The organism is Novosphingobium silvae (assembly GCF_009856825.1).
GTDB classification, from domain to species: Bacteria; Pseudomonadota; Alphaproteobacteria; order Sphingomonadales; family Sphingomonadaceae; genus Novosphingobium; species Novosphingobium silvae.
This window is the reverse complement of the sequence record NZ_WVTD01000011.1, coordinates 56,171-159,645: the sequence shown is the minus strand read 5'-3', so window position 1 is coordinate 159,645 and position 103,475 is coordinate 56,171. Positions and strand designations below refer to the sequence as shown.

At 67.0% G+C, this 103,475-nt stretch carries 84 protein-coding genes, 1 tRNA gene and 1 pseudogene (1 of these 86 cut by a window edge); 39 read left to right on the top strand and 47 right to left on the bottom strand.

Annotated elements, in window-relative coordinates; translation table 11 throughout:
- The first annotated feature begins 489 nt into the window (after nt 1-489).
- Nucleotides 490-1,521: an NAD-dependent epimerase/dehydratase family protein gene (locus tag GR702_RS14920; RefSeq protein WP_160986682.1), complete on the top strand. Its 1,032-nt coding sequence runs from the start codon at nt 490-492 to the stop codon at nt 1,519-1,521.
- Between the two features lie 58 nt (nt 1,522-1,579).
- On the opposite strand, the gene GR702_RS14915 is transcribed toward GR702_RS14920, so the two are convergent.
- Nucleotides 1,580-3,097 (bottom strand): M28 family peptidase, encoded by a 1,518-nt coding sequence (locus GR702_RS14915; RefSeq protein ID WP_237449727.1) that lies wholly within the window; start codon nt 3,095-3,097, stop codon nt 1,580-1,582.
- A gap of 295 nt (nt 3,098-3,392) precedes the next feature.
- On the opposite strand from GR702_RS14915, the gene ypfJ reads away from it, so the two are divergent.
- The 11 genes from ypfJ to GR702_RS14860 all read left to right on the top strand — a co-directional run bounded on the left by ypfJ (nt 3,393) and on the right by GR702_RS14860 (nt 19,434).
- Nucleotides 3,393-4,256, top strand: coding sequence for a KPN_02809 family neutral zinc metallopeptidase (ypfJ, locus tag GR702_RS14910; protein ID WP_160986680.1), 864 nt, complete (start codon nt 3,393-3,395; stop codon nt 4,254-4,256).
- 91 nt (nt 4,257-4,347) lie between these two features.
- The gene (locus tag GR702_RS14905; protein WP_160986679.1) at nt 4,348-4,968 is read left to right on the top strand and encodes a hypothetical protein; all 621 of its coding nucleotides are present in this window, start codon (nt 4,348-4,350) and stop codon (nt 4,966-4,968) included.
- A 150-nt stretch (nt 4,969-5,118) separates the two neighbouring features.
- Complete coding sequence (locus GR702_RS14900; protein WP_160986678.1) at nt 5,119-6,360, top strand: putative DNA modification/repair radical SAM protein; 1,242 nt, start codon at nt 5,119-5,121, stop codon at nt 6,358-6,360.
- Complete coding sequence (locus tag GR702_RS14895) at nt 6,357-7,754, top strand: UdgX family uracil-DNA binding protein (protein WP_160986677.1); 1,398 nt, start codon at nt 6,357-6,359, stop codon at nt 7,752-7,754. The genes GR702_RS14900 and GR702_RS14895 overlap by 4 nt, the downstream gene beginning before the upstream one ends.
- A 96-nt stretch (nt 7,755-7,850) precedes the next feature.
- Entirely contained in the window at nt 7,851-8,819 is a 969-nt protein-coding gene (gene ku / locus GR702_RS14890; RefSeq protein ID WP_160986676.1) for a non-homologous end joining protein Ku, read from the top strand.
- Nucleotides 8,820-8,875: 56 nt separating this feature from the next.
- The gene (gene ligD / locus GR702_RS14885) at nt 8,876-11,461 is read left to right on the top strand and encodes a DNA ligase D (protein WP_160986675.1); all 2,586 of its coding nucleotides are present in this window, start codon (nt 8,876-8,878) and stop codon (nt 11,459-11,461) included.
- Nucleotides 11,462-11,572: 111 nt separating this feature from the next.
- Nucleotides 11,573-12,094 (top strand): RNA polymerase sigma factor, encoded by a 522-nt coding sequence (locus tag GR702_RS14880; RefSeq protein WP_160986674.1) that lies wholly within the window; start codon nt 11,573-11,575, stop codon nt 12,092-12,094.
- Nucleotides 12,095-12,154: 60 nt separating this feature from the next.
- On the top strand, nt 12,155-13,135 hold the full coding sequence (locus GR702_RS14875; protein WP_160986673.1) for a FecR family protein: 981 nt from the start codon (nt 12,155-12,157) through the stop codon (nt 13,133-13,135).
- A 3-nt stretch (nt 13,136-13,138) separates the two neighbouring features.
- A complete protein-coding gene (locus GR702_RS14870) occupies nt 13,139-15,571 on the top strand; it encodes a TonB-dependent receptor (RefSeq protein ID WP_160986672.1) in 2,433 nt (810 codons plus the stop codon).
- 110 nt (nt 15,572-15,681) lie between these two features.
- Nucleotides 15,682-18,909 carry an autotransporter outer membrane beta-barrel domain-containing protein gene (locus tag GR702_RS14865; RefSeq protein WP_202408288.1) on the top strand — a complete coding sequence of 1,076 codons (3,228 nt, stop codon included), beginning with the start codon at nt 15,682-15,684 and terminating at the stop codon, nt 18,907-18,909.
- A gap of 6 nt (nt 18,910-18,915) precedes the next feature.
- Nucleotides 18,916-19,434, top strand: a complete 519-nt coding sequence (locus GR702_RS14860) for a DUF6438 domain-containing protein (protein WP_237449726.1) — start codon at nt 18,916-18,918, stop codon at nt 19,432-19,434.
- A gap of 23 nt (nt 19,435-19,457) precedes the next feature.
- Here GR702_RS14860 and GR702_RS14855 read toward each other — a convergent pair whose 3' ends face one another.
- Together GR702_RS14855 and GR702_RS14850 are read right to left on the bottom strand one after the other, a co-directional pair.
- Nucleotides 19,458-19,952, bottom strand: a complete 495-nt coding sequence (locus tag GR702_RS14855; protein WP_337192615.1) for a nuclear transport factor 2 family protein — start codon at nt 19,950-19,952, stop codon at nt 19,458-19,460.
- Nucleotides 19,953-19,991: 39 nt separating this feature from the next.
- Nucleotides 19,992-21,044: an NADP-dependent oxidoreductase gene (locus GR702_RS14850; RefSeq protein ID WP_237449725.1), complete on the bottom strand. Its 1,053-nt coding sequence runs from the start codon at nt 21,042-21,044 to the stop codon at nt 19,992-19,994.
- A gap of 369 nt (nt 21,045-21,413) precedes the next feature.
- On the opposite strand from GR702_RS14850, the gene GR702_RS14845 reads away from it, so the two are divergent.
- Together GR702_RS14845 and GR702_RS14840 are read left to right on the top strand one after the other, a co-directional pair.
- Complete coding sequence (locus GR702_RS14845) at nt 21,414-22,736, top strand: ATP-binding protein (RefSeq protein ID WP_160986670.1); 1,323 nt, start codon at nt 21,414-21,416, stop codon at nt 22,734-22,736.
- A gap of 121 nt (nt 22,737-22,857) precedes the next feature.
- Nucleotides 22,858-23,622: a Cif family virulence factor gene (locus GR702_RS14840; protein ID WP_237449724.1), complete on the top strand. Its 765-nt coding sequence runs from the start codon at nt 22,858-22,860 to the stop codon at nt 23,620-23,622.
- A gap of 12 nt (nt 23,623-23,634) precedes the next feature.
- Here the strand turns inward: GR702_RS14840 and GR702_RS22345 are convergent.
- The 8 genes and pseudogenes from GR702_RS22345 to sdhC form a co-directional block, all read right to left on the bottom strand.
- A pseudogene (locus GR702_RS22345) lies at nt 23,635-24,072 on the bottom strand (inner membrane CreD family protein); the annotation flags it as partial.
- A 12-nt stretch (nt 24,073-24,084) separates the two neighbouring features.
- Nucleotides 24,085-25,092 (bottom strand): inner membrane CreD family protein, encoded by a 1,008-nt coding sequence (locus tag GR702_RS14835; protein ID WP_237449723.1) that lies wholly within the window; start codon nt 25,090-25,092, stop codon nt 24,085-24,087.
- Between the two features lie 128 nt (nt 25,093-25,220).
- Nucleotides 25,221-26,984 (bottom strand): M56 family metallopeptidase, encoded by a 1,764-nt coding sequence (locus tag GR702_RS22575; protein ID WP_160986669.1) that lies wholly within the window; start codon nt 26,982-26,984, stop codon nt 25,221-25,223.
- On the bottom strand, nt 26,981-27,394 hold the full coding sequence (locus GR702_RS14825) for a BlaI/MecI/CopY family transcriptional regulator (RefSeq protein WP_160986668.1): 414 nt from the start codon (nt 27,392-27,394) through the stop codon (nt 26,981-26,983). The genes GR702_RS22575 and GR702_RS14825 overlap by 4 nt, the downstream gene beginning before the upstream one ends.
- A 75-nt stretch (nt 27,395-27,469) precedes the next feature.
- A complete protein-coding gene (locus GR702_RS14820; protein ID WP_160986667.1) occupies nt 27,470-28,060 on the bottom strand; it encodes an HdeD family acid-resistance protein in 591 nt (196 codons plus the stop codon).
- A 174-nt stretch (nt 28,061-28,234) separates the two neighbouring features.
- Nucleotides 28,235-30,043: a succinate dehydrogenase flavoprotein subunit gene (gene sdhA / locus GR702_RS14815; protein WP_160986666.1), complete on the bottom strand. Its 1,809-nt coding sequence runs from the start codon at nt 30,041-30,043 to the stop codon at nt 28,235-28,237.
- Nucleotides 30,043-30,429: a succinate dehydrogenase, hydrophobic membrane anchor protein gene (sdhD, locus tag GR702_RS14810; protein ID WP_160986665.1), complete on the bottom strand. Its 387-nt coding sequence runs from the start codon at nt 30,427-30,429 to the stop codon at nt 30,043-30,045. The genes sdhA and sdhD overlap by 1 nt, the downstream gene beginning before the upstream one ends.
- An 11-nt stretch (nt 30,430-30,440) precedes the next feature.
- Nucleotides 30,441-30,836, bottom strand: a complete 396-nt coding sequence (sdhC, locus tag GR702_RS14805; protein WP_160986664.1) for a succinate dehydrogenase, cytochrome b556 subunit — start codon at nt 30,834-30,836, stop codon at nt 30,441-30,443.
- Nucleotides 30,837-30,984: 148 nt separating this feature from the next.
- On the opposite strand from sdhC, the gene bla reads away from it, so the two are divergent.
- Both bla and GR702_RS14795 read left to right on the top strand, forming a co-directional pair.
- Nucleotides 30,985-31,920: a subclass B3 metallo-beta-lactamase gene (bla, locus tag GR702_RS14800; RefSeq protein WP_160986663.1), complete on the top strand. Its 936-nt coding sequence runs from the start codon at nt 30,985-30,987 to the stop codon at nt 31,918-31,920.
- Nucleotides 31,917-32,819: a 50S ribosomal protein L11 methyltransferase gene (locus GR702_RS14795; protein ID WP_160986662.1), complete on the top strand. Its 903-nt coding sequence runs from the start codon at nt 31,917-31,919 to the stop codon at nt 32,817-32,819. The genes bla and GR702_RS14795 overlap by 4 nt, the downstream gene beginning before the upstream one ends.
- Nucleotides 32,820-32,839: 20 nt before the next feature.
- Here GR702_RS14795 and GR702_RS14790 read toward each other — a convergent pair whose 3' ends face one another.
- The gene (locus tag GR702_RS14790) at nt 32,840-33,121 is read right to left on the bottom strand and encodes a PilZ domain-containing protein (RefSeq protein ID WP_202408286.1); all 282 of its coding nucleotides are present in this window, start codon (nt 33,119-33,121) and stop codon (nt 32,840-32,842) included.
- Nucleotides 33,122-33,345: 224 nt separating this feature from the next.
- On the opposite strand from GR702_RS14790, the gene sciP reads away from it, so the two are divergent.
- Nucleotides 33,346-33,648, top strand: a complete 303-nt coding sequence (gene sciP / locus GR702_RS14785; RefSeq protein WP_160986661.1) for a CtrA inhibitor SciP — start codon at nt 33,346-33,348, stop codon at nt 33,646-33,648.
- A gap of 44 nt (nt 33,649-33,692) precedes the next feature.
- Here sciP and ligA read toward each other — a convergent pair whose 3' ends face one another.
- From ligA to GR702_RS14760, 5 genes are all read right to left on the bottom strand, one after another.
- A complete protein-coding gene (gene ligA / locus GR702_RS14780) occupies nt 33,693-35,843 on the bottom strand; it encodes an NAD-dependent DNA ligase LigA (protein WP_160986660.1) in 2,151 nt (716 codons plus the stop codon).
- 73 nt (nt 35,844-35,916) lie between these two features.
- Nucleotides 35,917-37,581, bottom strand: a complete 1,665-nt coding sequence (recN, locus tag GR702_RS14775; RefSeq protein ID WP_160986659.1) for a DNA repair protein RecN — start codon at nt 37,579-37,581, stop codon at nt 35,917-35,919.
- Nucleotides 37,582-37,656: 75 nt separating this feature from the next.
- Nucleotides 37,657-37,800, bottom strand: a complete 144-nt coding sequence (locus tag GR702_RS14770; RefSeq protein ID WP_160986658.1) for a hypothetical protein — start codon at nt 37,798-37,800, stop codon at nt 37,657-37,659.
- A gap of 221 nt (nt 37,801-38,021) precedes the next feature.
- Nucleotides 38,022-40,484 carry a TonB-dependent receptor gene (locus GR702_RS14765; protein WP_160986657.1) on the bottom strand — a complete coding sequence of 821 codons (2,463 nt, stop codon included), beginning with the start codon at nt 40,482-40,484 and terminating at the stop codon, nt 38,022-38,024.
- 433 nt (nt 40,485-40,917) lie between these two features.
- A complete protein-coding gene (locus GR702_RS14760) occupies nt 40,918-41,715 on the bottom strand; it encodes an outer membrane protein assembly factor BamD (protein ID WP_160986656.1) in 798 nt (265 codons plus the stop codon).
- Between the two features lie 179 nt (nt 41,716-41,894).
- On the opposite strand from GR702_RS14760, the gene GR702_RS14755 reads away from it, so the two are divergent.
- Nucleotides 41,895-43,676 (top strand): cation:proton antiporter domain-containing protein, encoded by a 1,782-nt coding sequence (locus GR702_RS14755; protein ID WP_160986655.1) that lies wholly within the window; start codon nt 41,895-41,897, stop codon nt 43,674-43,676.
- 11 nt (nt 43,677-43,687) lie between these two features.
- On the opposite strand, the gene GR702_RS14750 is transcribed toward GR702_RS14755, so the two are convergent.
- The 6 genes from GR702_RS14750 to smpB all read right to left on the bottom strand — a co-directional run bounded on the left by GR702_RS14750 (nt 43,688) and on the right by smpB (nt 52,172).
- On the bottom strand, nt 43,688-44,170 hold the full coding sequence (locus GR702_RS14750) for a hypothetical protein (protein WP_160986654.1): 483 nt from the start codon (nt 44,168-44,170) through the stop codon (nt 43,688-43,690).
- Nucleotides 44,171-44,172: 2 nt separating this feature from the next.
- Nucleotides 44,173-46,827: an alanine--tRNA ligase gene (alaS, locus tag GR702_RS14745; protein WP_160986653.1), complete on the bottom strand. Its 2,655-nt coding sequence runs from the start codon at nt 46,825-46,827 to the stop codon at nt 44,173-44,175.
- A gap of 639 nt (nt 46,828-47,466) precedes the next feature.
- Nucleotides 47,467-48,540, bottom strand: coding sequence for a recombinase RecA (gene recA / locus GR702_RS14740; RefSeq protein ID WP_160986652.1), 1,074 nt, complete (start codon nt 48,538-48,540; stop codon nt 47,467-47,469).
- A 110-nt stretch (nt 48,541-48,650) separates the two neighbouring features.
- Nucleotides 48,651-51,104 (bottom strand): ATP-binding protein, encoded by a 2,454-nt coding sequence (locus GR702_RS14735; protein ID WP_160986651.1) that lies wholly within the window; start codon nt 51,102-51,104, stop codon nt 48,651-48,653.
- Complete coding sequence (locus GR702_RS14730) at nt 51,101-51,673, bottom strand: DUF2062 domain-containing protein (RefSeq protein ID WP_160986697.1); 573 nt, start codon at nt 51,671-51,673, stop codon at nt 51,101-51,103. Before GR702_RS14730 ends, GR702_RS14735 begins: the two co-directional genes overlap by 4 nt.
- A 16-nt stretch (nt 51,674-51,689) precedes the next feature.
- Nucleotides 51,690-52,172 carry an SsrA-binding protein SmpB gene (gene smpB / locus GR702_RS14725; RefSeq protein WP_160986650.1) on the bottom strand — a complete coding sequence of 161 codons (483 nt, stop codon included), beginning with the start codon at nt 52,170-52,172 and terminating at the stop codon, nt 51,690-51,692.
- Between the two features lie 274 nt (nt 52,173-52,446).
- Here smpB and GR702_RS14720 point away from each other — a divergent pair, with 274 nt between their 5' ends.
- The gene (locus GR702_RS14720) at nt 52,447-54,414 is read left to right on the top strand and encodes a prolyl oligopeptidase family serine peptidase (protein WP_202408285.1); all 1,968 of its coding nucleotides are present in this window, start codon (nt 52,447-52,449) and stop codon (nt 54,412-54,414) included.
- Nucleotides 54,415-54,498: 84 nt separating this feature from the next.
- Here the strand turns inward: GR702_RS14720 and GR702_RS14715 are convergent, their stop codons facing one another.
- On the bottom strand, nt 54,499-55,242 hold the full coding sequence (locus GR702_RS14715) for a hypothetical protein (RefSeq protein ID WP_160986649.1): 744 nt from the start codon (nt 55,240-55,242) through the stop codon (nt 54,499-54,501).
- A 906-nt stretch (nt 55,243-56,148) separates the two neighbouring features.
- Nucleotides 56,149-57,030: a 4-hydroxy-tetrahydrodipicolinate synthase gene (gene dapA, locus GR702_RS14710; RefSeq protein ID WP_160986648.1), complete on the bottom strand. Its 882-nt coding sequence runs from the start codon at nt 57,028-57,030 to the stop codon at nt 56,149-56,151.
- 99 nt (nt 57,031-57,129) lie between these two features.
- Between dapA and GR702_RS14705 the strand changes: the two genes are divergently transcribed.
- Nucleotides 57,130-59,115, top strand: coding sequence for a lytic transglycosylase domain-containing protein (locus GR702_RS14705; protein ID WP_160986647.1), 1,986 nt, complete (start codon nt 57,130-57,132; stop codon nt 59,113-59,115).
- Nucleotides 59,116-59,182: 67 nt separating this feature from the next.
- Here the strand turns inward: GR702_RS14705 and GR702_RS14700 are convergent, their stop codons facing one another.
- Entirely contained in the window at nt 59,183-60,571 is a 1,389-nt protein-coding gene (locus GR702_RS14700; protein WP_160986646.1) for a glycoside hydrolase family 27 protein, read from the bottom strand.
- 127 nt (nt 60,572-60,698) lie between these two features.
- On the opposite strand from GR702_RS14700, the gene greB reads away from it, so the two are divergent.
- The 3 genes from greB (at nt 60,699) to GR702_RS14685 (ending at nt 62,612) form a co-directional block, all read left to right on the top strand.
- On the top strand, nt 60,699-61,184 hold the full coding sequence (gene greB / locus GR702_RS14695; RefSeq protein WP_160986645.1) for a transcription elongation factor GreB: 486 nt from the start codon (nt 60,699-60,701) through the stop codon (nt 61,182-61,184).
- 70 nt (nt 61,185-61,254) lie between these two features.
- Nucleotides 61,255-62,118, top strand: a complete 864-nt coding sequence (locus GR702_RS14690) for a TSUP family transporter (RefSeq protein WP_237449722.1) — start codon at nt 61,255-61,257, stop codon at nt 62,116-62,118.
- On the top strand, nt 62,115-62,612 hold the full coding sequence (locus GR702_RS14685; RefSeq protein ID WP_160986644.1) for a hypothetical protein: 498 nt from the start codon (nt 62,115-62,117) through the stop codon (nt 62,610-62,612). The genes GR702_RS14690 and GR702_RS14685 overlap by 4 nt, the downstream gene beginning before the upstream one ends.
- Before the next feature lie 75 nt (nt 62,613-62,687).
- Here the strand turns inward: GR702_RS14685 and GR702_RS14680 are convergent, their stop codons facing one another.
- Entirely contained in the window at nt 62,688-63,359 is a 672-nt protein-coding gene (locus GR702_RS14680) for an outer membrane protein (RefSeq protein ID WP_160986643.1), read from the bottom strand.
- 317 nt (nt 63,360-63,676) lie between these two features.
- Between GR702_RS14680 and rlmN the strand changes: the two genes are divergently transcribed.
- A complete protein-coding gene (gene rlmN / locus GR702_RS14675) occupies nt 63,677-64,993 on the top strand; it encodes a dual-specificity RNA methyltransferase RlmN (protein WP_160986642.1) in 1,317 nt (438 codons plus the stop codon).
- A gap of 24 nt (nt 64,994-65,017) precedes the next feature.
- Here rlmN and GR702_RS14670 read toward each other — a convergent pair whose 3' ends face one another.
- The 3 genes from GR702_RS14670 to GR702_RS14660 are packed head-to-tail and all read right to left on the bottom strand — an operon-like array spanning nt 65,018 to nt 67,578.
- Entirely contained in the window at nt 65,018-65,866 is an 849-nt protein-coding gene (locus GR702_RS14670; protein ID WP_160986641.1) for a LysR family transcriptional regulator, read from the bottom strand.
- Nucleotides 65,867-65,915: 49 nt separating this feature from the next.
- Nucleotides 65,916-66,314, bottom strand: a complete 399-nt coding sequence (gene apaG, locus GR702_RS14665; protein WP_160986640.1) for a Co2+/Mg2+ efflux protein ApaG — start codon at nt 66,312-66,314, stop codon at nt 65,916-65,918.
- A 55-nt stretch (nt 66,315-66,369) separates the two neighbouring features.
- Complete coding sequence (locus GR702_RS14660) at nt 66,370-67,578, bottom strand: trans-sulfuration enzyme family protein (RefSeq protein ID WP_160986639.1); 1,209 nt, start codon at nt 67,576-67,578, stop codon at nt 66,370-66,372.
- Nucleotides 67,579-67,619: 41 nt separating this feature from the next.
- On the opposite strand from GR702_RS14660, the gene GR702_RS14655 reads away from it, so the two are divergent.
- Nucleotides 67,620-68,999 carry a phospholipid carrier-dependent glycosyltransferase gene (locus GR702_RS14655; RefSeq protein WP_337192614.1) on the top strand — a complete coding sequence of 460 codons (1,380 nt, stop codon included), beginning with the start codon at nt 67,620-67,622 and terminating at the stop codon, nt 68,997-68,999.
- 46 nt (nt 69,000-69,045) lie between these two features.
- On the opposite strand, the gene GR702_RS14650 is transcribed toward GR702_RS14655, so the two are convergent.
- The 7 genes from GR702_RS14650 to GR702_RS14620 all read right to left on the bottom strand — a co-directional run bounded on the left by GR702_RS14650 (nt 69,046) and on the right by GR702_RS14620 (nt 74,407).
- Nucleotides 69,046-69,531 carry a hypothetical protein gene (locus tag GR702_RS14650; RefSeq protein ID WP_160986638.1) on the bottom strand — a complete coding sequence of 162 codons (486 nt, stop codon included), beginning with the start codon at nt 69,529-69,531 and terminating at the stop codon, nt 69,046-69,048.
- Between the two features lie 170 nt (nt 69,532-69,701).
- A complete protein-coding gene (locus GR702_RS14645) occupies nt 69,702-70,910 on the bottom strand; it encodes a glycosyltransferase (protein ID WP_160986637.1) in 1,209 nt (402 codons plus the stop codon).
- Between the two features lie 57 nt (nt 70,911-70,967).
- Nucleotides 70,968-72,026 (bottom strand): 3-isopropylmalate dehydrogenase, encoded by a 1,059-nt coding sequence (leuB, locus tag GR702_RS14640; protein WP_160986636.1) that lies wholly within the window; start codon nt 72,024-72,026, stop codon nt 70,968-70,970.
- A gap of 20 nt (nt 72,027-72,046) precedes the next feature.
- Entirely contained in the window at nt 72,047-72,652 is a 606-nt protein-coding gene (gene recO / locus GR702_RS14635) for a DNA repair protein RecO (protein ID WP_160986635.1), read from the bottom strand.
- Nucleotides 72,653-72,668: 16 nt separating this feature from the next.
- Complete coding sequence (locus GR702_RS14630) at nt 72,669-72,923, bottom strand: accessory factor UbiK family protein (protein ID WP_160986634.1); 255 nt, start codon at nt 72,921-72,923, stop codon at nt 72,669-72,671.
- A 56-nt stretch (nt 72,924-72,979) separates the two neighbouring features.
- A complete protein-coding gene (locus GR702_RS14625) occupies nt 72,980-73,534 on the bottom strand; it encodes a TspO/MBR family protein (protein ID WP_160986633.1) in 555 nt (184 codons plus the stop codon).
- Nucleotides 73,535-73,624: 90 nt separating this feature from the next.
- On the bottom strand, nt 73,625-74,407 hold the full coding sequence (locus GR702_RS14620; protein WP_160986632.1) for a TlyA family RNA methyltransferase: 783 nt from the start codon (nt 74,405-74,407) through the stop codon (nt 73,625-73,627).
- A gap of 49 nt (nt 74,408-74,456) precedes the next feature.
- Here GR702_RS14620 and GR702_RS14615 point away from each other — a divergent pair, with 49 nt between their 5' ends.
- The 4 genes from GR702_RS14615 (at nt 74,457) to GR702_RS14600 (ending at nt 77,928) form a co-directional block, all read left to right on the top strand.
- Nucleotides 74,457-75,029, top strand: a complete 573-nt coding sequence (locus GR702_RS14615) for a hypothetical protein (protein ID WP_237449721.1) — start codon at nt 74,457-74,459, stop codon at nt 75,027-75,029.
- A gap of 561 nt (nt 75,030-75,590) precedes the next feature.
- Complete coding sequence (locus GR702_RS14610; protein ID WP_160986631.1) at nt 75,591-76,691, top strand: branched-chain amino acid aminotransferase; 1,101 nt, start codon at nt 75,591-75,593, stop codon at nt 76,689-76,691.
- Between the two features lie 207 nt (nt 76,692-76,898).
- On the top strand, nt 76,899-77,753 hold the full coding sequence (yghU, locus tag GR702_RS14605) for a glutathione-dependent disulfide-bond oxidoreductase (protein WP_160986630.1): 855 nt from the start codon (nt 76,899-76,901) through the stop codon (nt 77,751-77,753).
- A 100-nt stretch (nt 77,754-77,853) separates the two neighbouring features.
- Nucleotides 77,854-77,928 (top strand) — tRNA-Gln (locus GR702_RS14600).
- 84 nt (nt 77,929-78,012) lie between these two features.
- On the opposite strand, the gene GR702_RS14595 is transcribed toward GR702_RS14600, so the two are convergent.
- Nucleotides 78,013-79,068 carry an acyltransferase family protein gene (locus tag GR702_RS14595; protein ID WP_160986629.1) on the bottom strand — a complete coding sequence of 352 codons (1,056 nt, stop codon included), beginning with the start codon at nt 79,066-79,068 and terminating at the stop codon, nt 78,013-78,015.
- 534 nt (nt 79,069-79,602) lie between these two features.
- Here GR702_RS14595 and GR702_RS14590 point away from each other — a divergent pair.
- Nucleotides 79,603-80,397: an SDR family oxidoreductase gene (locus tag GR702_RS14590; protein ID WP_160986628.1), complete on the top strand. Its 795-nt coding sequence runs from the start codon at nt 79,603-79,605 to the stop codon at nt 80,395-80,397.
- A 106-nt stretch (nt 80,398-80,503) separates the two neighbouring features.
- On the opposite strand, the gene GR702_RS14585 is transcribed toward GR702_RS14590, so the two are convergent.
- From GR702_RS14585 to GR702_RS14570, 4 genes are all read right to left on the bottom strand, one after another.
- Nucleotides 80,504-81,559, bottom strand: a complete 1,056-nt coding sequence (locus tag GR702_RS14585) for a phosphotransferase family protein (RefSeq protein WP_337192613.1) — start codon at nt 81,557-81,559, stop codon at nt 80,504-80,506.
- Nucleotides 81,560-81,690: 131 nt separating this feature from the next.
- A complete protein-coding gene (locus tag GR702_RS14580) occupies nt 81,691-82,524 on the bottom strand; it encodes an IclR family transcriptional regulator (RefSeq protein WP_160986626.1) in 834 nt (277 codons plus the stop codon).
- A gap of 92 nt (nt 82,525-82,616) precedes the next feature.
- On the bottom strand, nt 82,617-84,218 hold the full coding sequence (locus tag GR702_RS14575) for a class I adenylate-forming enzyme family protein (protein WP_160986625.1): 1,602 nt from the start codon (nt 84,216-84,218) through the stop codon (nt 82,617-82,619).
- A gap of 164 nt (nt 84,219-84,382) precedes the next feature.
- Nucleotides 84,383-85,780 carry a helix-turn-helix domain-containing protein gene (locus GR702_RS14570; RefSeq protein ID WP_160986624.1) on the bottom strand — a complete coding sequence of 466 codons (1,398 nt, stop codon included), beginning with the start codon at nt 85,778-85,780 and terminating at the stop codon, nt 84,383-84,385.
- Nucleotides 85,781-85,928: 148 nt separating this feature from the next.
- Here GR702_RS14570 and GR702_RS14565 point away from each other — a divergent pair, with 148 nt between their 5' ends.
- From GR702_RS14565 to GR702_RS14550, 5 genes are all read left to right on the top strand, one after another.
- On the top strand, nt 85,929-87,521 hold the full coding sequence (locus GR702_RS14565; RefSeq protein WP_160986623.1) for an isocitrate lyase: 1,593 nt from the start codon (nt 85,929-85,931) through the stop codon (nt 87,519-87,521).
- 49 nt (nt 87,522-87,570) lie between these two features.
- Complete coding sequence (locus GR702_RS22100; RefSeq protein ID WP_202408284.1) at nt 87,571-87,741, top strand: hypothetical protein; 171 nt, start codon at nt 87,571-87,573, stop codon at nt 87,739-87,741.
- A gap of 167 nt (nt 87,742-87,908) precedes the next feature.
- Nucleotides 87,909-90,725: a bifunctional diguanylate cyclase/phosphodiesterase gene (locus GR702_RS14560; protein WP_160986622.1), complete on the top strand. Its 2,817-nt coding sequence runs from the start codon at nt 87,909-87,911 to the stop codon at nt 90,723-90,725.
- Nucleotides 90,726-90,863: 138 nt separating this feature from the next.
- Nucleotides 90,864-93,062, top strand: coding sequence for a sensor domain-containing protein (locus GR702_RS14555; protein ID WP_202408283.1), 2,199 nt, complete (start codon nt 90,864-90,866; stop codon nt 93,060-93,062).
- Between the two features lie 83 nt (nt 93,063-93,145).
- The gene (locus tag GR702_RS14550) at nt 93,146-94,138 is read left to right on the top strand and encodes a 1-phosphofructokinase family hexose kinase (protein WP_237449720.1); all 993 of its coding nucleotides are present in this window, start codon (nt 93,146-93,148) and stop codon (nt 94,136-94,138) included.
- On the opposite strand, the gene GR702_RS14545 is transcribed toward GR702_RS14550, so the two are convergent.
- Nucleotides 94,128-94,778 (bottom strand): TetR/AcrR family transcriptional regulator, encoded by a 651-nt coding sequence (locus GR702_RS14545; RefSeq protein WP_160986621.1) that lies wholly within the window; start codon nt 94,776-94,778, stop codon nt 94,128-94,130. The two genes, GR702_RS14550 and GR702_RS14545, sit on opposite strands and share 11 nt — an antisense overlap.
- A 150-nt stretch (nt 94,779-94,928) precedes the next feature.
- Here GR702_RS14545 and GR702_RS14540 point away from each other — a divergent pair, with 150 nt between their 5' ends.
- The 3 genes from GR702_RS14540 (at nt 94,929) to GR702_RS14530 (ending at nt 98,412) form a co-directional block, all read left to right on the top strand.
- Complete coding sequence (locus GR702_RS14540) at nt 94,929-95,255, top strand: 2Fe-2S iron-sulfur cluster-binding protein (protein ID WP_160986620.1); 327 nt, start codon at nt 94,929-94,931, stop codon at nt 95,253-95,255.
- A 24-nt stretch (nt 95,256-95,279) separates the two neighbouring features.
- Nucleotides 95,280-96,539, top strand: a complete 1,260-nt coding sequence (locus GR702_RS14535; protein ID WP_160986619.1) for a cytochrome P450 — start codon at nt 95,280-95,282, stop codon at nt 96,537-96,539.
- Nucleotides 96,540-97,077: 538 nt separating this feature from the next.
- Nucleotides 97,078-98,412, top strand: coding sequence for an MATE family efflux transporter (locus GR702_RS14530; protein WP_237449719.1), 1,335 nt, complete (start codon nt 97,078-97,080; stop codon nt 98,410-98,412).
- Here the strand turns inward: GR702_RS14530 and GR702_RS14525 are convergent.
- From GR702_RS14525 to GR702_RS14510, 4 genes are all read right to left on the bottom strand, one after another.
- Complete coding sequence (locus GR702_RS14525; RefSeq protein WP_160986618.1) at nt 98,399-99,010, bottom strand: DUF938 domain-containing protein; 612 nt, start codon at nt 99,008-99,010, stop codon at nt 98,399-98,401. The genes GR702_RS14530 and GR702_RS14525 overlap by 14 nt on opposite strands.
- Before the next feature lie 145 nt (nt 99,011-99,155).
- Nucleotides 99,156-100,712, bottom strand: coding sequence for a DHA2 family efflux MFS transporter permease subunit (locus GR702_RS14520; RefSeq protein WP_160986617.1), 1,557 nt, complete (start codon nt 100,710-100,712; stop codon nt 99,156-99,158).
- Nucleotides 100,712-101,890: an HlyD family secretion protein gene (locus GR702_RS14515; RefSeq protein WP_160986616.1), complete on the bottom strand. Its 1,179-nt coding sequence runs from the start codon at nt 101,888-101,890 to the stop codon at nt 100,712-100,714. Before GR702_RS14515 ends, GR702_RS14520 begins: the two co-directional genes overlap by 1 nt.
- Nucleotides 101,883-103,343, bottom strand: coding sequence for an efflux transporter outer membrane subunit (locus GR702_RS14510; RefSeq protein WP_160986615.1), 1,461 nt, complete (start codon nt 103,341-103,343; stop codon nt 101,883-101,885). Before GR702_RS14510 ends, GR702_RS14515 begins: the two co-directional genes overlap by 8 nt.
- A 77-nt stretch (nt 103,344-103,420) precedes the next feature.
- Between GR702_RS14510 and GR702_RS14505 the strand changes: the two genes are divergently transcribed.
- Nucleotides 103,421-103,475, top strand: partial view of a TetR/AcrR family transcriptional regulator gene (locus tag GR702_RS14505; protein ID WP_160986614.1) — the 5' portion only. It continues 554 nt past the right edge of the window; only the first 55 of its 609 coding nucleotides appear in the window; it begins with the start codon at nt 103,421-103,423; its stop codon lies beyond the right edge, outside the window.

The following is a 103,475-nucleotide window of genomic DNA, read 5'->3' as shown; positions in this document are numbered from 1 at the left end:
GAAAACGCGCTGATCTTCGCCCTCGTCGGCCAAGTCGCAGCCGAAGCCGGCGTGCTGCTGATCATCATGTCTGCGGGGCCGGGCTGAGCGCCGTCCCGAAAAATCGACTTCGGCAGCGGGCTGCTAAAAAGAGGAGCAGGCGGATGAACGCTTCCGGTGGCACACGGGGGCCTTGTGCCCACGATGCCGACCCGATGATCCTCCAGCCGTGTACCTCGGCCAAAGGATGGTGCGGCTTATAACCTTATTGGTTATATTTGTCAAGCGGGTGCTCGTTTGAACGTGCAAGGCACGTCATTTCGCCGCCTGAAGCACGCTTTGCCCACAATGATTGCGCCGCCTGTCCAAGAATTACCGGGCATGACGCAAGACGTACCCATTCAACACGCCGCACTGGTGGCTTCTCAGCATACTGGATGAGGGACTTGTCCAAGATCACGCGACGTGGATTTATTCGGTTAACTAATCATTGCTGCAAGGAGTTTGCCGATGTCCTGCAAGCGAAAGACGGTCCTGGTCATCGGCGGCGGCAGCTTCATCGCCCGGCATATCGTCGCCAGACTGATGCGCGAGGATGTTGAAGTTCGCATACTGGCCCGCACCGCCCCCCATGCGCCCATTCCCGGCGCCGAGCACGTTCTTGGCGACTTTCGCGATCCGGCGATCACCGGGAAATGCCTCGAAGGGGTCGACGCGTTATACCACCTTGCCAATCCGGTCGGCAGCAACTGGCAGGAATATGCGTCGGGCGTCGTCGCTCCAACCATTGGAATCGCCGAAAGCGCGGCGCGGGCCGGCGTGCGCCAGTTCTTCTTCGCCAGCAGCATCGACCTTTACGATTCGGCTTATGCATGGTCGCGCGTGACGGGGGACACGGGCGCGGACCCCTTCATCGCCCGACGCAACCACTACGCCCGCGCCAAGGCCGCCTGCGAGCAGGCGCTGATGAAGCTGGACGGGCGGGATGGTCTTCGGGTGACGATATTTCGGCTAGGGCTCACCATCGGCCGGGGCGCATCGCCCGCCCATCGCGGCGTCGGCCACTTCACTTCCGCCCTCAAAGTCCGATTCTGGGGCCGGGGCGATCATCGGCTTCCCTTCGTCCTGGTGGAGGACGCCGCCGAGGCCTTCGTCCTGGCGCTCGGGAACCAGGCCGCTGCCGGGCGAACCCTGCTGGTATCCGCCCCGCCCGCTCTCTCCGCCCGCGAGTATATGGAGGCAGTCGCCGCGCGGGCTCTACCGGCGGTCTCGTACCGCGCGCACCCGATCGTGCTGTTCTGGGCCGGAGAGGCGCTGAAGGAATGCGTGAAGACGCTCATCCGTCATCCCAATCGCCGCGTCGCCAGCCTGCACGACTGGCAGTGTCGTGCCCACCGGGCGAGCTACGATTCCAGCCAGACCGAGCAGATCCTGGGCTGGCAGCCGGTGAAGGACAGAACGACCCTGATCGCGCGCGGCATCCATCCCGCGGTGGATGAATTCATCAACGGCCTCTACGTCGCCGACAGCGCCCCTCGCTGACTGCCTGCGACCTTAGCGCCCGGGCCGGCGCTCTGCTCCCGCATGCGCCTGCCGGGGGTCACTTGCCTGCCGAAACCTTGGCCGCCGACGCCGCGCCCGAGGGCACGCGCCGCGCGTCCGAGAACCATCGGCCCAGCGCCGTCAGCATCTTTACGTCGTCAACCGCCCCTTCCAGCTTCAAGGGGTGGGAGAGATCGTCGCTGGGCCGATGATAGTCGCCATCGAAGAAGGCGCGCATGAGGTCGATGTTGCCATAGGCCGTCGTCACCATGACGGCGGGAATGTCGTGCTGGAGAAGCGCCCAGCCGTCCTGCCGCTTCACGAACTCGTTGGCCTCGTCGTTCTCGCGCAGCTTGAAGCCTTCTGCCTTGGCGACCCGGGCGATGTCGCGGTCGAGCCCGGTCATCCCACGCCCGACGATGGCGAAAGGCGTGCGCCGGGGAGCGATGGCGATCGAATCGATGTTGAAGGCCGCGACGATCTTCTCGAGCGGAAGCGGCGGATTGTCGGCGAAGGCATGGGCGCCCAGCAGGCCCACTTCCTCCGCCGTCGTCGCGAGGAAATAGACGTCGCGGTCCATCTGCGGGGCCCGCGCAAGCCGGCGCGCCACTTCGGTCAGCGCAGCCACGCCGCTCGCATTGTCGATGGCGCCGTTGCAGATGATGTCCTCGGCGGGCCCTTCGCCGCATTCTCCGAAATGGTCCCAGTGCGCGACATAGAGGACCGCTCCCGCCTGCCGGTTGCGCCCGGGCAGGCGGCCGATGAGATTGTGCGTGCGGATCGTCGTCTCGTCGGTCGTCGCCTCGAGCGTGGCCGTGACGTCGAGCATCATCGGCACGAAGTCCGGCTCGGCCGCCGCCGTTTCGAGCGAGGCGAGGCTATGCGAAGTGCCCTTCAGCAGCGCTTCCATCGTCTCGCGCCCGACGAAAGCCTCGAGATCGCCGCCAAGCGAATCTTCCGAGAGAGCATAGCCGGTGCGCTGGCGCCGTGCGGCGACCTCGCCCATGCTGCGGTCGCCATCGAGCACGGTGAGCACGGCCGAAGCGCCCAGGGCGAGAAGCGCGTTCTGGCGCGCGCTGTCGGGGGTCTCCCCGTCCAAGACGACAGCGATGCGCCCGGCGAGCTCGGTGCGGCTGAAGTCCTGCCCGCGCGCGCGCCCCAGGAACAGGAGCGGCGCATTGCGCACCAGGCTGCGCTTGCCCGAGGTCAGCACCAGCACGTCCGAGGCGGGAACCGCAGCGCGATGGCCACGCCGCAGGAACTGCGCGGTGCCGTTCGCGGGCGTCCGCGCGACGAGCGTGACGGGGGCGAACCACTCGTTCCCCGGATCGTTGGTGCCCGACACAAGGCCGATCTCGAACCATTGTTTCGCAAGATAGCGCAGCGTCTTCGCCTCGCCGTCCGTCCCCGGTTCCCGGCCATCGAAGTCATCGCTGGCAAGCGTTTCGATGTGGTGGCGCAGCCGCGCCTCTAGCTCACGGTCGGCGCGGCTCGGCGCTGCAGCATGAGCAACGGCAAAGGGCAGCGTGCCGAGCACGCATGCAACGGCTACGCACACCGCCGAGGTCCTGCGCATCGAAATCCCTGTTCGCAAACTGCCCGCCATCATTGTCGCCCACCTATACGATACAAATGCGCAGGCGGTTGCAAAATCTCAGCCCTAACGGAGCGTTCAGCACCTTTTGGACAAAGCTGCCGCCGACCTGACGCGCTCTTGCAACACTGGCCGCCTGCCACCCCGTCCGGCCGAGCCTTCGCGCCCGCACCCGTGCGCCGGAACGAGGGCCGCGCTTGCGAATTGTCCACTCGTGACACCAATATTCCCGGCCAGTGCCGGGCGACGCCATCATGTGGGAAGGACACCCGGGTAAATGCGGCTAGACAGGTTCGATCCCTCCAACATTCGCGTGTCGAGCGGCGGAGGCGGCTTCCCGGGAGGTGGCGGCGGCAAGCTGGGCTGTGGGTCGCTCGTGCTCGTGCTGATCGGCTCCCTCGTCTTCGGCGTGGATCCGGGGCAGATGCTGGGCACGCTGCAGGGTGTGCAGCAGCAGACCTCCGCGCCTTCCGCTCCGACGGGACCGCAGGACACTACGCAGATCTGCGAGGCCAACGCCTATGCGCTCGAATCGTGCAACGCGCTCGATTCGCTCAACCGCACCTGGCAGCCGCTGTTCCAGCAGGCGAACATCGCCTTCGAGCAGCCGACGCTGAACTTCTACACTGGCGGGACCCGCAGCGGCTGCGGCGCGGCGCAAAGCGCGATGGGTCCCTTCTACTGCCCCGCCGACCAGGGCATCTACATCGACACCAGCTTCTACGACCAACTTGACCGCCAGCTCGGCGCGGGAGGCGACTTCGCGCGCTACTACGTCATGGCGCACGAGTACGGCCATCATGTCCAGCACATGCTGGGCCTCAACGCGCAGGTCCGGCGCGAGCAGGAGCGCAATCCCTCGCAGGCGAACGCGCTTCAGGTCAAAATGGAGCTTCAGGCGGACTGCTATGCCGGGGTATGGGCCGGCAGGAACCGCGAGCTCATCGAATCGGGCGACATGGAAGAAGGCATGACCGCCGCCGCGGCCATCGGAGACGATACGCTGATGAAGAGCGCGGGACAGGCGGTGAACCCGGAAAGCTTCACGCACGGCTCGAGTGCAGAGCGCATGAAATGGTTGAAAACCGGCCTTGAAACCGGGAACGAGGATGCATGTGACACGTTCTCTGCAGTAAGATGACATCAGCCGGCCCGGTGGCGGAATATCGCGCCGGGCCGGGCGTCTGCACGGTTTTGACGCTCCTGTAACAGGGGCAAGCAGGAGGAACGAAATGCGCAGGGTTATGGTCGGCACTTTGGTGGCAGCAAGCATGCTCGCGACGCCGGCCATGGCGGGGCAGCAGGACAAGGCGATCACCAATCGCGACCCCGATGCGATGGATGTGGCGAAAACGCCGATCGACGACCTCAACGTCGGCCGCGACGGCGAGATCCCGCCGCTGCTGGTTTCGGCCACGGCCCAGCCCTACGACCTCAAGGGTCTTGGCAAGTGCCGTCAGCTTGCCGGCGCGATCCAGGAACTCGACGAAGTGCTGGGCCCCGACATCGACCTCCCCGCGTCCGAGCGCGACCGGATCAGCGCCGGCCGCGTGGGCAAGTGGGTGGTCGCCTCGTTCATCCCCTTCCGGGGCATAATCCGCGAAGTGTCGGGCGCCAACGCGCAGGACCGCAAGGTCAACGCCGCGATCCAGGCGGGCCTCACCCGCCGCGGTTTCCTCAAGGGCGTCGGCGCGGCGAAAGGCTGCCGCTATCCCGCGTCTCCCGCTACCGAGCAGGTCGTGCAGGCCCATGTCGAGAAAATGGACTCCGGCAAGTCGAAGAAGAAGTCCGACAAGGGCGAACTGGCGTTCAAGTCGGAACCGGACGCCCAGCAGCCCGCTCCCAAGAAGTAAGGTTGCGCAAACAAAGCGGTGGGCAGACGTGGCGTGTCAGCCACGTTTGGGCATCGGCGACTGCCCCGCAAATCCGGCTAATCGCGCTTTTCCCGCCTTCCATGCCGAATGGACTTGAACCGGAAGACCTTAGAACATAATAAGAACTTCATGTCCAAGACCTCTGTCATGGAGCGGCTCGAGATTCTCGCCGATGCCGCCAAGTACGACGCTTCGTGCGCCTCGTCGGGCACGTCCAAGCGCGACAGTCGTGACGGCAAGGGGCTTGGCTCGACCGAGGGCATGGGCATCTGCCATGCCTATGCGCCGGACGGACGCTGCATCTCGCTGCTTAAGCTGCTGCTGACCAACCACTGCATCTTCGACTGCCATTACTGCATCAACCGCAAGAGCTCGAACGTGCGCCGCGCGCGCTTCACGCCGCAGGAGGTGGTGGACCTCACGCTCTCGTTCTATCGGCGCAACTACATCGAAGGCCTGTTCCTCTCCTCCGGCATCATCAAGTCCTCCAGCCATACGATGGAGCAGCTGATCGAAGTTGCGAGGATCCTGCGCGAGGAGCACGATTTCCGCGGGTACATTCACCTCAAGACCATTCCGGAAGCCGATCCCGAGCTTGTGGCGCAGGCGGGCCTCTGGGCAGACCGCGTGTCCATCAACGTCGAACTGCCCACCGACGCCGGACTTGCCCGACTGGCTCCGGACAAGAACGGGACGCAGATCGAAGGGGCGATGGGCAATCTCTCCTCGGCTATCGTCGAGGCCAAGGACGCGCAGAAGCGATTTCGCCGCGCGCCGCGCTTCGCCCCGGCAGGGCAGTCCACACAGATGATCGTGGGCGCCGACGGGGCCAGCGATGCCGACATCGTGGGCAAGGCGAGCACGCTCTACGATCGTTTTTCGCTGCGCCGCGTCTACTACTCGGCCTTCAGCCCGATCCCCGAGGCGAGCGCCGTCCTGCCGCTGAAACGTCCGCCGCTCATGCGCGAACACCGCCTCTACCAGTCGGACTGGCTGATGCGCTTCTATGGCTTCGCGCCGCATGAGGTGCAGCAGGCGACCGAGGCGAACGGTATGCTGCCGCTCGACATCGATCCCAAGCTGGCCTGGGCGCTCAAGTTCCGGGAGCGCTTCCCGGTCGATCTCAACCGTGCCCCGCGCGAGGATCTGCTGCGCGTGCCCGGTCTTGGCACCAAGGCCATCGCCGCGCTGCTGAGCGCGCGGCGGCACCGCACCATCCGGCTTGAGGATGTGGCGCGCATGACGAACTCGGTCGCCAAGCTGCGGCCTTTCATTGTCACGGCGGATTGGCGCCCTACGCTCCTCACCGACCGCGCTGACCTGCGTGCCCGTCTCACGCCTCCGGCAAAGCAGATGGAACTGTTCGGGTGATCGCGGTCGACCTTGCCGAGCCCGATGACTTCGAGGCCTGGCGCGCCGAGGCACGGCGGCTGGTCGCGCTCGGCGTTCCGCCCCACGAAGCCAGGTGGGCGGAAGCGGATGGCCCGCGCGATCTGTTCGCCGCGCCTGCGCCTGCCCCTGCCCCGGCCTCGGCAGCGCCCGAGCGGCAGGTGCGCGCCAGCCGGGCGTTCATGGATCTTGCTCGCAAGGCCATCCTTCACAGCGATCCGGGCCGGCTCGCCTTGCTGTACCGCGTTCTATGGCGCCTGCAGGAGCAGCCCCGACTGCTGGACGACGCCGCCGACGGCGACGTGGCGGCGCTGGAACGGCTGGCAAAGCAGGTTCGCCGCGACATTCACAAGATGCGCGCCTTCGTTCGCTTCCGCTCCGTCACTGACGAGGACGGGACCGAACGCTATGTCGCCTGGTTCGAGCCCGACCACAGGATCGAGCGCGCCAACGCGGACTTCTTCGTCAACCGCTTCGCCAGCCAGCGCTGGTCAATCCTGACGCCGCGCCTGTCGCTTCACTGGGACGGTGCCGCCCTGCTCGAAGGACCGCCGGCATCGCGCGGCGATGCGCCATCGCAGGATGCGGCGGAGGAACTCTGGCTCGGCTACTATCGTTCGATCTTCAACCCGGCGCGGCTGAAAGTCGGCATGATGCTGCGGGAAATGCCGCGCCGATACTGGAAGAACCTGCCCGAGGCGCGCCAGATCCCCGATCTGATCGCCGGGGCCCAGCAACGCGAGGCCGCGATGATCGCCACCGGCGCCAGCCTGTTCGAGGAAGCCGCCCCCCCCAGCCTTGCGGCCATCGCCGGTGGCATCGAGGCATGCAGGCGCTGCGCCATCGGCTGCAACGGGACGCGCGCGGTCATGGGGGAAGGCCCGGCCAATGCCGATCTCATGATCGTGGGCGAACAGCCCGGCGACACCGAGGAGCGCGAGCATCGCCCGTTCGTCGGCCCGGCAGGCCAACTGCTCGACCGCGCGCTCGGTGAAGCCGGCGTGGACCGCCAAGCCGCCTACGTCACCAATGCGGTCAAGCACTTCAAGTTCACGCCCCGGGGCAAGCGGCGTCTCCACCAGACCCCGACGGCGGGGGAAATCGACATCTGTCGCTGGTGGCTGGATGGAGAGCGCGCGCTGCTGAGGCCGAAGGTCATTCTCGCGCTTGGCGCCAGCGGCGCGCGCGGGCTGCTGGGACGCACGCCTTCGATCGGCAAGGAGCGCGGACAGGCGATCGCCCAGCCGGACGGCACCAAGGTATGGCTCACCGCTCACCCCAGCTACCTGCTGCGGCTGGACGGCGAGGCGCGCGAGCGCGAGCATGGCCGCTTCGCCGAGGATCTTGCAGGGCTCGCAAGGATGCTGCGCGGCTGAGGCCGTCCACCCACTCTGCAAACCGCTCCGTCGCTTTTCCGCAACTTGGGAACCACCCCGCCCTTCCGCCGCTTTTTCCGGCGGAAGGAACCGCTCATGCCCGCACGCGCCTATTGGAAGGGCCAGATCCGACTGGCTCTCGTTTCGATCCCGATCGAGGTCTACCCGGCCACGCGGTCCGGCGCCGCGATTTCGTTCCACCAGATCCACGAACCCAGCGGCCAGCGCATCCGGTACGAGAAGGTCGCGCCCGGCGTCGGGCCGGTGGACCGCGACGAGATCATCAAGGGCTACGAAGTCTCCAAAGGCAGCTACGTTCTTCTCGACGAGGAGGAGATCGAGGCGGTCAAGATCGAAAGCCGCAAGACGCTGGAGCTCGTCCAGTTCGTCGATGCGGACGAGATCGACGTGCTCTATTACGAGAAGCCCTACTTCGTCGTTCCGGCGGACGATCTGGCCGAGGAAGCCTATATCGTCCTTCGCGAGGCGCTGCGTGCCAGCCGCAAGGTGGGCCTTGGCCAGCTGGCGGTTCGCGGGCGCGAGCAGCTGGTATCGATCAAGCCGTGCGGACGCGGCCTGGTGCTTGAGGTGCTGCGCTACGCCGACGAAGTGCACAAGGCGCAAGGCTATTTCCGCGAGATCGAGGACGCCAAGCCTGACGCCGATCTTCTGGACCTTGCAACCGCGCTCATCGACAAGAAGACCGCGCCGTTCAAACCCGCCGAGTTCCACGACCGGTATGTCGATGCGCTTCACCGCCTGATCGACAAGAAGGCGAAGTCCAGAAGCAACAAGCGCATTCTCGAGGATGTGGAGGAGCCGTCCCGCGCGGGCAGCAACGTCATCGACCTGATGGCGGCGCTTCGCAAGTCGGTTGGGGGGACGGCCAACGCTTCGGAGAGCAAGACGACGCCGGCCAGGGCTTCCTCGAAGACCGCAGCGAAGAAGGCTCCCCCGAAAGAGGCGTCCACGAAGGAGGGCAAGGATACGCCCGCCAAGCCCACCGCCGCGCGCAAGGCCCCGGCGAGAAAGGCTCCCGCCGCACGCGCGCGCAAGAGCGCCTGACCCGTGCGCGCGGGTAAGCGGGCCATCCGCCTCGATCAAGGGCAGGAGAGCGGGACGTGAGCAAGGCCGATCCCGGCGAGGACCTGCTCGCCGAATACAACCGCAAGCGCGACTTCACGAGGACGGCTGAGCCTTCCGGCAAGGGAGCGAAGCGGCGCGTCGGCAAGGATCCCCGCAGCAACAGCTTCGTCGTCCAGAAGCACGCGGCCCGCCGCCTGCACTGGGATTTTCGCCTCGAGGTGGACGGGGTCCTGAAATCCTGGGCGGTGACCAAGGGCCCGAGCGCCGATCCCTCGGACAAGAGGCTGGCGGTGCGCACCGAGGACCACCCGCTCGCTTATGGCGGCTTCGAGGGGATCATACCTCAGGGAGAATACGGCGGCGGCACCGTGATGTTGTGGGATCGGGGCACCTGGGCTCCGATCGAAGGCAAGAGCGTTGCCGATCTCGAGCACGGCCACCTGCACTTCACGCTTGAGGGCGAGCGCATGAAGGGCGAGTGGCTGCTGGTGCGCATGAAGGGGCGACCGGGCGAGAAGCGGGAGAACTGGCTGCTGCGCAAGGTGAGCGATGCCCATGCTGGCACCGGGGACACGCTTGTCGAACAGGGCCTCACCAGTGCCCTCACCGGCCGCACCATGGCCGAGATCGAGCTGGACAAGGCTGGCACGCAATCGCTCAAGGGCAAGAAAGGCGATGCCTTCACGCAGGCGATGAGCGACGCCTCGGCCCACACTGACGGCAAGGCCCGCGCCGTCAGCAGCCCTGCGAAGGGGCCGAACAAGGCACCGCCGGGCAGGAAACCCCGCACGAAGTCTGCCGTTGCACCGCCGGAGTTCCGGCCGGTCCAGCTTGCGACACTCGTCGACACGGTGCCCACCGGCAATCTGTGGATGCACGAGATCAAGTTCGATGGCTATCGCGCGCTGATCGCGGCTTCGGGCGGGGACGTCCGGGTCTACACGCGAAGCGGCCTCGACTGGACGGACAAGTTCGCGCCGCTGGCAGCGCAGGTCGCCGACCTCGACCTGCCGCCCTGCCTGGTGGACGGCGAGGTGATTGCCCGCAACGCGGCCGGGAACCCCGATTTCTCCAGTCTTCAGGCCGTGCTCAAGCGCGGCCACGGCGCGCAAGGGGAGAAGGACGCGCTGGAATTCCACGCTTTCGACCTCCTGGAAGTGGGCGGCGAGGACCTTACCTCGCTGCCGCAGATCGAGCGCAAGGAAAGGCTGGAAGCTCTGCTCGCAGCGGCCGAGCCGCCGCTTTTCGTTGCCGATCACCTGATCGGCGCAGGCGAGAGCCTGTACGAGGCCATGTGCAAGGCGGGTCAGGAAGGCATCATCGCCAAGCGCATCGATGCGCCCTATTCCGGCAAGCGCAGCCGCAGCTGGGTCAAGGTCAAGTGCACGCGGCGGCAAGAGTTCGTGATCGTTGGATGGTCGCGCTCCACGGCCAAGGGACGCCCGTTCTCCTCATTGCTTCTGGGGCAGTACGAGGGCGACACGCTGGTCTATCGCGGCAAGGTGGGCACCGGCTTCGATGCCGACAGCCTGGCCGACATGGCCGCGCGACTCGGCAAGCTCGCCCGCAAGAGCGCCCCCGTGGAGGTGGACCGCACGGAAGCGCGCGGGGCCTCGTGGGTGACGCCCAAGCTTGTCGCCGAGATCGCCTTTGCTGAACTGACGAGCGAGGGCCGCGTGCGCCACGGCAGCTTCCTTGGCCTGCGCACCGACAAGCAGGCGAAGTCGGTCACGCCGGAAATCCCGCAGCCGGCGCCGGTCGCCGCGATCGAGGTGCAGGTTTCCAACCGCCAGCGCGAGATCTTTCCGGAGACCGGCCAGACCAAGGGCGACCTTGCCGACTACTATGCGCAGATCGCGCCGCTGATGCTGCCCTTCGCAGCGAACCGGCCGATCAGCCTCGTGCGCTGTCCGCAGGGGCGCGCGAAGAAGTGCTTTTTCCAGAAGCACGACAGCGGCTCCTTCGGCCCCCACGTCTCGCATGTGCCGATCCGCGAGAAGGACGGCGGGGCGGAAGACTACCTCTACCTTGCCGATGCCGATGGACTGGTGGCCTGCGTGCAGATGGGCACGATCGAATTTCACGGCTGGGGCAGCCGCGCCGATGCGGTGGAGCAGCCCGACCGCATGATCTTCGACCTCGACCCCGACGAAGGTCTCGACTTCAAGGAATGCGTGCGCGCCGCCAAGGACATCCGCGCCCACCTGGCAGACATCGGGCTGGTCAGCTTCGCGATGCTTTCGGGCGGAAAGGGCGTGCACGTCGTCGTCCCTCTCAGCCGCGGGCATGACTGGGACGTGCACAAGGACTTTTCGCGCCGCTTCGCCGAGGCCATGAGCCTGGCCGAGCCGGACCGCTTCGTCGCCACCATGAGCAAGGCGAAGCGCAAGGGCCGCATCTTCATCGACTGGCTGCGCAACCAGCGCGGAGCCACCGCCGTCCTGCCCTATTCCGCAAGAGCCCGGGCCGGGGCTCCGGTGGCGGTGCCGATCAGCTGGGACGAGCTCGACGCCGCAAAGGATGCGCATCCCTATTCCATCGCCGATGCGCAAGGCCTTGTCGAACGTGCGCGGGCGCTGCGTGGCTGGGGTTTCGCCGACCAGGCCCTCCCCGAGTTCTGACGGTCATCCCCCGCTCGTTCGCGGCGATGGCAGGCGTTCGACACCGGGTACTTCCCCGCAGTCGCGCGAAGGTCTATCTGCGCTGGCGAACGCAGCAACCCAAGCGCCCCCTTGAACGCAGAATCATCCTCCGCCGGACTTGAAGCGGCCTTTCTCCAGAACCGGGAGAAGCTGATCCGTTTCCTGCGCGCGCGCGGCGCGGGGGAGGCGGCAGAGGATCTGGTGCAGGAAGTCTGGTTGAAGATCGCGGCGGCGCGGCCCGGCCCGGTGGCCTCGCCGCTTGCCTATCTCTTCCGCACGGCGGACCTGCTGATGATCGACCGCTTCCGCTCCACCCGGCAGGCGGATGCGCGCGACCGGGACTGGAGCGAAGTTCATGCCGACGACCCGCCGGGCGTCTCGGCCGAGCCTTCACCCGAACGTCGCCTTTCCGCCGCGCAGGAGGCGCAGACGGTGCTGGCGCTGCTCGACGGGCTGGGTTCGCGCGTCACCCGGGTATTCCGCCGCCACCGGATCGACGGAGTGGCCCAGAAGGCGGTCGCCGCTGAGCTTGGCGTCAGCCTGAGCACCGTCGAGGGAGACTTGCGCGTGGCCTACCGGGCGCTCGAGGAATGGAAGGAACGCGCGAAATGACGCCGCGCCGGATGAGGGAGAAAGCGATCGTCTCCGTCTACACCGCTGAAGGAGCGCGTGATGGCGAGTGACGGCACGATACGGCAGCAGGCCCGGGACTGGGCGGTGCGGACGGGCGACCCTGCGTTCGTGGACTGGGAGGCGTTCACTCTCTGGCTGGAGGCCGACCCCGCCCATGCCCTTGCCTATGACGAGGTGATGACCACCGTCTCGGACGCGGCCGACCTCCTCGCCGCGCACCCTGCCTCGGGCGAAGTGGGCTCCGGCACCGCTGCGGCGAACGACGACGCAGACGACGTACCCATGTCTGCGCTCTCGCGGACAGGGCCTGTGCGGCGCGCGTGGCTGGGCGGAGCGGTGGCCGCATGCCTCGCGCTGGTGGGTGCCTTGTGGATGTTCCAGGCCGAACGCCGCGACCTCTACACCCTGCGCACCGGGGCGGGCGAGACGCGTTCGATCTCGCTGGAAGCCGGAACGAGCGTGGACATCGCGGGAGGCACGATCATCACCTTCGACAGGCGCGACAGGCGTTTCGCCCGGCTGGAGGAAGGCCAGGCGCTGTTCACCGTGCGTCACGACGCGGCCCGCCCCTTCGAGGTCATGGTGGGAGACGAACGGCTCGTGGACGTGGGTACGGTCTTCGACGTGCAGCGCGGCGAAGCGGATGCGCTCAGCGTGGCCGTGGCGGAAGGCGCGGTGCAGTTCGATCCCGAAGGCGCGAACCTGCGCGTCTCGCCCGGCGAAATGCTCCACCGCGAGGGGCGGGGCGAAACGCTCACTCTCTCGAAGCTGCCCGCAGCGCAAGTTGGCGAATGGCGCGAAGGACGCCTGACCTTCGACGCGGCTCCGCTCGCCGTCGTCGCCGATCGCCTCAGCCGCGCGACGGGGATCGACTATGCAGCCGCGCCCGGCAGCGGCAGCGCCTCCGTCTCGGGCTCGATCCTGATCGGCCCGCTGCGCGCCGATCCCGCCGCGATCGGCCCCCTTCTCGGCCTTTCGGTCCGCGCGGAAGGCAGACGCTGGGTGATCGGCTCCGACTGAGGCATGCGCCGGGCGCTCCCGATAGTGGCGGTCCTTGCGGCCATGCCCCTGGCATTGCCAGGCAGCGCGCTTGCCAAGGGAGGCGAGGTGGCGACGCGCGCCGGGTCGGCAGGTGCCGCCGCTATCGAGCTTGCCCGCCAGACGGGCTCGAGCATCGTCATTTCCGATCCCTCAGTCGCGCGCCGCATAGTGCCCGCCTTTCGCGGCCGGATGAAGTCCGAGGAGGCCGTGCGCCGCCTTGCCCGCGCCGCCGGGGCGCGCGCCGTCGCGGTTGCGCCGGGTGCCTGGCGCATCGAGGCGGCAACCCCCGCCCTGCCCCGTCCGGTTCGTGCTGCCAGTGCCTCAGCCGTGGCGGCTGCGTTCACCCCGCCGCCGCAAGAACCTGCAGAGCCGATCGTCGTCATCGCTTCCAAACGGGATCTGCGCATCGGGCAGTTGCCGGGGCAGGTCTCGATCCTCGATGGAGCCTCGCTCGAGGCTGGCGGCATCGGCGGGACCGAGAAGATCACCCAGCGCATTGCGACGGTCACGTCCACGCACCTGGGATCGGGCCGCAACAAGCTGTTCATTCGCGGCATCGCCGATTCCAGCTTCACTGGCCCCACGCAGGCGACCGTCGGGCAGTACCTTGGCGACCTTCGCCTCACCTACAACGCGCCCGATCCCGATCTTCGCCTGTCGGACATGGCCCGCGTCGAGGTTCTGGAAGGACCGCAAGGCACGCTTTACGGCGCGGGATCGCTCGGCGGCATCATCCGCCTCGTGCCCAACCCCCCGGTTTTCGGGGAGAGCAGCGCCTCGGTCATGCTGGGCGGATCGCTGACGCAGGACGGCGCGCCGGGCGGAGACGCTGCGGCCATCGTCAACCTGCCGGTAACGCCGGGCATCGCCTTTCGCGCTAATCTCGATGCCGCAACGCTCGGCGGCTACATCGACAAGCCCTGGCTCGGGCGCGACGACGTCAACCGCACCCGCATCCTCGGCGGCCGAGCAAGCCTGCGCGCCCAGCTGGCGCCCGAGTGGACCGTGGACGTGATCGCCCTTGGCCAGTTCACCGACGCGCGGGACAGCCAGTATGCCACGCGCGACGGCGAGCCTCCGCTCTCCAGCGATGCCCGCGTGCAGGAAGGCTCGGATGCGGACTATGCGATGGGCCAGCTGGTGATCGCCGGGCGCGTGGGCGATGTGCAGGTGCGCTCCACCACCGGTCTCGTCCGCCAGAACCTCGAAGAGCGCTACGACGCCAGCACCGACGCCGACACGCCGCGCCTGTTCTCGCAGGAGAACCGCACCCGCATGTTCGCGCACGAAACCCGCGCGTGGCAGGACGAACGCGGCGGCTTCGGCTGGCTCGTGGGCGCCAGCTACACGCACAACCGCACCGTCCTCTCGCGCGGGTTCGAGACAGGGTTCGCCACCGCTGCCGCCACCGGCGTGCGCAACACCATCGACGAGTTCACCCTCTACGCCGAGGGCAGCCTGCGCGTGCGCCCCGGCCTCACCGCCACGGCGGGCGGACGCCTCACTCACTCCCGGCTTGGCGGCGCGGGCGAGGACGTGGCGCCGGCCATCGCCTTCGCGCGCGCCGAAGTGACGGCGGACCGCTCGGCGACGACGTTCCTGCCATCTGTGGCGCTCAATGCCGAACTGCTGAGCGATACCGCGCTTTACATGCGTTACCAGGAGGGCTTCCGCCCCGGGGGCTTTGCGATCGAGAGCGAGTTCGTGCGCCGCTTCCGGGGGGACCGCACCGGCACGTGGGAGTTCGGCCTGCGCCATGGGCGGCCGGGCGCGGGCACTTTCGACATTGCGGCCAGTGTCTCCTACACCCGCTGGCGCGACATCCAGGCCGACTTCATCGACAATTCGGGCCTTCCCAGCACCGCGAACATCGGAGACGGCCGTGTCTGGTCCGCAAGCCTGACCGGCGGCGTGCAGATCGCCACCGGCCTGCGGGTGGAGGCCGGCGCCGCCTGGAACCAGAGCAAGGTAGACCGGCCGCCCACGGAACTGCTCGCGCTGGTCGCCCGGGCGGTGCCAATGGCGGAACTGGAGGGTACGAGCCTTCTCGATGCGACGCTCGCCCGCTCGATGCAGGTGCCCAACATCGCGCAGTTCTCGGGGCGGATCGGCATCGGGTGGCATCACGAACTGAGCGAGGACCTGCGCCTCACCGCCAACGGCTGGGCAAGCTACGTGGGCAAGTCGCGCCTTGGCATCGGGCCCGAGCTCGGCCAGTCCCAGGGTGACTATCTCGACAGCGGGGCCGACCTTCGCGTCGGCACGGGGCGATACGGCGTGACGCTTTCGCTCGACAACCTGACCAACTCGCGCGGCAACCGCTTCTCGCTCGGCACGCCCTTCGGCACCGCGCGCGACCAGGTGACGCCGCTGCGTCCGCGTACGCTCCGGCTCGGCCTCGACGCTCGCTTCTAGGCTCGCGTGAGGCCCCGGCTCTCCCGGGGTTCCCGGCGAGCGAAAAAATATTTCAAGGCTGCCCGCCAAGGTCTCCGTCTGATGGTCATTACCGACCTGAAGGGACGACGATGCCTCGCTACCTGCCTGCCAAGACGCTTTCCAGGACCCTGCCCAAGACCCTGCTTGCCACCACGGCCGTGCTGGCCATTTCCACCGCCGCCCATGCCGAGGACGTGACGAACAAGCGCACCGCGCCCATCCGCACTTCCACGATCCGGAACGGCGCGGCCGATGCCATCAACGTCACCAAGGACGGCGGCGTCACGCTGACGGCGGGCACCGCGATCACCCAGGACAGCAATCACTCGGTCGCGAACGGCGGCGCGCTCGTCATCACCAATGCGAACGGGGCGATCGGCATCGATTCAGCGGCAGGTGTCAGCGGCGACATCGTCAACACCGGCACGATCACGCTGGACGAACCCTATGCTCCCACCGACACCGACAAGGACGGCGACCTCGACGGCCCCTTCGCGCTCGGCTCCAACCGGATCGGCATCCGCACGCAGGGCGACCACACCGGCAAGCTGACGCAGGGCGGCACGATCACGGTGGAGGGCAACGATTCGGCAGGCATCGCGCTTGGCGGCAAGCTGACCGGCGCCTTCACCCATGACGGCACCACCAATGTCCTTGGCGACCGCGTGGTCGGCGTCGCGGCGCAGGGGATCGACGGCAACGTGCGCCTGGCGGGCACCGTCTCCGTTCAGGGCAAGGACGCCATCGGCGCGCGCTTCGCAGGCGACGTAAACGGCGCCATGGTCGTGCAGGGCACTGTCGCGGCGACCGGATACCGCTACCCCACCGCCCCGTCCGACGCCACCAAGCTCGACGCCGACGACCTGCTCCAGGGCGGCTCCGCGCTCATCGTCGAAGGGAATGTGACCGGCGGCATCGTCCTCGCCAGGGCACCCGCCGCCGTCGCCGACAAGCCCGATTCGGATGCCGACGGCATCGAGGACGCCAAGGAGGGCAATGCGCGCGTCGTCTCCTACGGCTCCGCAGCCGCAATGCAGGTCGGCGCCGCCGACCGCGCGGTGACCATCGGCCCTGTCGCGAACACCGGCAGCAAGTTCGGCCTCATCATCGAGGGTTCCGTCGAAGGTCTGGGCGTCTACTCGGGCGTGAACGCCAACGGCCTGGTCGTTGGCGGACGCGGGGGCGACGTGACGATCGCCAACGGCATCGGCGTCTCCGGCTCGGTCGTCGCCACCTCGAACGGCGCGAGCGCCACGGCGCTGCGCATGGGTGCAGGCGCCACGACCCCGCTGCTGCAGAACACCGGCACGATCTCCGCAGCGGCAGGCAACACCGAGAGCGCTCTCGCCACCGCCGTGCGCGTGGATGCAGGCAGCAATCTCCTCACCCTGAAGAACAGCGGCACGATCAAGGCCACGGCGGGTGAAAAGGGTTCGGCCATCGCCATCGTCGATGCGAGCGGAACGCTCGATCTGGTGGAGAACGCGGGCACCATCTCGGCCAGCGGCGCGAAGGGCGATGGCCGCAACATCGCGATCGACCTCTCCGGCGCTATCGGCGGCGCCACGATCCGGCAGACCGCCGTGGCTTCGGGCGCGACCGCGCCCTCGATCGTGGGCGACGTGCGCCTCGGCGGCGGGAACGACATCCTCGAACTGGCCGACGGCACGCTGGCTGGCAACGTTGCGTTCGGCGGCGGCTCCAATACGCTCGGGCTTTCCGGCGATGCGGCGCAGTCGGGCAATGTCGCCTTCGGCGGTGGCAACGACACCGTCTCGCTGGCGGGCAGCAGCATCTATGCGGGCACGATGGACTTCGGGGGCGGCGCCGACGTGCTGAACCTTGCGGGCACCGCGCGCTTCAGCGGCGCCATCGCCAATTCCGCGAACCTTGCCGTGAACGTCGCGGGCGGCGTGCTCGACATCAACAGGCCCTCCTCCATGGCATCGCTCAGCGTGGGCGCGACCGGCGTCGTCCTGGTGACGCTGGACAAGACCGCCGGCGCGGGCTCCGCCTACACCATCTCGGGCAATGCCAGCTTCGCGGACGGCGCCAAGCTCGCCATCCGTTTGGCCGACGTGTCGACCGCCGTGGGCAGCTACCAGGTGTTGACGGCAGGCAGCCTCACGGGCCGCGACAAGCTGGCCACCGCGAGCGACCTCGTGCCCTTCATGTTCAAGGCCGAACTGGACAAGGAGGCCGCCGCCGACACCATCGTCGTCGACGTGTCGCGTCGCACCGTCAGTGAACTGGGGCTCAACCGCTCCGGGGCGGCCGCCTACGATGCCGTGTTCGACATGCTCGGCACCGACGAGAAGGTGGAGGACGTGTTCCTGGGCATCACCAACGGCGAAGACTTCCGCGCCGCCGTCGGCCAGCTTCTGCCCGACCATGCGGGCGGCGCCTTCGAAGGCATCAGCCTCGGCACCCGTGCGCTGGCCCGCCAGATGCAGGACCCGCAAGGCCCCATCGCCCGCAGCGGCCGCTTCACCACTTCGCTCAACATGGCGGTGTGGGGCAGCGACCGGAAAGCCGGGCAAAGCGCCGCATACAAGCTGAACGGCTACGCCTGGTCTGCGACCGGCGAATACGAGACCAAGTTCGGCCGGTTTGGCGGCACGGTCGCCTACCTGTGGAACAATCACAAGAACGGCTCGGCCTCCGAAGTCGACTCGAGCGGCTTCGAGCTGGCGGCGCACTGGCGCGCCAAGTTCGGCCCGCTCAGCACGTTCGCCCGGGGCTCGTTCGGCAAGGCCGACTTCGAAGGCGAGCGCAACTTCGCAGGCCAGGTCGGCACCGAAGCCGTGCGCCGCACGATGGACGCCAAGTGGGACGGCAACTTCGTGACCGCCGCGGGCGGCGTCGCGTTCGAGGGCGGCACGCAGTTCTTCTTCTTCCGTCCCGGCGTCACGGTCGACTACGTGCGCCTCAAGGAAGACGGCTACACCGAGACCGGCGGCGAGAAGCTGAACCTCACGGTAGACGCACGCACCAGCGACGAACTGGCGGTCAACCCCAGCCTGACCCTAGGCGTCGACTTCCTCGGCATGCGGGCGCGGGACGAAAACTGGTTCCGCATGGAAACCGAAGGCGGCTGGCGCGAGATCGTCCAGGGCGGCCTTGGCGCCACGACTGCGCGCTTCGGGGACGGCGATACATTCACCGTCACCGGCGACGACGCATCGAGCGGCTGGTTCGCGCGCGTGCGCGCCATCGGCGGCTCGGCGGGCTTCACGATGGGCGGCGAAGTCTCGGCGGAAGACCGTCACGGACGGGTCGATCTGGCCCTGCGTGGCTCGGTCTCCATCGGCTGGTAAGGGACGATGCGCGCACTGACCCTTTGCGCCATCGTCCTGGGCACCGGGCTGCTGTTATGCTGCACCCCCCGCATGCAGCCCGGTGCCATCGGACAGGCCCGTCCGCGCGAAGAGATTCGCATTTCGCGCGGGCCGTGCTTCGGCTTCTGCCCGGTCTACCGTATCGCGGTGACCCCGGCCGGGCGGGTCGATTTCGAGGGCGAGCGGCATACCGCCGTCCTCGGCCCACGCTCGCATTCCGCCGGGCGTGACGCCTACGAGGCGGTGCGGCGGGCGCTCGCGCCGGTGCGCCCCGCGACAGGCACCGAGCGGGCAGTCCCCTGCCCCGGCGCCGCCACCGACATGTCCAGCCTTACGGTCGAGTGGATCTCGGCCGACGGCACCCGCACCGCGCTCACCCATCGGATGGGCTGCCGCGACGCGGGGGCCGCGCAGGTGGAACGCACGGTGGACGAGCAGTTGCGCCGCCTCGGCGTGGATGGCTGGGCGGCGCAGAAGACCTGGCCGGGAGACACCCGCGGCTGACCCCCACTCCTGGCGGCGCAGCGCTACCGCCGTTGTCGCGCCGCCAGGGGATGGAGCGGAGAGAGGCCGTCGCCGAACGTCATCGGTCCGCCGCGATCGTCGGCCTGGCGTTCGCGGTGGTCGAACAGGTTGAGCACATACGTGAGGCCGGAAAGCCGCCATTCGCCGCCTCGCCGCTCCGCATCGAACAGGTAGCGGCCCCAGAACATGTCGTCGATGCCCGGGGCGGGCGCGTCCGTGCGGCAGACGATCACCGAGGTCGCGTCGATCCGCGCCCGCTCCCCCGACAGTGTGATCGAAGGGATGCCGAACATGTGGAGGCGCCGCGAATAGCCTTCCTCGAGCTGCGCCACGAAAGTCCGGTATGCAGCGAAGTCGCCCTTGAACATGCCGAAGTCGAACAGGGCTTCGGGCCAGAACACCGCATCCAGCCGCTCCCAGTCGAGCCAGTCGAGCAGGTTGGCGTACTGCGCCAGCAGATCACCCAGAGTGGCCCGCGAAAGCAGGTCACCGAGCACGCCGTCCAGCGGGGCCCAGCAGATGTGTCGAACGCGGCATCAGGCATGGGCGGGCACCTTCCAGTCGGCAAGGGTGGACACTGTCTCGTCAAGGCGGACCAGCGTCTTTCCGGTCGTCTCACCCGACATCAGGCGGATGAAAGCGCCCGGCGTCGCCTCGAGCCCGGTCGAGACGTTCTCCGTCGCGACGAGCTCGCCCGATCGCACCCAGCCCGCCAGCGCCTCCTCCGCCTCGTGCACCATGTCGGCCGCCTCATAGGCCAGGAAGCCGCGCATGGTGATGCGGTTGACCAGGACCTGCCACATGTTGCGGATGGGATAGGGGTCCGCTTGGTGGTTGTAGTTGGCGATCATCCCGCAGACGGGGATGCGTCCGAAAGCCTTCATGCGCGGCAGCACGGTGTCGAGCATGACGCCGCCCACGTTGTCGAAGTAGAGGTCCACGCCTTCGGGAAAGTGGCGGACGATCTCGGCGTCGAGGTCGTCGCTTTCGCGGTAGTTGATGGCGGCATCCATACCGAGGTCCTCGACGATGTGGCGCGCTTTCTCCGCCGACCCCACCGTGCCCACCACGCGGCATCCGGAAAGCCGGGCGACCTGCCCCGCGACCGAGCCCACGGCTCCGGCCGCCGCGCTCATCAGCACCTCGTCCCCCCTCCGCATTTCTCCGTAGCGCTTGAGCCCCACATAGGCGGTGATGCCCGACCAGCCGCACGCGCCCATATAGGCGGTGAGCGGCAGGTCTTCGGCCACGCGCACGTTCTCGAAGCCGACGCTGCCCGGAGAGATGACCGAATGCGTCTCCCAGCCGATGAACGCGCGGCCATAATCGCCTTCGCGAAAGTCCGGATTGCGGGACTGGACGACGCGGCCGAGCACCATCGTCGGGATCAGCCCGCCGAGTGGAACGGGCGGCATATAGCTTTTCACATCGTCGAGCATGCCCCGCACCGCCGGATCGATCGCGAAGACGCGGTTCTCCAGCAGCACCTGCCCTTCGCCGATTTCCGGCAGCGCGACTTCCTCGACGCGGAAGTTCGCGGCGTCCGGCACGCCGACGGGCCGCGACTCAAGAACTATGCGGCGGTTCATCATCCTGTCTCTCCCGGCGGTTCTTGTTCTTGCGGCCCTATCGCGAGCGGCCAGTGCCCGCTCTTTGAAAATCCGGCGCTCCTGCCCGCCGCGCCTGGCGAGTCGGCAGCGCCGGTGCTTGCCACGAGACAAGGCTAGCCGGACAGGCGCGGCCCGGTGCCTGTCAGATTGAACAGGTATCCAGCCCTCCTCCTCGCCCTGAATGTATCGACCGCGCAGCGCCGTGACATTGCGTATCCGACTGTTTGCGTATCAAATCGTTGCTGCCGTGCCGCGCCGGTTGACGAGGCCGGGTCCGGGTGGGAGCGCAGATTGCAGCAGGGCGGCGCCGTGTCGCAGGAGCAGGGCGCCAGGAGAGAGGATCAGGAAGTGGCTCGACCTTTCGCGCCGCGCTTCGCGGTCTATGTTGCAATCGTCTTCATGCTCCTGGGCGTGATGCAGCTTGCCGCCAGTCTCGTCTTCTACCAGTCGATCGACCGGCAGACGCTGAGCGAAGACCATGCGCGCCGCGTCGCCGAGATGCTGGTGGTGAGCGACCGCATCCATGCGCTCGATCCGCAGCTGACCGCTCCGACCATGAGCACCCGCCACCTTGCCGCCGCCGTGGCTGACGCGCCCAGCGTGACAGGCCCCGAAACGACCGAGACACTGAAGGCGATCGCCCGGCGCATCGTCGAATGGGAACCCTCGCTCGGCGGGCGCGCGCTGCATCTTGCGGTGCGGCGGGTGAACCACGGCAAGCGCGATCTGGTGGGCTCGATCCGGCTCGGCGACGGGCACTGGCTGAACTTCCGTTCGCGCGACATGAACGCGATGTGGCCGGTGGCCCTGCGTGCCACGGTGCTGACGCTGGCGACCTCGCTTGCCTGCCTCGGCATCGGCCTTGCCGCGTTGCACATCCTGACCCGGCCGCTGCGCCGGATGAGCGATGCCGCCGACGCCATCGGCCAGGGCCGGCAGGTGACCATCCACGAGGGCGGCTCGCCCGACCTTCGCAAGCTGGCACACTCGATGAACGTCATGCAGGAGCGGATTGCCCGCCTGCTGCAGGATCAGGCCCGTTCCTTCGAGGCCATCAGCCACGATCTTCGCACGCCCCTTTCACGCCAGAAAGTGGCTGCCGAACTCATCGACGACCCCGAACTGGGCGAGGTGATCCTTGCCAGCGTGGACGAGATGGAAGCGCTGCTCGCCTCGCTCCAGCGGTTCCTGCGCGCGCAGCACCTCGCCGCCGAGCCCGAGGAGCTGGAGCTTGGCGAACTGGTGCGCGAGGTCCTCGCGACTTATGGCGAGAGGGCGCGCATCTCTGCCCAAGGCCCGGCGTGGGTGCGCACGTTCCGCGAGCCGCTGTCACTGGCGCTGCAGGCGCTGGTCGAGAACGCGATCCAGTTCGGGACCGAGGCCCGCATCTCGATCCGGCACGTGGACGGGCACTGGTGCATCGAAGTGGCCGATTCGGGTCCGGGTATCCCCTCGTGCTACTTCGAAGCGATCCTCGACCCGTTCTTCCGCATCGATGCCGCCCGCGCGCGAGACACCAAGGGGTTCGGGCTCGGCATTCCTACCGCGCATCGCCTGATGATGCGTTTCGATGGCAGACTTTCCTTCGACACGTCTCCTCAAGGGGGCCTTATCGCGCGGCTGAGGGTTCCAGAGCCTGCCGACGGTCATCCCCGCCCGGCCCTGACCTGAGCTTCGCCGCACCGGCGCCCCGCTCGTCCGATCGCCCGATCGCCCGATCGCCCGATCGCGGGGGAACACCCCTGCCCGGCCCGCCGTTGCCTTGCCGACTGCAATTGCACGGGGATCGCCGATGAAGACTGCCCGCTGGATGACGCTGCCGCTGCTCGGCATGCTTACGCTCGTTGCCGCAGGCTGCGGCGGCTCCGAAAGCGAAACGGCACCGCAGGGCGTGGAGGCTACCTCCTCCACCGCTAGCACGCCTCCCGTTTCGCCGCCCTCACCTGCCAGCGCGTCTCCCACCGAGAATGGTTATGCCCCCCTATCGTCTCCCGAGCCCCGGCAGCCGATATCCTGCGCGGCCGACATCGGCGAGGCCGCCGCGCGCCGGCTTGTGGCGCAGTGCCGCGCGGTCTCTCCCGCAACCCGGCCGCCGTGCAATGCCGCCAACTCGTGCGCGATGATCCGCAACGAAGTGGCCCGCGGGTGCGCGCTGTTGGGGCAGGACGCCGCCGACACTCCCGAATGCGAGTTCGCGCCCGCCAGCCGTGAGGCCGCAGCCGACCTTGTCCGGCGGTTCTACGCAGCAGTCAACGCCAGCGATTACGCGGCCGCGTGGTCACTGTGGGGACCGGAAGGCAGCCCAACCCAGACGCTGGACCAGTTCGCCGCTGGCTACCGCCACACCCGGCGGACGCACGTCGAGATCGGCCAGGTGTCCGATATCGAGGGCGCTGCCGGGTCGCTCTATGCCACGGTTCCGGTGACGGTCGACGCCGAGCTGGACGACGGACGCCGCCAGCGCTTCAAGGGCGTCTACACGCTGCGGCAGATCAGCCCCGGCATGGGCCGCTCGCAGGGGTGGCACATCGCGTCGGCCCGGTTGAAAGCGAGCTGATCGCGCGCAGAACTACGTGGTGGCGGGCGCGGTCCGCGTCCGCGCCACGGCTCCCCAGTCCACGTTGCGCGTCGCGTACATGACCCCGGCCAGCGCGGCGAAGAGCAAGACCGAGCCGATCAGCAGCGACCACGCCTCGAGGTTGAGCAGCACGAACAGCAGCGCATAGAGCCCGACCAGCAGCGCGCCGATGAACCGGGCGCGTTTCCAGCTCTTGAGCACGGCGGCGCTGTACGCGGTCAGAAGCCCGATGACCGCCGCGCTCGCCAGCAGGTACGCCAGGGTGAAGCCCACCACCTCGGCGAATGCCAGAAGCAGCGCGAAGAACAGCACCAGCCCGGATCCCGTCAGCAGATACTCCGCCGCAGCCACCCGCGCCCCGCCCACGACGTCGAACAACAGGAAGGCGAGGAAGGTGAAGCCGATGAACAGGAAGCCGTACTTCACCGAGCGGTCGACCTTCTAATAAAGGTTCACCGGCTCGATCAGGTCCACAGTGATGGCGTGGCCCGCAGCGCCGATCACTTCGTCCGCGCCGCCCGCCGCGCCGTTGCCTGCGGAAGAAGCGGGCGTGATGACGGGCTGCTCCACGCGCAAGCTGCCATCGCCCGAAGCGGTCGGCGCGCCGACATCTTCCATCGCCACCGGCGGCTGACCCAGCGCCAGCTTGTCGATCGTGTAGCTGGCGGAGAACCCCGCATCGGAAACCTGCGGTTCGTCCGGCAGGAACGAGCCGGAAAAGCTCGGGTTCACCCAGCTGGATTTGACATCCCATTGGGTATGCCCGCCGCGCGGGACGAGGCTGATGCCTCCGCTGCCGCGCACGTCGAGCGCATAATCGATCCGCAAGCGGCCCTGGCCATCCCAGGGGAGGAAGGCGAAGAAGCCCTGCCCGCCCGAAGCGGCAGGCCCCTTGCCGGGCTGCACCTCCAGCGCCCGCCCGTCCGCCACGATCGTGCCGCCCGCAGTCAGTCCCCGCGCGTCCGACGCGCCCACGCGCACTTCCGCGCGGTCCCACATCAGCCGCTCGCGAGTGACGCCGAAGCGCTCGATGTCGGCGGGCAGCAGGAAAGTCGCCGTGCCCTTGGCAGCCGCGGTGAACAGGACCGACCGATAGATGGACTTGCGACGTTCCTGCGGGTCGATGCGAGTGCTCAGCCTATTCCTGACGGGAGAGATGTAGAGCAGCTTCTCCACCTCCACCACCCGGGTCACGGCCTTGCCGTCCACCGTCTCGTTCTGGACCCGCGTCGTGCGGAACGGCACGACCACGACCGGACCCGACAGCACCTGCGCTCCGCCCCAGCCGGCGTTGATCGCCTCCTGCGCCGTGCGTGACTGGTCCTGGCGATCGTAGACCAGGGCATAGACGAGCAGCAGCGGAACCATGAGAACAAGGGCGACAAGCCCCACGAAGAGCAGCTTGATGCCCGGCGAGCGTTCCCGCCGAGGTGCCTCGTCATGTTCCATGGACCGTCCTTCTCCTCAAAGTCGCCGCCAGCATGCACGACCGCTGGCCGACACGCCACACCCTTTCCGGGCACGCCGATGCGGGCCGCTGCGCTGGCAACGGCCCGCCTGTACTGGATACTCGGCGGTCAGATACCGCCAGCCTCCGCGGTGGCCTCATGCATTTCATGGTTGAGGCTGGAGAGGACCTGCGCCCTCACTTGCGCATTCAGGGCTCGATCGGCCGCTATCGAGGCACGGGCGCTGCGCGCAGCCTCGCGAACGGCTTCGCGGGCAGCCCTGGGCGTACCGGTGCAGATCACCGTGATGCTGTTCGCACCATCGCGGCCGGACCGCATCTCGTGGCGGTGGGCATCGGCGGGGCAGTCCGCGTCGAGCACCATGCGCTGTTCCACCACGCCTCCGCCCGCGCCTTCCCTGCGAACGATGCTGATCGTGCGGCGATTGCCGTCCGCTGAAACGGTCTGTTCCACTCTGGGCGCGCGGGCGAGTGCCGCATCGGCGCGCAGGCGAGCCGCTGCCGCCCGGCGCTGCGCCTCGGAGGCGCGGTCCTGGGCTTCCGCCGCACGCCAGTGAGCCTGTGCCGCACGGTGCTCGGCATCCTGGGCTGCCGCCTGGCTCTCGCGCAGCGCCACGCGCTCCAGTGTCGCGGCAACGCTCGGCGCTGGCGGTGCGGGGGGAGTGGCCGGCTCCGACACGGCGGCGGGCGCAGGCACGGCGGCGGCGGCCGGAGCCTGCCAGGCGTCGTTGTGGGCACTCTCTGGCACGATGCGCGCTTCCGGGCGGGGGAGAGCTTGCGGAACAGCGGGAATCTCGGCCTCAGTGAGTACTTCCGGCGCGGCTGTGGGCGCAGTCGGTTCCGGGGCCTCGGCCTCGTCCAGGGCGGCATAGCTTGCCGTCGCCGTGGCAGGCACGGTGACGATCGCCAGCGCGAACAGGCTGCGCGCAAGCACGCGTCGGGCCGGGCTCACGTCCTTGCGGGCCAGCGACTTCAGGCGGTGGATGATCGGCTTGTCGCCCGAAAGCGGGCCGGCCATCGGTGCCGCAAGCCCTAGCCGCGTGCCGCCCGCCAGCGAGGCGATGAGTTCGCCGTAGCGCGCACGCTCTGCACGGCTGCGCCCTGCCATGACGCGCGCATCGCAGGCTGCTTCCTGGTCCTGCCGAAGAGCGCGCCAGCCTGCCCAGGCGACCGGATTGAACCAGTGAAGCGCGAAAAGCGGCTGCATCGCGATCAGTGCCAGCAGGTCGCCCCCGGCGTGGTGCTCCATCTCGTGAGCGATCGCGAAGTCGGATGTCTCCGAATCCTCATTCGCCAGAAAGCCCCGGGGCAGCGCGATCACCTTGTCACGCACGCCGAAGGCCAGCGGGGCATTGATGGCGGGGCTCTCGACGATGCGCACCGTGCTCGAACGCGCGACGAGGCGGGCACCCTCCAGCAGATCGCGACGCATCCAGCGATAGGTGACGGTCCGCCAGAGGAGGAAGAGCACCGCGCCGCCAAGCCACAGGCTCAGCGCCAGGGTGGTCCATGGCACCTGCTCGATGAAGCCCGGCTCCATCGTCGCCGATCCCGGAAGCGCCCCCGCGGCTTCGAAGGGCGAGAGAGCGGCGGCAGCTTCCACGGTTAGCGGGACCGCGTCCGTGTAGGCTGCCGTCGGCGCTGTCGCGTCGCCGGAGGCAAGTATCCCCAGCGGATCGGGGCCGAGGTCGACCTGCGGGAGCAGCCCGCGCGGCAACGCCAGGGGAGGCAGAACCAGCCGGATCATCGGCAGCGCCCACAAGGCATAGGCCGCGCCCGGCCCGAACCACCGCGCCACAGGCCTGCGGGCGACGAGCACCAGCGCCATCAGCGCGCCGGTGACAAAGAGGGTGTCGGTCAGCCACTCGATCATGACTTGAGCTCCTTCAGAAGGGCTTCGATCTCGACGATGTCATCTTCGGTGAGGGCTTCGCTCTGCGCCAGATGCGCGAAGAGCGGCGCCGCCCGGCCGCCGAACAGGCGGTCCATCAGGCGGCGGCTTTCGGTGCCGACATAGTCGGAACGATCCATGCGGGGAGAATAGAGGAAGCGCTTGCCGTCGGGTTCGGTTTCGACCGCCTGCTTGGCGACCAGCCGCGAAAGCAGGGTCTTGACAGTGGCGAGGCTCCATCCGCGTGGCCCGCAGACTTCCTCGCACACCTCCTGCGCGGTAAGCGGGCTGCGTTGCCACAGCGCCTCCATCACCGCATGTTCGGCGCCCGAGATCTCCGGCGCGCCGCGCCCGGGCTGTGCCGCCTCGTCATTTCCGGAGTCGCCCGCCATGTCACCCTCAACCGTTTACATGCGTAATCGACTACGTCTGTAAACATGAACGGCGAGTGAATGGCGGCGGAAGCGTCAGGCGAGCTTCTTCAGGCTCATCGCCAGCATGATGAGGAACACGCCGCGCACCGTTAGGCTTACCGCAACGATGACGGCCAGAAACGCAAGGCTCGGTGCAGGGCCGGCAAAGACCAGGATGAGGCCCAGGATTACGTCGAGCGCGCCCAGGAACAGGCGCCAGCCGCGATCATGGCGCCCCTTGAGCGCGAAGGATATCTGGAGAATGCCAGAGACGACGAGCCAGACCCCGATCGCCCAGACCAGCGAGAGTGCGCCTGCCACCGGATTGACGATCGCGAAAATGCCCGCGATCAGCGCAAGCACCCCCAGCAACACCTCGGTCCAGCGTGCCCGGCTCGACAGCGCGGTCCAGCCGCTCGCAATGGCGGCCACCCCGTAGACGACCAGAACGACGCCGAGCAGCAGGCCCGTGGCGACACCGGCTACCAACGGATTCACCAGCACCACAAGCGCTACGATCAGAAGCAGGATGCCGTAAGCAAGCACCCAGCCCCACGGATTGCCGGGGGCCTTCCTCATCGAGCGTACGAGCGGATCGTGCTCGACGTGCGGCTCGAGCAGTGGATCGAGTTCGGTGCGTTCCATCGCAAGCTGTCCTTTTCGGCTGGGAGCGTCCTGCCGACAGGAATGCACCGGATGGCGACGGGTTGCGGCGAGCGCCAAACGAAAGGTCCGACAAAAAAAACTTCGCCAAAACGAAAGGGCGGCTCCCTTGCGGGTGCCGCCCTCCTCTGTCTCACGATGCCGAAGCGCTGCGTCTCAGTAGACGCGGGCCTTGGGCTTGATGTATTCGACATCGTCGGTGAGCGTGTACTCGTGGACGGGCCGGTAATCGAGACGGACTTCGCCGCCCTTGCCGCCCCAGCCGTTGAACCACGCCGCCGTGTGCTTCATCCAGTTCTCGTCGTCGCGCTTGGGGAAATCCTCGTGCGCGTGGGCGCCGCGGCTTTCCTTGCGGTTCTGCGCGCCGTGCAGCGTGACGGTCGCCTGCGAGATCAGGTTGTCCAGCTCCATCGTCTCGACAAGGTCGGAATTCCAGATCAGGCCGCGATCGGAGACGTGGATGTCCTGCATGCGCTCGTAGGTACGGGCGAGCTTTTCCTTGCCCTCGACCATGAGCTCGTCGGTGCGGAACACCGCCGCGTGGAGCGACATCGTGCGCTGCATCTCGGTACGCACTTCCGCCGTGGGCGAGCCGCCCTTGGCATTGCGGAAGTGGTCGAGCCGGGTGAGCGCGAGATCCGCCGAGTCCTTGGGCAGTTCGGGCTGCTTGCCTTGCGGCACCAGCAGTTCCTTGAGGCGATGGCCGGTTGCACGGCCGAACACCACGAGGTCGATCAGCGAGTTCGATCCCAGGCGGTTCGCGCCGTGCACCGAGACGCACGCCGCCTCGCCGACCGCGAACAGGCCCGGGACGACAGTCTCGGGATTGCCGTCGGCACCGATGGTCATGACTTCGCCGTGGTAGTTCGTCGGGATGCCGCCCATGTTGTAGTGGACGGTCGGCACCACGGGCAGCGGCTGGCGGGTCAGGTCTACGCCCGCGAAGATCTTGCCGCTTTCGGTGATGCCCGGCAGACGCTCTGCCAGCACCTTGGGATCGATGTGGTCGAGGTGCAGGTAGATATGGTCCTTGTGCGGACCGACGCCGCGGCCTTCGCGGATTTCCATCGCCATCGAGCGCGACACGACGTCGCGGCTGGCAAGGTCCTTCGCGGAAGGCGCGTAGCGTTCCATGAAGCGCTCGCCCTCGGAATTGGTGAGGTAGCCGCCTTCACCGCGCGCACCTTCGGTGATGAGCACGCCCGCGCCGTAGATGCCGGTCGGGTGGAACTGCACGAACTCCATGTCCTGCAGCGGCAGGCCCGCGCGCAGCACCATGCCGCCGCCATCGCCGGTGCAGGTGTGGGCCGATGTGGCAGTGAAGTAGCTGCGCCCGTAGCCGCCGGTTGCGAGCACCACGGCCTGCGAGCGGAAGCGGTGGATCGTGCCGTCATCCATGCACAGCGCGATCACGCCGCGGCACTGGCCGTTCTCCATGATCAGGTCGATCGCGAAGTATTCGATGAAGAAGTCCGCCGCGTACTTCAGCGACTGCTGGTACAGCGCATGCAGCATGGCGTGGCCGGTACGGTCGGCAGCGGCGCAGGTGCGCTGCACCGGCGGGCCTTCGCCCATGTTCTGCATGTGGCCGCCGAAAGGACGCTGGTAGATCGTGCCGTCCGCGTTGCGGCTGAAGGGAACGCCCGCGTGCTCCAGCTCGTAAACGGCCTGCGGCGCTTCGCGCACCATGTACTCGATCGCGTCCTGGTCGCCCAGCCAGTCCGAACCCTTGACGGTGTCGAACATGTGCCAGGTCCAGTGGTCCGGCGAGTTGTTCTGCAGCGAGGCGGCGATGCCGCCCTGCGCCGCGACGGTGTGCGACCGGGTGGGGAAGACCTTGGTGATGCACGCGGTTTTCAGGCCGGCTTCCGCCGCACCCATGGTGGCGCGAAGGCCCGAGCCCCCGGCCCCCACGACGACGGTGTCGTAGACGTGGTCGATGATCTTGTAGGCAGGCGCGGACATTATGCGTGAGCTCCCAGCGCGATGCGGACGATGCAGAACACGGCGAAGGCCGGTCCTGCGAAAGCGACGAGGTTCAGCGCGGCGACCGCCGCGAACTTGTTGGCGTGCTCGTGGACGTAGTCCTCCACGAGGACCTGCAGACCCAGCCGCGCATGCCAGAAGGTCGAGAGGACCAGCAGGATGATGGCGACGGCCGGCACCGGCCGCGCGATCCATTCGGACACGGTGCCGTAGGAAAGGTCAGGCAGCAGCAGGATCGAGACGACCAGGAAAAGCACCGTCAGCAAGTTGCCGATCGCGGTGAAGCGCTGCAGCAGCCAGTGGTGCACGCCGCCCTTTGCCGAGCCGAGGCCGCGCACGCGGCCGATGGAGGTTCCGTTACCCATGTTCCCTTACCTCAGCGAAGCAGCAGGATCGCCCAGAAGGCGATGGTGAGCAGGACGCCCGCGATCGGGCAGACCAGCGCCCACGACTTGTTGGTGTTGAGTTCGTAGCCTGCACCGGTGTCGAGCACGAGGTGACGCAGCCCGCTGCACATGTGGCTGAAGAACGCCCAAGAAATGCCCACCAGCACCAGGTAGCCGATCGGCGTGGTCATCGCCCACTGAAAGGTCGCGTACGACGCGGGCCCTCCGGCGAGAGCACCCAGCCACCACAGCAGCACGCCCAGACCTGCGAAGGCCATGCCGTCGCCGGTGACGCGATGCAGGATCGACACGAACATGTGCGGGCCCCACTTCCAGATCTGGAGGTGCGGCGAAAGCGGACGGTTTTTGGTCCCGGCGTTTGCCATGGCTCTCACGAATCCCTTGCCTGCGGCAGCGCAACAAGCTGCCCTCGACCATGCCCCTTAGACAAAATGCGGGGCGGTGCAAGGTCCGTGGACCGATGTTTGCTCCCCAAGCTGGCCTATCGCACAGGTGGAGTCTAAAGCGGCGGCCATGACTCGCACCTGGAACATCGTCACGATGGCTGCCGCCCTGGCCGCCGCTCCGGTTCTCGCCCCCGCATCTGCCGATGCGTCCGGCCCAGGCGGAGAAAGCGCCGCGGCACACACCCCTGCCCGGCTCGCCAAGGCCTGTGCAGGGCGCGACGGTTGGCTCGATGCCGCGCCGTCCGCGCGCATCTTCGCCAACACCTGGTACGTGGGGACGTGCGGGATCTCGGCCATTCTGGTGACCGGCAAGGAAGGCCATGTCCTCGTCGATGCCGGTATGACGGGCGCGGCGCCAGCAGTGCTGGCGAACATTCGCCGCGCCGGGTTCGAGCCGAGGGACATCCGCTGGATCGTCGCCAGCCACGAGCATCACGACCATGTCGGCGCGCTTGCCGCATTGCAGCGCGCGACAGGCGCGAAAGTCGCCGCGGTCGCCTCGCAGAAAGTCGCGCTGGAAAGCGGCAAGCCTTCGGCCGGGGACCCTCAGTCGAGCGGCCTCGATCCGATCGCGCCCGTACGAGTGGAGCGCGTGTTGGCCGACGGGGATACCGTAAAGGTGGGCAGCCTCGTCCTCACCGCCCACGTCACCCCGGTTCATGCCCCGGGTTCGACGAGCTGGACCTGGCGATCGTGCACGGACAAGGGCGCATGCCTCGCCGTCGCCTACGCCGACAGTTCCTCGACGATCTCCACGGGCTCCTACCGCTTCAGCGACCATCCCGAGCGGATCGCCGGTGTGCGCCAGGGCATCGCCGCGATGAGCGCCCTGCCCTGCGAGATCCTCCTGACGCCTCACCCCGCCGCCAGCGCGATGATGGAGCGTTTCGAAGGCACCAGGCCGCTCGCTGATGCGCAGGCTTGTCGTGCTTATGCAGCGGGCGCGAAAGGCAGGTTCGCCGCCCGCCTTGCCGACGAGCAGGTACGGGAGACATCGCGGTGAGCTGGAAAGTCACGGCCTTCGCCCCGCGCCCTGTCATCGAGGGCGCCCTTGTCGCGCACGAGGATGCGTGGGACTGGGATCCCGGCATCGTCCTCTCCGGACGCGAGATCGCGGAGGACAAGCCGGAGGATTGGCAACTCGAGGCATGGCTCGACCACAAGCCCACCCGCGCGGACAAGGCCGCGATCGCCGCGCTGTTCGAAAGCGACGCCCCAAAACTCAGCGTCGAGGAACTGCCCGAGACGGACTGGCTGGTGGCCAGCCAGGAAGGCCTCGAGCCGATCCGCGCCGGTAGGTTCCACGTCCATACACCGGATCATCCGGCTGCGCAGGAAGCGGGCGTGTTCGACTTCGCCATTCCTGCCAGCCAGGCTTTCGGGACCGGTCAGCACGCAACGACCGCCGGGTGCCTCGCCATGCTCACGCACATGAAAGCGCAGGGCCTCGTCATCCGCAACTGCGCCGATATCGGCACCGGTACCGGCCTTCTCGCCTTCGCCGCACTCTCGTTGTGGCCTCGCACCCTTGCCACGGCCAGCGACATCGACGCGGTGTGCGTGGGGGTGGTGGAGGACAATGCGGCAGCCAATGGCGTGACGATGGGCGCCGGCCGCGGGCAGCTGGTGATGACCGTCGCAGACGGGATGGCGCACCCGGTGCTCGAAGCGCGCGGCCCTTACGACCTGATCCTCGCCAATATCCTGGCAGGGCCGCTGGTCTCGCTCGCTCCGGATTTCGGCAAGTCGCTGGTGCCGGGCGGGCACCTGCTGCTTGCGGGCCTGCTGGAGACGCAGGAGGCAGCGGTGCGCGCCGCCTGCCGCCGTGCGGGGCTGCGCCTAGCCGCTCGGCTGGTCAACGGGGACTGGTCGATCCTCTGGCTGCGCAAGCGTCGCGGCTGACGGGCGCCGCGTTGGGTTCCTCAGGACAGGTATAGCTCCACGCCCTGCACCACGTGGCAGCGCTCGCGCATGGCGGCCTGCGCATCGCGTGAGATCGGCTGGTCGAACGCGAAGCCTACGCGGTCCTTGACCACCCAGCGCACGGTGCCGCGCACGGCCGGGTGGCCATCGAGTGCGAAGCTGAACCGTTGCCCCTGCACCACGCCCACCTGCTCCACGACGAACTGGCAGCCTTCCGCCGAGATGTGCCGTGCAACAGCCGAAGCATAGGCGGAATGCTGATGCCGGGTAACCACTTCCATTCCTTCTCTCTGCATTGCGCAATTGGCGCTTACGGTATTTGACTAGGAAATAATACCCATGAAAGCGGCAATAAACTTTATTGTCCGTTTTTGCACATGGAGCACAAGACTTTAAGTAAAGTTGCGTAAACTTTCCTTAACCATTGCCGGTTGCCTGTCATTAAGGTTTCTACGGGATCATCCCTAGCACAGGGGGTTGGCACCATCGATGGAGGGCCCAACCGATGATTGAAACAGAAACCACACGTCCAAAGGTGGTGACCGGTCCGCTTGGCGAACCGCTGAGCAGGGACACGCTTCCGCCGGCCAACACTTCTCGTTGGGTGGTGCGGCGCAAGGCCGAAGTGGTGGCGGCAGTCAACGGCGGACTGCTGACGATCACGGAAGCGTGCGAACGCTACGACCTGACGCTCGAGGAACTGGCCTCGTGGCAGCGCTCGATTGAGCGCGAGGGGATGGCAGGGCTGCGCGCGACGCGGGTCCAGCACTATCGGCAGGTGCACGAGCGCAAGGGCCGCCTGGCCTGAAACGACGCGGCCGTCCCGGATCGTTTCCGGGACGGCGCGGAGACTTACCCCGCGTCCCGCACGATCTGTGCCCAGGCCGCTTCGTCGATCACTTCGATGCCCAGTTCGGCCGCCTTCTTGAGCTTGGAGCCGGCGCCCGGACCGGCGACGATGAGGTCCGTCTTGGCGGAGACGGAGCCTGCGGCCTTCGCGCCCAGCCGCTCGGCCTGCGCCTTGGCTTCGTCGCGGCTCATCGTCTCCAGCTTGCCGGTGAAGACCACCGTCTTGCCCGCAACCGCGCTGTCCTTCGTCTCGACGACATAGGGCGGCGGCGAAACCTCGCTCAACAGGTCGTCCCAGACGGCGCGGTTGTGCTCCTCGTGGAAGAAGTCGCCCAGCGCCTCGACCACGACCGGCCCGACCCCGTCGATCGACACGAGTTCGGAGTAGGCGTCGGTCGCCGTCTGCCCGGCTTCCTCGCCTTGCCTGACGTGGGCCTGCTCGGCCAGGGCGCGCAGCGCGGGAAGCGTGGCGAAGCGCTTCATGAGGTCTCGCGCGGTCACGGCGCCCACGTGGCGGATGCCCAGCCCGAACAGCAGCCGCGCCGCGTCGGGACTGCGCTTGCTTTCCACAGCCGCCAACAGGTTGTCCACAGACTTGTCCTTCCAGCCCTCGAGCGCGAGGATGTCCGCCCGTCGACGCCGCAGCCTGAAGATGTCCGCCGGACTTTCCAGCCAGCCGTGGGCGAAGAACTCGTCGATGGTCTTCTCGCCAAGCCCCTCAATGTCGAGCGCGGCGCGGCTGACGAAATGCTTGAGGCGCTCGGTGCGCTGGGCTGGGCAGATGAGGCCGCCGGTGCAACGCACGTCCACCTCGCCCTCGGCCGCGACCGCTTCGGAACCGCATTGGGGGCAATGATCGGGGAAGGCGAAGGCGGCGCGCTCCTCCTCGCGGGTGAGGTTATCCACAAGCTGTGGAATAACATCGCCCGCACGCTGGAGCACCACGCGGTCGCCGGGCCTGACGCCCAGCCGCGCGATCTCGTCGCGGTTGTGCAAGGTAACGTTGGTGACGGTCACGCCGCCCACCAGAACCGGCTTCAACCGCCCGACCGGCGTCAGCTTGCCGGTGCGGCCGACCTGAATGTCGATTGTTTCAAGCACGGTTTCGGCCCGCTCCGCCGGGAACTTGTGCGCCAGCCCCCAGCGCGGCGCCTTCGCCACAAAGCCCAGGCGCTGCTGCCAGTCGAGCCGGTCCACCTTGTAGACCACACCGTCGATCTCGAAAGGCAGCGCGGCGCGCCCCTCGCGAATGGCATTGTAGGCGCCGAGCATCTCCTCGAGCGAATGGCACAGGCGGAACTGCGGGGAGACGGGCAGCCCCCAGCTTTCGATGCGGCGGATCACATCGTGCTGCGTGGCACCGGGAATGCTGCGCGGATCGGGGCTCGCCGCGCCCCAGCCGTGCGCCCAGAAGCGCAGCGGGCGTCTGGCGGTGACCGAAGCGTCCTTCTGGCGCAGCGAGCCGGCGGCCGCATTGCGCGGATTGGCGAACTGGCGGACTTTCGTATCCTCGAAAGCCTCGCCCTTCGCTTCGGCGGCAGCGCGCGCCTCGTCCATGAGCTGGGCGTTGAGCGCGAGGAAGGCGGCCTTCTCCATATAGACTTCGCCGCGCACCTCGAACACCTCGGGGATGTCTTCGCCCTGCAGTTCCTGAACGATGTCCGCGATATGGGCGACGTTGGCGGTCACGTCCTCGCCCACCTGCCCGTCGCCCCGGGTGGCAGCGCGTACCAGCCGGCCCTTTTCGTAGCGTAGCGAGCACGACAGGCCGTCGATCTTGTCCTCGGCCGTCAACGCGATCGGCTCGTCCGGGGCAAGCGAAAGGAAGCGCCGCACGCGCGCCACGAACTCGCCCACTTCCTCGTCGGTGAAGGCATTGTCGAGGCTCATCATGCGAACCTCGTGCGCGACCTTCCCGAGCGGCGAGCCGGCAACTTCATGGCCGACCTTGTTGGTGGGACTGTCAGGCCGGACCAGATGCGGGAAAGCGGCTTCGAGCGCGGCATTGCGGCGTACAAGCGCGTCGTATTCCGCGTCGGTGATCTCCGGCGCGTCCTCGGCATGGTAGAGGCGGTTCGCGCGGTTGATCTGGCGCGCAAGGCGCATCAGTTCGTTCGCGGCTTCGGCTTCGTTCGGCAGGGAATCAGCGGTCATGCGCCGAGCTATGCAACGTTGCGCCAGCCGTCACCACCCCAAAGGCCCTCTTCAACGCCGGGAAGGCGTCACCTCAGGCGCGCACCAAAAGCCTGTCCGCCTGCGCCCTCGCCTCGTCGGTGACTTCGGCGCCGGAGAGCATGCGGGCGATCTCCTCCTTGCGCTCGGCGTCGCTCAGCGGCGTCACCGAAGTGCGGGTCACCGTGCCTTCGCTGGACTTGGCGATCATGTAGTGCCGGTCCCCGCGCGCCGCGACCTGGGGCGAGTGCGTGACGGCCAGCAGCTGCCCGTTCGAGGCGAGCCGGGCGAGACGTTCGCCGATGGCGTCCGCCACCGCGCCGCCCACGCCCCGGTCGATCTCGTCGAAGATCACCGTCGCCGCTCCGCCTTCTTCCGCGAGCGCGACTTTCAGCGCGAGGATGAAGCGCGACAGTTCGCCGCCGCTGGCGATCTTGGCGAGCGGGGCGAAATCCGCGCCCGGATTGGTGCTGATGAGAAATTCCACAGCGTCCATGCCCTGCGCCCCCCAGCGCTCTTCCGGCAGGCGCATGACCGAGGTCTGGAAGCGGGCGGCGTCGAGCTTGAGCGGCGCGAGTTCGGCCGCGACCGCGGCGTCGAGCCGCCTGGCGGCAGCGCGCCGCAGGTCATGCAGCGCCTCGGCCTTTTCGCGGTAGAGAAGCGCGGCTTTCTGCGCCGTCTGCTCAAGCACCGCGATGTGCCCCGACCCGCCCTCGATCGCATCGAGCGCGGCCCGCATCTCTGCCATTTTGGCGGGGAGATCGTCGACCTGGCACGACTGCTTGCGAGCGGCAGCCCGCAAGTCGAACAGGCGCGTCTCTATGCGGTCGAGCTCCGCCGGATCGAACGCCAGGGCCTGTGCCGCCCGGTCGAGCGCGTCTTCCGCCTCGCTTGCCTCGATGACGGCGCGGTCCAGCGCGGCCAGGGCTTCGGCGAGCAGTTCGTGCTCCCCCGCGATCCGGTCGAGCCGGCGCGAGGCGGCGCGCAGCGAAGCCAGCGCCGAATCGGAGCCAGTCCACAAGTGCTGCAGCGCCGACAGGTCGTCCGCCAGCTTTTCACCCTTCTGCATGTCGGCACGGGCGGAGGCGAGTTCGTCTTCCTCCCCCGTCTGAGGCGCCAGCAGCGTCAGTTCGGACAAGTGCGCCTCGATCAGTTCCTGATCCTCGGCCGCGCGTGCCACCTGCTCGCGCGCGGCGTCCAGCGCGTCGCGCGCGGTGCGCCAGTCCCGCCAGGCAGCCTCCACGCCCGCCACCTCGCCGCCCGCGAAGCGGTCCAGCAGGGCGCGGTGGCCACGCGCGTTGACAAGCCCGCGATCGTCGTGCTGGCCATGGATCTCGACGAGCGCAGGCGCGATTTCGCGCAGGAGCGCGACGCCCACGGGCTGGTCGTTGAGGAACGCCTTCGAGCCGCCGTCCGCCCGAAGCTGGCGCTTCAGGATCAGCGGCTCGCCCGGTTCAAGCTCGATCCCGGCGTCCTCGATCACCGAGAGAACCTGCGCCGGCAGAGCGGCGAAGTCGAAGCTGGCGGTGACCCCTGCCCGCGCTTCCCCGGCGCGCACAAGGCCGCTGTCCGCGCGATTGCCAAGCACCAGGCCCAGCGCATCCAGCAGGATCGACTTGCCCGCGCCCGTCTCGCCCGTGAGGACACCGAGACCGCGTGCGAAATCCAGATCGAGAGCCTCGATCAGGACAATGTTGCGAATGGAGAGCCGGCTCAACATGTTCGCCAAGCGTTCTAGCCGATGGCGAACCGCCCGTCACCTGCGTTTCGCATGGCGTGCACCCTTGGCAGTGCTTCAGTCGATCCCGATCAGGTTGACCGCGAAGATCACCCACACCGCGACAAAGATCGCGATGAGCAGGAACGCCTCGGGCGGCCAGACCCGGCGGTCGGCGCATCGGGCGCTGACTTCGGGATCGGGTGCGAAATCATGCTTCATGTCCATCGGAAACGAAATCAACCCCCACGCCATCACGGCTGGACAGCGGCATTCCACCGATATCCTTCCACCTTATTTATCTTGGGTGGTAAACAGGAGGCTAACCTCGAATTTAGATTTCGCGAAATTACCGAATTTTCATTCAGATCGCTTCGGCCGATCCCGTCCACCATCCGCAGGGAAGCGGCCCGGCGATCGCAGGCCGGGCCCGGAAGAGCGGCTCAGAAGTTGGACTTGACGGTGAAACCCCAGGTCCGGGGATCGCCAGGCAGGCCTGCGATCAGGCCCGTGTTGCCGGGGCCGACCATGAGCTGCTCGAAGTAATTCTCATCGAATGCGTTGCGGACCCAGCAATAGATGTCGAACCCGGCATCGGTGCGGAAGCCGGCACGGAAGTTGTGGAGGCTGTACCCGTCGATCCAAGTGTAGGCCGAGGCGGAAGGGTTCGACGAGAAGTTCGAGCGGACCGAGCCGTCGTAACCCAGGTAGACCTCGCCTTCCTTGCCCAGCAGCGTGAACGGGGCGTTGGCCTCGGCCCCGAACGAGAACGACCATTCGGAAATGCCGGGAAGGCGCTGGCCGGACACGTCGCAGTTGGCCGGGCTGATGCCGCCCGGCGTGCCGGGCGCGCTGGGGGACTGGCCCGCCCCGGCGGTGGTGCCGCCCGAAAGCTCCGGCGGGCATGGCGCGTCGACGAACCGGCGATAGGTCGCGTCGGTGTAGGCGCCGTTGACGTAGGCGTTGAAGCGCTCGCTCGGACGGATCGAGAAGTCGGCTTCCACGCCCTGCGAGCGCACTGCCCCGGCATTGGCCAGATAGCCGCGCAGGACGCCGAACTGGCCGTTGTTGACGTTGGCCTGGTAGTTCCTGATGTCGGTGCGGAAGATCGAGAGGTTGAAGGTTGCGCGGCGATCCCAGAACTGGGTCTTCAGGCCCGCTTCGTAATGGTCCACGTCCTCCGGCTTCACCGTGGCGGCGGCAAGGATCGGGTTGTTCTGCGCGTCGGTTGGCACGCCGTTCTGGTTGATGCCGCCCGACTTGAAGGACTTCGCGTAAGTCGCATAGGCGAGTACGTCCGGCGCGATCCTGTAGCTCACGGTGAAGTCGTAGCTGAAGTTCCAGTCGCTGAAGCGCGGCGAGATTTCCTGCGGCGTGAAGATCGCCAGCTGCGCGGTCTTGCGCGCGTTGGTGGTCCCGTCGAGCAGGATCTCGTTGCCCGCGCCGTCGAAGACGCGGCGCTGGTAGTAGCCGTCCTTCTTGTCGTAGTTCAGGCGCACGCCCGGCTGCAGCGTCAACTCCGGAGTGACATGCCAGCTGAGCTGGCCGTAGAGCGCCGCGCTGGTGTTCTTGAGGTACTGCGAATTGTACGCGACGAGGCCGTCGAGCACGCTGGGATCGGTCGAAAGGGGATTGGAAGGCGCGATGTTCCAACGGCTGGATGCGGCGCCGTGCTGCTCGGTGCCCTGCGTGTCGATCCGCTGGTAGAAGCCGAAGGCGCCCACCACGAAGTCGATCGCGTCGCTGCTGTAGTTGTAGCGCAGTTCCTGCGTGTACTGGTCCTGCTGCGAAGGGTTCTGCGACAGCGCGACGATCGGCAATCCGGTGAAGTCACGGTCGTTCGAGGGATCCCAGTCCCAGAAGCGCCAGGCGGTGATCGAGGTCAGCGTGCCTTCCCCAAAGTCCCACTTCACCCGCAGCGAGGCGCCGCCGATCTTGTTCTCGGCCTTGAGCGGAGTGTCGAGATCGGTGCGGCGGTCGAACGGGTTGCGGCTGACCGGCTGGTAGCCCAGCGCATCGGCCAGAGCCTCGAACTGGCGGTTGAGCGCGCGCTGCGTCAGGCCCGTGCGGACATAGACCGAGCCGCAGCAGTTCGCGTCCTGCGAGCTGAAGTCCCCCGCCAGCGTGATGTCCAGCGTATCGGTCGGGCGCCAGAGCAGCTGGCCACGGATGCCGAGGTTGTCCTGGCTCTGGATCCACTGGTTGCTGGTGACGTTGTAGATCGTGCCGCGCCGGTCCGTGGCGGACACCGCGAGGCGCGCCGCCAGCGTGTCGCTCAGCGGACCGGAGATCGCCGCCTTGGCCTGCTTGAAGTTGTAGTTGCCGATCGAAACCTCGGCCTTGCCTTCGAAATCGAAGGTCGGCTGGTTGGTGGTGATGTTGATCGCGCCGGCCGTGGTGTTCTTGCCATAGAGCGTGCCCTGCGGGCCGCGCAGCACTTCCACCTGCGCCACGTCGAGGAAGTCGAACGTGGCAGAGGCCACGCGCGAGTTGTAGACGTCGTCGACGTAGATGCCCACGCCCTGCTCGATACCGTCGTTGGTAAGGCCGAACGGCACGCCGAGCCCGCGAATGTTCACGGCCGTGTTGCGCGGGTTCGACGAATAGAACTGCAGGGTCGGCGTCAGCTGCTGGAGGCGGCCGACGTTGAACGAACCGGTTGAATCGATGTGCTCGCCCCCGACGACCGAAATCGCGAGCGGCACCTCCTGGCTCGATTCGATGCGGCGGCGGGCTGTGACGACGATGTCGCCGCCCCGGTCATGCGCGCCGGTGCCCACCGATGTCGTCGAGGACTGCTCCTCGCCCGCGGGAGCCGCCTCCTCCGCCTGGGCAGCCGAGGCGCAGCCGACAGCCGAGGCAAGCATCGTGGTGGCAAGAAGAGTACGGCGGACGAACGAGTGCATTGCTTCAAGTCCTCATGTCGGATGCGATGCACCCGGCCCCGGCGTGCACCTGCTGATGGACCTGCCCCCTGGCAGGATTGAACCGGGCGCACGAAAGCCATCGCGGAACCGCGATCGACAAAGCGCCGGAGATGATAGAGAGAAAGGGAGGACCGGAGAAATCCGGCGTGGTGCCTGCCGAAGCTATGCTTCGCTCGTCCTCATGCGGTGTCCTCCTGAGTTTCGTTGCCCTTGTTGAGCATTCGTAATCTCAACTGCATTGGTGGACAATAGACTTTGGCTATCAGGCGGCAAAGCGAAACTCTTATGCGGCAGATGGCATCGCCGGAGCGAATGCGCGCGAGGCGCAGATACGAAAACGGCCCGACCGCATTGCGGTCGAGCCGTCGATCTCATGCGTGCCGAAGCGACGAGGCGGCAAGCCGCGCTTGCGTCAGGCGGCGACGTTCTCGGGCGCGTGGCGGTTCATCAGCTTGTAGGCGCGGTCGTACCACTCGCTACCGGGATAGTTCTGCTCGAGCACGGCCGCCGCCTTCTGCGCCTCTTCCGGGACGCCGAGCGACAGATAACCCTCGACCAGGCGGAACAGCGCCTCGGGCGTGTGGCTGGTGGTCTGGAAATTGTCGACCACGTTGCGGAACCGCAGCGTGGCGGCGAGCCACTTGCCGCTGCGTTCATACGAGCGGCCGATGGTCATCTCCTTGCCGGCAAGGTGATCGTTCACAAGGTCGATCTTGAGCTTGGCATCGGAGGCATAAGGCGTGCCGGGATAGCGGCGCATCACGTCGGTCAGCGCCTGCTTGGCCTGCTCGGTCGTGCGCTGGTCGCGCGTGACATCGCTGATCTGCTCGTAGTAGCAGATGGCGATCAGGTAGTAGGCGTAAGGCGCGTCCTTGTTGCCCGGGTGGATCGAGAGGAAGCGCTGCGCGGACTGGATCGCCTTGTTGTAGTCGCGCGCGGCGTAATAGCTGAACGCGCTCATCAGCTGGGCGCGGCGGGCCCAGGGCGAATAGGGATGCTGGCGCTCCACCTCGTCGAACAGCGCGGCGGCCTGGCGGGTACGCCCGGTCTCGAGGCGCTGCTGCGCGGCGGCATAGAGCGTGTCAACGTCGCGCGCGACATAGGCGGTGTCGCGGTTCTTGCCCCCGCGCCCTCCGCATCCGGCAGTCAGCACGATCGCGCCGGTGGCGGCGACAAGGAGGGCGGTCTTCAGGCGCGAGCGTTCGAACATGGGTGGGTCTATAGCCAGCGCTTTGCTGAACGCCAAGTGAAGTTGCGCGGCAAGCCCGAGCCTTTCCGCAGGCCCTTCTTGCAGGGATCGCGCCACTTGCTTGCGTCGATCGCCTAACCCGGGCGATTTCGGGCATGTCACCGGTTCCATCGTGACGCACCGTGCCCTAGGATCGACCAATGGCAGGCAGCAGCGACCTCTATTCCCCCGTCATGTCCGACGCCCTGGTAATCCTGGGCGCGGCGGGCATCGTGATCCCCGTGTTCAACCGCTACCGCATCACGCCCGTGATCGGCTTCATCCTTGTGGGCCTTCTGGTAGGTCCGTTCGGCCTTGGGCGGCACGTGTTCGACCATCCCTGGCTGTCGTACTTCACCATCACCGATCCGGAGGGGCTGGAGCTCTTCGCCGAGTTCGGCATCATCCTGCTGCTGTTCTCGATCGGGCTCGAGCTTTCCTTCGCGCGGCTGTGGCAGATGCGGCGCATGGTCTTCGGGCTGGGGTCGCTGGAACTGTTGGTGATCGGCGGCTCGCTGACGTTCATCCTCGCCGCCATCGGCCAGAGCTTCTCGGGCGCGCTGGCGCTGGGGCTGGCGCTGGCGCTATCGTCCACCGCGCTGGTGCTCAAGATCACCGAGACGACCACGCCCGTGGGCCGCGCGGCGCTGTCGATGCTGTTGTTCGAGGACATCGCGCTGGTGCCGATCATCTTCCTGCTCGGCGCGCTCGCCCCGCATGCCGGAAGCGACGGCGTGGGAGAACTGCTGACCACGCTGCTGTGGGGCACGGTCGCGCTCGGCGCGCTGCTGATCCTTGGCCGCTACCTGCTGCCTCCCCTTTTCGCACAGGCCGCCCGCACCAAGAGCCCGGAACTGTTCCTTGCCGCCAGCCTTCTGGTGGTGATCCTTGCCTCGCTGACTACCGCTGCGGCGGGCCTTTCCCCCATCGTCGGCGCGCTGGTGGCCGGGCTCCTCATCGCCGAGACGGAGTATCACTCCGAGGTCGAGGAGATCATCGAGCCGTTCAAGGGCCTCGCCCTCGGCGTTTTCCTCATCACCATCGGCATGAGCATCGACCTCGCGGTCGTCTGGGACGGGCTCGCCTCGATCCTGATCGCCACCCTCGTCGTGATCGTGCTCAAGGCGGTGGTGACCGGGCTCATGCTCCGGATCATGGGAGCACGGCGCGGCACCGCGACCGAAACCGGCATCCTGATGTCGAGCCCGTCCGAGACCACGCTGATCGTGCTCGCCGCCGCGACGACGGCGCAGTTGATCCAGCCCGGCACGGCGCAGTTCTGGCAGATCGTCACGGCGCTTGGCCTCACGATCACGCCGCTGCTTGCCTATGGCGGCAAGATCATGGGCCGCCGCGTCGATGCGGCGGACGCCCCGCAGCACGCCCCGGTCGAGGACGAAAGCCGCCCGCGCACGCTGATCGTCGGCTTCGGGCGCGTCGGGCATCTCGTCGCCGACATGCTCGCCCGCCATGGCCGCCCCTATCTCGCGATCGACAGCGACACCGACCTTGTCGCCAGTGGGCGCAGGCGCGGCTACACGGTGGCGTTCGGCGATGCGGCGCGCGGCGATGCGCTGCTGCGCCTGGGGGCCGGAGAAGCCGCCGCCGTCATCATCACCATGGACGAGCCGGTCGCCGCCCAGCGCATCGTGCGCAAGCTGCGCACGCAGTTCCCGGACCTGCCGATCCTCGCCCGGGCGCGCGACGCCGATCACGCGGCGCAGCTCTACCGTGCGGGCGCCAGCTACGCGGTGCCCGAAACGCTCGAAAGCTCCCTGCAGCTGAGCGAGGCGGCGCTTGTGGAGACGGGCGTGGCGGTCGGCCCGGTGATCGCCTCCATCCACGAAAAGCGTGACGAGTTCCGCGAGATGATCATGGAGCGCGGCGGGCTGGCGGAGAAGCCGTCGCTGAGATCCGGCCAGCTGACGCAGGAGCGCGCCTGACGGGCCGTGCCTCACCCGCCTAAGCGGGCACGTCCGGCCTGGAAGGTGACAGTGGCGCCGCCGGCGAACCACAGTCCGAAAACCGTCCAGAACAGCATGAACGGGGCCGTCACCGGGTCCAGCGGATAGCGCGAGGCGAGCCATGCCGCGCCGACGAGACCGGCCGTGCACAGCAGCGTGTACCAGGGGAAGCGCGCCGCAGCCCCGGTTTCCGGAGCGAGCCGCCAGTGCTGGCGGCGCTGACCGGGCTCCGGAGCCCAGACGGCGGAAGCGAAGACTGCGAAGGGGTACAGCAGGAACAGCGCACCCAGGGGCGCAATCAGTTCCAGAACCGGAAGGTAGTCGTTGAAGCAGGCGTCGAACTGCCCATCGAACGTGGCGCCCCTGCACAGGACCCGGTGCTTGGCCGCACCGCCGAACAGAGGCATGAGCGAGGAGCCGAGCCAGAGGCCGCAGCCGGTAAAGGCGAGAGCCTTGCGGAGCCCCTCGCCCATGACTATCCCGCCAGCGCCGCCCGGACGGCCGCGATGGCGTCGGCCGCCCTGGCGCCATCCGGGCCGCCGCCCTGCGCCATGTCGGCGCGGCCGCCGCCGCCTTTGCCGCCCAGGGCCTCGACGCCCTTGCGCACGAGGTCGACCGCGCTGACCGTTCCGGTGAGATCTTCGGTGACCGCAGCGGCGATGCTGGCCTTGCCCTCGTTCACCGCGACGATCGCCGCCACGCCCGAGACCAGCCGCTGCTTCGCCTGGTCGAGCAGACCGCGCAGGTCCTTGGGGTCGAGCCCTTCCAGCACCTGGCCGGAGAACCTGATGCCGCCCACCTCCTCGTCCGCGCTTTCCGCCTTTGCTCCGCCCGAAGCGCCCGAAAGCGCCAGCGCCTTCTTCGCTTCGGCGAGTTCGCGCTCAAGCTTGCGCCGCTCGTCCAGCAGGGCGGCGACGCGTGCTTCCACTTCGTCAGGCGTGGTGCGCAGCAGGCTCGCTGCGTTCTTCAGCGCATCCTCGCGGCCGACCAGCCACTGGCGCGCGCCTTCTCCGGTCATCGCCTCGATGCGGCGAACGCCCGAGGACACCGCGCTTTCCGAGACGATGCGGAACACGCCAATGTCGCCGGTTGCCCGCACATGGGTGCCGCCGCAAAGCTCGACCGAATAGGTACGCTCACCCGAGAGGCGGCCCATCGAGAGCACCCGCACCTCGTCGCCGTACTTCTCGCCGAACAGCGCCATGGCGCCGGCGCCGATCGCGTCATCCGGCGTCATCAGGCGGGTCAGAACCTGTTCGTTGGCGCGGATCTCGGCATTCACTTCCGCCTCGATGGCGGTGATGTCTTCTGCGGTCAGCGCCTTGGGATGCGCGAAGTCGAAGCGCAGGCGATCGGCGGCGACCAGCGAGCCCTTCTGCGTCACATGGTCGCCAAGGCGCTTGCGCAGGGCCGCGTGCAGCAGGTGCGTGGCAGAGTGGTTCGCGCGCACCGCATCGCGCCGCTGCGCATCCACGGTGAGGTTCACCGCATCGCCGACCCGGATCGTGCCCGCTTCCACCTTGCCGCTCATCGCATGGAGGCGGCCCAGCGGCTTTGCCGTGTCCAAAACCTCGATCTTCAGACCGCCCGGGCCGGTGATCGTGCCGCGATCTCCTTCCTGGCCGCCCGATTCGCCGTAAAACGGGGTCTGGTTGGTCAGCACGACGACCTCTTCCCCGGCGCCGGCCGAGGCAACCTCGCGGCCGTCCTTCACCAGGGCGACGACCTGGCCTTCGCCCGTGGTGGCGGTATAGCCGGTGAACTCGCTGGCGCCTTCGCGCTCTGCGATGTCGAACCACACCTCGCTGTCCGCCGACTGGCCCGAGCCCTTCCAGGCTGCGCGGGCGGCAGCTTTCTGCTGCGCCATGGCGGCATCGAACCCCGCCTTGTCGACCGTGATGTTGCGCGAGCGCAGGGCGTCCTCTGTCAGGTCATAGGGGAAGCCATATGTGTCGTAGAGCTTGAACGCGGTCTCGCCGGGAAGCTCGCCGCCCTCGCCCAGGGAAACGGTCGCCTCGTCAAGCAGCTTCAGCCCGTTCGAGAGGGTGCGACGGAACTGGATCTCCTCGCGCTGCAGGGTCTCTTCGATCAGCGGCTGCGCGCGGCCGAGTTCCGGATAGGCCTGGCCCATCTCGGCGACGAGCGCGGGCACCAGGCGGTGCATCAGCGGGTCGCGCGCGCCCAGCAGGTGCGCGTGGCGCATCGCGCGGCGCATGATGCGGCGCAGGACATACCCACGCCCCTCGTTCGAGGGCAGCACGCCGTCGGCCAACAGGAAGCTGGTGGAGCGCAGATGGTCGGCGATGACGCGGTGGCTTGCACGGCTTTCACCCTCGGCGGCCACGCCCGTCAGGCTTTCGGATGCCGCGATCAGGGCCTTGAACGTGTCGATGTCGTAGTTGTCGTGCACCCCCTGCATGACCGCGGAGATGCGCTCGAGCCCCATGCCCGTGTCGATCGAGGGCTTGGGCAGGTTGCCCACGATCTCGCCCGCCATCTGCTCGAACTGCATGAAGACGAGGTTCCAGATCTCGATGAAGCGGTCGCCGTCCTCTTCCGGCGATCCCGGAGGGCCGCCCCAGATGTGGTCGCCGTGATCGAAGAAAATCTCGGAGCACGGGCCGCACGGCCCCTCGTCGCCCATCGCCCAGAAGTTGTCTTTCGTCGCGATGCGGATGATCTTCTGGTCGGGCAGCCCTGCGATCTTCTTCCACAGGTCGAACGCCTCGTCATCGGTGTGGTAGACCGTGACGAGCAGCTTTTCGGCGGGCAGGCCCCATTCCTTCGTCAGCAGCGTCCACGCATGGGTGATCGCCTGCTCCTTGAAGTAGTCGCCGAAAGAGAAGTTGCCGAGCATCTCGAAGAACGTGTGGTGGCGCGCGGTGTAGCCCACGTTGTCGAGGTCGTTGTGCTTGCCGCCTGCGCGCACGCACTTCTGCGAAGAGGTCGCACGCGCCGTCGTGCGCGTTTCAAGGCCCATGAAGACATTCTTGAAAGGCACCATGCCCGCATTCACGAACATCAGCGTCGGATCGTTGTAGGGAACGAGCGGCGCGGACTGGACCGCCTCGTGGCCATTGCTGGCGAAGTAGTCGAGGAAGGACCGGCGGATTTCGTTCGTCGTCTGCATGATCCGCGCCGATAATCCACCCCGCGCGCGGCGGCAAGCGCTTGTCTGCGGTCAGACTGTTCGGGAATCGCGATAAGATGGAGCCATCTCCCGTGCGCGGCCCGTGTCGAGAGCTGTCGCACGGCCTGTCGTGGCGGGCTGAGCGTGCCGTGTGCGAACGGCTGCGTCCGTTTCGGCGGCTGCCTGGTTGCATCGCCGCGTTCGGGAGCTCGCCTGTGCGGCTCGGCTATGACCGATCGATCTGTTCGCTGACAGTCGCTCTTTCTGGAGCGCGCCGCTCGACCGCTCGCATCCTGTGTATTCAGCGGAAATGCGCCGCATAGCCGGTACGGGGTGGCCGTCGCGGGAATGACGAAAGCTGCGGCTGGGCAGAACTCGGCGTCGCTGGGAAGTGGCGCCGTCGCCATGGTGGCCTGGGAAAAAGGCCTCAAGTTGAGGAACGGACCGGCGCGCCTGTCGTTATCTTGAGTGAAGGCCGGCGCGCCTGCCCCCTCCACGGTGCGTCGGCCGACTTCCCAAAATCGTTGAAGCAGGCCTGTTCGGCAAGTGACCGGCAAGCCCGTCCGATTGCCGTTGATACAGGAAAGCCCTGGTGCATGCACCGAAGCTTTCCGTTTAGCGCCACGCCGCGCGGCGTGTTTAGATATCATCTTCGTCGGAAGGGCCCGCCATCATTTCCTCGGCCAGACCTTCCGTCTTTGCACGGATGGCCTTTTCCAGCCGCTCGCACACTTCCGGGTTGGCTTTCAGATACGTCTTGGCGTTTTCGCGACCCTGCCCGATCCGCACGGAATCGTAGCTGAACCAGGCGCCCGATTTTTCGACGATGCCGGCCTTGACGCCAAGGTCCAGGATCTCGCCGATCTTGGACACACCCTCGCCGTACATGATGTCGAACTCGACCTGCTTGAAGGGAGGAGCCACCTTGTTCTTGACCACTTTCACGCGCGTGGCGTTACCGACGACCTCGTCACGATCCTTGATCGCGCCTGTGCGGCGGATGTCGAGACGCACCGAGGCATAGAACTTGAGCGCGTTGCCGCCGGTCGTCGTCTCGGGGTTGCCGTACATGACGCCGATCTTCATGCGCAGCTGGTTGATGAAGATCACCATGCAGCGCGAACGGCTGATTGAGCCGGTGAGCTTGCGCAGCGACTGGCTCATGAGGCGGGCCTGAAGGCCGACGTGGCTGTCACCCATTTCGCCCTCGATCTCGGCACGCGGGACCAGAGCTGCGACAGAGTCCACCACGAGCACGTCGATTGCATTGGAGCGCACGAGCGTGTCGGTGATTTCCAGCGCCTGCTCGCCCGTGTCGGGCTGCGAGACGATCAGTTCATCGATATTGACGCCCAGTTTCTTGGCATAGACCGGATCGAGCGCATGCTCGGCATCGATGAAGGCAGCCGTGCCGCCCATCTTCTGCGCCTCGGCGATGCAGTGCAGCGCCAGCGTGGTTTTGCCCGAGCTTTCCGGGCCATAAATTTCGATCACGCGGCCGCGGGGCAGGCCGCCCACGCCGAGTGCGATGTCGAGCCCCAGCGAACCGGTGGAGATCGCTTCCACCTGCATCGCTTCCTTCGAGCCCAGCTTCATCGCCGAACCCTTGCCGAATGCCTTGTCGATCTGGGCCAGCGCTGCTTCGAGCGCCTTCTGACGGTCCATCGCGTCCTTTTCCTTGCCTTCCTGGATCAGCTTGAGCTGAGCAGCCATGTCTCTTCCCCTGTGCTACCGGGCTGACCGGAAAGGTCAACGTCAACGCACGTCATGTACGACCTTTGTTCCACGAGAACAAGAGGGGAACTTCAGCAGATTTCCGTTTTTTAACGCCGGTCGCTGCCCGAATCGCCCTGGGCCATGCGGGAGAGAACTTCCCCCACTTTTTCTGACAGCTGCTGCACCGAGAACGGTTTGGGCATGAACCAGGCGTTGGTGATGCCGATCTGACGGCGCAGCTGCTCCTCGGCGTAGCCCGACATAAACAGCACCGGCAGGTCGGGCGCGAAGCGGCGGATCTCGCGCGCCATGGCCGGTCCGTCGAGCGTCGGCATGACCACATCGGAGACGACGAGATCGAACCTGCCCCCTTCCTGCACCAGCTCGAGGCCCTCCTCTCCGTCGCGCGCGCAGGTTACCTGATAGCCCTGCCGGGTCAGCGCGCGTTCCGCGACGACGCGGACCGGGTCTTCGTCCTCCACCAGCAGGATCGAGCCGCCCCCCGCCCACTGGCTTGGCGCAGGCTCGGCCTTGGTCGGCGCGATCTCGGGCGCCGAGCCGGGAGCGACATGGTGTACCGGCAGGTAGACGGTGAAGCGCGTGCCCTTGCCCGCCTCGCTCTCGGCGAAGATGAACCCGCCAGACTGCTTGACGATGCCGTACACGGTGGAAAGGCCGAGCCCCGTGCCCTTGCCCTGTTCCTTGGTGGTGAAGAACGGCTCGAAGATCTTGCCCAGGATCTCGGGCGGGATGCCCCCGCCGGTATCCTCGACAATGAGCGCCGTATATTCGCCCGCCGGGATAATCTCGCTGCGCATAGCACGCACGTCGGTCGTGGTGATCTTGCGCGTGGCCAGCACCAGCCGGCCCGCACCGTCGCCCCGGCCCTGCATGGCGTCACGCGCATTGACGGCGAGGTTGACGATCACCTGCTCGAGCTGCGTCGGATCGGCGCGGACAGGGCCAAGGTCGCGATCGTGGCTGACGACGAGCTGGATTTTTTCGCCGATGAGGCGGCGCAGCATCTGCGAGACGTCGGCCACCACATCAGGCAGCTGGATCACTTCGGGCCGCAGCGTCTGCTGGCGCGAAAAGGCGAGGAGCTGGCGCGTCAGCGAGGCAGCGCGGTTGGAGTTGGCGCGGATCTGCTGGATGTCGTCATAGTCCGAATCGCCCGGCGTATGGCGCATCAGCATGAGGTCGCAGGTGCCGAGGATTGCGGTCAGGACATTGTTGAAATCGTGCGCGACGCCGCCTGCGAGCTGGCCCACCGCCTGCATCTTGGTGGCCTGCGCCACCTGGCGCTTGAGGCGGATCTCCTCGGACGTGTCGGTGAGGCCGAGCAGCACGGCCGCCTCGCCAAGGCCCCGTACGCCCGCGAGGCTGAGCGAAACCGGATCATCGGGCTGGGCGGAGAGGCGGACCGCTAGGTCGCCCGCAGCGGTGGGCCCTTGCGCGAACCGGCGTATGGCTTCGGACAAGGCGCGCTTGTCCTCCTTCACGACGAGATCGGTTGGGTAGGTCGGCGGCCCGTGGCCTTCGTGCCCGGCCGCCCGCATGAAGGCGGGATTGGCGAACAGCAGCCTTCCGTCGCGGTCGGTCATGGCGAGCCCGAGCGGCAGCTGGCTGAGCAGCGCCTCGAGATGGGGCGCGGAACCCGCGCCGCACCCGCTGGCGCCAATGCCCTGCCCCGCTTCGACCACCATCATGAGCGAAGGCGTGATCGCCGGATCCGGCTCGCCCGCAGCGTCCGGATCGGCAACGGGGACGTGATAGAGCACGAGCGCGCCGCCGCGCCCGGCATCGCGAGCCCAGCCGATGCGCTCGCCCTCTTCCTGGCTGAGCAGCGCGACGAAGTCGGCCCCGGTCATGTCGGTGGCCGGATCGCCCGTTGCGCGCGCCGCAAAGCCCGCACTGGCGGCGCGGATCGAGCCGTCCGGATCGACCAGCGCCGCGGCAATGCCGGCCTTCGCAAGTGCGCGCCCCATCTTGCCGTCGAGCTGGACCACAAGCTCCGCCACCGGATCCGCCGCATCCATCGAGGAGATTCGCCAGACGAGGAAATCGTCGCCTCGGCCGGCGCGGCGTACGTCGGCGCGCCAGTGATGCCCTTCCTCATCGAGGATCTCGGCAGTGCCGTGGCCGTCGCGCCAAGCCCGGCGCGTGGCGTCGGCCAGCCGCTCGAGCGAGGGGTGGGCGACCGGCAGGCTCGGCGGTGCCGCACCGGCGCCGAACCAGCTTTCGAAGCACGCGTTCGCGCAGGTCATCCGCCCGGCGCGGTCGGTCACCGCGACGGCCATGTCGGTCCGGTCGATCGCAGCGACAGTGACGGACCAGTCAGGCTGCGCGAAATCGGTTTCCGCAGCAGGCGCGCGCCGACCGGCCAGAACATAGGCCACCGCGCCTACTGCGAGCATGACCGCCACGAACACCGCCATGAGCACGGCATCGCCCGAGACCAGCCAGACCAGCAGCGCGCTTGCCAGCAGCGCTCCGCCCACCACCGTCAGGTCGGACCCCGCGCGGGACAGCCCTTCCGCCCGGCCCGTCGCCGCCTTCATGGGGCGCTGTCCGGCGTCTGCGCATCGGCCCGCACGGGCCGGACGCGGCGCGCGCGATGCTTGCGCCCGATCCACCAGCGCCAGAACCACATCGACAGCAGGTATCCTAGCGCGGCGCAGACGACGGAGATCACGAAAAGGCCGATGATCAGCGCGGGCGCGGCATCCGACAGCAGCCAGCCCGCCCACTCCCCCACACCTGCGCCGCTTTCGTAAAGGGCGTAGAAGGTGGACAGGTCGGCGTGATAGCCCAGCTGATTGCCCAGCCACAGCGAGGCGGCCAGGATGAACGGCGTCGTCCCGGGATTGGACAGGAAGGTCATTGCCGCCGCCACCGGGATGTTGCCCCGGAAAGGCACGCACATCAGCGCGGCGCCGACGATCTGGATGCCCGGGATCAGCGCGAAGATGCCCACCAGCAGGCCCACGGCTACTCCGCGCGGAACCGAGCGGCGGGTGAAGCGGAACAGTTCCTGCCGCCTTGCGAGAGGCGCGGTGAAGCGATTCGCCTCGAGCTGCTCGTGCGTGGGCATCTGGCGGTGCAGCCAGGAGGACAGGCGCGACAGCATCGTGCTCACGCGCCGCTCACCCGTGATCGCGCATGATGCGGGCCTGGTCGCGCTTCCAGTCGCGGTCCTTGATGGTCTGGCGCTTGTCGGCCGCGTTCTTGCCCTTGGCCAGTGCCAGTTCCACCTTGGCGCGGCCGCGGCTGTTGAAATAGATCGAAAGCGGAACCAGCGTCATGCCCTTGCGCTCCACCGCGCCCTGCAGGCGGGAGATCTCCCGTTCGTGCAGCAGCAGCTTGCGCGGGCGCTTGGGCACGTGGTTGAAGCGGTTGCCGTGGCTGAACTCGGGCACGTTGGCGTTGACCAGCCAGCACTCCCCGCCGCGAATCTCGGCGAAGGATTCGACGATCGAGCCCTCGCCGAAGCGGAGCGACTTCACCTCGGTGCCGGTCAGCGCGATTCCCGCCTCGAACTTGTCCTCGATATGGTAATCGAAACGAGCCTTGCGGTTCTCGGCGACGGTCTTTGCCTTGTCGAAGACGGAGTTTTGGGGGCGTGCCATGGTCGCTTCCATGTAGGGACATGCGCGGCAAAAGAAAACGCCCCAATGCCCCGCTTTCGGACGTGAAATCGCGCAGCCGCGCCGGACGGTCGGATTGCGGCGAGGGCCGATGGGCGCCTGGAGCACCCGCCCTGCGCTCGCCCCCGCCGTGCCCGACCTGCGGGCCCCGAGGATGACACGGATTTAACTCCGTATTCGCGCCAAATCGCGGCAACGCGACTTGCGGCGGCGCACCGGCTGGGGAATACAGACGCAGTTGTTCGGGGGAATTACTTTGACGATTGGATCGACCTGCCGCTCCGGCCTGACCGGCGCCTTGCTGCTGCTGACGCCGTTTTCCGCAGTTGTTGCTGCCCCGCCGCCGCCTCCGCTCGATGCGTATGGAAGCCTGCCCGAGGTGGAGGATGTCGCCGTCGCTCCCGACGGGCAGTCGATCGCGCAGGTCCTCCAGAGCAAGGACGGCCGCCGCATCCTGGTCTCGAAGGGAGAGCAGGTGCTGATGAACGCCGCATCGGGCGATCACAAGGTGCGCGCGATCGAGTGGGCGGACAACGATACGGTCCTGCTCACCACCAGCAACACCGTCTCGGTCTATGGCTATGCGGCCAACAAGTACGAACTGGCGGGGACGACCATCCTGTCACTGCGGCCGGGCGGCGAATCCGGGCTCGTCTTCGGCAAGTCCCGGGAAGTCGCTCCCACCACGCGCGGCCGTTACGGCATCCGGACCATCGGCGGCCGCACGATCGGCTACTTCGGCGGCATGTCCCTCGACACGGACGGCAAGACCGGCTCGCGGCTCGGCACGGGACAGGTGCGCAATGGACGTACCGCGCTCTACATGGTCGACATCGGCACGAACCGCCCGCGCGAGGTCGCGCATGCGCCGGAGGCGGGCCATCACCGCGACTGGCTGGTCGATGCGGCCGGCAACGTGGCCGCCGTGCTCGACATCGCGGACGCGAACGGCGACTGGCGGATCACCCTGCCGGGCAGCCGCGAACTTGCGCGCGGCGTCGATCCGACGGGCGACGTCAGCCTTGTCGCCCTCGGCAGCGGCGGCACCAGCGTAATATACGGGATCGAGGACGAGGACGGCGCGCAGCGCTGGTTCGAGGTGCCGCTCGCGGGAGGCGAGCCCAAGCCGTTCCTGCACGACGTGGGCGTCGAGCGGATCTTCGTCGATCGCAGCACCGGGGCAATGATCGGCTACCGGGGTGCGGGCGAAAAGCGCGAGACGGTGATGGCCGACCCTGCGCACCAGAGCGCTCTGTCCCGCATCTTCAAGGCCTTCGCCGGCCGCGAGACGGACCTGATCGACTGGACGCCGGACTTCTCCAAGGTCGTCGTGCGCACCTCGGGCAGCAAGGACAGCGGCACCTGGTACCTCGTGGACGTGGCACAGCGCCGGGCCGACATCATCGCCGACGAGCGGCCGGCGATCACCGCCGAGCACGTGGGCCCCATCTCCACGATCGACTACACCGCTGCCGACGGGCTCAAGATGGATGGCGTGCTGACCCTGCCCCCCGACCGCGAGGCGAAGAACCTGCCGGTCATCCTGCTGCCCCACGGCGGCCCCGCCGCGCATGACACGCCCGGGTTCGACTGGTGGGCGCAGGCCTTCGCCTCGCGCGGTTATGCGGTGTTCCAGCCCAACTTCCGCGGCTCCACCGGCAGGGACGATGCGTTCCGGCACGCCGGAGACGGCGAGTGGGGCCGCAAGATGCAGTCCGACATCTCGGACGGCCTTGCCGAACTCGCCAGGCGGGGGATCGTCGATCCCGCGCGCGCGTGCATCGTGGGGGCGAGCTACGGCGGTTATGCCGCGCTCGCGGGCGTCACCCTGCAACAGGGCCTCTATCGCTGCGCTGTCTCGGTCGCCGGGGTTGCGGACCTCAGCCTCATGTACCGCACCGACCTCCGCGAGAGCGGCAATTCACAGATGCTCGGCAAGGTCCTGCGCGAACAACTGGGGGATCCCAAGGGCTATGCCGAAGTTTCGCCCCGGCGCCTTGCCGCCCGTGCGGATGCACCCGTCCTGCTCATCCATGGCAAGGACGACACGGTCGTGCCGTACAACCAGAGCCTCGTCATGGCCGATGCGCTGAAGGACGCCGGGCGGCCCTACGAACTAGTGGCTCTTCCCGGAGAAGACCATTGGCTCTCGCGCGCGGAGACCCGCAAGCGCATGCTGGCCGAGACGATGCGCTTCGTGCAACAGCACAACCCTCCGAGCTGAGGCAGGCTGCGAGGCTCCGCCGCCGCGTCGGAAGCGGTCTCGGCTCGGGTCCGGGTAGCTTGCCTGATGAGCCGCGGTCGCTCCTTATTCGCAGGGCCGGTTGTCGACGAAAAAGTCCATCATCGCGCCGACCGCGTTGCCTTCGCTGTCGGCCAATTTGAACACGGGATACTCGTCCCGTCCATGGCCCGCGTGTACGACGATGGCGCAAGTGGCGCTCGCGTCGCCGTCGGGGGCACAAAGTCGGGCCGCATGTCCGCTGGCACAAGACTCTTGCAAGCCGAACACGTCCGCCAGTTCGCGTGACCAGTTCCCGGAATGAGCGCCTGCGAACCGCTCTGCCTTGCCGGGCGCTGCGAAGGCGATGGCGTGGGCTTGCACCCAGAGTTCGGCCCCGTGTTCGTCGGTGAAGGGCTCGATCATGGCGACGTTTCCTTGTCCCGCCAGCAGCAGGAAGGCGTGCGAGACGTGCTCCTCGTAGTCGTATGTCTTCTCAGACCCGAGGTGCGCCACCGTCAGGACGACCTCGTATCGACCGGGCGCAACGCCCACGTTCACGCCGTTTTGCGGCGAGTGGGCATCGAGGATCGCAAGCAGGCCTTCGGCCAGTTCGATGCTGCCCGCCTCCTCGCGCCGGCTATTGGCCATCGTCTGGTTCCAGGCCTCGCCCATGCGCTGCGTCCAGTCGGGATCGGGTCGGACCCGGAGCTGGACGAGCGGGTCACGCGGCGACTGGACGAGGGAAGCGCCTTTCTGGCGCTCCACCGCCGCGACGTCATCGCTCCCCAAGCCAATGCGGGCGGCGAGTGCCCTGAACTGCGACCACATCTGCCTATTCCCCCTTGCGCACGCGCGCGGTGCCACTGCCACGGCAGAGTCGCTAGCCTGGGAATGTAAGTATAGCAATCGCCGCCATCGATGATTGACTTTCCGAACCATATAGGTTATACGCTCCGGCATCCGCTCCCTGAGGTACACAGGGCAAGCGGATCATCGGGCCGGCGCCGGGGGTATGAAAGCCCACCTGTGCCCGCACCGGAAGGGTTCACGAGCCGTCCTTCGAGGCGGCAGGGTCCAGGGCAAACGGCGCGGCTCCCGATAAGAGAGCGCTTCCCCCCAGACCTGTGGAGCCGGCACCTTATCGCGAGCCCGCGTGCCGGATCCGAGCCACTTTCGCTGAGGGTCGAGCTGGACTGTTCCTGTGCTTTCCAGCCGCTCGCAAGGCGCACACGCTTCGGCGACCCCCAACCGGGCCGCCCCCGAACGCCGGCCCGATACCCATCAAGGGTACCAACGCCAAAGCGCATCCTCCCCGGCATAAGGCCCGCACTCGCCAGCGGGCATATTCGCGTGCCTGCCTTGCCCGTGGCGACACGATCCCCTATTTCGACAGCCGTCCCGCGCGCAGGGGAGCGGTCCTGCGCATCACCGCCGGCACCTCGGTAGTCCGTCGGCGGCGGGGCCTTTCCCTTGCCTAGCAGCCCAAAGGCAGCTGGTCTGCGCCTGTCCGTCATAGTCGAGCCGACCACGACATGGTGTTCCAAGCTCTGCAGCACGATCCCGTCTGCCGCCCGGGCGTCGTCCTGCCTCGATAGGCTTGTTCCCGCCCGTCCGTGATGCTCAGCCCGGCAGCGGTGGCGGGACGGCGGCTCCTGCTTTTCACCGCTCGCTGAACGCAGGCAGAGGCGGCCGGCACGTCCATCCTTGCGATGAAAGCACTGCCGCCCCAGACTTTTAGAGCAGCCCGGCGTGGACCAGCGCAGCGTCCACCGCCTTGCGCGCCTTCTCGCCGCACGGGACTAGGGGCAGGCGCAGTTCGTTCTCGATCCAGTCGTGAACCTGCGCCAGCGCATACTTGCACGGCCCCGGAGAGCTGTCCTCGAACATGGCGTAGTGGAGCGGATAGAGCAGGTCGTTGAGACGGCGCGCTTCTTCCAGGTCGTTGGCGGCGCAGGCCGCCTGGAACTCGGCGCAGAGCTTCGGCGCGACGTTTGCCGTGACCGAGATGCAGCCCACGCCCCCCGCCGCGTTGAACGGCAGCGCCAGTTCATCGTCGCCCGAAAGCTGGCAGAAATCCTTGCCGATCCCCATCCGGTGATCCGTGACGCGCGAAAGGTCGCCGCTGGCATCCTTGATGCCGATGAAGCGCCCCGGGAAGCGGCGCGCCAGTTCGCACACCGTCTCGGGCAGGAGGTCGGTCACCGTGCGCCCCGGCACGTTGTAGAGAACGATCGGCAGGTCGATGTTCTCGGCAAGGTAGCCGAAGTGGGCGAGCAGGCCTTCCTGGCTCGGGCGGTTGTAGTAAGGCGCGACGAGCAGCGCGGCGGCGGCACCGCACTTCTTCGAGAAAGTCATGTGCAACAGCGCGTTCATCGTATCGTTGCTGCCGCAGCCCGCGATGACGGGAACGCGGCCGGCCGCCTGCTCGATGCAGACCTCGATCACGCGGTGATGCTCTGCATTGGAGAGGGTCGAGTTCTCGCCGGTGGTGCCGCAGGGCACGAGGGCCGATGATCCCGACTCGATCTGCCAGTCGACCAGCCGCCTGAAGGCTTGCTCGTCGAACGCTCCGTCGCGAAACGGTGTGACAAGCGCGGGAATGGAGCCGGAGAACATGGACTTTACCTCTGGTGATGTTCAATGATCGCCTGACCGGGGAACCGCCCCCGCGCCCGAACGTCATGTTCAGCGCCTGATAAGGAGCCTCTTTCCAAAATGTCCAGCATGTTGCGCCTCCCCCACCTGCTGCTGAGCATTTCTCCGGCAATATTCGCAGTCGCCATGGCCGCTCCCGCCTCCGCCCAGTCGCAGGACGGGCGCGAATGGGACGCCGCCCGCGCGCAGTCCATGCAGTCGCACGACATGGCGGTGCACCAGTCGATCGACCGCTGGAAGCTGCTGTCCACCAACGATCGCATGGGATTCGCTGCCTATTCCGGCTTCCTGCTGAGCTATCCCGGCTATCCCCAGCAGGACAAGATCCGCGGCTATGCGGAAAAGGCCCTGCTGACCGAGGCGCCCGACACCGGCTCCGTCATCGCCTACTTCGATCGCTACGCGCCGCTCACCAGCAAGGCGGCCGGCCGCTATGCCGTGGCGCTGACGACGATGCGGCGCGCCGATGCGGCCACCAACGCCCTTGCCGCATGGCGCAAGGGCGGGCTGATCCCGGTGGACGAAAGCGCCCTGCTTTCGCTCTATCGTGGCCAGTTCACCACCGCCGACCACGACGCGCGCATGGACGCGCTGCTCTGGCAGGGCGAAACCGCGCAGGCGGAGCGGCAGATCTCGTTCGTATCCGCCGCTCGCCGGGCCGAGTTCATGGAGCGGCTATCCCTGCTGCAGGGGCAAGCGCCGGGGACGTTGGGAGTGACGCTGCCCGCGCAGATCTCGTCCGATCCCGGCTATGTCTACAACCGCGCGGTTCAGGCGCGCCGCTCGGGCAATACCCCCGGCGCGGTGTCGCTGCTGGCCAACCGTCCCCCGCTCGCCCGGCCCGTGCCCGAGCAGGAACTCTGGGTGCGTGAACTCCTGACCGCCGCGCGCGCCGCCGATGCCGGCAGCGCGGTGCGCATCGCCTCCTCGATCGACGACGGATTCACGCCCGGCACCGACGTCAGCCGCCTGTCATACCGCGTGCGAGACGACTACACCTCGCTCGTGTGGCTGGGCGGCACCAAGGCGCTGTGGTCGCTGGGAGAGGCGCGGCGCGCGGCGCCCCTGTTCTACCGCTACGGCGCCGCCGCGCAGACGCCCGGCACTCGCTCCAAGGGCTTCTACTGGGCAGGCCGCGCGCTGGCGATGGCGGGCGACACGGTAGGCGCCAACCGCTACTTCGAGATGGCGGCGCAGTATCCGCAGTACTTCTACGGCCAGCTTTCGCTCGAGCGGCTGGGACGCCCGATCCCCAATCTCGACACGCGCCCGACCGCGCTGCCCAGCCCCGCGCAGCGCGCCTCGTTCGCCAGCCTGCCGATCACCGGCGCGGTGCGCGACGTCGCGCGCGACGCCGACTGGCGCACCGGCGTCCAGTTCTACCGCGAGATCGCCGACCAGGCGCAGACGGCCGAGGACCACGTCCTCGTCGCCGACCTTGCCCGGCAGATCGGCCGTCGCGACCTTGCTGTGATCCTGGGGCAGAGCGCCCATGCCGACGGCTTCGAGGAGTTCGGCCAGATCTCCTTCCCGCTCGTCCCCACGCCTGCCGGCACCAACTGGACCATGGTCCACGCGATCGCGCGGCAGGAGAGCCAATTCGCGCAGAACGCGCTCAGCCATGCGGGAGCGAGCGGCCTCATGCAGCTGATGCCGGGCACCGCGCGCGAGCAGGCCGGCAAGATGGGACTGGCCTACGACCAGTCCGCGCTCGTCACCGATCCGGCCTACAACATCCGCCTTGGCGACGGGTACTTCGGCCGGATGATGGATTATTACGGCGGCGCCACCCCGCTGGCGGTCGCCGCCTACAACGCAGGGCCCGGCAACGTGAACAAGTGGATCCGCGCCAATGGCGACCCGCGCACCGGCGCGATCGACTGGATCGACTGGATGGAGCAGATCCCCATCTACGAGACCAAGAACTACGTCCAGCGCGTGCTGGAAAATGCCGTGGTCTATGAAACGATGTACCCGGGCCGGGCCAGCTATACCGGCGCCAACAAGCTGACCCGCCTCATGCCCGGCAAGCGCCAGCCAGGCTGAGATCGGGTTCCATTCCCCGCGCCGTGGCCTACAGGGCGGGCGCGGGGAAAGGCTCCTTCCGGGCGCGTCAGGCCAGCCGGTACAGCGCGCTCGCATGGGGGGCGAGGCGGGTCACCAGCCTGCCCTGCACCGGCCCGAGGTCGCGCCGTTCCCACAGGTCGCGCACCATTGCCTTCGCGCCTGCGCCGACAGTCGCAAGCGGCACCGCGATCTCGCGCGGGTCCTTGCCCATGTTGAACACCGCGAGATAACGCGAGGCGCCGTCCGCGCTCGCGGCCGACCAGACCCTCACCCCGTCCTCGATGAAGTGCGGGCGATTGTCGCGGCTAGCCTGGTTGACCGCCAGAACTTCGGGATTGACCAGCAGCGCCAGCGTCGCATCGTCGAGATGGCGCAGGTCACCGCCCATGATAAGCGGCGAACGGGTGATGGACCACAGGCTCATCAAGGTGCGCTGCTCGTCCGGCGTGAAGCGGGAGTTGCGCTCGCCCAGCGCGAGACGGCCGAGCGGAAGCATGTCGGGATCGGGCCACGAGCCTTCGCTGCGGAACGGCGTCCAGTTCTCCAGCCGGGTGAACTGCGCCTCGAGCTGCGGCCATTCGTCCCAGAAATCATCGGAGATGCGCCACATCTGCGCATGGCGGCGCACATGATCGCCGCGCAGGACCGGCGTCTCGCCCGGTGAGAGGCTGAGCACCATCGGCCGCCCGCAGCGCGCGATCGCCCTGGCCGCTGCCTCGATCTCGGGCTCGTGCGCGTCGTAGGGGCGGCTCATGTCGTCCATCTTGATGAAATCGACGCCCCACGAGGCATAGAGGCGGAACACGCTGTCGTAGTATTCCTGAGCGCCGGGCTTCGTCATGTCGACGCCGTACATGTCCGGGTTCCACGAGCAGATGCTCGAAGTATCGGCGATGTCGCGTGCGCGCACGCTCGTGCCCAGGATCGGCAGGTTCAGCTTGACGGCCTGGCGCGAGATGCCGCGCATGACGTGAATGCCAAAGCGCATCCCCATCGCGTGGATCCGGGCGGCGAGCGGAGCGAAACCCTTGCCGCCCCGCGCCGAGGGAAAGCGATTGGGCGCCGGCACCAGGCGGGCATGGGCATCCAGCGCGGGCACCGGGTTCGCATTGTAGGTGTAGCTGCTGGCCTCGGGCTCGTACCACTGAATGTCTACGGTGAAGATGTCGTAGCCGGCGGGAAGCAGCTTCTCGCGCATGATCGCGGCCGTCTCCAGCGCCTGCGCCTCGGTGATGGTCCCGGCAAAGCTGTTCCAGCTGTTCCAGCCCATCGGCGGGCGGGGGGCCAGCCTGGAGGGCGAGAGCACGGCCGCGCCGACGGGAGCCGAACCCGCAGAGGAGGAGGTGGACGGCGCCTGCGCCTGCGCGCCGGGCGCTAGGCCGGCAAGCGATGCTCCCACCGTTGCGAGAAGGGCGTTGCGGCGCGAAAAATCCATGACTGTCGTGTCCTCTCCAAAGGTTCTTGCCGCCAGTTCTTGTCGGACTAATGCCGCAGACGCAACCGGGGAGATCGGCCCCGAGCCATCTTGGCCTTGCCGCGCCCGTTTTCTATGGCTCGATGCGATGAAACCCGATGGTCCCCCGATCAGCCCTTCCGGAATGGCTGCGCTGCGCGCCCGCTACGACCACCTGCTCGGCACCGAACGCCCGGCGATCGTCGAGATCGTATCGTGGGCGGCAGGCAACGGAGACCGCTCCGAAAACGGCGACTATCTTTATGGTCGCAAGCGGATGCGCGAGATCGACCGTGAACTCGCTTTCCTCGCCCGCCGGATGAAGGCGCTGCGCGTGGTCGATCCCGCGCAGCAGGCCGAACGGGGCAGGATCTTCTTCGGCGCCAGCGTGGAACTCGCCGACGAGGACGACGAGCGCCTCACGCTCACCATCGTGGGCGACGACGAGCAGGATGCAGCCCGTGGCCTCATCGGCTGGAGCGCCCCCATTGCCCGTGCCCTGCGCGGCGCGGGGGTGGGAGACCTGCGCACCGTTCGCCTGCCTTCCGGAGAGAAGGAATGGGAAGTCATGGCGATCACTTACCCCGCCGGCTAGCCCGACTGCGGCACTGGGGACATTGCGCGCCTCCGGCACGGGGACATTGCGCGCCTGGGGCACGGCGCCATTGCACCCCCTGCCTCTTTGCGCCTATCCGCCGCTCATGCACCTGACCATCGAAGCGATCGCCTTTCTCATGGGCATTGCCCTGCTTGCTGGCACGATCGATGCGATGGCGGGCGGCGGCGGGCTGCTGACGATCCCGGCGCTGATGGCGGCCGGCGTGCCGCCGGTCTCGGCGCTCGCCACCAACAAGCTGCAGAGCACGATCGGCACGGGCTCGGCATTCCTGACCTTCCATCGCGCGGGCAAGGTGGACCTGCGGGCCTTCGCGCTTCCCGCCCTCGGCGCGTTCCTGGGATCCATGGCGGGCGGCACCGCCGTGCAGTTCATCGACCCCGGGTTCCTGGCCGCCTTCGTCCCGGTGCTGCTGATCGCCATGGGCCTCTACTTCCTCCTTGCGCCGCCGATGAGCGAGGTGGACCGCCATGCACGGATGGGCCGCGCGGGGCTCACCATCGTGATGACGGGGATCGGCTTCTACGATGGGTTCTTTGGGCCCGGCACCGGCTCGTTCCTGACGACGGCGCTGGTGGCGCTGGGGGGCCTCGGCCTGGTGCGGGCGATCGGCAACACCAAGTTCCTGAACCTTTCCACCAACGTGGCGGGACTGCTGGCGATGATCGCGGGCGGAAAGGTGCTGTGGTTGCTGGGCGCGGGCATGGCTGCGGCGAACGTCGTCGGCAACCAGCTGGGCGCGCGCCTCGCCATCCGGTTCGGCGGCAAGGGCGTCCGCCCGCTGCTGGTCGTGATGTCCTTCGCGCTGACGGTGAAGCTCCTGTCGGACCCCGCCAATCCGCTCTGGACCCTCTTCCAGAGCCCCGCGTCAGGGGCCATTGTATCGACCACTCTCGCCCCGCCCGCCCGATGATCCGCCCGCTTGCCTGCCTGCTCCTTGCGGCCGTGGTGCTTGGCGGCGCTGCGGCCGATGCGCGCGAGAGCCTCGGGCTCTACGGCGGATGGGGAGCGTTCCGCGACCCGCTCGTCCCGCGTTGCTATGCGATCGCCATGGCCGAGCCGAACGCCAGGGCGCGCGACTACCAGCCCTATGTCGCGATCGGCACGTGGCCCCGGCGCTCCTCGCGCAGCCAGGTGCACTTCCGGCTCTCGCGCCGTCTGGCGAGCGGCAGGCCGGTGACCCTTCGCATCGCGGACCGGCGCATTGTCCTGACGGCCGGGGAGGCGGACGCCTGGCCGCGCAATGACACCGACAATGCCGCGATCGTCGCCGCCATGCGCTCGGCGCGCACGATGACCGTCAGTGCACGCGATGCAAGAGGACGTACCTTCGCCGACAGCTGGGCGCTGCCGGGCGCCGCCTCGGCCATGGACGCGGCACTGATCGCCTGCGCACGGCTGCGCTGATCCGGCGCGATAGGCAAATGGAAAGGGCGGAGCCTCGCGGCCCCGCCCTCCCCTCCGCCATGAAGGCCGGGTAAATCAGAAGCGAACGCCCACGCCCGCCATCACCTGGTGACGGTCGAGGTCGAGATCGAAGCGGTCGCCGTCCGGGAAGTCGTTGCGATAGTCGAGCTCGCCTTCCTCGTAGTTGGAGTAGCGGTACTCGAGCTTGGCGAAGACGTTGTTGCTGATCGCCTGCTCCACGCCGGCACCGATCCGCCAGCCGTCGGCGTCGATGTCGCGGTTGGTCTCGATGGAGCCGCTGGCGTTGTTCACGTCGAACTTGGCGTTCGTGTAGCCGCCCTTCGCGTAGATCATGGTCGTGGGAGTCACGACGTAGCCGAGACGCGCACCGACGTAGAGGTCGCGGTTGGTCTTGACGTTGCCAAGACCGAACCCTTCGAAGTCGCCGTCATCGAAGCTGGTCTTGGCGGTCGACCAGGTCACTTCGGCTTCCGGCCCGACAACGAAGTTGTTGAAGCGGAAGTCGTAACCCGCGCCCACGCCATAGGCGAACCCGTCGATCGACTGGTCGTTGTCCTCGTTGACGTCGTCGTCGACACTGCTGCCGGCCTTGGTCACGTCGTATCCGGCAAGCGCCTCGACGTGGAAGCCCGAGAACGGGTCAACCGGGCCTACGTCCTGTGCCATGGCGGGGATGGCCGAAGCCATTGCGGTGCCGGCGGCAAGACAGACAAGGATCTTCTTCATAAAGGTACTCCGATCATTCGACACGGCGGTTCTTCCGCCTTTCCACGAGGTGGGATCATCCACCCTGGACTGGTCAAATGCGCACGCGGATGATCAAGTTTCCTGAACGTAGTACAACGAAAACCGTGGTGTTTTTGAGCAACACTGCTGCGATAATCCGAAGAACTTGCGCGCCATGCGGCCGGAACCTGCGGGCTCCGAAAGGGTTCGTGCGGCCGCGCTTCTACGATAGGGGGGCCGCACAACGGCGATGCGCGCGATCGGCGATAGCGCACATCTTCCGTTTTCGCGTCGAATGCACTATATGGCCGCCGATCATGACAGACACGAACACCTCGACCGCAGCGGTTTCCACCGCGGCCGGCCTTACGCCGATCCCGGGCAACGTCGACCCGACGACCCTGTCGCGCCCATCGCTGGTGGACGGCGTGACCCCGCGCGAGGACGGGCGGATCGATCTCGTGGGCCTGCCCCGGAAGCGCATCGCCGAACTGTTCGAGAGCGCCGGGCTAGACGCCAAGGCCGCCAAGCTGCGCGCCAAGCAGGTGTTCCACTGGCTCTACCATCGCGGCGTCACCGACTTCGAAGCGATGACCGACATCGCCAAGACCATGCGCCCGTGGCTTGCGGAGCGCTTCGTCGTCGGCCGTCCCGAGATCGTCGAGGCCCAGCATTCGAGCGACGGAACCCGCAAGTGGCTGCTGCGCACCGCCGACGCGCACGACTATGAAATGGTGTTCATCCCCGATGCCGACCGCGGGACGCTCTGCGTCTCCTCGCAGGTGGGATGCACGCTCAACTGCCGCTTCTGTCACACCGGCACCATGCGCCTCGTGCGCAACCTGACGGTGGGCGAGATCGTGGGGCAGGTCATGCTGGCGCGCGACGCGCTGGGCGAATGGCCCAAGAGCGCGGGCGACACTCGCCTCGCCACGATGGCGGGGCTCGACGAGGATGAGGACGAGGGCTCCTACTCCGCCGATGGCCGCCTTCTCACCAACATCGTGATGATGGGCATGGGCGAGCCGCTCTACAATTTCGACAATGTGCGCGACGCGCTCAGGATCGTGATGGACGGCGACGGCCTGGCCCTGTCCAAGCGGCGCATCACGCTTTCCACCTCCGGCGTGATCCCGCAGATGGAACGCTGCGGCCAGGAGATCGGCGTCAATCTTGCCGTATCGCTCCACGCGGTGACCAAGGACGTGCGCGACGAGATCGTGCCGATCAACAAGAAGTACGGCATCGAGGACCTGCTGCAGGCCTGCGCCGACTATCCCGGCGCCAGCAACGCGCGGCGGATCACGTTCGAGTACGTGATGCTCAAGGACAAGAACGACAGCGACGAGGACGCGCGCGAGCTTGTCCGCCTGCTGCGCAAGTATGACCTGCCCGCCAAGGTCAACCTCATTCCCTTCAACCCTTGGCCCGGCGCGCCTTACGAATGCTCGACGCCGGAGCGGATCCGCAGCTTCTCGAACATCGTGTTCGAAGCCGGGATCTCCGCCCCGGTGCGCACCCCGCGCGGCCGCGACATAGATGCCGCCTGCGGGCAGCTCAAGACGGCGGCCGAGAAGAAGAGCCGGGCCGAGATTGAGCGGCTGCTCGCCGAAAAGGAAGCCGCGCTCGGTTGAGCGGGCGTTGGAGCAGAGCCGAGGCTATGCCTGGGCCGTCAGCGCCGCGACCAGGTCCCTGACCTTCTTCTGTCGCCACTGCGGCAACGGAGCGACCAGCCAGTAACCTCGTCGGCAGGGCATGGGCGAGCCGACGAGGCCGCCTTGCCCTTCGCCGACGATCCCGGCGGCCAGCAGCGCCGGCACGTGGGCCCGGCCCATCCCCGCAAGCGCGGCGGCAATCGCCTGCCCGGCGTCGCCCACGGTGATCTGGGGTTTGGCGTCATCGTCATCGGCATTTGCAGCGCCAGTGCCGCCCTGGCTGTCCGCAGCCGCAGGCTCGTTCCGGTCGGCTGGGGCGGGGTCCCCGGGCCAGGCGATCCAGTCTCCTGCACCCACCTCTACCCATTCCGCCGTGCCGAGCGCCACACCCTCGAGCTCACCGGGCCCTTCGGTCCAGCGCACCGCAAGGTCGAGGTTGGCTTCGGTGAAGTCCGTCATTTCCCCGTCGACGATGACATACTGCACTTGCGGGTTGGCGGCGCGGAAAGCCGCGAGGCGCGGCGCCAGCCAGGCGGCGAAGAACTCACGCGGGGCAGCGATGGTGTAGACGTGGCTGGACTGGCCTGCCTGCATCGCCTGCACCGCTTCCTCGAAGTGGAGGAACCCGGTACGCAGCGCGGCAAGCCCGGTGCCTGCCTCTTCGGTCAGTTCGAGGCCCTTGCTGGTGCGGCGGAACAGGACCACGCCCAGAAGGTCCTCGAGCGCACGGATCTGCTGGCCCACGGCCGCCGGGGTCACCGCCAGCTCGTCGGCCGCGCGGGTGAACGAAAGGTGCCGGGCGGCGGCGTCGAAGACGCGAAGGGCGTTGAGAGGCAGGTGCGTGCGCTTCATGCCGCTTCCCTATGCGCAGCGGACCGCACGGGCAACCCGGTGGCGCAGCTCAGCCTGCCGTGGCGGGCGCGGCGAGCGGGAAGAAGGGAATGAGCGCGGTGAACTCGCGCCCGTCCGCCCGGGCGAAGGTATAGTGCCCTTCCATCGAGCCCTGGGGCGTGGAAAGCGGGCAGCCCGACACATAGTCGTGGCTGCGGCCATGGGCGATCACCGGCTGCTCGCCCACCACGCCTTCGCCCTCGATCACTTCCACATGGCCCCGTGCATCGGTGATGCGCCAGTGCCGGGTCATCAGTTGCAGCGTCTCTCCGGTCTCGTTCTCGATCCGGATGTGGTAGACCCAGAACCACTTGCCCGCTTCGATGCGCGACTGCTCGGGCAGGAAATTGACGGCGACGCGCACGGTCAGGCCGTCGGTGATGGCTGTATGCTGGAACAGTTCCTTCATGACGAACGCAGCCTAACGACGATTGCGCCAGGCCACAACCCGTTGAGCGCGCGCGTTACAGCCCCACTTTTCGGAGCGCCTGGTCGAAGTCCTCGATCAGGTCGTCGGCATCCTCGAGGCCGATGTTGATGCGCAGCATGCCCTCGCCGATGCCCATGGCCTCGCGCGCCTCGGGTCCCATGTTGTGGTGCGTGCTGGAGGCCGGATGACACATCAGCGACCGCGAATCCCCAATGTTGTTCGAGATGTCGATCAACTCAAGCGCGTCGAGCAGCGCGTGCGCCTGTGCACGGCCGCCATCGAGCACGAAGCTGAAGATCGGCCCGCAGGCGTCCATCTGCTTCATCGCCAGCGCCTGCTGCGGATGGCTGTCGAGCCAGGGGTGCAGTATCCGGGGCACGCGCCCGGCGACGAACTGGCCCACCTTGAGCGCATTCTCGCTCTGCTTTTTTGCACGCAGGTCCAGCGTCTCCAGACCCTTGAGCACGACCCAGGCGTTGAACGGCGAAAGGTTGGGTCCGGTGTTGCGCTGGAAAGGCATCAGCTTGTCGTTGATGAACTCCGCCGAGCCGCAGACGGCGCCCGCAAGCACGCGGCCCTGCCCGTCCATCAGCTTGGTGGCGGAATAGGCCACCACGTCGATCCCGAACTCCATCGGGCGCTGCAGCGCGGGGCTGCAGAACGCATTGTCGACCACCGTGGTGATGCCATGCGCCCTCGCGATCGCGGCAACCCCGGCCAGATCCGCGATGTCCATCGTCGGGTTCGCGGGCGTCTCGAAGAAGAAGACCTTGGTGTTGGGCCGCACCGCCGCTTCCCATTGCGCAAGGTCACCGGCATCGACCACGGTCACCTCGACCCCGAAGCGGGGCAGCAGGTGATCGCCCAGCCAGCGGCACGAACCAAACGCGGCCCGCGCGGTCACCATATGGTCGCCCGCCGAAAGCTGGCAGAGCAGAGCGGCCGTCATCGCCGCCATACCGGACGCCTGGGTGCGGCACGCCTCCGCGCCCTCGAGCAGTGCGATCCGCTCCTCCAGCATCGCCACGGTGGGGTTCTGCAGGCGCGAGTAGGTCATGCCCTCCTCCTCGCCCATGAAGCGGGCGGCGACGGTGGCGGCATCGTCGTAGGAAAAGCCCGAGGTGAGGAACAGCGCCTCGCTGGTCTCTCCCATTTCCGAACGCCAGGTGCCACCGCGAATCGCGCGGGTGGCCGGGCGCCAGTTGCGGGTCTTGGTGCGGTCCTGTCCGGTCGTGCGTTTCATGGCCTCCGCTCCTACGGGCGCACGCGGCCGAGCGCAAGCGGGTGGCGGCGCAGGCGGATTGGCTCTCAAGCGGGCGGGAGGCGGGGCCCGGCCAGGCGCTTGCCGAAACCGCCGATCCCCCTTATCCCGCCCGTCCGATGCCCAGACCCGCCAGACAAAACCGCGATCCGCTCGGCTGGTGCCTGCTCATGGCGCTCGCCTTCGAAGCAGTGGTGCTGTGGCGCATCGGCGTTCCCACGCGCTACTACTTCGACGAGATCCACTACGTGCCCGCGGCGCTCAAGCTGCTGGAACTGATCCCGGCGAACCGCGAACATCCGCTGTTCGGCAAGGAAGTCATCGCAGCGCTCATCCACCTTCTGGGAGACCGCCCGCTGGCCTGGCGGCTTGGGCCCGCGCTGTTCGGCGGGTTCGGGCTGTTCGCCTTCGCGCGCCTGACATGGCACCTGACCCAGCGCCGCCGCGCCACCCTGCTCGCGACGGCCCTGCTCGCCACCAACTTCATGTGGTTCGTGCAGAGCCGCATCTCCATGCTCGACATGATCTCGGCGGGGCTGTGCATGACGGGACTGTGGCAGTTCGCCGCTGCACTGCGGGCAGGAAGCACCGGCACGGCGCGCTGGCATCTGGTAGCCAGCGGGCTTGCACTCGGCCTGTCGCTCGGCGCGAAGTGGAGCGGCGCGCCGGCGCTGATGATGCCCGGCCTCGCGTTCCTCGTCCTGCGCCTCCGCGAAACCGGTCCGCTGCGCATCGGCAGGCGCAACGCCGGAACGATCAGGGGCGTGACGCTGACGGAGGCAACCTTCTGGCTCGGACTGTTCCCGCTGGCCATCTACTGGGCGACGTATCTGCCCGCCATGTTCTACCCGCACCACGCGGTGTCGCCTTGGGGCGTGATCGAGCAGCACGAACTGATGATCCGCCTGCAGGACAGCGTCAGGAAGCCCCACCCCTACCGCACTCACTGGTACCAGTGGATGGCCGACTGGCGGGGCATCTGGTTCCTGTTCGAGAATGTCGACGGGGCGCAGCGCGGCATCGTGATGCTCGGCAACCCGGTCTCGATGATCGCGGGGCTCTTCGCACTCGTATGGGGCCTGTGGGTGGCAATGTTCAGGCGGCGCACGGACGCGCTGGCGTTCCTGGTCCTCTATGCCGCGACGCTGGGCATGTGGATCGTCAACGGCAAACCGGTGCAGTTCTACTATCACTACCTGCTTCCAGGCGCCTTCCTCATGGGCCTGCTCGCCCTTGGCATCGATGCCCTGCTGGAGCGGCGGGACCGCTGGCGCTGGCTTGGAACCGGCGTGTTCGCGCTCTCGCTCGTGATGTTCGCGGTGTTCTACCCAATCATCTCGGGCTGGCCGCTGCCGTTCAAGAGCGCCTACAACTTCTGGATGTGGCTGCCGAGCTGGCGGTGAGCGGTAAGCGGCGGGCGGAGCGGCAAGCCGGCCCGCCCTTGACGCTTCACGCCGCGACCCGCTGCCCATCCCCGCCTTGCGCCAGCATCGCCTGCCAGGCATCGAGGCGCATCGTATCGAGATACTCGCGCTGCATCTGCTCGGTCAGCACCTCGACCATGCGGTTGCCCTCGATCCACAGCTCGACGACGCCGAACGCGCCGCCGCGCTTGCGGTACTTCGCGGGCCAGCCCTCGCGCGTGGCGATCGCGAATATCTCCGCCTGGGAGCGGCGAGTGGCCATGGCGAAGTGGGTGGCGGAAAGCCCGCCCTCGCCCGGAACGCCCAGCGCATCGGCGTCCCCTGTCGCCTCGACCAGCTGCGTGCCGCGAGGGTAGACCTCGACCATGGTGTTGCGATCATCGCCCGCGTGAGCGAGCCAGCTCCCCTCGGCGATGGGCGGGAACGGCGTCGCATGCCCTCCCATCAGCTCAGCCAGGACTTCGGCGACGTGGCGCGGATCGCGCGCGTCGATGGACACGTGATAGATCATGCAAGTTCTCCCGCAAATTTCGATCGCGGGCGAAAAGACCATTGCAGCGGCTACGACAAAGGGATTCCGACAAACAACTTGCGTTCGCCGACAGGTAACAGAACTTTTACTTGATTACGCCGTCCTGAAACGGTTCTTCGCTTCCCGCACGAGCGGGAAGCGACAACGACTCAGTACTTGCCCCATACGAACTTCGACGAGAGCGCGAAGTTGAACACCGAGGCGAGCAGCACGCCCACGACGACCGCCAGCACGTCATGGAAGCCGATGGTCTTGAGCACTGCGGCAGAGCCGATATTGGTCAGCAGGCCCAGCGAGCAGGTCAGCGCGAACTGTGCCCATCCCCGCATCAGCGGGCCGAAGCCACGCAGGCGCTTGTCGGAATAGGTCAGCTCGTTGTTGAGCACGAAGTTGAACGTCATCGCCACGACCGCCGCGATCGTGTTCGATATGTTGAAGGTCATGCTTTCCGACCAGTTGCCGTAGACAAAGCGCTCGCCGAAGACGAGGTGAAGCATCACCCACAGCACCGCAAGCTGCACCACCACGCCCATGGCGCCCACGGTGCCGAACAGCGCGAAGCGGGTGGGGATGATCCGGCCAAGCCACTTGTCATAAAGACCAACGAGGAATTCGAACACTACGGTCTGGTCCAGCTTGCTTTCGCCTTCCGCGCGGGCGGCGAAGTTCAGGGGGAATTCCTTGACGCGCAGCGGGGTGTCCACCGTCGCCAGGATGTCGAGCAGGATCTTGAAGCCCACGCCCGAGAGGCGATGCGCGTCGGCGCGAAGGGTCTGGGTGCGCAGCATGAAGAAGCCGCTCATCGGGTCGGTCAGCTCCACCCCCGTCACCTTGTTGGCGATGCGGTTGGCAAAGCCCGAGGCCTTCACGCGATCGGGACGTCCCCAAGCCTCGGTGCTGGCCCCTTCAGCGAAGCGCGAGGCATAGGCGAGGTCGTATTCCCCCGAGGTGATCGCCGCGAGCATTCCGGGCAATAGTTCGGGATCGTGCTGGTGATCGGCGTCCATGACCGCGACCACGGGCGCGGCGGTGGAGCACATGCCCTCGATCGCAGCGCTCGCCAGGCCGCGGCGGCCGATGCGCTGGATGCAGCGCACCCGCGGATCCAGCAGCGACAGGCGGCGGGCCTCGTCGGAAGTCCCGTCGGGGCTGTTGTCGTCGACGTAGATCGCTTCCCAGGCAATGCCGGCCAAGGCCTTGTCGAGTCGCTCGACCATCGTCGCGATGTTCTTGCGCTCGTTGTAGGTCGGCAGGACTACCGCCAGCTCGAGCGGCCTTGTCCCCGCCAGCACAGTTGGCGAAGCAGCCCTTGCCCCGGCTTGTGCCGCCTGCCCGAGATCGGTAGTGGTGATGTTCATGCGCCCTGAACTAAGTGGTAAATATCAAGAAACGATTATTGCGTATCGGCGCAACTCTTACAGCCGTGCGATGACGGCGTCACCGATTTCCTTCGTGCCGGCCGAACCGCCAAGGTCGCCGCCCTTGACCCCGTCGGCCAGCGCCGCAGCGACGGCCGCCTCGATCCGCGCAGCCTCGGCTTCCATGCCGCAGGAGTGGCGCAGCAGCATGGCGGCCGAGAGGATCGTCGCCATCGGGTTCGCAAGGCCCTTGCCCGCGATGTCCGGGGCGGAGCCGTGGATAGGCTCGTAGAGGCCGAAAGCGCCTTGCGCCCCGTCCGTCTCGGCAAGGCTTGCAGACGCCAGAAGGCCGATCGAGCCCACGCACATGCTGGCCTGGTCCGAGAGGATGTCGCCGAACAGGTTGCCGGTGACGATCACGTCGAAGGCGCCCGGGTTCTTCACCAGCTGCATCGCCGCGTTGTCGACGTACATGTGCGTCAGTTGCACATCGGGATACTGCGCCGAAACCTCGATCACCACATCGCGCCACAACTGCGAGGTCTCGAGCACGTTCGCCTTGTCGACCGAGCACAGCTTGCCCCGGCGGCCCTGCGCCGCCTTGAAACCGGCGTGGGCGATGCGCCGCACCTCGTCCTCCGCGTAGGACATCATGTCCCATCCCTGGCGCCGACCGTCCTCCAGCGTGCGGGTGCCCTTCTCGCCGAAGTACACATCGCCATTGAGCTCGCGCACGATCAGCAGGTCGATCTTTCCCGCGACTTCCGGGCGAAGGGTGGAGAGATCCTCCAGCCCCTTGAACACGGTTGCGGGACGCAGGTTGGCGAACAGGCCGAGTTCCTTGCGCAGCCCGAGAACGGCCTGTTCAGGGCGCAGGGCGCGCTCGAGATGGTCGAGCGAGAAGTCGCCCACGGCACCGAACAGGATGGCATCTGCAGACCGCGCGATCTCCAGCGTCTGCGCGGGAAGCGGATGGCCGTGCTTGCGATAGGCCGCACCGCCGACATCGCCCTCGACCAGCTCCAGCCCGTTGATCTCCAGCGCCTGCAGCACGCGCACCGCCTGCTCGGTGACTTCGGGACCGATACCGTCTCCAGCAAATACCGCGATGCGCATGCGTTTTCCCGCCCTTCCAGCTAGCTTCCGATCCTTCCGAGCCGCTCGCGCAGCAAGGTGCGCGACGCCATAACGTCTCTACGGCGATCGGCAAGCGGGTAGCGGGCCAATTCGCGCCCAACCCGATCGAACACGTCGAGCAGCGCTTCCCAGTCGTCGCTTGCCGGGCGCTTCACCGCGACGCCGTAGCCCAGTTCGCGCAGCAGCAGGACTTCGTAGCGCACGAGACCCAGAGCCCACCCCCGGGCGGAAGGCGCCACGCAGATCGCCTCGAGCACGCCCTCGAGCGCATCGTAGAGCGCGGGAAAGGGCTGGCGCTCGGGCAGGACGGCAGCGGAAAGCGCAGTCACCCAGCCGATGGCGGCGGCCGGAAGCGGCTCGGCCAGCCAGGGCGCGCGGCTCTTGGCAAGCTCCACGCGGGCAAAAGGGAGCTGGCTCTCGGACCGGGAGCGGACTTCGGCGTCGAGCGTGTTGCCCGGGATCAGCACCGGCCGTAGCTGCCGGCCGCGCCCTCCGGCCACGTAAGCACCAACGAGCCCGTGCTCGGCCGTCAGCAGCCGGGCGATTGCGGCGCTTTCCCCATGCGCAAGGGAAGCGCAGACAAGGGCGGGCGCGCGGAAGTGCATCGCCGCCCGGCAGGGATCAGATGGAGGTGTTCTGCTTCGCTTCGAGCGCGTCCAGACGAGCCTTCAGCGTCTCCACCTCGGCGCGGGCGGTGGCCGCCAGTTCCTTCACCGCGTCGAATTCCTCGCGGCTGACGAAGTCCATGTCGCCCATGAACTCCTTGAAGCGTTCGCGCGCGTTTTCACGCGCTTCGCGGCCAACGCCCGCCAGCGTGCCGGCGGCACTGTTCATCAACTTTACGAAATCGGCGACGAAGGGGTTTTCGCTTTGCATGGCATCCTAGATGGAACTCCCGCGCGATCCGCGCAAGAGGGTTCCGCAAAGGAGGGTCAGATCTCGAAGCGCTCCACCGCGCCCGAGCGCTGCACGCCGTCCATCCCGGGATTGGCGCTCAGGAACGCGAAGTTGAGATAGGCGGCAAACGCCAGCCACACGAGGTACGGCAGCAGCAGAGCCCCCGCCATCGGCCGGATCCGCCAGAACAGCACCGTCGTGGCGCTCGCCGCCAGCAGCATCGCCACGATGACGACCAGCGCCACCGACATGAGGTGGGCGCCGAAGAAGAGCGGCGACCATGCCAGATTGAGCGCGAACTGCACGGCGAACGTGCCTACCGCAAGCCCCCGCCCCCGCGCGCCCCGAGCGGCCAGGACGAGCGCGAGAGCCACGCCGAGCATGATGTAGAGCAGCGTCCAGACGATCCCGAAGGTGGCGGGCGGCGGATAGGCGGCAGGCTTCACCAGTTCGGCGAACCAGGGATTTTCCGGCCCGCTTTGCGCCGTCCTGCCCGACAGGAAACCCAGCAGGACGATGAGGGGAACGCAAACGAGCAGCCACCGCATGAAACCGGCACGCAACTGGCCCGACGAGGCTAGCAGGTTCATGGGCGCGACATTCTCCGAATCAGCAGGTGGCCAGCAGTTCTGCGCGGGTTGTGGAGCGGGCTTGGCCTGTGCGCAATCTTTGCCACGCGACTACTCTGCGCGTTGTGCCGAAACGAGAAACTCCACGTTTCCTTCCGGACCCTTGATCGGGCTCTCGACGATGCCCTGGATCGTCCAGCCGCCCTGTTCCAGCCATTCGCGCACTTCGTTGCACACCCGCTCGTGAAGCACCGGGTCGCGCACGACGCCGCCCTTGCCCACTTCGGTCCGCCCCACCTCGAACTGCGGCTTGATAAGGGCGACAAGCTGGCACCGCGGTGACGCCAGGCGCAGCGGCACTTCCAGCACCTTGGCAAGACCGATGAAGCTGGCGTCGCACACCACCCAGTCGCACGGCGCATCTATCTCGGCAGGCGTGAGTATCCGCGCGCTGGTCTGCTCCAGCACGGTGACGCGCGGATCGCTGCGCAGCTTCCACGCCAGCTGATTGGTGCCCGAATCGACCGCAAAGACCCGCGCCGCGCCGTGGCTGAGAAGAACATCGGTGAAGCCCCCCGTGGAACTGCCGATGTCCATCGCCACTGCGCCTGCCGGATCCAACCCGAAGTGCTCTATCGCATGGGCAAGCTTGATCCCGCCGCGCGATACCCAGGGATGGTCACGACCCCGCACTTCGAGCGGTGCATCGTCCCTGAGGCTCTGCCCGGGCTTGGAGATCTTGCCCTCGCCCGAGAAGACGAGACCGGCAAGGACCAGCGCCTGCGCGCGCGTTCGGCTTTCGGCAAGGCCGCGATCGACCAGCAGCTGGTCCACTCGCGCCTTGGCGGCGAGCTTCGACTTTTCGACGGAACGGGGCTTCGATGGGTCGGTCATGCACCAGTGTACACTTGAGAAGGGCCGCGCGTCATTCCATACCAGAAGGATGAAGGCAAATTCGCGCAGGCGCGCTACCGCTTCCCGCTTCCCGAAAGACAGGGCTGTCGTCACCACCTCGCTGTTCGCGGCGCTTGCCGCGATAGGCGTCGCCGCCTGCGTGCCGCCCCCGCCCGCGACGCCGGCGCCCGCACAGGCGGCAGGGCCCAGCGCGCCGGTCCGCCCCGCTCCCCCTCCGCCCCAGGCGGGTGACTGGCGCGATGCCCCGCTGACGCCGGGCGACTGGAGCTACGCCGCCAATTCCGCCGGATCGACCGCCAGCTTCGGAGGCGTGTTCAGCCTTTCCTGCAACCTCCAGTCGCGAACGGTGACGCTCACGCGCGCCGCCACCATGGCACGCGCAGCCCCAGCGTCGATGGGCGTCATCACTTCCAACGCGAGCCGAACCCTCGCCACGACAGTGGCCGCAAACGGGCTGGCCGCCGCTCTTCCCGCGCGGGACCCTCTTCTCGATGCCATGGCCTTCAGCAAGGGCCGCTTCGTGATCGCCGTCAGCGGCGAGCAGACGCTGTACGTGCCGAGCTGGACCGAGGTGACCCGCGTGGTCGAGGACTGCCGCTAACGCCTTTCCATGCGGCCGGGCACGGCTTCCTGGATAAGCGTTCCAGACTGTGGAAAACCGGCCCGAGCAGGTCACGCTTTTTGCGTGCAAAGCCACTGTAAAGCAGCGGAAATCCGGGCGGAAGCGCAGATCATGACGCCAAAAAAAATGATTGCAAGACTTGTTGTGCGATGCACGATGAGCCACATTTTCAACAGGACGACGGGACCCGGGAAACGCGCCCGGGAGTTACTGAAGTCCATGCCGCTTCACGGCGGCGAACCTTGGCTCAACAGCGCGAAAGGAGGTGATCCGATGTCTCATGGTTCAGCAGAGAGGTCGGCAATTTCCGTCGCGAGGCATTATCGCTGATTTCACGCGATAAAGGCTTCGCTGGCGGCACTTCCCGGCCGCTGACCATGCGAAGGGCCGTACCGGAATGCCGGTGCGGCCCTTCTCATTTGCGGCGCCTAGCTGGCATGCTAAGAGAAGAAGCGCGAGAAGCATAATTGCTTTTGGGTTGCGCCTTGCGAAATTTTCGTTCAACGGCGCAATCCTGTTGCAGACAGAGGAATACGTTCGATGGCGACCATCGCCGATGCCGGCCTGACTTTCACCACCAGCGCCCACCCTGCCCCGACCAGTGCGCAGACCCGCAGCGATGTGCTTGCGAACCCTGGCTTCGGCACCAATTTCACCGATCACATGGTCACGATCGAGTGGACGGAAGGCAGGGGCTGGCACGATGCGGTGATCGGCCCGCGCCAGCCCATCGCACTGGATCCGGCTGCATCGGTACTCCACTATGCGCAGGAGATCTTCGAAGGGCTCAAGGCCTACAAGCAGGCCGACGGGGCGATCGCGCTGTTCCGTCCCGAGGCGAACGCCGCGCGCTTCAACCTCTCCGCCCAGCGCCTTGCGATGCCCGAGCTTCCCGAAGCTCTCTTCGTCGAAGCTATCGAGCGGCTGGTCGCTCTCGATCGGGACTGGATCCCCGAAGGCGAAGGCAGTTCGCTGTACCTGCGCCCCTTCATGATCGCCACCGAGGCGTTCCTGGGCGTGCGGCCGGCCAAGCAGTACAAGTTCATCGTCATCGCCTCGCCTGCCGGCAACTACTTCAAGTCGGGCGCGCCTGCGGTCTCCATCTGGGTAAGCGACTATACCCGTGCCGCGCCAGGCGGTACCGGCGCGGCCAAGTGCGGTGGAAACTACGCCGCCAGCCTCGTGCCCCAGGCCGAGGCGATCGCCCGCGGCCACGATCAGGTCGTCTTCCTGGATGCTGCCGAGCATAAGTGGATCGAGGAGCTGGGCGGCATGAACCTCTACTTCGTGTTCGAGGACGGCACCCTGCTGACCCCCGCGCTGACAGGAACCATCCTGCCCGGCATCACCCGCGACAGCCTGCTGGCGCTCGCCCGCGAAGAAGGGCTGAACGTCGAGGAAGGGCGCTACAGCCTCGACCAGTGGCGCGAGGACGCGGCCTCGGGCAAGCTGGTGGAGACTTTCGCCTGCGGGACCGCCGCAGTCGTGACGCCGGTCGGACGGGTGGCGGGCCGCGATGGCGAGTTCACCATCGGGACCGGCGGTCCCGGCCAGCTCACCGGCAAGCTCAAGAGCCGCCTCGTCGCCATCCAACGCGGCGAAGCGCCTGACAGCCACGGCTGGATCCGCAAGATCGGCTGAGGAAGCGCCGGCTCGCCCCGGCACGCCCGGGACGCTTGCTGTTGATGGGTTACCCTGCGTCGACGGCGTAGCAGCGCCGGTGGATGCGCTTGCCCTCGTGCACCGGCGGTTCCCGGCACCGGCATCGAACCGGCGCGTGCTGCCTTGTCCCGGCCGTAGGGCGAACTTACCTGTGGGCGGCAATCCCTCTTTCAAGGAGCACCCACGATGGCCGATCCCGTTTACACCCCGCCCAAGGTCTGGACCTGGGACAAGGCCAACGGCGGCGAGTTCGCCAACATCAACCGCCCGATCTCCGGCGCCACGCACGAAAAGGAACTTCCGCGCGGGAAGCACCCGATGCAACTTCACTCGCTCGGCACCCCGAACGGGCAGAAGGTCACCATCATGCTCGAGGAACTGCTCGCGGCCGGGCACGCCGGGGCCGAGTACGACGCCTGGATCATCAACATCGGCGAAGGAGACCAGTTCTCCTCCGGGTTCGTGGGCATCAACCCCAACTCCAAGATCCCCGCCCTTCTCGACTGCTCCGGCCCGCAGCCCGTGCGCGTGTTCGAATCGGGCGCGATCCTGGTCTACCTTGCGGAGAAGTTCGGCATGCTCCTGCCGCAGCAAGGACCTGCCCGCGCGGAGACCCTTTCGTGGCTGATGTGGCAGATGTCGACCGCCCCGATGCTGGGCGGCGGTTTCGGCCATTTCTACGCCTACGCTCCCGAGAAGTACGAATACCCGATCAACCGCTATGCGATGGAGGCCAAGCGCATCATCGACGTGGCCGACCGCCGCCTTGGCGAAACGACGTATCTTGCCGGCGAGGACTACACTATCGCCGACATAGCCGCCTGGTCCTGGCTCTCCCGTCTGGCACTGGGCGAAGCCTATGGAGATGCGGCGACTTTCCTCGGCATGGACGAATACGCCAACCTTCGCCGCTGGGTGGACCTGATCGGCGCACGCGAGCCGGTGAAGCGCGGCTCGGTCGTCAACCGCAAGGGCGAAGGCTTCATCGCCGAACGCCACAGCGCGGCCGACATCGACGCGGTCCTCGGCGCCCGGGGATGACTTCCCTGGGATAACTCGCCTTAAAGGGCCTTTTCAGCATGCCCATAAGCCGCTAAGCGGCGCCTCTCCGATCGGCCTTTCGCGCTTGAAACCGATCTGCTGGGGCGTCGCCAAGTGGTAAGGCACCGGTTTTTGGTACCGGCATTCGCAGGTTCGAATCCTGCCGCCCCAGCCAAGCATTGAGCTATCTTCGTGCGACGGCGTTCAGTGACCACGCCATCCTTTTCGCCGCTTTGCGCTTCCTTCGGGTCGAGGCCGCTCAGGCGCCTACCGAACCGGACGGCCTCGACGGTGACTTCTCGAACAGCCCTCTTACGAAACGCTCCATCGGGCGCTCGATCCAGCGATAGGAGATCGCGGCGGCGAGGAGCGAGCCCGCGATCGTCACGGCGACGTATGCCACGCCCAAGCCCGGCGTGATGCGTTCGCCGAACATCTCGTCCGAAACCTTGGCGACCACCAGCAGCACGAGGATGTGGACAAGGTACAGGCTGTAGGAAATGTCGCCTAGCCAGGACAGCACCCCTTTCCTGTTCTCCGTCTGCCTTGCGAATACCGCGATGGCGACCACGGCGCCTGCCGCTGCCCAGGATCCGAAGCGCCAGTCGTAGATATTCCCCGGGCCAAGCACCCGAACGGCAACCAGCCAAATGGCGATTATCCCGAGAATGAGCGGTATGTGGCCGGGGAAATCCGTCGGCTTGCGGCTGCGGTAAGCAAGCCCGATCAGCACCCCTATCAGAAATTCAAGCAAGATCGCGCTCGTCCAGAAGTGGAACGGACCGGAGTGGATGAACATGCCTGCGATCGGAAGTGCCACGAGCGCTGCGCACAGAAGAGCCATGCCGGTGCTGCGGCGGAATGCCAGACACGCCGCAAAGATCACGTAGAACATCATCTCCAGTTCGAGCGTCCAGCCCTGCCCCAGGATCGGCCGAAACCTTCCGGTGCCGTCGTCCAGCGGGATGAAAAGGAAAGATGTGACGATCTCCATCGCCGCAGGCGGTTTGCCGGCCGCGATGAGCAGGGCGATCAGGACTGCCGTGTAGAGCCAGTAGATCGGCACAATGCGGGCCATGCGCCGGATCATGAAGCTGCGACTGGAACCCGGCGCGCCGAATGCATCGTGCGTGACGCCGACCATGATGAACCCCGATATGACGAAGAAGATGTCGACCCCGACGCCTCCGTCGATCAGGAAGCTGTCATCGCCGAACACGCGCTTCTGCGCACTCTGGAGAACGTGGGCGAGCAGGACCACGAAGGCCGAGATGCCTCGCAGCTGCTGGATGTTGGTGAGATACCGCGTCTGCAATCTGGAGCCTCGCGCTAGGGCCCGGTAGCGAATGGACTTGTCCCTAAGTCGCCGACAACGACTTCCCTTACCTCTTGCCCTCCTGCGAACCGGAAGGCGGCATCGCGTTCCCCTTCTGACTAGTTGTTCCTGAACCCGGTCGTGGGAACCTCTATGCCCGCGTAGATGCGGAACAGGTACCAGGCGTAGGCAGCTATCAGGAGAGCACCGACGGTCAGAACTATTCGAAGGGCGACGCGGTTGGGACGTTTTGGATCCTTTCGCAAATCAGGCCTTTCATTTCATGCACTTGCCGGGGCGCATTACGATCCGCGCTCCGCCCGCCTCCGATGATGCAGGTGCGACCTGCCTGACAGTTAAATTCATGAAATGTGCCATAAAGACAGAGCAGCCCTGACGATCCGGAGGACGCGGCGGGAAGCTCGCCCGAGCGATACCTGCGGCCCGTCAGCGTCCGGGTTTCGACATCGCTCCAGTGACTGCGCTAGCGCTTCGAACAGGGCGATTCGAACACGCGCAGGGAGACAGGTTCCAATGAAGATCGACAACACCCTGGCGGCCGTCGTCACCGGCGGCGCCTCCGGTCTTGGCCGCGCCAGCGCGCAGGCCCTTGCCGACGCCGGCGTCAAAGTGGCCGTCTTCGACATCAGCGAGGAAGCGGGCGTAGCCTTCGCGCGGGAGATCGGCGGGGTATTCTGCAACGTCAACATCATGGACGAGGACAGCGTCGAGGCAGGCTTCGCCAGAGCGCGGGAGGCACATGGGCAGGAGCGCATCGTCGTACACTGCGCCGTCGTTGCGGGCGGGGGCAAGACCGTCTCGTTCGACAAGAAGACCGGCGCCTACAAGCGCACCGCGACAGAACAGATCGCCAGATCGGCCGAGGGCATCTTCACCGCCTCCTATCGGGTCGCGTCGATCGCAGCCCTGGGCATGGCGAATGCCGACCCGCTCAACGATGACGGTGAGCGTGGCGCGATCATCCTAACTTCCTCCGCCGCCGCACAGGACGGGCAGGTCGGGCAAGTCGCCTACGCGGGCGGCAAGGGTGCGGTGAACGCGATGGTCCTGCCGATGGCGCGCGACCTCATGGACCTTGGCATTCGGGTGAACGCGATCATGCCCGGTACTTTCGCCACGCCCCCGATGCTGCACGTGAAAGAGCAGGCGCCCGAGGTGTTCGAAGGCCTTGGCAAGGCTGTCCCCTTCCCCCGCCGCCTCGGCAAGCCGGAGGAGTTCGGCTCTCTGGTCATGGAGCTTGCACGCAACACCTACTTCAACGGTCAGTGCATCCGTCTTGACGGCGCGATCCGGATGCCACCGAGGTAGGACCATCGCGGTGGCCGTGGGCGAAAGACAAGGCCGGAGCCGGGGCAGCAGCATCCGCATGCCGGGGCCGAATGCCTCTGCCACTATCACCTCCCACTGGAGGCGCTCAGGCGACTTTGAGGCGCTGGCGCATCATGCCCTCGTCCATTATCGGCGCACCACGCAGGTGGCCGAGGCGAACCCCCGTGCAGGTCATCTTGAAATGGGTAAACTCCTCGTACCAATCGAGCCCCTGCGCCGATTTCCCGCTGACCTGCTCCCACAGCGCTATCGTTTCCTCGCGCGTGCCCATGCCTTCCAGGTGGGCTCCATGGCTTGAGTTCCTTCCGTGCATCGTCTCGGCCAGCGTACAGAACCAGGCGAGGTCATGAAGCGCCCCGCCCAGTGAAGGCTGCTCCCAGTCCATGACGGCCACCACGTCGAAGTGCTCGTCAAACATCATGTTGCCGATCCGCGCGTCTCCCCAGACAAGGCCTTCGGGACCTTGCGTAGGGCGGGTCGCCGCGAGCCGCGCCAGGGCATCGCGCAGGACCGGCTGCGGCGCCGTCTCCTCCAGCCATGCGGTGAAACGCTCGTACTTGTCCCACTCCTGCGCCAGCCCGCGCTCGGCGCCCGCGGGCCCTTCGAGGAAGTCGGCTGCGGCGACCGGCACATGCTGGATGAGCGCCAGTTGCTCCACCGCGCCCCGCCAGAGCCGGCGGCGTTGCTCGGGCGTCGCTTCGCGCAGCCATCCCTGGCGCGCGTAAGGAGGGATGGAGACGGGCACGCGGCCCTGCTTCTTCTCCATGACGAAGAACGGATTGCCCAGAATCGCCGGATTCTTCTCGAACCAGAGAGGACGGGCGACGCGCACGGCGCCATCTTCGGCCAGGAGCTTCATCACCCGGTACTGCTCGACAAACAGGTCGTCGGGAAAGACGGTGAAAGCCCGCGGCTTGATCCGCACGACGCAGCCTTGCTCGACTGTCTTCGTGCCATCCATCCATGAGGCATCGAACAGGATCGTCTCGTGGCTTTGCCCGGCACCGCGAGGGTAAGCGAGGTTCGTGATGGCCACTGGCCCGCCGCCGGGCACTTTTCCCGAAAGCCAGTACGCTAGACGAAGCGCCAGTTTTTCAAGATCCCTCGTCTCGGGGGCAACGATCACTTCCGACAAGGCCACTCTCCCGCAGTTCGCTAACGCCGATCGACGTTCGGAATCGCGAATTTATTTTCTCATTATGAGTAAAACGTGAGGAAGTTCAGGTCAAGCAGAGGTGCCCGCGTGACCACATTGCTTGGCTCGAAGGCCCGTCAGTCGTCGAAGGGTTTGCCCGAAAGGTAGCCGGATATCCGCTCGCAGGTTTCAGCGAGGCGCGCTCCTGCGCGCACGACCGCATTGCCGGTCATCCCGCCGTGAAAGCCGGCCATGACCAGCGCCATCACCACACGGTTATGGCCATCGTAGACCGGCGCCATGATCGCCATCAGCGGGTAGCTTCGCGCTGCCTCGATCGTTAGCAGCGGCACGACCGGCGGGTCCTCCGTGCCCGATCGCATCCCGACACCGTCATCATCGCCAGCGCGACGGACCAGCGCCGTGAAGCCGCTGCTGCGGGCGAACTCCAGACCCGCGCCGAACTGCGCCTTCTGTTCCTCGCTCAACGGGGGTGTGGCGCGCGCGGCCCAGGCTTCCGCATCCTTCTGGGAACGCGCGAAGAAAGTGATCGCCTGGATCCATCGCAGCGGCATGCGTGTGCCCAGCGGCACGGGATAGCCGATGTGGCTGAGCGATGCCGCCCGTTCGCGCAGGTGGATGATGTCGCCTTCCAGGAAGTACGCCCCGCAGACGACGTCGAAGTCATCCGCAATGCTGCGCATCTCGGGCTGGGCGACCTGAAGCGGCGAGAAATGGTCGGCAGCGGTGCGACCGATTGCGGCGAGCGCCGGGCCCAGCACATAGGTCTTGTCGGTGGTCCGATAGAGATAGCCGACATCGACAAGGCCGGTCAGCAGGGCATGGCAGGTCGCGCGGCTCAACTTCAGGGCACGAACGAGGTCCGTCAGCGCAAAGGCTTGTCCGGGGTGATCGGCAATGAAATTGAGGATGGCAGCCACGCGGGCGACACCAGGAGAGGAACGCGACATGTGAGCTTTCGCCATTTCGAACAATTGCGCCTAAGGCCAACGCTCCCCGCCCGTCAATAGACAGCTGCCGCCGCCATGTATCATCGCTCCGTTTACTGCCGGTCGGCCAGTCGCTCCGCCAGCAGCATGGCGAGGTCGCGCCGCGCCACCTTGTTCGAATGCAGCAGCGGCACTTCCTCGCGCGTCAGTTCGACATAGGCGCGCGGCACCTTGTAGGCGGATAGCCGGCGGCGCAGCTCGGCCTTGATCCGCGTGAAGTCCAGCCGTGCCCCATCGCGCGCGACGACTGCGGCCACCAGCAGCGCGCCGCGCTCCTTGTCGGGGATGCCGACGACATAGGCGCTATGCACGCCGTCGAGCGACTGCATCTCCATCTCGACCTCGGCGGGAGAGACGTTGGAGCTGGCCACCTTGATCATGTCGCCCGCGCGCCCCACGAAGTGGACGCGCCGGCCCTCTGCCCGCTTCTCGATCATGCACATGTCACCCGTGCGGTAGTAACCGTCGGAAGTGTAGTGCTCGGACCTCTCGATCTTGTGCAGCCCGCTCGCGACCGGGTAGCCTCGCACCTGCATCTCTCCGACCACATCGGGCTGAACCGCCCGGTCCTGCGCATCGGCGATGCGAATTTCGTAGCCGGGAGCGAAATGATCCATCGGCGCGCATACCGGATAGCCCGGCGCGCGGAAGTCGATCCCCCAGGAATAGGGCCCCAGCGTCTCGCTCATGCCAAGGCCCCACCAGGGCTTCGGCCCGCGGATCAGCGCAAGGTCTTCCTCGGCGAGCACGCTGCCCATGGCGAAGCGGCTGTTCGTCAGCGTGCGCTCGGTACAGACGACGACCGATCCCGCCTCGAGGCCCGGTAAAAGGTACATCATCAAACCGCCGACCCAGAACATCGGCAGCATGCAGGGAACGCGGGCACCCTGCTGATGGCCGATCATCTGCCGCATGGTATGGCTGCGGAACAGCACCGGGCCGTGCGCGTGCCGCACGCCCTTGGGCAGCGCCATCGATCCCGAGGTGTATATCTCAACCATCTGGTCGCTGGTGTGGACCTCGGCCTCGATCTCGAGCAGCAGGTCCTCTCCCACGGTCACTGCCGCATCGTTCAGGAAGGTGCGGTTGGCGATGCCTTCGGCAAGCCCTTCCCCCTCGGAGACGACCCACCGCAGGTACGGCACCCGCGCCAGTCGCAGAGCAGTGCTGTCCTGCCCCTCGATCTCCGGCAACGCCTCGAGGGTACGCTGCGCCAGATCCTTTCCCAGCAGGGTGCGCTGAACAATCACGCCCTGCACGTCGCTTTGTCGAAGGACGCGAACGAGTTCGTTCGACCGGATCAGCGTGCTGATCGGAACCGCGACCGCTCCGATCCGGCTGATCGCCGCCAGACAGACGGCAAAGTCCGGCCCGTTGCCCTGAATGAAGCCCACTCGCGCGCCCTTGCCGATCCCGCGGGCAAGAAGACCGCGAGCCAGGAGGGAGGAGCGCGCGTCAAGCTCGTGGTACGTGATGGACGAGCGGACTTGGCCTTCATCCTCCAGCACGACAGCGACCGCATCGCCATAGGCTGCGGCCGCCGCGCGCAAGAGCTGGGGAAAGGTCGCCGCCTCCCCTGGTGTCTCCCCATGCACCCAATCGCTCGGCTCCCTCAGCGCGCTGCCGGAAGCCGCAAGAGGCGTTTCGCTGCTCATTCTCTCGCTCCCTTACGCGCGGGCTAAGGCGAACATCGACATGAGCGCAGCTCGTCCGGTTGAATTCGCCATTTCAAATCCAGCGTCGATATGGAGGATTATGCAAGTGAGCTGCAACCGCTCACGCGTGAATACCGCTCGGGCGGCGTGCCCTTACCCGGCCATCAGCTTTCCGCGAAAGTGTAGGGCTGCGCGGCACGGCGGTATTCATCGGCAAGCACGTCGCGGCCGATGGGCGGGACGGAACGAGCAGTGCATTCCGCACGCTGGCACAGGCGGCAGGTTACGCCGATGGGGGTCGGCCGTTCGCGTGCCGGGTCGGCCTTGTCAACGTAGACCAGTCGGCCGGCGTGCTCGGCCGCGCAGGCAAGTGCCACCGCCCGCAGCACTCGTGGTGCTCCATGACCGGTAGCCCCGCCCCTTACCGTGCGAGCGATCGAGAAGAAGCGTTCGCCGCCGGGCAGTTCAAGCCATTGGGTAACGATCTCGCCCGGACGGCGGAAGACCTGATGGACGGTCCACAAGGGGCAGCCGCCTCCGTGCGCAGCGAACGGGAAGCCCGCCCCGTCAAGCCGCTTGGAGACGTTCCCGGCCTCGTCCACGCGGATGAAGAAGAAGCCCACGCGCTCGTCCCCGGGCCGCTGGAGCGTTGTAAGGCGATGGGCCACCTGCTCGAAGCTGGCGCCGAACAGCGCGCAGAGCGCATCGATGTCGTAGCCGCGCTGCTCCACCGCCCGTGCAAACGCAGTGTAGGGCATGACGATGGCTGCCGCCGCATACCCCGCCAGCGCTCGCAGGAGCAGCGCGGCGGCGGTGCGGCTCGAGAAGGACTCCGCCCGGATCGCCTGCTTGATCTCTGCCCGCAGAACCGAGTGCGCGATGTGCGTGGCGATCTGGAACGCGCGGCTGGCCGCGTCGAGCGTGTCCGCGATCAGCAACTGCTGGTTATGGCGATCGAAGCGGCGCAGCGAATCGACCAGTACGCTTGGCGGCAGGAAACGAACGCGCACCCCCTTGCCCGCCAGCCACTGCGTCGCTCCGCCTGCGTTCTCGATCTCTGCGGCCAGATCCTCGGCCCGGGTATCGAGGACGTGGAAGTAGTTGCGGTTCGCGGCAAGGAAGCGCTGGGCCTCCCGGACCGGTTCGTTCTCGTCCACTCCCGGACCTGCGGAGCGCTGCTCGGCCAGAGCCTGCGCTTCGCGGACATAGGCCTGGTGAAGGCGCAGCAGTGCTTCGGATATGCCGGGAAAGCTCATCGCCAGGTCGGCCACCTCCAGACGAGGCAGGTCAATGTCGGCGAAGATGGGGTCGCGCAGCACTTCGGCCAGGCGGCGGGCATAGTCTTCGCCCTCGTCCCCGGCGATCTCTGCCATGTCGAGGCGATAGGTCCGCGCCAGCCGCAGCAGCATGTCTGCCGTGACCGGCCGCTGGTTGCGTTCAAGAAGCGCGACGTAGCTGGGCGAGATCGCGAGGTCCGCGGCCATGCCCTGCTGCGTCAGGCCCAATTCACGGCGCAGGCGCCGCAGGCGCGGGCCAAGGTACAGGGGGCGGTTTTCTGCCATCGCGGCGCATTCTGTCATGCCGCGACAACTTTACAAGGAACATCTGTAAAGTTTGACAGCAACACTTCGGAGACGGTTCCGGCACTCCTGCGTGCAGACTACCTCGGGTCCATCGAACGCCATCGCTTCGGCAGAAGGAACCCGGATCGTGACCTACCAGAACAAGATTATCGAAGCTGACACCACCATCGGCAAGGAGGCACGCTGGGACGGTATCGAGGCCGAGTCGGTCGCCCGTATGCGCCTGCAGAACCGCTTTCGCACCGGGCTCGACATTGCGCGCTACACCGCGCGCATCATGCGCGAGGACATGGCCGCATACGACCGGGATCCTGCCAACTACACCCAGTCTCTCGGCTGCTGGCACGGGTTCATCGGCCAGCAGAAGATGATCTCCATCAAGAAGCACTTCGGCACCACCAAGGGCCGCTACCTGTATCTTTCAGGCTGGATGGTCGCGGCGCTGCGCAGCGAGTTCGGGCCGCTTCCCGACCAGTCTATGCATGAGAAGACATCCGTCCCGGCGCTGATCGAGGAACTCTACACGTTCCTGCGGCAGGCCGACGCCCGTGAACTGGGAATGATGTTCCGCGAGCTGGACAAGGCCCGTGCGGCCGGCGACGAAATGGAGGCCAAGCGCCTTGAACATGCCGTCGACACGTATGAGACGCATGTCGTTCCGATCATCGCCGACATCGACGCCGGCTTCGGCAATGCGGAGGCGACTTACCTCCTTGCCAAGAAGTTCATCGAGGCGGGAGCGTGCTGCATCCAGATCGAGAACCAGGTGTCCGACGAGAAGCAGTGCGGCCATCAGGACGGCAAGGTCACTGTCCCGCATGAGGACTTCATCGCCAAGATTCGCGCGGTCCGCTATGCCTTCCTCGAACTTGGCGTGGACGATGGCCTGATCGTGGCGCGCACCGACTCGTTGGGCGCAGGCCTCACCAAGCAGATCGCCTTCACTCGCGAAGCCGGCGACATCGGTGACAGGTACAACGCCTTCCTCGACTGCGAGGAGATCGATCCCTCCGTCATCGGCCACGGCGATGTCCTGATCAGCCGCGATGGCAAGCTGATGAAGCCCAGGCGGCTGCCCAGCAACCTCTACCAGTTCCGCCCCGGAACGGGCGAGGACCGCTGCGTGCTGGACTGCATCCATGCGCTGGAGAACGGCGCGGACCTGCTCTGGATCGAAACCGAGAAGCCGCACATCGGTCAGATCGGCGGAATGGTCCGGCGCATCCGTGAGGTGATCCCCAAGGCCAAGCTGGTCTACAACAATTCGCCCAGCTTCAACTGGACGCTGAACTTCCGCCAGCAGGTGTTCGATGCCTGGGAAGCGGATGGAAAGGACGTCTCCGCCTACGACCGCGCGAGGCTGATGAGCCTGGACTATGATGATACCGCCCTTGCGCAGGAGGCTGACGAGCGCATCCGCACGTTCCAAAAGGACGCGGCGCGCGAAGCGGGCATCTTCCACCACCTCATCACGCTTCCGACCTATCACACGGCGGCGCTGTCGACCGACAATCTCGCGCGGGAGTACTTCGGCGAGGCCGGCATGCTCGGCTACGTCAAGGGCGTTCAGCGCCAGGAGATCCGGCAGGGCATCGCCTGCGTGAAGCACCAGAACATGGCCGGCTCCGACATCGGCGACGACCACAAGGAGTACTTTGCGGGCGAGGCCGCGCTGAAGGCAGGCGGCGCGCACAACACGATGAACCAGTTCGCGGCCTGACGCAGCGAAGCGGGGCAACCACACAACGCAAGCAAGGAAAGGAATGAGCATGACGACCATGACCGCAGAACCGGCCCGCGCCCGCGCAGTGCTATCGAACGAGGACTTCAAGCTACTGCAGGAGGCCGTCCTGTACTATCTCAAGGCGCACGAGGACGATCCCATTTCGTCCAAGTACTCCAACCTCTATCACCGCCTCGGCAGCGCATCGCGCCGCTGAAGCAACAGTTTTCCTGGGGAGGAAAGCTTGGCCCGTCGTGTTCCGGCACGGCGGGCCATCGGCATGGCGCCCGCCCCGCGCAAGCGCGAGACATGAATCCGCGGCTCCGCAGTTTCCCGGAAGGCAGCATCAGACGGTGGCAACCCGAAGCGTAATAGTGACGGGGCATGAGCGCTCCGGGTTCGACACACTTCCTCCAGGTCCTTCTCTGCGTCAGGGACCAGCATCGCCCCGAGATGGTGCTCCTTGCGGTGCTGGCCTGCGCCCTTGCTTCCGGCAAGGCGATGTCGCTGCTCAATCAGGCTGTTGCCGCAAGCGGACGAGCCCGGCGTGCGCACCGGCGCACGCTCTGCCTGCTTGGCGGCCTCATGCTCGGGTTCGGCGGATGGTCTGCGCACTTCATCACCATCCTTGGCTACGACAGCGGCTTCGTCGCCGGCTACTCGCTTGTTCTAACCGCCGTATCGCTGCTGGTGGGTATCGGGGGAGCGCAAGTGGCCCTCTGGTTCGCGGTCCAGTCACGCACCCTGGCGGGGCGCGCGTCGGCGGCCCTGATGCTCAGCGCCGGTCTCGCCGCGATGCACTACACCGGGATGGCGGGACTGCGCGTGCCCGCGCTCCTGCAGTGGGACTGGCACCTCGTCGCCGCCTCCGTGCTGCTGCCGGTCGCGCTATTGCTCCCGGCACTTGGCATCGCTCTTCGCGCCAAGCGCCACCGGCACATCTTCGCAGCGACGGCGCTGACGTCCCTTGCTGTCCTTGTGCTGCATTTCACCGGGACGGCCGCGCTCAGCTTCATCCCGTCACGCGTTCTTGCCGAACACCGCTTCTCGATACCCCAGGAAACGCTCGCAGCCTGGCTCTGCGTCGTCTCCCTGGTCATCGTCGCGATCAACGTGCTCATCCATCGGGCCCGCCAGCGCGCGCACTCGGCCAGGTTACTCGGAGAACGCCAGGTCTCGATGCTGCTGAAGGGCAGTTCGGATCATGCCATCTGCATGCTGGATCGCAGTGGCCGCGTGGCGCAGTGGAACGCGGGCGGGCTGTCTCTCATCGGTTACGAAGAGGAGGAAGCCATTGGCTGTCCTCTCGCCTGCTTCTTCACCGCGGAGGATCGCGCCGGCGGCCGGCCCGAGCGCGCCATAGCGGAGGCCGACGCGAACGGCATCGCCAAGGGGGAATGGATCTGCGTGCGCCGCGACGGCTCGCACTTTTGGGCACATGGCACGATCGAGAAGGTGTGCGACGAGGAAGGCTCGGTGATCGGCTATTCGCTCATCACCCGCGACATCACCCGGATCAAGGAAGCACAGGACGCCCTGGCCGAGAAGTCGGGCCAGCTCGACACGGCCCTGGAGCACATGAGCCAGGGACTGTGCATGTTCGACGCGCAGGAGCGCCTCGTGCTGGCGAACCGCGCCTTCTACCGGATCTGGAACATCCCGCAGGAGCGCTGCCAGCCCGGCACCACGCTGACCCAGCTTGCCTATGCCGGCTTCTTCTCCGCCGACTATCGACCCGCGCAGACGCTGGAAATGATCCGCAAGTCCATCGCCCGCGCTCATGCGTCCGACGGGAACCCGAGCTGGCACCTCGACGTCAGCGACGAACTCGTGCTGGCGATCAGCGAGCGGCCTGTCCCCGGCGGCGGGTGGATCGTCACGTTCGAGGACATCACCCGCCAGCGCCGTTCCGAAGCGAAGATCGCGCACATGGCCATGCACGATGCGCTGACCGGCCTGCCGAACCGCGCGCGGTTCCACGCCAGGCTAGACGAGATGATCGCGCAGGCGGCACGGGCCGGGGAGAAGGTCGCGGTCATCGCGATAGACCTCGATCGGTTCAAGGAGATCAACGACACTTTCGGTCACGCAGCCGGCGATCGCCTGCTGCGTGCGCTTGCCGAGCGCTTCAGCGCCACCCGGCGCGAGAACGAAGCGATCGCGCGCCTGGGCGGCGACGAATTCGCGGCGGCACTCCGTTTCAGCCGCCGCAGCGAACTGAACGACTTCATCGCTCGCATCCAGAACTGCATCGGCACCCCCGTGGCGGACGAGGGGCAGCCGCTTGGGGTGGGTGCGAGCCTTGGGATCGCGCTGTTCCCGCAGCACAGCACCGCGCGCGAGACGCTGCTCAACAACGCGGACCTTGCGATGTACCGGGCCAAGGCCACGCTGGGCGAAACCGTGTGCTTCTTCGAAACCGGCATGGATGAAAGCGCGCGCGAGCGGCGCCAGCTCGCCAGCGACCTCCGGCAGGCAGCGGCGCGCGGAGAACTGAGCCTGCTGTACCAGCCGCAGCGCTCGCTTCATACGGGCGAGCTTGCCGGCTACGAGGCGCTGCTGCGCTGGACACATCCCCGCCGCGGCCTCGTCTCGCCCGCCGAGTTCATTCCCATCGCCGAGGAAACCGGCGAGATGATCCCGCTGGGCGAATGGGTGCTCCGCCAGGCCTGCACCGAAGCGCGTACCTGGCCCGGCGGCGAGAAGGTGGCGGTCAACCTTTCCGCGATCCAGTTCCTCCAGCCCGACCTCGTCGGCATGGTTCGCGCCATCCTTCTTGAAACAGGGCTGCCTGCGCGCCGCCTTGAGCTGGAGATCACCGAAACCGCCATCATCCATGACAAGCTGCGCGCGCTTCACTGCCTGCGCGGGATCAAGGCCATGGGGGTGAGCGTGGCCATCGACGATTTCGGCACGGGCTACTCCTCGCTCGACACGCTGCAGTCGTTTCCCTTCGACAAGATCAAGATCGACAAGTCCTTCCTCCTGAAATCCGAAGGCAGCGCCCAGGCTCGCGCCATCATCCGGGCCGTGCTCGCGCTGGGGCGCAGTCTCGAAATTCCGGTGCTTGCCGAGGGCATCGAGACCGAAGGCCAGCTGCGTGTCCTGGAGGCCGAGGGCTGCGACGAGGGACAGGGATACTACTTCGGTCGTCCCGCCCGCGCGCCCAGCCTCGAGAGTGGGCAAGCAAGCGGCGGGTGAGGCGAAATCCGAATGCGATTAAAACTTTGTTATCCCTGTCACGCCGCGGATTTCGGGGCTCGGCCGGCCCGGCCTTGAATGGAAAATTAACTCCCCGTCCAATACTCTAGGTGAAACCAGGTGAGATCGGGCGTGTATTTGGGGCTGAAACGCGAAGAGGGGAAAGCGCAGGCGCCCGGCACGCCGGGTGATCGGGGCGATGCACCGTCGCTGGACATTGCACTCCAGGCAGCTTCGCTCGCCGAGGCGCGCCTGCGTGAAGCGATCGAGGCCATGCCGCAGGGCATTGTCTTCCTTGACGCGGAGGACCGCTATATCCTCTGGAACGAGAGGTACGCCCAGATATACGAGCGCTCCGCCGACCTGCTGCAGCCCGGCGCCCGGCTCGAGGATGCCTTGCGCATCGGCATCTCGCGCGGTGACTACCCCGATGCGGTCGGCCGCGAAGAGGAGTGGCTGGGCGAGCGCATAGCGCACCTCCACCGTCCCGGCGTACGGCACGAGCAGCGACTTTCAAACGGCCGTTGCATCATGATCGAGGAGCGCCGCATCGGCGGCGGCGGCACCATCGGCATCCGCGTGGACATCACCGACCTCAAGCAGAAGGAAGAGACATTCCGCCTGCTGTTCGAGCGCAATCCGCTGTCCATGCTCGTCTACGACATCGAAACGGGGCGCATCCGCGCCGCAAACGAAGCGGCGTGCGCCCTGTTCGGCCATGCGCCCGGCGGCATGGACGGGATGGACGCGCGCGACCTTTTCCCCGAGGCACACCAGCTCGCCGCGTCGGCCCGGCTGCGCGCCGACACCACCGACGTCTGCGAGCCGCGCGACCTTTTCCCCGAGGCACACCAGCTCGCCGCGTCGGCCCGGCTGCGCGCCGACACCACCGACGTCTGCGAGCCGCGCGACCACTGGCCGATGCTGCGCAGCGACGGCACCTGCATCGATGCCGTCATCGCAACGCGCCGCTCGGAGCTGGACGACTACGCCGGCACGATCGTCTCCATCTTCGATGTTACCGAGCGCCGCCGCATCGAGCAGCGCATGGCCCATATGGCGCGGCACGACGAGCTGACCGGCCTGGCCAATCGCGCTCATTGCCGCGAACACCTGCACCGGCTGCTTGCCGACAACGCCGGACGTCCCAGCGGCGGCGAGACGGTCACTCTCGCCCTGGTCGACCTCGATCACTTCAAGCCCGTCAACGACACGTACGGCCACCACTTCGGCGACATGGTGCTGACCGAAGCGGCGGAACGGATGCGCGAACTCATCCCACCCGAGGCGCTCCTCTGTCGCATCGGCGGCGACGAGTTCGCAGTGATTTTCCGCCGATCGAGCCTTACCCAGGCAGAGCTTGTCTCGAAGTCGATCATCACCACCCTGTCCGAGCCGTTCTTCGTGCAAGGGCACATGATCCACATCGGCGCCACCGTCGGCTTTGCGTCCTCCCCCTACGACAGCCGAGAGGGCGAGACGCTCATGCGCTACGCCGATCTTGCGCTTTACGCCGCAAAGGGGGAGCGACGCGGAACGTGCCGTGGTTTCGAAGCCAGCATGGATGCCGCCGCACAGGAGAAGAACCGGCTCGAGCAGGACCTGCGAGCCGCAGTCCGCGAAGGGCAGCTCGCCGTTCACTACCAGCCCATCGTGGATCTCCAGACGGGAGCGGTGGAATGCTACGAGGCGCTGCTGCGCTGGCAGCATCCCGGCCGCGGCGCCGTGCCGCCCGATGTCTTCGTGCCGCTTGCGGAGGAAATGGGGCTGATCGACCAGATCGGCCGCTTCGTGCTCGCCAGTGCCTGCCGGGCGGCGATGGGCTGGCCGGAGCACGTCAAGGTAGCGGTCAACGTCTCTCCGTTGCAGTTCCGCAACGGCAACCTCCTCAGCACCGTGATCAACGCGCTGTCATCGTCGGGCCTGCCTGCCGAGCGGCTGGAACTGGAGATCACCGAGGCCGTGCTGATGGAGAAGGGGCCGCGTCCCGCCGCCATCATCCGCAACCTGCGGGCCTTCGGGATCGGCATTTCCCTGGATGATTTCGGCACCGGGTATTCCTCGCTCAGCTACCTGCTCAATTACCCCTTCACCAAGATCAAGATCGACAAGTCGTTCATCCTGAACCTGCAGGAGGAGCCCAACTCGCGCGCCGTGATCCGGGCGGTCATCGGGCTTGGCCGCAGCCTCGGCCTCACGGTCGCGGCCGAAGGCATCGAGCGCGAGATCGAGCGCGACTACCTGCGCGGCGAAGGCTGTACGCAGGGACAGGGTTATCTTTTCGGCAAGGCGGAAGCCGCAACCACCGCGCACGGCAAGGAAACCCGCGCGGCCTGACGCATGCCCGGTCCGTGTCGACACGTCGCGGCAACCTGTAGCCGGGCGCATCCGTTTGGACCGCATCCTTGCCGGAGCCGCCGATGAACCTGCCCGCCGACACTTCCAGCCGCACCGTCGCCACCCTGACGATGAACCCCACCATTGACGTGTCCTACGACGTCGAGCGCGTGCGCCACACGCACAAGATGCGCACCGACAACGAATGGTATGCGCCCGGCGGCGGCGGGATCAACGTGGCGCGCGTGCTTTCCCGGCTCGGCACGCCTTCACGCTGCATCTACACTGCCGGCGGAGCCACGGGCCCTGCCCTCGACGGCCTGATAGACCGGCACCAGCTTGCCCGTACCCGCATCCCCATCGAAGGGCCGACCCGCGTCGCTTCCGCCGTACTGGAGCGGGAGACCGGCAAGGAATATCGCTTCACCCCTCAGGGGCCGCATCTGGGTGAAGATGAGTGCCGCGCCTGTCTGGCCGCCTTGGAGGAAGTCGAATGCGGCACGCTCGTACTCAGCGGCTCGCTGCCGCCGGGGGTACCGGACGACTTCTACGCGCACGCGACCGCACTGATGCGAAAGCGCGGTGTCGCTGTGGTTCTGGACAGCTCGGGGAAGGCGCTTGCGAGCGGCATAGAAGGCGGTGGACTGCTGCTGGTAAAGCCGAGCCAGGGCGAACTTGCCGCCTTCGTGGGGCGGCCTCTCGAGAACCTCGAGGCGATCGGCGCGGCTGCGATGGCGATCGTGGAGGCGGGCAGGGCGCAACTGGTCGCCGTCACCATGGGCCATGAGGGCGCCGTGCTCGCAAGAAAGAGCGGGCCGCTGCTCCTGCCAGCCCTGAAGATCGAGGCTGCCAGCGCGGTGGGCGCGGGCGACAGCTTCGTTGCAGGAATGGTCCACGCTCTTGTGAACGGCCACGATGAACTCGAGGCTTTCCGGTGGGGTATCGCGGCGGGCTCAGCCGCTGTCCTGCGCGCCGGCACCGATCTTGCCCGTCCCGACGACATCAAGCGTCTGCTGGAACAGGTCGGGGCACCTGTGGCTCACGGAGAAGTCGAAGCCGGCGTTTTCAGACGATGATCGCGCGCCGGCAGAACTCCCACAGATCATCGGCCAGTCCCTCGCGCTCGGCAGGATCGGCAGCCCCACCCTCCTCCGCCAGAAGAACCGTATGGACGGTGGTGGACACGAGGTTGTAGATCAGACGAGCCTGCAGCTGGGGATCGGCGCTGCGGAACAGGCCTTGCCCCACCCCTTCCGCCACCTGGCCCGCGATCACGTCGAGCAGCGGCTCCAGCGCCGAATTCAACTCGGCGGGCCGGGTCTGGGCGAGGCGAAGATGCTCGCGGCTGAGCGCGGCCCCACGCCGGTTGGCCCCCATCCGATCCTGTCCGAGCTGGCCGACGACAATGCCGGTGACCACGATTTCCAAAGCCTCCAGCGGCCCTTTGCAGCGAGCGGTCATCTCGCGGAACTGCAGCGCGGCAGCGCGTAGTGAACTGTCGAACACCGCCAGCACCAGGTCGTCCTTGCCCTGAAAGCGCTCGTAGAAGGCCCGCCGCGCGAGTCCCGCGCGGGCCAGCACGGCTCTGATCGTCAGGCCCTCGAGCCCGGATTCGTCCAGCAGGTCGTAAGCGGCGCGGATCAGCAGCCGGGTTCTGTCCTGCTCCTTGTCGGCAGGTGCGGGAAGCGTGAAGAGCGAAGGAAACGACTTGACCATCGCTCCCTGCGCTAGTGCGTCATTGCCCGTCGGTCCAGCCGCCCTTCATTGACTTGAGCGGTCAACTCGGCCTACTAAGTACGAGAACGTCGTTCTCCTCTGCATAAGAAGCAGGCGGCGGAACCACGGAACTGAAGAGGAAGAGGAGCCATGGCGAAGGTCACTTATGTCGATCACACCGGAGCAGCGACGCAGGTCGATGTCGCGGTGGGCGAGAACGTCATGCGGGGCGCGCTCTACAACGGGATCGAGGGGATCATCGGAGAGTGTGGCGGCGGCCTCTCCTGTGCCACGTGCCACTGCTACGTCGATCCGGAGTGGACCGTGGAGGCGGGCGGCCCCTCCTCCGAAGCGGAAGCCGAACTGCTCGAATCCGCCGCGGCCGAAGTGAGGCCCTCAAGCCGCCTCTCGTGCCAGTTGGTGGTGACCGATGCGCTGGACGGGTTGGTCGTTCACATGCCCGAGCACCAGTTCTGATCGCAACGAGAGAGAGGAACAACCATGCCCATCGACGCCGCCAATCCCGTTCCCCCCGCCTTCCCGCGTCATGTCGGAATGGACCAGGTGCCCGATCATGTTCCCCCCGAACTCGTCCGGCAGTCAGGTCTCACTATCGGGCCTGACTTCCTGGCCAGCCCGCACGACTTCATGGCGGCGATGCACGACAAGCAACCGCCGATCTACTACGACGTCAGCCCGATGGGGAACATGTGGCACCTGATAAAGCACGAGGATGCGATCTTCGGACTGCGCCATCCGGAGATCTTCTCAAACGAAGGCGCTACCCCCTTCCCGCGCGATCCCGAGGATTACTTCTACTTCATCCCGATCGAAATAGATCCGCCGCACCACCGCAAGTACCGCAACATCGTGGACCCGGTGTTCAGTCCGCAGGGCGTGCTGAAGCTGGAAACTCAAATCCGAAAGCGCGCCAACGATCTCCTGGACACGATCGAGGCGCGTGTCGCGGCCGGTGAAACCTGCGAGTTCACCGAGGAGTACGGTCGCCCTCTGCCCGTCTCCGTCTTCCTCGACATCATGGGCCTGCCCCAGTCCATGCGCGACGAGTTCGTGGACTGGGCCGTGCAGCTTCTGCACTCGAACGACCGTGCGATCATGGCGGAATCGATGCAGAAGATCACCGCCTACCTCAAGAGCGCAATCGAGGAGAAGAAGGCCCGTCCCGACGACGGCGTGGTAAGCCGGATCGCCCATGCAGCACCCGATGGCGCGCCACTGTCGGACAAGGAAATCTTCGGCTTCGTCTGCTTTCTGTTCATTGGCGGACTGGACACTGTGTTCGCGACGATGAACAACATCTGGCTCTATCTTGCCCAAAATCCGGACAAGGTCGAGGAGATCCACCAGCGTCCCGACGACATCGACAAGATCGTGGAAGAATTGCTGCGCCGCTGGTCGGTAACCTTTTCGGGCCGTGTGCTGGACCAGGACTATGAGATGCGCGGCGTCCGGATGAAGAAGGGAGACCGGGTGACTTTCGTGCTGCCCGCCTGCAACTTCGATCCGGACGTCTTCCCCAATCCGAAGGAAGTGGACTTCGACCGTCCGCGTAAGACGATACTCGCCTTCACCGTGGGGGTGCACAGTTGCATGGGCGCGCACCTCGCCCGCCTCGAGGTGAAGATCGGCCTGCAGGAATGGCTGAAGCGCATTCCTCGCTTTTCCGTAAAGGCAGGTACGCAGATCGAGTACCGTCCCGGCGGCGTCATCGGCCCGGAACATCTGCCGCTGGTCTGGTGAGGATCATCGAGGGCCCGCGTTGAATGCTCCGCCGACGGGACCTCACGGGAGAAGACGACGCGCGCCATACTGGCAGGGTCAAGGAGCGGGACGGGGAGATTGCGACGTCCTGACTTGTCGTCACCGAGATGTCCCGCCCGTGTCTGCGATGTGACAGTTCATGGAAATTTCATGCTGCGCAGCACGGACGTGAGATTCGACTTGGCGAAGCCGAAATTCTGCGGCAATGTGGCCCGTGAAAGGTTCTTGCAACCTTACCGGTGTTGGGAGAGAGCGCGCCGGGGAAAACAAACCCCGGCGCGCCGATTTTCTCGCAGCTGCAGCATGACGGCGCAGCGCTTCTTCACCTGACAATCTCCCTGATTTTCTCGGCCGACGCAAGTGCCGATTGTTTGATCGGATATGCGATGCGTGGCTGCACTGCCGCAGCGCAGCATCTTTCTCGCGAGCGCAAGTGCCGCGACTCGCGCATTGCAGGGGCGGCCAGGTCTGGTTAAACGCCCGCCATCCTTTTGCTCCCGAGGTTCCGGACCTTTCCTTGACCCGCGCCGATACCGCCCGCCAGCTCTGGTCCATCGCCTTGCCCGCTATGCTGACGAATGTCGCGACAGCGCTGTTTGGACTGGCGGACATGTGGGCCATCGGGCGACTGGGCGATGCATCGGCGCAGGGCGCGGTGGAACTCGGCGCCAAGTTCATGCTCGGCCTGCTGAACGTCTTCAACTTCCTGCGGATGAGCACTGTCGCCCTCACCGCGCAGGAAAGCGGGCGGGAAGCGGGCGGCTCCACGCAGCGCGCACAGGGAGAGACACTGGTGCGCGCCATGGCGGTGGCCCTTGCGATCGGTGCGGTCCTGTTGGTCGCCATGCCATGGACGATCGGCGCCGGGCTCGACCTGCTGGAGGCGACAGGCCCGATGCGCGGACAGGCGCAGACCTATATCTTCATCCGCTACTGGTCGGGGCCAGTCTGGCTCGCCAACTGCGTACTCGTGGGCTGGCTGATCGGGCGGCGGCGCCTGCGCTTCGTGCTCGGCGTGGAAATCACGGCGAACCTCGTACACATCGCCCTGGACCTGGTTCTGGTGCTGGTCGCAGGCTGGGGCGTCGCCGGAGTAGCCGGCGCGACGCTCTGTTCCGAGGTCCTGAAGCTCGCCCTGCTCGCAACCGTGGTGGCGCGCGAGGGGGCGGTGCACCAGGCGCTGGCCGCCGCGGCGCGCCGGTCCACCTGGGCGAGGGCGGACCTGCTGCGCCTCTTTGCCCTCAACCGCGACCTGTTCATGCGCACGGTGCTGATCACCGCCGCGCTTCTCCTGTTCGCCCGCAGCGGAGCGCAGGCCGGCCCTGTGACGCTTGCCGCCAACGGCATCCTGTTCCAGCTCTTCATGCTTTCCACACTGCTCCTCGATGGTTTCGAAAGCGCCGCTCAGGTGCTCTGCGGCGAGGCTGTGGGGGCCGGCAGGAAGGCCCGGTTCGATGCCGCGATGCGCGCGGCTCTTGTCTCGGGCGGGGCGGCGGGGCTGGCGCTGTCGATCTTCTATGCGCTGGGCGGCGGATGGCTGGCATCGGCCTTCAGCACCGATCCGCAGGTTATCGCAGCAAGCCGCGACTATGCGGTGTGGCTCGCGGCCATGCCGCTCCTCAGCGTCGCGTCTTTCGTGCTCGACGGTGTGTTCGTGGGCGCGGGATGGACACGCGCGATGCTGGGAACGATGGCGGCGGCGATGGCGCTCTACCTTGGCCTGCTCTGGCTGCTGGAGCCCTTCGGAAACCATGGGCTGTGGATGGCCTTCGCCGTGCTTTTCGCCGCACGCGCGGCCGGACAGGCGGTGGTTCTGCCCGGACTTGTCCGCCGCGCGTTCAGCGATTCCTGAAAACCAGCACGAGGTTGTTCGCGGGCATCTCGACCAACCGGTCGAAGGCAATGCCATGATCGGCCGCGCAGGCCCGCACGTCTTCCACACTGCGCAGGCCCCACTCCGCGTTGCGGCGCCTCAGGTCCTCGTCGAATGCCATGTTCCCCGGCTCCAGCGCATGTCCTTCGCGCCGGAACGGTCCATAGAGCACGAGCGCCCCGTCCGGCGCCAGCACAACCGCAGCCCCCGCCATCAGTCCCTGGGTCGCGGCCCAAGGGCTGATGTGGGCCATGTTGATGCACAGCACCGCCTCGACCCTGCCGACGGTATCCGGCCAATCCACGTCCGCAGCATCGAGCGGAAGGGGCGGAAGCAAGTTCGCGCAGCCTGCCTCCTCGCGCCAGGCAGAGACGGACTCTCGCGCGCCTGCGTCCGGATCGGTCGGCTGCCACACGAGGCCGGGCAGCGCGGCAGCGAAGAATGCCGCATGCTCGCCCGTGCCGCTGGCCACTTCCAGCACCCTGCCCGTCGCTGGCAGAACGCCGCGCAGCACGTCGAGAATGGGGCCGCGGTTGCGGGCGGCGGCAGGCGAGTGGCGGCGAGGAGCGTGCTTCATCGCCAAGGCATGGAGGCGCGCACCGCCGCAGGCAAGGCCCGCCGCGCCGCGCAGATGGAACGGCCGGACGGAAGAGCGAGTGGGGGCTCGCGAGACTGTTGCTCGAGAGGCTGGGGGATGCCTCTCCTTCCGTCCGGCCGAACTCTCAGTGTCCGCCGGAAGCCGGCTTGGCGTTCCTGGGCGGACGCGGAGCGAGCCAGATCGTGCATGCAGCGATGAACAGGGCCACCGCCGAGATCTGGAAGATGTGCACGGTCGCCAGGGCCAGACCCTGCTGCGCCACGAGTTGATCGATCAAGCCGCGCGCCTGGTCCATGGAGAAGCCCGTGTCCTGTAGCGTCCTTGCCACCTGCCCCTGCCCGTTGAGCGTGCCGACCATTTCCGCCCGGTTAGTGGTCGCAAGATCGCTCCAGATCGTGGTGATGATGGCCGTCGCCACTGCGCCCGCCAGCGTGCGTCCGAAGTTGGCGATGCCCGCCGCCGAAGCGGTTTCCTCCGGCAGCACCGCCGAGAGGCTGATGGTGGTAAGCGGCACCATGAACAGCGAGACGCCCGCCCCCTGGATCAGCTGTGGGAAGGCGATCGTCCAGAACGTCGCGTCGGTCGACCAGTACGTGCGCACCCAGGCGCAGACCCCGAGCCACGCGATCCCGATGAACACGAGCAGGCGCGGGTCGTACTTCTGCATCAGCTTGGGCACGAAGGGCGAGGCGATGACGGCCAGGACACCGGCGAACGCCATGGCATAGCCCGCCTGCGTCGCGGTGTAGCCCATCGAGGTCTGCAGCCACTGCGGAATGACCACGACAGCCGAGAAGTAGGTCCCGAACGCGATCATCAGCGACAGCGTAGCGGCGGTGAAACCGCGATGACGGAAGACCTTCAGGTCCACGATGGGGTGCTCCTCCGTCAGCTCCCAAATCACGAAGCCGCAGAAGAAGATCGCGGCGGTGCAGGCCAGCGCGATGATCTCGGTGGAGGCGAACCAGTCTTCCTCTCGGCCAAGGTCGAGCATCATCTGGAACGCGCCGACCCAGATCACCAGCAGCACGAGGCCGACCACATCGATGGGCAGCTTCTGCAGCGGCGTATGCACGCCCTTGAGCAGGTGCATCAGCGCGAAGAAGATGATCAGCACGATCGGCACGTTGATGAAGAAGATCCACTCCCACGACCAGTTGTCAGAAATGGAACCGCCCAGGATCGGGCCAATAATTGGCGCGGTGACGACCGTCATCGCCCACATCGCCATTGCCTTTGAATGCATTTCCTTGGGGAAGATGCGCAGCATGAGCGTCTGCGTGAGCGGCATGAGCGGACCGCCGCAAAGGCCCTGCCCCAGACGGAACGCCACCAGCATGCCGAGCGTGCTCGACATGCCGCACAAAGCCGAGAAGACGCCGAAACCGGCAAGGCTCACGAGGAACGTACGCACCGCTCCGAAGCGACCCGTGATCCACCCGGTCAGCGGCACGCAGATCGCCTCGGCAACCGCGTACGAGGTGATAACCCAGGTGCCGCTCGAGTTCGAGACGGCAAGGCCGCCCGCGATGTGCGGTACCGAGACGTTGGCGATCGTCATGTCGAGCACGACGATGAAGTTGGCCATGGCGAGAACGAAGCCCGCCAGGACGAGCCGCGCGCCGGTGAACTGCGGCTCAGCCGGCGCGCGCGCCGGATTGCCCGCTGCCGCGCTCGCCATCAGTCCTTACTCGTCAGGTCGATCTCGGCTTCCATCGAAAGGCCGATCCGCAGCGGGTGCTGCTTGAGCTCGCGCGGGTCCAGCTCGATGCGCACCGGTAGGCGCTGCACGACCTTGATCCAGTTGCCGGTCGCGTTTTGCGCCGGGATCAGCGAGAACGCCGCGCCCGTGCCGCCCGAAAAGCCGACGACCCTGCCATGGTACTTCACATCGTCGCCGTAGAAGTCGGAGGTAACAATCGCGGTCTGGCCCGAGCGGACCTTGCCGAGCTGGTCTTCCTTGAAGTTGGCATCGACGTAGAGCTGGCCGACCGGCACGATCATCATCGCGACCGTGCCCGCTTCCACCTTCTGCCCGACCTGGATCGAACGGCGCGCGATGACACCGTCGATCGGCGCGCGGACCACGGTGCGTTCCATCGCCAGCTTGGCGTTGGCGAGCTGCGCCTTGGCGAGCAGGATCTCGGGCGCGGTCTGGTTGGAGGTGCCGCGCGTCAGGGCAACGGCCGCTTCTTCCTGGCGGCGGGCGCTGTTGGTGTTGGCGCGCGCCTGGACGACGGCGGCGGCGGCTTCCTGTGCAGCGGCGCGGGCAGACGCGAGCGCCTGGCGAGCGGAGGTCAGTTCCTCTCCCGAGACGGCGCCGCCTTCGGCCAGCGCGGCGCGGCGGCGATAGTCTTCCTGCGCACGTTCCAGCGTGGCCTGCGCCGAAGCCTGCTTGGCCTGCGCGGAGCTGATCTGCGCTGCGCTGGCATCGGCTGCGGCGCCCAGCGCGTTGTTATTGGCAAGCGACTGGCCATACCGACGGGTGGCATATTCGACCTGGGCCTGCGCCTGCGCGAGCGAGATGCGCTGGTCCTTGTCGTCCAGGCGGAACAGGATCTGCCCCCTGCGCACCGGCTGCGTGTCGGTGACGAGCACTTCCACCACCTGTCCGGCCGTGAGCGGGGTCACCTCCGCGCTCTCTCCACCGACGTAGGCGTTGTCTGTCGATACCGAGCGGCTGCCGATGAAGATGTCGTACAGGAGCACGGCGGCGGCGATCACCACCACCGCCACTGCCAGACCGATCAGCAGCGGCTTGCGGTTCTTCTTGCCGACCACGCTTCCGCCCGACGGCCGCGAAGGCGCACCCTCGTTGTCTGCAGGGGCAGCAGGCTGGTGCTGCACATCATCACTCATCGTCGGAAGCCTTCTTGCTGGAATTGTCTTCGAACCCGCCGCCAAGTGCGCGCTGCAGCGCGACCTCCAGGGCGAGGGTACGGAAATGGGCATCGATCGCGGCCCGGCGCGCTTCCAGCGCGGCAGTCTGCGACGTCAGTGCATCGAGGTAGTTGGAAAGCCCGCCACGGAAGCGCTGCATGGATAGATCGTAGGCGATCTGCGCCGTGCGGGCAGCTTCTGCCGCATCGACTTCCTGACTGGACGCAGCCTCACGGCTGGCGAGCGCATCGGCGACTTCCTGAAGGGCGCCGACCACGGTCTCGTTGTAGTTGGCTACTGCCGCGTCATAGCCGCCGCGCGCCTGCGTGTATTGGCCCCTCAGGCGTCCGCCCTGGAAGATCGGCAGGCTGAGGGCACCGCCCACGTTGCCGTAGGTGGAACCGCTGTCGATCAGGTTGGAGAGCCCAAGCGAGGTCAGGCCGAACAGCCCGCGAAGCGAGATGTTGGGCATGTACGCCGCCTTGGCCTGATCGATGCGCGCACCCGCCGCCTCGGCGCGCAGGCGCGCGGCGACGATGTCGGGCCGCCGACCCGCAAGGGCGATGCCCGCATCTGCGGGAATACCCGAGACCGGGACTGTGGCGATGGCGGGAGGCGTAATGGCAAGCCCCCGGTCGGGGCCCTTGCCGAGCAGCGCCGCGAGCGCATGACGGCGCAGCAGCACCTGCTCCTCGTTCGCAGAAAGCTCCGCGCGCGATGCGGCGGCGGCGGACTCTGCACGGCGGAGAGGGGCAAGATTGTCGAGCCCCTCGCGAGCGCGCTGGCCAGTGAGGTCCACGAAAGAACGCCGCGCCTCGGTCGCGTCCGAGAGCGCCCTGCCCCGCTCCAGCAGACGCGCCAGGTCGAAGTAGGAGGAAACGACATTGCTGGAGATCATCAGCTCCGCCTGCCTGGCGTCGGCCTCGGCAGCTTCGGCCTCGGAAGTCGCCGCCGCAAGCGCCTTGCGGTTCGCCCCCCAGAGATCGAGGTCGAAATCGCCCGAAAGCGCAAGAGTGCCCGTGCTTTTCCAGCCCTTGGGAACGAAGTCGCTCGGGACTCCGTTGTTGTAGCTCTGCTTGGTCAGCCCGCCGGACGCTTGCCCCCCAAGCGTCGGCAGGAGGTCGGCTCCGGCCACACCTGCCGCGCCCCGCGCCTGGCGGATACGCGCCTGCGCAAGAGCGACACTGGGGGATCCGGCGAGCGCCTCCTCGACCAGCGCGTCGAGCTGGGGATCGCCGTAGACCGTCCACCAGCGCTCCTGCGGCCACTCCGTGGCCGCCCGCGCGGAAGCAAGCGCCTTGGTAGATTCAAGCGCACCTGGCGTTGTGAGCTGCGGGCGCGGACCAAGGTCGGGCGCCATGCATCCGGCCAGGGAAAGGGAGATCGCCAGCAGCGAAGCCGCCGCGAATCGTGGTTTGATTTGCGTACTCATCGGTACATTTTTTACGAAGTGTTGCTTGAACCTGTCAAACGAAAAGCGTACTGAGTGGTACGACTATGACGGAATTGATGGGAAAACGAGAGCTCAACAAGGCACGCAAGCGCGACGAGATCGTGAAGGTCG

Bases quoted from the DNA above. Each gene is read 5' to 3' on its own strand.
- GR702_RS14760 (WP_160986656.1), bottom strand. From the start codon at position 41,715: ATGTTCGAACGCTCGCGCCTGAAGACCGCCCTCCTTGTCGCCGCCACC.
- GR702_RS14860 (WP_237449726.1), top strand. From the start codon at position 18,916: ATGCGCGCACTGACCCTTTGCGCCATCGTCCTGGGCACCGGGCTGCTG.
- GR702_RS14620 (WP_160986632.1), bottom strand. From the start codon at position 74,407: ATGACCGACCCATCGAAGCCCCGTTCCGTCGAAAAGTCGAAGCTCGCC.
- smpB (WP_160986650.1), bottom strand. From the start codon at position 52,172: ATGGCACGCCCCCAAAACTCCGTCTTCGACAAGGCAAAGACCGTCGCC.
- sdhA (WP_160986666.1), bottom strand. From the start codon at position 30,043: ATGTCCGCGCCTGCCTACAAGATCATCGACCACGTCTACGACACCGTC.
- GR702_RS14825 (WP_160986668.1), bottom strand. From the start codon at position 27,394: ATGGCGGGCGACTCCGGAAATGACGAGGCGGCACAGCCCGGGCGCGGC.
- GR702_RS14735 (WP_160986651.1), bottom strand. From the start codon at position 51,104: ATGAAGGCGGCGACGGGCCGGGCGGAAGGGCTGTCCCGCGCGGGGTCC.
- GR702_RS14915 (WP_237449727.1), bottom strand. From the start codon at position 3,097: ATGCGCAGGACCTCGGCGGTGTGCGTAGCCGTTGCATGCGTGCTCGGC.
- GR702_RS14590 (WP_160986628.1), top strand. From the start codon at position 79,603: ATGAAGATCGACAACACCCTGGCGGCCGTCGTCACCGGCGGCGCCTCC.
- GR702_RS14875 (WP_160986673.1), top strand. From the start codon at position 12,155: ATGGCGAGTGACGGCACGATACGGCAGCAGGCCCGGGACTGGGCGGTG.
- GR702_RS14765 (WP_160986657.1), bottom strand. From the start codon at position 40,484: ATGCACTCGTTCGTCCGCCGTACTCTTCTTGCCACCACGATGCTTGCC.
- recA (WP_160986652.1), bottom strand. From the start codon at position 48,540: ATGGCTGCTCAGCTCAAGCTGATCCAGGAAGGCAAGGAAAAGGACGCG.
- ku (WP_160986676.1), top strand. From the start codon at position 7,851: ATGCCCGCACGCGCCTATTGGAAGGGCCAGATCCGACTGGCTCTCGTT.
- GR702_RS14525 (WP_160986618.1), bottom strand. From the start codon at position 99,010: ATGAAGCACGCTCCTCGCCGCCACTCGCCTGCCGCCGCCCGCAACCGC.
- GR702_RS14535 (WP_160986619.1), top strand. From the start codon at position 95,280: ATGCCCATCGACGCCGCCAATCCCGTTCCCCCCGCCTTCCCGCGTCAT.
- GR702_RS14730 (WP_160986697.1), bottom strand. From the start codon at position 51,673: ATGCTGTCGCGCCTGTCCTCCTGGCTGCACCGCCAGATGCCCACGCAC.
- sdhD (WP_160986665.1), bottom strand. From the start codon at position 30,429: ATGGGTAACGGAACCTCCATCGGCCGCGTGCGCGGCCTCGGCTCGGCA.
- GR702_RS14625 (WP_160986633.1), bottom strand. From the start codon at position 73,534: ATGAACCTGCTAGCCTCGTCGGGCCAGTTGCGTGCCGGTTTCATGCGG.
- GR702_RS14575 (WP_160986625.1), bottom strand. From the start codon at position 84,218: ATGAGCAGCGAAACGCCTCTTGCGGCTTCCGGCAGCGCGCTGAGGGAG.
- GR702_RS14550 (WP_237449720.1), top strand. From the start codon at position 93,146: ATGAACCTGCCCGCCGACACTTCCAGCCGCACCGTCGCCACCCTGACG.
- GR702_RS14920 (WP_160986682.1), top strand. From the start codon at position 490: ATGTCCTGCAAGCGAAAGACGGTCCTGGTCATCGGCGGCGGCAGCTTC.
- GR702_RS14820 (WP_160986667.1), bottom strand. From the start codon at position 28,060: ATGGAACGCACCGAACTCGATCCACTGCTCGAGCCGCACGTCGAGCAC.
- GR702_RS14905 (WP_160986679.1), top strand. From the start codon at position 4,348: ATGCGCAGGGTTATGGTCGGCACTTTGGTGGCAGCAAGCATGCTCGCG.
- GR702_RS14755 (WP_160986655.1), top strand. From the start codon at position 41,895: ATGGCAGGCAGCAGCGACCTCTATTCCCCCGTCATGTCCGACGCCCTG.
- GR702_RS14520 (WP_160986617.1), bottom strand. From the start codon at position 100,712: ATGGCGAGCGCGGCAGCGGGCAATCCGGCGCGCGCGCCGGCTGAGCCG.
- GR702_RS14790 (WP_202408286.1), bottom strand. From the start codon at position 33,121: ATGGAAGTGGTTACCCGGCATCAGCATTCCGCCTATGCTTCGGCTGTT.
- GR702_RS14900 (WP_160986678.1), top strand. From the start codon at position 5,119: ATGTCCAAGACCTCTGTCATGGAGCGGCTCGAGATTCTCGCCGATGCC.
- GR702_RS14645 (WP_160986637.1), bottom strand. From the start codon at position 70,910: ATGAACATCACCACTACCGATCTCGGGCAGGCGGCACAAGCCGGGGCA.
- GR702_RS14835 (WP_237449723.1), bottom strand. From the start codon at position 25,092: ATGGAACATGACGAGGCACCTCGGCGGGAACGCTCGCCGGGCATCAAG.
- GR702_RS14660 (WP_160986639.1), bottom strand. From the start codon at position 67,578: ATGAAACGCACGACCGGACAGGACCGCACCAAGACCCGCAACTGGCGC.
- dapA (WP_160986648.1), bottom strand. From the start codon at position 57,030: ATGTTCTCCGGCTCCATTCCCGCGCTTGTCACACCGTTTCGCGACGGA.
- sciP (WP_160986661.1), top strand. From the start codon at position 33,346: ATGATTGAAACAGAAACCACACGTCCAAAGGTGGTGACCGGTCCGCTT.
- greB (WP_160986645.1), top strand. From the start codon at position 60,699: ATGAAACCCGATGGTCCCCCGATCAGCCCTTCCGGAATGGCTGCGCTG.
- GR702_RS14670 (WP_160986641.1), bottom strand. From the start codon at position 65,866: ATGAAGCGCACGCACCTGCCTCTCAACGCCCTTCGCGTCTTCGACGCC.
- yghU (WP_160986630.1), top strand. From the start codon at position 76,899: ATGGCCGATCCCGTTTACACCCCGCCCAAGGTCTGGACCTGGGACAAG.
- GR702_RS14545 (WP_160986621.1), bottom strand. From the start codon at position 94,778: ATGGTCAAGTCGTTTCCTTCGCTCTTCACGCTTCCCGCACCTGCCGAC.
- GR702_RS22100 (WP_202408284.1), top strand. From the start codon at position 87,571: ATGACGACCATGACCGCAGAACCGGCCCGCGCCCGCGCAGTGCTATCG.
- GR702_RS14715 (WP_160986649.1), bottom strand. From the start codon at position 55,242: ATGTGGTCGCAGTTCAGGGCACTCGCCGCCCGCATTGGCTTGGGGAGC.
- GR702_RS14870 (WP_160986672.1), top strand. From the start codon at position 13,139: ATGCGCCGGGCGCTCCCGATAGTGGCGGTCCTTGCGGCCATGCCCCTG.
- leuB (WP_160986636.1), bottom strand. From the start codon at position 72,026: ATGCGCATCGCGGTATTTGCTGGAGACGGTATCGGTCCCGAAGTCACC.
- GR702_RS14560 (WP_160986622.1), top strand. From the start codon at position 87,909: ATGAGCGCTCCGGGTTCGACACACTTCCTCCAGGTCCTTCTCTGCGTC.
- bla (WP_160986663.1), top strand. From the start codon at position 30,985: ATGACTCGCACCTGGAACATCGTCACGATGGCTGCCGCCCTGGCCGCC.
- rlmN (WP_160986642.1), top strand. From the start codon at position 63,677: ATGACAGACACGAACACCTCGACCGCAGCGGTTTCCACCGCGGCCGGC.
- GR702_RS14540 (WP_160986620.1), top strand. From the start codon at position 94,929: ATGGCGAAGGTCACTTATGTCGATCACACCGGAGCAGCGACGCAGGTC.
- GR702_RS14610 (WP_160986631.1), top strand. From the start codon at position 75,591: ATGGCGACCATCGCCGATGCCGGCCTGACTTTCACCACCAGCGCCCAC.
- alaS (WP_160986653.1), bottom strand. From the start codon at position 46,827: ATGCAGACGACGAACGAAATCCGCCGGTCCTTCCTCGACTACTTCGCC.
- GR702_RS14750 (WP_160986654.1), bottom strand. From the start codon at position 44,170: ATGGGCGAGGGGCTCCGCAAGGCTCTCGCCTTTACCGGCTGCGGCCTC.
- GR702_RS14770 (WP_160986658.1), bottom strand. From the start codon at position 37,800: ATGAAGCATGATTTCGCACCCGATCCCGAAGTCAGCGCCCGATGCGCC.
- ligA (WP_160986660.1), bottom strand. From the start codon at position 35,843: ATGACCGCTGATTCCCTGCCGAACGAAGCCGAAGCCGCGAACGAACTG.
- recN (WP_160986659.1), bottom strand. From the start codon at position 37,581: ATGTTGAGCCGGCTCTCCATTCGCAACATTGTCCTGATCGAGGCTCTC.
- GR702_RS14630 (WP_160986634.1), bottom strand. From the start codon at position 72,923: ATGCAAAGCGAAAACCCCTTCGTCGCCGATTTCGTAAAGTTGATGAAC.
- GR702_RS14650 (WP_160986638.1), bottom strand. From the start codon at position 69,531: ATGATCTATCACGTGTCCATCGACGCGCGCGATCCGCGCCACGTCGCC.
- GR702_RS14865 (WP_202408288.1), top strand. From the start codon at position 15,682: ATGCCTCGCTACCTGCCTGCCAAGACGCTTTCCAGGACCCTGCCCAAG.
- sdhC (WP_160986664.1), bottom strand. From the start codon at position 30,836: ATGGCAAACGCCGGGACCAAAAACCGTCCGCTTTCGCCGCACCTCCAG.
- apaG (WP_160986640.1), bottom strand. From the start codon at position 66,314: ATGAAGGAACTGTTCCAGCATACAGCCATCACCGACGGCCTGACCGTG.
- GR702_RS14840 (WP_237449724.1), top strand. From the start codon at position 22,858: ATGAAGACTGCCCGCTGGATGACGCTGCCGCTGCTCGGCATGCTTACG.
- recO (WP_160986635.1), bottom strand. From the start codon at position 72,652: ATGCACTTCCGCGCGCCCGCCCTTGTCTGCGCTTCCCTTGCGCATGGG.
- GR702_RS22575 (WP_160986669.1), bottom strand. From the start codon at position 26,984: ATGATCGAGTGGCTGACCGACACCCTCTTTGTCACCGGCGCGCTGATG.
- GR702_RS14515 (WP_160986616.1), bottom strand. From the start codon at position 101,890: ATGAGTGATGATGTGCAGCACCAGCCTGCTGCCCCTGCAGACAACGAG.
- GR702_RS14705 (WP_160986647.1), top strand. From the start codon at position 57,130: ATGTCCAGCATGTTGCGCCTCCCCCACCTGCTGCTGAGCATTTCTCCG.
- GR702_RS14700 (WP_160986646.1), bottom strand. From the start codon at position 60,571: ATGGATTTTTCGCGCCGCAACGCCCTTCTCGCAACGGTGGGAGCATCG.
- GR702_RS14570 (WP_160986624.1), bottom strand. From the start codon at position 85,780: ATGGCAGAAAACCGCCCCCTGTACCTTGGCCCGCGCCTGCGGCGCCTG.
- GR702_RS14685 (WP_160986644.1), top strand. From the start codon at position 62,115: ATGATCCGCCCGCTTGCCTGCCTGCTCCTTGCGGCCGTGGTGCTTGGC.
- ypfJ (WP_160986680.1), top strand. From the start codon at position 3,393: ATGCGGCTAGACAGGTTCGATCCCTCCAACATTCGCGTGTCGAGCGGC.
- GR702_RS14850 (WP_237449725.1), bottom strand. From the start codon at position 21,044: ATGAACCGCCGCATAGTTCTTGAGTCGCGGCCCGTCGGCGTGCCGGAC.
- GR702_RS14580 (WP_160986626.1), bottom strand. From the start codon at position 82,524: ATGTCGCGTTCCTCTCCTGGTGTCGCCCGCGTGGCTGCCATCCTCAAT.
- GR702_RS14510 (WP_160986615.1), bottom strand. From the start codon at position 103,343: ATGAGTACGCAAATCAAACCACGATTCGCGGCGGCTTCGCTGCTGGCG.
- GR702_RS14615 (WP_237449721.1), top strand. From the start codon at position 74,457: ATGAAGGCAAATTCGCGCAGGCGCGCTACCGCTTCCCGCTTCCCGAAA.
- GR702_RS14680 (WP_160986643.1), bottom strand. From the start codon at position 63,359: ATGAAGAAGATCCTTGTCTGTCTTGCCGCCGGCACCGCAATGGCTTCG.